Genomic DNA, 99467 nt, shown 5'->3' with positions numbered 1-99467 from the left:
GAGCGCATTCCCTCCCGGCCTAAAGGCCAAGGCCGTGAAGTTAAGGGCTGATCGGTTCTGTCAACAGGATGTCGATGTTGATGGTGGCTTTGTAGGTGTGGCGGTCGACGCGGAGACTTTTGTGCGCGTAGCGGGACATGGGGCGTTTGACGGCGCGGGGGCTGAGGCGGACGCGTCGGGCAGGCATGGGCTGGTCCAGGATTGCGCGGCCGATGGCGCCGATCAGGTCGATCATGGTGTCGGCGATCACGTTCGCGGCCTGGGTGACCTGGTCGCGGGCAGTGTTCAGGGCGGTGGTGAAGCTGCACCGGTCGGGATCGGTGCCAGCGGTCTGCGCGGCGTCCGAGATTGCGATCCTGATCAGCTGGTAGGTGCTGAGCAGGGCGTAGATCTCCTGGGCGATGCCGGGCCAGGTGCGGGAGCGCAGGACGCGGCGCCCCAGCATCGTCTTTTTGATCTCGAAGTAGGCCGATTCCACTTCCCACCGTTCGTGGTAGAGCCTGACCAGCTCGAACGCCGGGTGGCGGTGGGGATCGAGCAGAGTGGTGGCCAGCCGGTAGACCCCGGTGCGCTGTCCCTGGCTGGTGGCGATGGTGATCTCGCAGGCCACGATGCGGACCTCGATGCCGGCGATGCGGGAGAGGAACGAGCCGTCCGGGTAGCGGGCCAGGACCGGAGGCTTCCAGTGGGAGGAGAGGCGGGCCAGGAAGTGGGCGCCGCTGGAAGCGGTCGTGTTCAGGAAGCCCGTGGTGGCGAAGCCCCGGTCGAGCAGGACGAGCATGCCGGGGTGCAGGGACCGTGCCAGGCGGCGGCCCAGGATCGACTCACCCGGTTTCCCGGGGCCGAACACCGCGTCGATCACCGCCCGTGTCCCGCAGGCCACCAGAGCGACCAGCAGGACCTGCGGGTACCCCGAGGCGGCGGTGTACTGGTTGGACGCCTTGCCCAGCTTCGCACGGACCTCCTGGTCGTCAGCGACGTCCAGATGTGTCCCGTCGACCGCGACGACCAGCAATCCTGCCCACCGGGTGCCGGCCGTGCGGACCGCCGAGGCCGGTCCGCGCAACAGGTCGAACAGGGCCCGCATCGGACGCACCCCGAGTCGGCAGCGGGCCTGCCACAGTGCCGTGGCGGTCACCCGCGGCACCGGCAGCCAGGACAAGGCGCCCGTCAGCTTGAGCCATACCGCCGGGTATCCGCACCCCTCGAACAGACCCGCCGCAAGCAGGACATAGACCACGACCCGGGCGGGGAGCTTGCGTATCCGTTCCTGGACGGACCCGCACTCGGTGAGCACCGCGTCGACCATCTCGACCGGCACGATCTGGGTCAGCTCACCCAGATGCCCTGGCGCGAACACCCTTGCGGCTACCGAGATTTCACGGCTGATGACACACTGGTCCGACAGCGGAGCCTCCGGTGACGTGAACGGCTGTCTTGGTCGACTGCCAGTTCTACCGGGCTCCGCTTCCCGCGTCCCGGCTTCACCAGAACCCTCACCAAGACCACTTGACAGAGCCGATCAGCCCTTAACTTCACGGCCTTGGCCTAAAGGCCGGGATTCCCTGCGAAGATCAAAGGATGGACGATTCGCAGGCCGGCTACCGCCTGGAGCGGGGCGCGACGGGCTTCCGACACATCTCCGAACCACCGCTGCCGGACACCGATATCGACGCCTGCCGTGCCGCCTGGCACGCCGCGGCCCGGGCTGCCGGCGGGCAGGTCGGAGACTTCGTCGAGCAGAGGTACCCGCAGAACTTCCACAGCGCCACGATCACCGACCAAGACGGTACGCACGTCGCACTGTTCCACGCGCACCACCCGCTGATCGCCTTCGTTGACGAACGCCGCTACGCCTTCACCGACGAGTTCCAGGACCCGCCCGCCTGGGCGGCCCCCCTCACCGACCACGGCTTCGTCATCCTGAGCGCGTCGTTGCTCAGGTCGCCGTTCTCGGAGGCGGACGCCTCTGCGCTCGCCGACGCGGAGTGGAACCAGATCAAGTACTGGGAGCCTGAGACCGTCGGCACCGTGCTCTTCAACTTCTGGGACTGATGGCCGGCCCGTCCTGGTCGCCGCCGCGTCCGGCCCCTGGACCTGCCCGGGCATCGGTCGACGCCACCGCCGTGTCCGTCCGGGCCACCGCCACGGCCGTCCAGGCCACCGCCACGGCCGTGCTCCGGGCGGCCGACTGGCGGTGACCGTACGGCCCCTCGTCCGCGGGTGGTGGACGTGGGATCAGCGGCGGGGACGGTCGGCGTTCCGGCCGAGGAGGAAGACCGTGGTGAGGGTCCCGGCCAGGACGATCGCCGTGTTGACCACGATCGCGGTGGTGATGCCGGAGTGGATGTCGGTCCGGGTCGCCACGATCGCGCTCATGACCGGGGTTCCCATGGTGATGCCGATCTGCTGCGTCATCGTGGCGAGGCCGGTGGCCATGCCCTGCTCGTGATCGGGCAGGCCGGTGGTGGCGGTGACCATGAATCCGACGATCACCAACATGTTGCCGATGCCGCCGGCGAAGGTCGCGATCAGCAGGAGCCACATGCCGGTGCGGGACTCGCCGAGGGCGACCAGGCTCAAGGTGGCCGCGGCCTGGAGGAGTCCACCGATGACCAGGGTCGTACGGGTGCTCGTGGCGGCGATGACCCGAGGTGCGAGCGAGCCTCCGATGACCGTGCCGATGCCCAGGACCCCGAAGGAGAGACCGGCCGTCAGCGCGGAGAATCCGAGGACCTCCTGGAGGTGGAGCGTCATCAGGAAGACCAGGCTCGTCTCCGTCAGGAAGGCGACCAGTCCGGCGGTGTTGCCCCAGGCGACCGTGCGCTTCTTCAGCACCGAGACGGGGACGAGGGGGTCGGCCGCCCTGGACTCGACGGCGTAGAAGGCGATCAGGAGGGCCACGCCCACGGCGAGCCACACCAGCGCCGACGCCGAGCCCCAGCCGTGCTCACCCGCTCGCGTCAGACCGTAGATCAGCGCCAGTAGCCCCAGGGTGACCGTGGTGGCGCCGGGCAGATCGAGCTTCGGGCGGAGGGTGGGGCGTGATTCCTTGATGACTGCCGGGGCGACGACGAGGACCGCGAGGGCGACGGGCACGTTGACGAAGAACGCCCAGCGCCAGGAGAGCAGGTCCGTCAGGACCCCGCCCAGGACGGCTCCCGTGGTGAACCCGGCCGACATCAGGGCTCCGTTGAGGCCCAGGGCCTTCTGGCGCAGCGGGCCCTCCGGGAAGGAGGTCGTCAGGAGGGACAGGCCCGCCGGGGTGACCGCGGCGGTGGCCAGGCCCTGCAGGACCCGGGCGGCCAGGAGCATTTCGGAGGTGGTGGCCAGGCCTCCGACCAGGGAGGACAGGGCCAGGACCGCGAGACCCGCCAGGAAGAGCCGGCGGCGGCCGAAAAGGTCCGCGATCCGGCCGAACAGGAGAGTGAACCCGGCGGCGCTGAGCGCGAACGACGTCGCGATCCACTGGAGGCTCGAGAGCGAGAAGCCGAGTCCGTCACCGATCACCGGCAGCGCCACGTTGAGGATCGAGAAGTCGACGGCCAGCATGAACTGCGCCACCAGCAGGACCGTCAGGACCAGGACCTGCCGCCCTTCGAGACGAACCTGGCCTTTCCCTTGTCCGCTCCCTTTCCCTTGTCCGCTCCCTCCGCCTTGTCCGCTCGCTCCGCGTCCCCTTTCACCGGCCCCTTTCAGGATCCCGTTCTCTCCCGGACCCGCATCGACCCACGCACTCCCCGCAACCGACATCGTCTTGCGTCCTTTCCCTCACACACGACAAAAGGTGTTCCGGGAAGCGACTCTGGCCCGGTCGCCGGGTGTTACCCAGCCCCCTGGTTGTGCTGGCACCGGGGAAGCTGTCACTGCCAGGGCCACCCTCGCGGCCCCCGTTCGCGGCGGCTCCTCGGCACACTGGAGGGCATGGACACAGCCACCGCCCTGGGAGACTTCCTCCGCAACCGCCGCGCCCGGCTCCAGCCGGAGGACGTCGGGCTGCCGGCTCACGGCACCCGCAGGCGCGTACCAGGGCTGCGCCGTGAGGAGCTCGCGCTGCTCGCCGGCGTGAGCATCACGTACTACACCCACCTGGAGCAGGGGCAGAGTACGAACGCCTCGGACAGCGTTCTCGACGCGCTGGCCCGCGCCCTGCGCCTGACCCCGGACGAGCACGCGCATCTACGAGATCTCGCGCGGCCGCCGAAGGCCAAGCGGGTGCGGTCTCCGCGGCCCGAGTACGCGCGGGCCGCCACACGACGGCTGATCGGCGCGATGCCGCAGGTGCCCGCCGTGGTGCTGGACGGCCGGAACAACGTGCTCGCGTGGAATCCGCTGGGCCATGTCCTGCTCGCCGGACACCTCGGCTTCACGAGCCCGGACGACCCGGCCGTCCGCCCCAATCTGACCCGGATGCTGTTCCTGGACCCGCACACCCGGGAGCTGTACACGGACTGGAAGAGCGAGGCGCGCGTCGCCCTGTCCGCGCTGCGGCTGGTCGCCGGCCGCAATCCGGAGGACCGCGCGCTCGCCGAGCTCATCGGCTCCCTGATGCTGCGGAGCCCCGAATTCGCGGCCTTGTGGTCCAGGCATCCGGTGCGCGACTGCACCGTCGGGACCAAGGTGCTGCACCATCCGGCCGTGGGTGCGATGACCCTGGACTTCGAGAACCTGCGCCTGAGCGACGGCACCGGCCACCGGATGCTGCTCTACAGCGCCGCCGAGTCCTCCCCCTCCGATGCGGCACTGCGTCTGCTGGCCGGGCTGGCGGCCGATTCCGAGGGTCATATGCTCGATCATGCTCATTCGGACGTAGTTTCAAGCAACTCTTGACATAGTCCGGGCGCTGCGCTGCACTTTGGCCACTCCCTCCAGCAGTCACGGCTGGAGGGAGACACAGTCGTGCACTCCCCCCTGCCCTCACCACCCTTGGGGACTCGCCATGCGTCTGCTCAGATTCGTCACCGCTTCTGCCTTGGCGGTGGCCGCACTCTCCCTGCCCGGTACCGGCGGCGCCGCCGCTGCCACGGCCGCCGGCACCGGACCCGTACAGGCGGCCGCTGCCGCCGGAGCGCCGCAGACCGTGCCGGCGCTGCGGCAGTGGACGGCCGGCACCGGTACGTACGGCTTCACGAGCACCAGCCGGATCGTCGTCGATCCCGCCCACGCCGCCCAACTCTCCGACGAAGCGGCCACGTTCGCGGAGGACCTGGGCGCACTGGCGGGGCGCACGGTGGCCGTGGTCACCGGGAGCGCCTCTCCCGGCGACATCAGCCTGAGCCTCGGTGACGCTTCGCTGCCCGCCGAGGGGTACCGGATGACCGTCGGGCAGTCCGTCTCGCTCCAGGCAGGGACCGACACCGGCGCCTTCAACGGCACCCGTACCGTGTTGCAGTTGCTGCACCAGTCGGCTTCCGTGCCGGCCGGAACGGCGGTGGACTGGCCCACCAAGGCCGAGCGCGGGCTCATGATCGACCAGGGCCGGAAGTTCTTCACCGTCGACTGGGTCAAGCAGCACATCAAGGAGCTGGCCTACCTCAAGCTCAACTACTTCCACTTCCACCTGTCGGACACCTTCGGCTTCCGGCTGGAGAGTTCGACGCATCCCGAGATCGTCTCCGCCGACCACTACTCCAAGCAGGACATCGCCGACCTGGTCGCGCTGGGGCACAAGTACCACGTCACGATCGTGCCGGAGATCGACACTCCGGGGCACATGAACCAGATCCTGGCCGCCCACCCCGAGCTCAAGCTCAAGAGCAGTTCCGGCGCGGTCAGCCCGGACTTCATCGACCTGTCCCTGCCCGCCTCGTACACGCTGATCAAGGACCTGATCAACGAGTACCTGCCGCTGTTCCCGGCCCCGTACTGGCACATCGGCGCGGACGAGTACGTGACCGACTACAGCAAGTACCCGCAGCTGCTCAGCTATGCCCGCTCCCACTACGGCGCGAACGCCACCGCCAAGGACACCTACTACGGGTTCGTGAACTGGGCCGACGGCCTGGTCCGGGCCGGCGGCAAGACCACCCGGATGTGGAACGACGGCATCAAGGCCGGGGACGGGACCGTCACTCCCAACGCCGACATCCTCGTCGAGTACTGGTACAGCTACGGACTCACCCCGCAACAGCTGGTCGCGGCCGGGCACACCGTCGCCAACGAGTCCTGGACGCCCACCTATTACGTGCTCGGCGGCGCGAAGCCGGACACCAAGTGGATGTACGAGACCTGGACCCCGGACCGCTTCGAGGGCGGCGCCACCCTGACCGACCCCTCGAAGAACCCCGGCTCGCTCATCCACGTGTGGTGCGACAACCCCAACGCCGAGACGGAGACGCAGATCGCCGCCGGCATCCAGAACCCGCTGCGCGGGCTGGCCCAACAGACCTGGGGCTCACCGAAGTTGGTCGCCGCCTACGCCGACTTCACCACGATCGTGGCCGCGATCGGCCACAACCCCGCCTGGCCGGGGCTCGCCCAGCCGGGCAATCTCGCCCGCAACCGGCCCACCACCGCCTCCAGTACCGAGACCGCCAACTTCCCCGCCCCGCAGGCGACCGACGGCGATCCCGGCACCCGCTGGTCGAGCTCGTACAGCGACCCGCAGTGGCTTCAGGTCGACCTCGGGTCGACCCAGGCCGTGAACCGCGTGGTCCTGCGGTGGGAGGCCGCGTACGGCAAGGCCTTCCAGATCCAGCTGTCCGACGACCAGACCACCTGGCGCACCGCGTACTCGACCACCACCGGCACGGGCGGGGTCCAGGACCTGACCGGACTGTCCGGCTCGGGCCGCTACATCCGGGTGTACGCCACCCAGCGCGGCACCACGTACGGCTACTCCTTGTACGAATTCGAGGTGTACGGGGGCCAGTTGAGCGGGACCCGAACCCTCGCCGCCGCCGGGAAGGCGCTCGACGACCCGGCGAGCTCCAGCACCTCGGGCACCCAGCTGATCACCTGGACACCGCACGGCGGCTCCAACCAGCAGTGGCGGCTCACCCTGAACACCGACGGCAGCTACACCATGGCCAACGGCTCGTCCGGCCTCTGCGCGGACGTGGCGGGCGCCTCCACCGCCCCGGGCGCGGCGGTGGTCCAAGCCACCTGCGGCACCGGTGACAGCCAGCGCTGGCTGATCACGGCGCTCGGCTCCGGCGACTACTCGGTGGCCAACAAGAAGAGCGGGCTGCTGTTGACCACCGCGTCGGGCGCGGACGGCTCCCCGGCCACCCAGCAGCCGAACAGCGGCTCGACCTACCAGCGCTGGCAGATCGCCTGACCCCAGCCCCCACCCGAACCCCTCCCGGCCGGGCGCCATGCACTGCGCCCGGCCGGGAAGTCGGTCTCGGCGAGGCCTCGCCGGACCGTGGTGGGTGACCGTCACGTGGTGGGTCCGGTCGCCGTTGCCGAGCTCAGGTGGGCGCCGGGGCCGGTCAGGCGTATCCGGAGTGTCCGTAGGGTGACGGGCTCGAGCCGGTGGACCCGCCGGACTCCCACCGTGCCGCCCGAGGCGATCAGCCGCCCGTCCGCCCAGACCTCGTGGGTGTCGACACGCTGCCCCCGGGTGAGGTCTTCGCGCAGTTCGAGGTGGTCGGCGCGGACGGGCGGGTCGAAGACCGCCACGACGTCCTCTCCGTCGAGCGTGAGCGCGGCCTCGCGCGGATCGCCCAGGCGTCGCGCCAGCTCCGTGGTGAAGTCGAGGAGCCGGGACCGGTCCGCGTCGTCGATGAGACCGCGCCGGTCGGGCGGGACGCCCAGCAGCAGGCCCGCGCCCAGGCCCACCGAGGAGTACCAGATGTCCAGCAGGTCCTCGCGGCTCTTGAGGGTGTCCTGGTCGTCCGGCTGCCAGAACCAGTTCGAGCGGATGGGCACGTCGCATTCGGGCGGCAGGTAGCGGGCCGATTCGAGCGGGGTCCGGCCATCGTCGTACAGGCTGATGCCCGTGGAGTCGGTGACGTAGCGGCAGGGGTCGGCGGCGAGGCCCTCCTCGTTGCCGATCCAACGGATCGTCGGGAGCCCCATGTTGAAGACCATGGCGTCGGGCTGGTGCCGGTCGATCACGGCCATGACGGCGTCCCAGTCGTACGTGCGGCCCTCGGAGCCCGCTCCGTCGAACCACAGCTCGCACAACGGCCCGTAGCGGGTACAGAGTTCGGTGAGCTGGCGGAGGTAGAAGGCGTCGTACGCGGCGGGCTCCTCGTAGCAGTCCGCGTTGCGGTCCCAGGGCGAGAGGTACAGCCCGAGGCCGAGGCCCGCTTCCCCGCAGGCCTCTGCCAGTTCGGCGACCACGTCACCCGCTCCGTCCTTCCAGGGCGAGGAGGCCACGGAGTACTCGGTGGTGGCGGTCGGCCAGAGGCAGAAGCCGTCGTGGTGCTTGGCGGTCAGCACGACGTACTTCGCTCCGGCCTCGGCGGCGGTACGCACCCACTGGCGCGCGTCGAGCTGCGCGGGGTCGAAGGTGGCCGGGTCCAGGGCGCCGTCGCTCCACTCGACGCCGTTGAAGGTGTTGATGCCGAAGTGCAGGAAGAGTCCGAACCCTGCCTCCTGCCAGGCGAGTTGCCCGGGCGTGGGGACGAGGGGATCGGCGAGGGGACCGGAGACGGGATCGGAGACGGGATCGGGGACGGGATCGGTGGGGCCGGGCGTCATGGGGTGCTTTCCTGGTGCGGCGGCGGGGCTTCAGGCCGAGTGGGCGAGACTCGCCGGATGGACGGCGTACGCGAACGGAAGTCCTCGGGCGTACCGCTCCAACTCCTCGGCGGCGCAGGCCGCGAGCCGTCCCAGTTCGTTGCCGAGGGAGCCGGCGATGTGCGGGGTGAGCAGGACGTTCGGCAGGTCGTACAGGGGTGAGTCGGACGGCAGCACCTCGGGGTGGGTGACGTCGAGCACGGCGTGGAGCCGGCCGGAGACCAGTTCCGCCGTGAGCGCGTCCGTGTCGACGAGCGATCCGCGCGCGGTGTTGACCAGCGTCGCGCCGTCGCGCATGAGCGCGAGGCGGCCGGCGTCGAGCAGGTGACGGGTCTCGGCGGTCTGCGGGGCGTGAACGCTCACCACGTCGCCGCGGACCATCAACTCGTCCAGGCAGACGGGCTCGACCCCCAGGGCCTTGGCCTCGTCCGCTTCCAGGTACGGGTCGTGGACCAGCACCTGGGCGTCGTAGGAGCGCAGGAGCTCGATGACGCGGCGGCCGATGCGCGAGGCGCCGACGATGCCGACGGTCCTGCGGTAGTTGCCGATCCCGGGGTAGAGCCCGAGCGGGTTCAGCTGGATGCGGGCCTCCCGGTAGGCCCGTGCGGTGGCGAGGACCCGCTTGTTGGCGAAGACGATCGCGGCGACGGTGAACTCGGCCACGGGCCGGGCGTTCGCCTCGGCCGCGCTGGTGACGGACAGCCCGCGCCGCCAGGCCGCCTCCGTCATCAGCCCCTTCACGCTGCCGGCGGTGTGCACCACCGCGCGAAGGGCCGGAAGGAGTTCGAGCGCCCGCTCGGTGAGGGGCGGGCAGCCCCAGCCGGTGAGCAGGACCTCGGCGTCGCGCACCCGCGCGGGGTCGGCCGCGGAGAAGTCGGTCACGAGCAGTGCGGGGTCCAGTCGGGCGGTGGCGCCGAGCCGGGCCAGGGCCGGCCCGTCCAGGAGTGCGGCCTTCGTCTCCTGATCCATGGCGAGGACGGTGCGGGGCTTGTGGATCGCTTCACTGCCGGGTATTCGACGGCTGGTCATATCGAGGTTGGTCATGTCGCGGCTGGTCATGTCGCGGCTGGTCATTTCAGGGCTCCCGCCGAGAGGCCCGAGCGCCAGAACCGCTGCAGGCCGATGAAGGCGATGGCGAGCGGGATGACGGTCACCAGGGATCCGGTGATCGCGAGCGAGTACAACTCCGGGTTCTGTACCACCAGTTGGTTCCAGTTGTAGATGCCGAGCACCGCCGGGTACAGGTGGTGGTCGTTGAGCATGACCAGCGGCCCGAAGAAGTTGTTCCAACTGGCGGTGAAGGAGAACAGGAAGAGGGTCATGAAGCCGGGCATGAGCATCGGCAGCGAGATCGAGCGGAAGACCCGTATCTCGCTCGCCCCGTCGATGCGCGCGGCCTCCAGGACCTCGCCGGGTACGTAGCCTTCGGAGAAGACCCGGGCCAGGTAGACGCCGAAGGGGTTCACGAGCGACGGGACGAGGATCGCCCAGTACGTGTTGACGATGCCGACCTCGGAGGCGAGCAGGTACTGCGGGAGCGTGATGACGACGCCCGGTAGGAGCGTGCCGATCAGGATGAGGCCGAAGAGCGCGCCCTTGCCGCGGAACTGGTACTTGTCGAAGCAGTATCCGGCGGCGACGCTGATCAGCGAGGATGCCAGCGATCCGACGACCGAGTAGAGGACGCTGTTGAGCAGCCAGCGGGCGAAGATGCCGTCGTCGTACGTGAACACGGCTTCGAGGTTGTCGAAGAGGTGGAACTCCCCGAAGCGGAAGCCGGCCGTTCCGAAGAGGTCGGCGTGGTTCTTCGTGGCAGCGATCAGCAGCCAGGTCAACGGCATGAGGGTGTAGAGGACCGCCACCAGGAGCACGGCGTTGACCACGGCCTTCGAAGCCATCGCACCGCCCATGCGCTCCCTGGCCCGCCTCCGGTTCTGCCGCGTCCCGGTTCCCGGCCCGGACCCGGGGTTCCGCTCCGGCGGGGTGCCGGTCGTGCCGGCGTCGGCTGTGGCAGTGGCCGCGGAGCCGGGAGGGGCACCCGCCGGCGACGCCGAAGGGACCGTCTGTGTTCTCATGCCGAGCCGCCTCGCTTTCCGATCCGGGTGACGACGTAGGAGAGGGTGCCCGCGACGAGGGCCATCAGGAGGGAGGCGGAGGAGGCGAGACCGTAGTCGTGCCGCTCGAACGCCGCCTTGTAGATGAACATCATCGGGCTCCAGTCCGACCCCATGGAGCCGGCCCGTTGGGAGAGGAGCATCGGCTCGCTGAAGATCTGGACGACGCCGACGCAAGTGAACAGGAGGGTGAGGAAGACCGCGGAGCGGATCATCGGCAACTTGATCCGGAGGGCGACGCGCAGTCCCCCGGCGCCGTCCATGACGGCGGCCTCGATGACCTCGCGGGGCACGGCCTGCAGGGCGGCGAAGAAGATGATCATGTTGTAGCCGATCCACTGCCACGCCGCGATGTTCACCATCGACGGCAGGACGCTCCCCTCGGCGAAGAAGTCCCAGTGGCCGCCCGCCGCCTCGATCCAGCTCAGGACCGGGCTCAGGCCGGGCGTGTAGAGGTAGATCCAGATGACCGCCGCGATCAGTCCGGGAACCGCGTGCGGCATGAAGACGGCGAACTGTACGAGGCGCTTGGCCCTGGCCGCGGCCGAGTCGACGAGCAGCGCCAGGGCGAGCGCCGCGCCGATCATCACGGGGATGTAGAGCGCGCAGTACGCGGCCACGTGCAGGAACGAGGACGTGAAGCCGTGATCGGTCAGCGCCTTCGTGTAGTTCCCGAGCCCGCTGAAGACCCGTTCGGTGCCGCCGAAGCCCAGACCGGAGGAGCGCTCCGAGAAGAAGCTCATCCAGACCGCGTAGCCGACGGGCAGGATCAGGACGGCGGCGAAGAGCAGGAAGAACGGGGTGAGGAAGACGGCCACCGCCTTGCCCTGGCCCGGCCGGGCCGGCCTGCGCGCGGCGCCGCGCGCGGAACGAGTGAGTGGTGCTGCCACCTTGGGCTCCTTGGTGGTGCGCTGCGGACGGGGAGGAGGGCGCCGGGTACACGTCGCGGGGCGTACCCGGCACGAGCGGGCGGGGGACGGGGCGGACTGGCCCGACCGGGCCGAACCGGGCCCGGCCGGCGCCTACTTCGCGAGGTTGAGCCCTCGGCCCTTGATGGCCTCCTCGGCGGCTTTCTGGCCGGCCGCGAGTCCGTCGGCCAGGGTGCTCTTCAGCCCGGCGTCCTGGATGGCCGTGTTGGTCGCGGTCTGCACCGGACCCCAGACCCAGCCGGCGACGATGGTGTCGACCTGCGCTCCGGCGATCTTGTAGACGTCGTCGCCGCCGAAGAAGCCCTTGTCGTCGAAGGCCGCGGAGGCGATCGTGCGCAGTTCGGGGCTGGCGGGCAGGCTGCTGCTCGGCGCCTTCAGGCTGCCGAGGCGGGCCTTGACGCCTTCGGGGCTGGTGGCCGCCCACGCGGCGAACTCGGCCGCCTCCTTGACGTGCTTGCTGCCCTTGGTGACGGCGTAGCTGGTGCCGCCGAACATGCCGGTGGCCGGGGTGCCCCAGTTCGGCAGCGGGGCGACGCCCCACTTGCCCGAGTCCTTGGCCAGCGCGGCCATCGTGCCGCCGGCGCTCCAGGAGGCGCCGATGAAGCTGGCCATGACCCCGTCCGCCTTGGCCTTGGCGAACTCCGGTCCGTTGATCTTCAGGTTCATCACCAGGTCGTCCTTGACCAGGCCCTCCCAGTACGAGGCCACCTTCCGCGAGGGCGCGTCGTCGATGGCGACCTTCCAGGCCTCGCCCTCGGTTCCGTACCACTTGGCGCCGGCCTGCCAGGAGAGCGCGGCCAGCAGCGGCGCGTCGTCATTGCCCCAGCCGCCGATGCGCACGTTCTTGTCAGCGGCCTTGATCTTCTCGGCAGCCGCCTTGTACTCGTCCCAGGTCTTGGGGACTTCGACGCCCGCGCTCTTGAAGAGGTCCTTGCGGTAGTAGAGGAGGTTCGGCGTGGCGTCGTACGGCACGGCCCACGTCTTGCCGCCGAGCGTCACACGCTCCTGGACGCCCTGGGGGAACTTCGACTTCACGGTGCCGCCGGCCTGGGAGCTGATGTCCTCCAGGAATCCCTGGCTGACGAACTCCGGGAGGGTCGGGTACTCGATGCCCGCGACGTCGGGGGCGTTCCCGGCCTTGATCGCGTTGCTGATCTTGGCGTATCCGTCCGGTCCACCGGTGATGGCCGAGAAGGTGACCTTGATGTCCGGGTGGGACGCGTTGAAGGCGTCCACCACCTGCTGGGCACCGCCGGTCCAGCCCCAATAGGTCAGGTTGACCGGCTCTTTGGGGGCTCCGGCCTTGGGCGCGGCGCCCTCGCTCCCACCGCAGGCGGTGGCGAACAGGGCCAGTGAGAGGGTGGCGAGGGCGACGCGGGAGGTACGGGAAGTGAGCTTCACTGCTCTGCTCCTCAGATGCGAGCCGTCGATGCGGCGAGGTGATGCACATCATTCGGCCAGAGCAGAAGCGAGTCAATAGAAAAACAAAGCTAGAGAAAGGAAAGCGAAGTAACGGTTACGTTTCGCTGGACGCGCGTACCCGGAGCTCGGGGAGGATGGCGATCCGGCGCCGGGGCCGGCCCGGCTCCCGCAGCCTGCGTACGAGCAACTCCACACCGGTGACCCCGACTTCGTGCTTCGACGGCGCCACCGCGCTCAGCGGCAGGTCCGCGAGGGAGGCCACCTCGTCGTCGTACGAGACCAGGGCGACGTCGCCCGGCACGGACAGCGAGGCACTCCGCAACCGCTGCAGCATCACCACGGCCTCGTGGTCGGGATGGACCAGCGCGGCGTCGACACGGCCGGCCCGCACCCCCTCGACGAACTCGGCCATCGCCTGCTCGTAGGCGGCCTCGCCGGCGTCGTACTCGGCGAGGTCGAGGAAGAGCGTGTCGCCGGACGCCGCCGGGTCGGCCTCGGCCATCGCCGCGTCGTAACCCTCCTTGATCCAGGGCGCGGTGGGGGTACCGCCGCGCATCACGAGGGCGATCCGGTGCCGCCCGGCGTCCAGCAGGTGCCGCACCGCCAGCCGGGCGCCGTAGCCGTGATCCGTGCCGACGTGCTCGCAGGCGGACGCCTGCTGCTCGGGGCGGCGCTCGACGAGGACGACGGGCACGCCCAGCTCCTCGTACCACGGGCCGCCGGGGCTCCCCTCGACGCCGGCGGCGGAGGGGGCGAGCAGCAGGCCGTCGACGCCGTCCGCGACCATCCGCGCCGCCTGCGCCTTCTCCGTGTCCACGTCGTACGTCGACACGGCGAGGGTGAGCCGTACGCCCAGGGCGTCGGCGGCCTCCCGGGCCCCCTTGATCACATCGGGGTAGTAGTAGGCGGAGGACGGCACGATCAGTCCGAGCGTCAGGGGCCGGCCGACTGCGGCTCCGCGGGGCCGGCCGGCGTCGGCGGCGGACGCGGCGGCGGGCGCGGCGGCGGGCGCGGTCCGGGGGGGCACGGTCTCGGCCCAGTCCTCGGGCAGCATCGCCCCGCCGTGCACCCGGGCCAGCAGACCGCGCTCGGCGAGGACTTCGACGTCCTTGCGCACCGTCACCACGGAGACGCCGAGCTCCGCCGCGAACTCCGTGACACGCATCGATCCCGCTTCTCGGACCCGGCGCAGGATCGCCTGCTGTCGTTCCTCTGCGTGCACGGTGGAGCTCCCCTCGACTGCATCCCTGGTCGAGGTCAGCGTAGCGCGCGAAAGTCAAAACTTACGTTTTCTTTCGAACGAAACCATTGCATGGGCCCTCGCCGACCAGGCCGGATCCGGCGGAGGCGCGAAGACCCCGCAGGAGCCGGGCGCGCTGCTACTCGGCGTCGGCGCCGCCGCAGCCGGGGTGTCCCCAGCGCGAGCCGAGCTTGGTGATCTTCTCGCCCGCCGGGTACGGCTTGCCGCACGGGCACGTCCCGGAGAACTTCGCCTTGATGGTCGCGCTCCCCCGCGCGGACCCCGCCTTCCGGGCGGGCGCGGCGCCGGTTCCCGTCGCGGTCGACGCCCCCGCCGACGCGCGGCGCGCGGGCGTGCTGCGGGCCGGCGTGCTGCGGGCCGGCGTGCTGCGAGCCGGCGCCGGGATCGGCATGGACGCGTGCCCCAGCGCGGTGCCGGCCGGTTCCTGGCTGACGGCCGCGTCACTGGCCGCCTGGTCGGCGATCGCGTTCAGGTGGTCGCCGTCCTCGCGGTGCGCGGGGACGTAGCGGAACTCCACGTCCCGTTCCGTCAGCAGCACGTCGATGCTCTCCACGAGCTCCCGGTTCGCCACCGGCTTGCCCGCCGCCGTCTTCCAGCCGTTGCGCTTCCAGGCAGGGAGCCACTGCGTCACGGCCTTCATGGCGTACTGGGAGTCCATTCGCACCTGGACAGCCGTGCCGGGGGACACCGCCTCCAGCAGCCGCTGCAGAGCGGTCAGTTCACCCACGTTGTTGGTGGCCCGTCCGAGCGGTCCGGCCTCCCAGCGCTCAGGGTGTCCGTGGACGTCGGCGATGACCCATGCCCATGCGGCCGGCCCGGGATTTCCCTTGGCCGCCCCGTCACAGGCGGCGATGATGCGATCAGACATCCTCCGATCATGCCTCACCGCAGGCGGGTCGGGCGCCACACTGCCGGCCCTCGGCGTCGCCGGCTGTTCCGAAGGCTCCGGGGACAAGGCCGTGAACGAGACGTACGAGGTCACGTACGAGGTGACGGGCAAGAGCGTCGACTCGATCACCTTCCACGACGGCGGCGGCACGGCCACCGCCCCGAACCTCGCGACGGTCGACAAACCCGTCGCCCCGTGGAAGAAGAAGGTGACCCTGCGCGGCATCATGCCCGCCGCCGTCTCCCCCGTCGCGCTCGACGGCGCCGCCGACCTGACCCGCAAGGTCATCTACAAGGGCAAGGTCATCAAGGAGGCCACCGGCGAAGCGGCCATGGCGGGCGGCTGTGTCGCGGTCTCGCCGATCGCCGGCCGGTAAATCCGTTTCCGGGCCGGGGCGGCCGGCGGTGAGGATGGTGCGACCGACCGACGTTCGAAGGACTCCCGATGAGCACCCCGCAGCACCTCCCGTCCGCCCCCACGGGCCAGACAGCGCAGGCAGGCCCGGCGGGCCGGGCCGCCGCCCACGCCTCCCTGGACGGCCTGGTGATGGGCGACGCCTTCGGTGACAGCTGGTTCACGCTCTCCGGTGAGAACGTCGAGGAGCAGTGGGCGGCGCGGCGCACCCGCCCCACACCCTGGCTCTGGACGGACGACTCCGCCATGGCCTTCGTGCTCTTCGGCCACCTGGCGGCCCACGGCGAGGTCCATCCCGGCGACCTGGCACGGGAGTTCGCCGCCGAGTACGACCGGGACCCGGGGCGCAAGTACGGTCCGTCCATGCACGGCGTCCTGCGGCGCATCGGTGAGGGCGAGGACTGGCGCGGCGTCACCACCGAGCAGTTCGGCGGACAGGGTTCCTACGGCAACGGCGCCGCGATGCGGGTCGCGCCGCTCGGCGCCTGGTTCCAGGACGACCTGATCGCGGCCACCGAGCAGGCGCGGCTCTCCGCGCTGGCCACCCACGCCCACCCGGAGGCCGTCGCGGGCGCCGTGGCCGTGGCGGTCGCCGCCGCGCTGGCGGCGGCGGGCCGAGGTCAAGAGGCCCCGGCGCGCGGGGAGTTCCTCCGCGAGGTCGCGGCGCACGTACCGGAGAGCGACGTCCGCTCGGGCCTGCGGGTGGCCGCGGGCTTCTCCGCGCGCACGTCGGTGCGCCACGCCGCGTCGGTACTGGGCTCGGGGTGGCGCATCTCGGCCCCGGACACCGTGCCGTTCGCCCTGTGGTCCGCCGCGGGGCACCTGGACGACCTGCCCGAGGCACTGTGGCAGACCGTCGCCGGGTGGGGTGACCGCGACACCACCTGCGCGATCGCGGGCGGCGTGGTCGCGGCCCGCACCGGCACCGGCGGTGTCGCGGCCGACTGGCTCGGGGCCCGCGAGGCCATTCCCGCATGGAGCCGCTGGGCGCCCGCGCGACCGGCCACGCCTTAGCGGAGCCGGAGCCGGAGCCGGAGCCGGAGCCCGAGCCGGAGCCGGAGCCCGAGCCGGAGCCCGAGCCGGACCGGGTTCAGGCCTCGACCCGGGCCCCGTTCGCGGCGCGGGCGGTCCGGGGTGCCAGCATGCTCCGGACCGCCCAGCCCACCGCGAAGGCGCACAGCGCGGCGATCGGTACGGCGGTCAGGGCGACCATGCTCCACCTCTCCGCGTAGTGCAGGGCCCGGTTGGGCGTGGCGGTGAAGTTGGTCATCGGACCCCACGCGTAGTAGCCCCACACCATGATCAGTTGAGAGACCACCGCCCGCGCGACCGCGTGCACGGCTGTTGGCGCGACGGCCGCGACGAGGAACACGATGACGGCGTAGGGGACGTAGCCGGAGGCGAAGCGGCCGGCGGCGGTGACGGCCAGTCCGTCGCCGTCACCGGCCACCGCGATGTACGCGGACAGGGCGCCGGCGGCCAGGGCCACCACCGCGGTCACCGCCGAGCGGCGCAGGATCCTCGATGTGGCGGGCATGGTCTGCTGCTTCCTCTCGTTACCCAAGGCGCGTGAGCCTCGCGCCGAAGGACGGTGCGGACAGGTCCGTCCCCAGCGCCGCGGGGACCTTCGGCGCACCGGGTCCGGTGCCGATGGTCAGTACGCCGATCTCGGTGCCCGCCCGTGCCTCGCGCGGGATGCCCTTCTCGCCGACCACCAGGCTCAGTTCGAGCTTCTGGCCCGGCACGGCGACGGCAGCGGTGTCCTGGGTGGCCACCACCGGCGTGCGGGTCCCGAGCCCGTCGTCGACGTAGCCGACGACCTGGCCCTTCTTGACCACGGACGCCGAGGTCAGTGCCTTGCGGACGGCCTCGATGACCTTCTGGCTGTTGTCCTTCACCAGGATCAGGCTGTTGGAGCCGCTGGGGTCGCCTCCCGTGACGCGCTGGTCGAGCATCGTGCCGAGGATCAGCGGGGTCTTGTCCCCCACGGTCTTGTACGCCGCCCACATCAGCGCGCCGCCGGCCGCCGAACTGGAGCCGGTCTTGATGCCCTTGATGCTGAGCGGGGAGACGAGCAGGTTGTCGTTGTTGTTGATGAGCTGCTTCGACAGGCCCGGGATGGTGGCGCTGGGCAGCTGGACGATCGCCCGGAAGGCGTCGAGCCCCATGACGGCCTCGGCCAGCTTCAGCTGATCGACGGCCGTGCTCACGGTCTTGGCGTCGAGCCCGCTCGGGTCGGTGTACGTGGTGGAGGTCATACCGAGCGCCTGCGCCTCGGCGTTCATCTTCTCCACGAACGCGGCCTCGGAGTCACTGCCGGCGTCCCAACGGGCCAGTAGACGGGCGATGTTGTTGCCCGACGGGATCATCAGCATCTTGAGCATCTCCTGCTGGCTGAAGCGGGTTCCGGCCGTCAGCCCCTCGATGCGCGATTCGCTCTCCGAGGTGCCGTCCGCGACCGCCTTGGCGTCGATCTCGATCGACGGGCCTGCCTCGTCCTTCTTCAGCGGGTGGCCCTTGAGGATCACGTAGGCCGTCATCACCTTGGCCACACTGGCCGTCGGCACGGGCTTCTGCTCCCCGAAGGTCCCCACGTCACCGGCGCCGCCCACGCGTACGGCGGCCTGGCCCTTCTCGGGCCAGGGCACGTCGAACCGGCCGTCGAGGGTGAAGACGGACGGGGCGTCCCCCTGGGCCAGAGCGGCCGCGGGCAGCGGCCTCAGCACCTGTACGACGGCGAGTACGACGCCCAGCAGGAGGAGGACCGGCACCCAGATCCGCAGGCGGCGGGCCGCCGTCCGTCGCGGTGTCTCGGGCGGCGGCGGGGTGTTGGTGAGCCGCGCGAGCAGGTCGAGCGGGGGCAGCGGCTGCTCGGCGGTGCCCCCGGGGGCGGGCGCGGGCGCGGGTACAGGTGTGGGCGCGGGCACTGCGGCCGGCACGGGCGGCGGTACGGCCGCCCGCGCCGGCGGGACCTCCTCCAGAGGCTTGAGCGCGATGAACCGGCTCGTCGTCTCGCTGTCCGACTCGGGGACGCCGACCGCATCCGCCCCGTCCACCGCATCCACCGTGTCGACCGCGTCCGCCGCACCCGCCGTGTCGACCGCATCCGCCGTGTCCACCGCGTCCGCGCCGTCCGCCGTGTCGACCGCGTCCGCCCCGTCCACCGCACCCGCCGTGTCGACCGCATCCGCCGCGTCCGCCGCGTCCACCGGCCCGGCCGACTCGACGGGCTGGGGCGCCGCCCCTTCCGAGTCCGGTTCCCGTCCCGCCGCTTCGGGCGTCGCGCCCTCCACCGGTACCGCAGTCATGCCGTACACCGCCTTGCTCGTGCCGTTCTGGATCAGGCGCCAGTCTCCGTATCCCATATGCGCGAGCGGTGTGCGCCAGATGACCAGTTCGTCACAGTCCGAGACGCTCGTACTGTCATCAAACGATCATCCAGTGCTCAAATTCTCATCATGAAGGCCCTGAAGAATCGCTTTCCCGTTCGAGGCACCTTCAGGAAGCCCGATATCGCTGATGAACCACCGGAAGCCCGTCCCCCCGGCCACCGGCAGGCGCCGCCTGCTGACCGGCGGCGGAGCCCTGCTCCTCGCCGCTGCCGCGGGCTCCCTCCTCGCCGCCGGGTCCGGCGATCCCGACCCGCAGGGCGACGACCGTGACGACAAGGGTCGGCCCGAGGCATCGCCCTCCACCTCCCCCGCCGCCTCCGGATGGATGCCGGGAGTGGCCAGGAAACCGTTGGAGCGCAACTTCGTCGCCGGCGAGCGCGACGCGCAACGCGGGCTCGTCCTCCACGTCCAGGAGGGCGAGGGGTCCCTGTACGAGCGGTTCGGCACTCCCGGGATCAAAGCCTCCGCCCATTTCTGGGTCTCGCAGGAAGGCGAGACGGAACAGTACGTGTCCGTCCTCGACCGAGCCTGGGCGCAGGTGGAGGGCAACGGCTCGTGGGCTTCCGTCGAGACCTCCGGCTTCGCCACCCGGGCACTCACCGAGGCGCAGGTCGACGCTGTCGCCCGCATCTACGCCTGGGGCTCCGGCGCGCACGGCTGGCCGGCGGCGGTCAGCGAGCGCCCGGACCAACCGGGGCTGGGCACCCACGCCATGGGCGGCGTCCCGTGGGGCGCGCACGCATGCCCGGGCACCCTCCGGGCCGGCCAGCGCACCGAGATCATCCGCCGGATGAAGGAACACCTTCCCGCCACCGGATACTGACTGCTCCCCGCCGCCGCGGCCCCTCGTCTCTGCCCCGCTATACGGGAAGTGACCAGTCCGTGATCAGTCCGTGATCCCCGGGTCTTCAGCCCGGCCGCAGTGATCACTAGGGTTCCAACGTGTCGGAAAGCAATGAGATACCCGCAGGTCAGAACGGTCCGGACGAGGACGAATGGAATGCCTTCGTCCTGGCGCACGCCGCGGGAACGCCCTCCGCGGAGCCGTTCGTGCCGAAGCGGGCGTGGCCCCGCGCCGTCCTGGCCGTGCTGCTGCTGGCGGGACTGGCCTTCGTCGCGCTGAAGTTCATCGGATCGCCGTTCGACGCCGGTGTGACCGCACCGACTTCCACGCAGGCGGAGGCGCAGGGGAAGCCGGGAGCGGGGTCGGCCGGCTCTTCCACCACGGCCGGCGAACGGCCGATGATCCCGCTGGCCGAGGCGTTCCCCGCCCAGGTTCCGGACGGGAAGGGCGGCACCTTCACCAAGGTGGGCGCGGTCGTACTCGAGTCCTGCACCGAGCCCGACTCGGTCGGCCCGGGCCTCGCGGCCGCCCTCTCCGACAGCGGGGGCTGCGTGGGCGAGCAGGTGGCGTTGTACAAGGACGCGCACGGCAACCAGTACAACCTGGCCCTGTTCACGCTGAAGGACCCGCGGGACGCCGTGCGGCTGGTGACGCGGCTGTCGATGGCCTTCGACGACCACCAGGTGGGCGCGCAGGCTCCGCCGCCCGGATCCGGCCTGCCGGTCCTGCCGGCCGACAGCGGGATGGTGCAGTCCTTCACGAGTCAGGGCCGGGTCATGGCCGTCGGACTGGGTCAGTGGTCCGACGGCCGGGTCGCCGACTACCAGAAGCTGGTCGACGGGCTGGCCCCGCTGCTGAAGGCGGTCTCGGACAGGGCTGCCCGCTACGAGACCGCGCGCTGAAGTCCCCTCCGTGACCCGGGTGTCGGGCGCCCTGCCGATCAGGCCGGAGGGTGCAGTGCGGCCAGCGCCGAGCGGTGGGTGATCCAGCCCAGGAGGTGGCGCCCGTCCTCGTCCAGCACGGGGAGGCCGTCGCCGTCGCTCGCCGCGAGCAGCGGCAGGGCCTCCTCCAGGGACTGGCCGGCGAGCAGGGCGGGCGGGTGGTCCCGTACCGTCTCGATGGGTTCCTTCTCGGGCCGGCCCTCGTGCAGGGCCCGGGCGAGGGCGAGGGCGCCGACCGAGCCCGCGTAGCGGCCGTGCGCGTCGACGACGGGGAGGCGGCCCGCGTCGGCCTCGATCATCGCCGTGACGGCCGCGCGCAGGCCGGTGCCGGGTGCGAGCGGGGCCGGCGGCGGTCCCATCGCGGTCCGGACCTCGACGGCGGCCGGTCCGGTCAGGTCGAGGTCGACCCCGCGGCGCCGGAGCTTGGCCGTGTAGACGGTGTCGCGGCTGAGCACGTGGCTGACGCCGGTGGCGATGGCGACGGCGGCCATCAGCGGCAGGATGACGCCGTATTCGCCGGTGATTTCGTAGATGATGACGACGGCGGTGATCGGCGCACGGGCCGAACCGGCGAAGACGGCCCCCATGCCGACGACGGCGTAGGTGGTTGCGGAGCCGGTCAGGCCGGGCAGGACGCGGCCCATCGTCTGCCCGTAGGCGCTGCCGAGCATCGAGCCGACGAACAGGGTGGGTGCGAAGACCCCGCCGGAGCCGCCGATGCCGATGGTGACGCTGCAGGCGAGGATCTTGCCGACGAGCAGCACCAGCAGGAATCCGACCGCGTAGCCGCCTGCCGCGGCCTTGCCGAGGACCGGGTAGCCGACCCCGTACATCTCGGGAAGTGCGAGCAGGATCGCGCCCAGCAGGAGGCCGCCGGCCGCGGGGCGCAGCCATTCCGGGCCGCGCCAGACCGCGTCGCAGAGGTCCTCCACGCCGTAGAGCACTTTGGTGAAGAGCACTCCGACGACCCCGGCGAGCGCGCCGAGCAGCACGTACAGGGCGTACGAGGCCAGGTGTTCCACGCCGAGCGGCGCGAGGTGCAGGAAGCGCTCGTCGCCGAGGACTTCGCGGCCGATCACGGCCGCGGTGACCGAGGAGACGGCCACGAAGGCGAAGCCGCGGGCCGTGAAGTCGCGCAGGATCAGTTCCATCGCGAAGAAGACGCCGGCCAGGGGTGCGTTGAAGGTCGCGGCGATGCCGCCGGCCGCACCGCAGGCGACCAGCAGCCGCATCCGCTCCTCGCCCATGCGCAGGATCGATCCGGCGGTGGACCCGAGGGCCGATCCGACCTGCACGATGGGGCCTTCGCGGCCCACCGAGCCGCCGCCGCCGATGCACAGCGCCGACGCGATGGACTTCACCACCGCGACCCGGGCCGGGATCCGGCCGCCCTGCCGGGCGACCGCGTACATCACCTCGGGGACGCCGTGGCCGCGTGCCTCCTTGGCGTAGCGGTAGACGAGCGGCCCGTAGACGGCGCCCGCGACGACGGGGGCGAGCAGGACGAAGTACGATCCGAGCCAGGGCACGTACGGGTTGTCGGCGTGACCGGCCGAGGAGTAGTCGTCGTGTCCGGACAGCACCCGGGTGAAGACCTCGATGAGCCAGCGGAAGGCCACTGCCCCCAGCCCCGCCCCGGCGCCGACCAGCAGTGCCGGCAGCAGCATTCCGGCTTGGGCCCGGTGCATTCCGGCCCGTAGCCCCTCCACCGCGAACGGCCTCATGTCGACTCCTCGGGCCGGCGCCGCGCCGATCGCGTCTCCCGGCCCCTGGCCGCGATCTCCCGGACCGTCCCATCCAACGGCCCGCTTCCCGCCGGGGCCTGGAGGCGGGCCGTCGGCACCCCCGATCGGCGCAGCCGGGGGCCGCGCGGCGGGCGCCCGCGGGGCGTGCGGAGCCTGGCCGAAGTCAGACCATCGGGCGCGGCCGTTCCGGTACGGTCCGTGCTGCCGCCGATCCGGCGGGAGCACGCGCAGTGGACGAACAGGGGAAGACCGATGGCCGTCGAAGCCGGTGCCGTACGACTCCTCCCGCCGGTCCCCGAGCTGGACCCCTCGGTGGTGGAGCGGTGGAGCGCGGGGGGAGGCGAGCTGGTCGAGCTGCTGGCCGAGGTGTGCGGGCGGCTCGGCGGAGTCGGCGCGTTCCGGCTCGGGGGCGGGCCGGCGGACGGCGGGGCCGGGGTCCGGCCGACCGTCCTGGTGACCTCGCCTGAGGCGATCCAGCACGTGCTGGCGCAGCATCCGCAGCGTTACGTCAAACGCTCGCACCGTGCCCGCCTGTTGATCGGCGACGGTGTGCTCGCGGCGACCGGGGAGGCCTGGAAGCGGCAGCGGCGCCTCCTGCAGTCCCAGTTCACCGGGACCGGGATGCGCCGTTACGAGCAGCGGATCGCCGGGGCCGCGCGGGCCACCGCCGCGCGCTGGGCCGCGTACGCCCGTACCGGGGAAGTCCTGGACGTCGGCGAGGAAATGCGGCGCTTCGCCCTCGACACCATCTGGCGTTCCCTGACCGGCTACCCGCTCGACGCGGACACCGAGGGCGAACTGGCCGCCGTCGCGGCCGTGGTGGCCGCGCTGCCGACACTGCCGGCCGATTCCGCCGACGCCGGGGACGCCGTGGCCGCCGACCTGGCCAGGATCGACTCCGTGGCCGCACACGCCATCGCCGCCGCGCGCCGGGGCGCCGCCGGTCCCGACGGGCCGGGTCTGCTGCAGCTGCTGGTGGAGGCGTCGACCGAGCGGCCCGAGTACACGGACCGGCTGATCCGCGACGAGCTGGTCACGCTGCTGGTCGCCGGTCACGAGACCACGGCCTCCACCCTGACCTGGCTGTACCTGCTCCTGGACCGGCATCCCGAGGCCCGCGAACGGGCCCTCGCGGCCGGCGACGCGGGCTCACCGGAGCGCGGGGAGGCGGTGCGGGCACTGGTCAGCGAGACGCTGCGGCTGTACCCGTCCGCCTGGATCCTGCCCCGTCACGCCGTCGAGGACGACGTCCTGTCCGGCTACGCCGTCGAGGCGGGCACCGATGTGCTCGTCTGCCCGTACCTCGCGCACCGCGACCCGGTGCTGTGGCCGGACCCGGAACGCTTCGACCCGCCGCGCTTCACGACACCGGGCGGCCGTCCGACCCTCTCCGGCGCGTACGTGCCCTTCGGCATCGGGCCCCGCGCCTGCCTCGGGCTGCAGTTCGCCCTGCGCGAGTCGACGGTTCTGCTCGAACACCTGCTGCCCGCACACGCGTTGACCTTCCGCTCCGTCCCGGAGAAGGCCGCGTACAGCATCACGGTCCGCCCGGCGGGCCCGACACCGGCCACGCTCACGCCCGCACCGGACCGGGCCGCCCAGGAGAGGTGAACTCCCCGTCATCCGGCGGCGAGGCGGCCGCTGAGCCACTCCAGCGCCGGCGGGATCTCGCGGTTCCACGTGTTGAAGCTGTGTCCGCCGTGGTCGAGGGTGATCGAGGAGACCCGGGCGGGGCTCTTCACCTTCTCGATGAACTTCAGCGTCGGACGGTAGTTGCTCTCGCCCTGCAGCGAGGTGGCGACGAGGAAGGAGCTGTTGCCCTGGGGCAGGTGGTCCAGGCTCCACAGCAGGTCGGACCGCTTCTTCTCGTCCTCGTTGCCGTGGAAGAGGTCTCCGGAGTCCTCGTCGATCTCGGGCTCGTAGTCCGCGGACAGCCCCACGCCGGCCGCGTACGTCTCCGGGTGCTGCAGTGCGATCTTCAGCGCGCAGTATCCGCCGGTGGAGTCGCCCATGATGCCGAGGCCGCGGGGCGAGTTGCCGATGCGGTAGGCGCCGGACAGCGCCTTGGGGAGGTCGGCGCCGAAGAACGTCTCGGTCTGCGGCCCGCCCGGTATGTCGACGCACTGGGTGTTGACCGGCGGTGCGACGGTGGGCCGCATCAGCACCAGGATCATCGGGTTCATCTTCTTCTGCTTGACCAGGTTCAGCGCGGTCTTCGGGTAGGGCAGCGGCTTGAGCAGGTTCTCCGCCGTGCCGGGGAAGCCGGTGAGGACGACGGCGGCCGGGAAGACCCGGTTCTCGTTGCCCTTGTGGAAGTACTCAGGCGGCAGGTAGACGTAGGCTGGCGTGGCGATCTTGGACCGCTCCCCCTGGATCATGACTTTCTCGATCTCGCCGCCCAGGTGTCTGCTCTCACCGCCCGGCACCCACGGCTTCTGCCGGCCGGTCACCTTCAGCGCCGAAGTACCGCCCGCGTCCTGCCCGCTGAGGACCGGTGCCTTCTCCCGTCCGGCCAGCTCCGCCCAGGACCCGTAGATCAGGAAGCTGCGGTTCGCCGCGAGGCCGATGGCGCAGAGGGTCAGCACCTGGATGGTGAGGACCAGGCCGGCCCGGCCCAGGACCGGCCGCCATCCCTGCCGCGCGAGGCGCGGCCACAGCCATACGGACACCGCGAACACCAAGGCGGTGGCGAAGAGGGCCGCGACGAAGAGCGAGTTGCTTGTCAGAGTCACATGAGACTAGACAGCCCCACAAAACAATCCGTTCCCTGCCGAAGGCCTGGGAATGATCACGGCTCGCGGCGCCGCCGCCACGCCGCTGCGGCCAGGACTCCGCCGATGAGCAGGGTGCCCGCGGCGGTGCCGGCCAGGCCGGCGCTCAGGCCCTCGGGGAGGTAGGAGCACGACAGCCGGTCGGCGCCCGCACCGCCCAGCGGGACGCCCAGCAGCCCGTGGTACGAGACCGGGGCGCGGGCCGGGCCGCCGTCGACGGAGCAGGTCCACCCGGGGGACGCGGTGGTGGCGACCACCGCCGTGCCGGTCGAGCCCTTGGGGAGCCGGGCCTCGACGGTGTGACCGCCCGCGGTGACGGCCGTGGCTCCGGTGGCCTTCAGTCGGGCCACGGCCGCGTCGAAGGCGGCCGGGTCCAGGCAGCCGAGCGCGTCGGGCGGCAGGATCTGGCCGTCCCTCGGGGCGCGGACGGAGAAGTCGAAGCGGCCGTCGGGCGGGACCGTGCCCAGTTCCTTGAGCGGTGCGCTGACGGCGGGCGGCTTGCCGAAGAGGCTCTCGCGGTGGCCGGTGCCCCGGACCTGGACGGTGGCGTACAGGTCGGGCGCGTAGAGGAAGGCCCGCTCCCCCGGGGCGCACCGCGACGAGAAGGCGGTCCAGTGCTCATCGCCCTCGCCTTCGGCCCTGGGCAGGGCGAAGCCCCGCCCGGTGTCGGGCGCGTCGGGGCCGCCGGTGCGCGAGAGCCCGGGCACGGTGTACACCCTGGCGCCGAGGGCGGCGTGGCGCCGGGCCCAGACCGAGCCCTCGGGGGCCCCGTACGCCTGGTCGCTGGCGGGCGGGCGGAGGGTGACGAGCGGCGGGGCGGGCACCGTGCGTGCGCTGACGCCGTTCTCGCCGGCCGGTTCCAGGACGGTGCCGACGCCGAGCAGGGACCGCAGGACCGGGTCGTCGGCGGGCCACAGGTGGCGGCCGCCCATCGCCTGGCCGAGGCCGAGGCCGCGCAGTCCGCGCGCGGTCTCCACGCTCACGTAGCTGCTGTAGTAGCCGCCGCCCTGTCCGCCGACCAGCATGGCGTCGTTGTTGGTGACGAAGACCTCGGGTCCCGCGTCGGAGCGGATGGCGGGCCAGTCCTCCCGCTCCCGCAGGGTCCGGTACGCGTCCACGCCGAGCGTGGTCATCGTCTGGGTGCGGACGGGGCCGCGCCGGCGGGGGTCGTCGACGACGGCGTTGCCGTAGACGGCGTACGTGGTGCCGGCGAAGACCGAGACGGCCAGCAGCACCATGACGCCCATGCGGGCGGGGCGGCGCAGGCCGCGCGCGTAGGCGAGGAGCAGGACGGTGGTGACGGCGCCGCCGACCAGGACGCCGGTCAGGGCATACCGGTTGACCGGCTGGAGGTCGTAGGTGACGGCGACGAGCAGGGCCAGCAGGGCCGCGCCGCCGAGCAGGGCGCGGGGCCGGGGCATGTGGGCGAGGCAGATCCAGGCGGCCATCGCGAGCATGCCGCTGAGGACGAAGGACTCGCGGAAGGGGGCTCCGTGCGGGAGGGCCCCGCCCTGCCAGAGCTTGGCGGTGGGGGTGAGGACGAAGGTGACCGCGGTGAGGAGCAGGAGCGCGAACCAGGCGGCGCGTTCGCGGGCGCGGACCTTCGACTGGAAGGGCAGGGTCAGTACGAGGAGGAGGACGAGCACCCCGGCGTAGATGTTGGGCGCGGGATAGCGGGGGTGGGTGCCCGGTATGAGCATCGAGAGGTAGGTCAGCGGGTCGGCGTCCACGCTGACGACGTACAGCTCGGTGGGCTGGGACCGCTGGTTGGCCCGGGCGCAGACCAGGACGGCGGGGGCGGCGAGCAGCAGCCCGGTGCCGGTCATGGTGGCGGCCCGCCACAGCGCCCGGCCCCGGGTGCGCCAGTCGGTGTCGGCGAGCAGGAGCCGTACGAGGAAGACGAGCGCGGTGGCCAGGGTGGCCATGGCGGCGGTGTAGAAGTTGGCGAACCAGCAGAGGGCGACGAGGAGGCTGCCGAGGACCCAGTGGCGGCCGGTCAGGCACCAGTCGGCGGCTATGCCGAGCATGGGTATGGCGACCAGGCCCCACGTCCACATCGGGACGATGGTGCCTTCGGCGACTCCCCAGCCGCAGACGGCGTAGCCGACGGAGAGCAGGGCGCGCAGCCACGGCGAGCCGGGGCGCAGCCGGCCGAGGAAGACGGTCATCAGGGCGGCGGCGAGGCCCATGCTGAAAAGGCTGACCAGGTAGACGGAGAACTCGGCGTGCTCGCGGGGCAGGGCGCCGGCCAGCCAGGAGAACGGATTGGTGAGATAGGTGAAGAAGTCCCCGAGGAACCCGACGCCGTAGCCGCTCTGCCAGTTGAAGAGCAGGTCGCCTTGGGCATTTCCGTGCTGGAGGTCCCACAGATGGGTGTGGAAGGGCACGTATTGGTGGCGCAGGTCGTTGTCGGCGCGCGGGATGGAGCCGAAGGGATACACGCCATGCGCGGCGAGGCCGGCGCTGTAGGCGGCCATGGATATGAATGCGGCCACGAGAGCGGAAAGGAATCTGACATTCCGCTTTACCTCGCCGACCTGGGCCCAAACCCCTCTTCGGCCTCCCGTGGGGAGGGGGCTTTCGGCAGGCGGGAGAGACGTGGCGGTCATGTGTGGCAAACCCTCGTGCGTGATTCATCGGCCACGGACAGGCCGCCGATTCACGCACCCTATGTACACCGCCGAAAAATTCATGCACCCGATGCTAGGAATATGATCGCAATCACGAACGCATGCGGTCCAAATTGCTATAGAAAGTGGACAATCAGCCACTTATCCGTGCGGGCGATCGCCACCCGACGACCTGCCCGGTAGCGGAACCCCGGATCCCGTAGGCTCGGTGGATGGCAAAGTACTTCGACGTACACCCCGAGAACCCCCAGCCCCGCACCATCGGCAGCATCGCCGACAGCATCCGCTCCGGCGGGCTCGTCGCCTATCCGACGGACTCCTGCTACGCGCTGGGCTGCAAGATGGGCAACCGTGAGGGCGTCGACCGCATCCGGTCGATCCGGCAGCTCGACGACAAGCACCACTTCACCCTGGTGTGCGAGAACTTCGCGCAGCTCGGCCAGTTCGTGATCGTCGACAACGACGTCTTCCGCGCGATCAAGGCGTCCACCCCGGGCAGCTACACCTTCATCCTCCCGGCGACGAAGGAAGTTCCGCGCCAGCTCCAGCACCCGAAGAAGAAGACGGTCGGCGTCCGCATCCCCGACCACGTCGTGGTCCAGTCCCTGCTGGCCGAGCTCGGTGAGCCGCTGCTGTCCAGCACGCTGCTGCTGCCCGACGAGAGCGAGCCGATGACGCAGGGCTGGGAGATCAAGGACCGGCTCGACCACGTCGTCGACATGGTGGTCGACTCCGGCGACTGCGGGACGCTGCCGACCACGGTCATCGACTTCTCCAGCGGCGAGGCCGAGATCGTCCGCCGGGGCGCGGGCGACACCACCCGCTTCGAGTAGCGGCAGGCGGGCGGGCGGGCCGGCGCAGCCGCATCACGCCGGTTCGGGCCGGGTCGCGTCGGGTCAGGAGCCCTGGCGCAGGACGGGCTTGAGGCCGTAGTCGAGTTCGGCGCCGTCCACGAGGATGGCTTGCACCGTTCGGGTGACGGGGTCGATGTCGGCCACCATCCCGTCCCCCGAATAGCGCGGGTAGCCGGAGGCGCCGCTCTGGCCGGTCGGCGCGACGACCGCCGAGCGGATGGCGTCGTCGTCGGATCCGTCCACCACGTGCTCGGGCACCAGCAGGATCTCGAACGTGCGCGGTTCGGTGCTCATCCCCCGACGCTAACCGGCTCCTTCGGATCACGCTGCCCGACGTCACCGTCGATGAGCGTCTGGAGCCCGGGCGCGTACAGGTCCGCCAGCCGCTCCGGCGGCGTACGGGTCCCCGCGCCATCGGGGCGGTGCAGACTCAGCGTCGCCCCCAGACCCAGCAGCTGGCCCGCGATCAGCTCGGCGCGAAGCTCCCGGTCGGCCCCGGTGAGGGAGCCGGCGAGGCGGGTGGTGACCTGCTCGCGGAACCGCGCGCGCAAAAGGGTGCGTTCGTCGTCCATGCCGAGGGAGAAGACCACGCGCAGCAGCGGGTCCCCGCGGAGCTCGTCGCGCAGCCGGACCATGGTCAGCACGAGGTGCCTGCCCAGCGCGGGCGCCCGTGCCGCGAACAGGGCGTCGGCCGCGGGCTGGAAGTCGGCGACCGTGTTGAACAGCCGTTCCTTGCTGCCGAACCGCTTCACGATCAGCGACGGGCTGACGCCGGCGTCGGCCGCGATACCGCGCAGGGTGACCTCGGCGTAGGGGCGCAGGGTGAACGCCCGGCGGGCGGCGCGCACGATGGCGTCGCGGCCGGTACCGGTGTCGGTACCGGATTCCCCGGCGGTGCCCGTGTGCTCTGCGGTCATGTGCTCTGCGGTCATGTGCTCTCCCGGGCGGCGGCCTCGGACTTCGTCACCGCGACCGTACCGGCCGGGGCCGAGCCGGCGGGCGCGGCGGAGCCGGCGGACTCGACCGGCGTCGACCGCGCCGACGGCAGGAAGAGGGCTGCCACCAGCGCGGCGAGCGCCGTGCCGGCCGCGATGAGGAAGATCAGCAGGTACGCGTGCAGGGCAGGCGCGTCGCGTCCGCCCGCCGGGAGCGTGACGCGGGCGAGCACGGCCGCGACGACGGCGCTGCAACCGGCCTGGCCGACCGAGCGCATGAGGGTGTTCAGGCCGTTCGCGGCGCCGGTCTGGGTGGCCGGCACGGCCCGCATGACGAGCGCCGGCAGCGCCGAGTAGGCGAGGGCGGTCCCGCAGGCGACCACCGTGGCGCCGGCCACGATCGGCCCGAGGGCGTGGCTGGTGAAGAACCGGACGACGTAGCCGAGCGCCATGACGGCCGCGCCGAGGGCCAGGGCGGTCCGGGGGCCGTACGCGGCGGAGAGCCGGGCCGAGACCGGGGACAGCGCCACCATGGCCAGGCCGCCGGGGAGCAGGCACAGGCCGCTGACCACGATGGAGGCGCCGAGCCCGTAGCCCGTGCTCACCGGCTCCTGCACCATCTGCGCGGTGGCCAGGGAGTTCGCGTAGAAGGCGAATCCGACGAACAGGGCCGCGAGGTTGGCGAGCAGGACGGCGGGGCGGGCCGACACGCGCAGGTCGACCATCGGCGACGCGGTGCGCAGTTCGTGGCGGCCCCAGAGCACCGCGACGGCCGGGGCGGCGGCGAGCAGGCCGAGCGTGCGCGGCGAGGTCCAGCCCCAGTCCGCGCCCTGGGTGATCGCGAGCAGGAGCGCCACGAGGGTGGCGGCGAGGCCGAGGGTGCCGGGTACGTCGAAGCGGCCGGCGGTGCGGGTCGGCGATTCGGGAACGGCCCACAGCACCAGGAGCAGGTCGAGCAGTCCGAGGGCGGCGGCGGCCCAGAACATGGCGTGCCAGTCGAAGTGCTCGACGACCAGGGCGGCGGCCGGGAGTCCGATCGCGGCGCCGATCCCGAGGGTGGAGCTCATGAGGGCGATGGAGGGCAGGACCCGTTCGGGCGGGAGCTCGTCGCGGATGATGCCGATGCCGAGCGGGATGACGGCGAGCGCGGACCCCTGGAGGGCGCGGCCGACGATCAGGACGGAGATGTCGGAGGTGACCGCGCACAGCACGGATCCGGCGGTGAGGACGGCCAGCGAGGCGAGGAGCACGCGGCGCTTGCCGTACATGTCGCCGACGCGGCCTAGCACGGGAGTGAAGACCGCGCCGGTGAGCAGGGTGGCGGTGACGAGCCAGCCGACGGCGGCCGGACTGCTGCCCGTCAGGTCCGGTACGTGCGGCAGGAGGGGGACGACCAGGGTCTGCATGACGGCGACGACCGCGCCGCAGAACGCGAGGACGGGAACGATCGGGCGGGTGCGGGTCTCGGCGGGCATGTCGCTCCCCAACACTGGCCCGAGGGGGTGCACGCTTGTTCACCCCGAGGGTAAACGCGCGTGCACCCCTCTGTCTCCCCGTCCGTGACGGTTCTTTTCAGCCGTTTCGCCCAACCCGAGAACCGGTCGCGTCCGGGGTCGCGTCGTGGGCAGCACGTACGTCAGCACGGGGAAAGGCACCGACCATGTTCTCGCCGTCGCGACCGGCGGCTTCGCTTCGGCCGCCCCGGCGGAGGCTCCCGCCGCCGCTCCCGAGGCCTCGGCGGCGCAGCCCTCCGTATCGGGCAGCCCGGAGGGCGCCTTCACCCGATCGCCGACTTCTACGGCGCGTACATCGACGCGGTGTACGACGGTGACGGCAAGACCTCGGACCAGCTGCGCGCCTTCTACCTCGCCGAGCCCCTGCGGGGACGGCTGACGAAATGGGAGGAGACCCACCACGCCGACGGGGTCCTGCGCGCCCAGAACGTGCCCCTCGGTTGGAAGGTCGCCTCGACCGGCAACGGCACGGGCAAGGCCAACGCCACGGTGACCCTCACCTGGGGCGGCGGCGACACCACCCGGATCCGCGTCCAGGCCGACCTCGCCACGCGCAAGATCGTCTCCATCGAGGACTGACAGTGAGGCCGGGCGGACCGGGCACAGGCAGGCCCGCACAGGCGCGCACCGCGCCTAGGAGCGGTGCGCGCCGTCCTCTCGCACCGCCTCGTCGCGCGGCGCCGAGGGGTGGCGCAGCAGGCCGCGGGCCCAGCGTTCGTTGAGGCCCGCCAGGAAGCCGATGGCGCCCCAGAAGAACCATGCCTTGACCATGGCCTGGTGCCCGGCGGCGGTGAGCGGTCCCGGTCCGCACAGTTCGGCCGGGGTGAGCGGCGGGGTGAGGACGGTGAGAATGCCGCCGCTGACGAGCAGGAAGAGCGAGGTGGCCAGGAACCACCCCACCACCACGCGGTACCAGCCCTCCTGGCGCAGCGTCTGGGACAACTGGACCGGATCGGCGTCCAGGATGCCGCGCCCGGCCCGGGAGCGGATGAGCTGCTGGGGATCGCGCAGCCGGATGATCACGCTGAACACCGCGCCCATCGCGCCACCCGCGAAGCACACCAGGGCGTGGACGAGGGCCAGCCGCTCCTGGCAGCCGAAGTCGACGCCGAAGAGCCCGGGCAGCCACGCCCCCAGGGCGAAGACCACGACCAGCACCACCGGACTGACCACGACACCGCAGGTCAGGCCGATGTTCAGACCGCGCGCCCCGGCGGTCACCGTGTCGGCCTCCAGCCGGGACTCGGCGAGCGCGACCGCCGTGTCCAGCCGGGCCACGTCGGCGCCCCGGGCGACCGCGCGCAGGGCGCGGAGCAGGTCCTCGGCGACGGCGGCCCGCGTACGGCGTTCGAAGGCCCGCTGCGAAGCCGCGTAGAGCCGGTCGAGGCGCAGCATCAGCTCCGGTTCGGCGCACCACAGTTCGCGCAGCCGCTCCGGTTCGATGCCGGGCACGTCTTCCAGTGCCCGTATCTCCCCGTCGGCCGCGCCCAGGAACCACTCGAGTATCCCGCGCCGCATCCCGTCCCCCTCTTTCGCAGAGCAGTTCTATCCTGCTTCCGCCCGGGACGGTACCCGCCCGCCGGCCCGGGGGCTCCGCCGCCTTGCGTTACGCCCGGCTCCACCACCGCGACCGGCCGGCGGGCGGGGCCGGTACGTCGGCCTGCGCGGGAGGTACGTCGGCCCGGACGGGCGGTACGCCGGCTCCGGCGGTGCGCAGGGACTGGCGTACGGACCAGGCCACCGAGACCAGGGGCACCGCCACCACGGCGCCGACGATCCCGGCGGCGATGGCTCCCGCCACCACGGACAGGGCCACCACCATGGGGTGCAGCCGGACGGCCCAGCTCATCACCAGGGGATGCAGCAGTTGCCCCTCGATCTGGCCGATGACCACGATGAGCGCGACCACCAGGGCCGCCACCAGCGGCCCCTTGGTGGCGAGGGCGACGACCGCGGCCACGCCGAGGGCCACCGGGGAGCCGATGAGCGGGACGAACGCCGCGACGAACTCCAGCAGCGCGAGCGGGACGGCCAGCGGAACACCGAGGCCGAACAGGGCGATGCCCACCAGGAGGGCGTTGGTCGCGGCCACGAGCACGATGCCGTGGGTGTAGCCGGTGAAGGTCCGCCACGCCGCGCTCCCGGCCACGGCCACCCGCTCCCGGGCGCCTTGCGGGAGCTGCCCGCAGAACCAGCTCCACTGCCGGTCGCCCGAGTAGATGAAGAAGACGGAGCAGAACAGTCCGAGGGCCGCCACGGTGAGCACCGACACGACGCGTCCCGCCCCGCTGAGCGCCGTGCTCAGCAGGGTCGAGCGATGGCTGGAGAGGTAGGTGCCGATCCGGGTCTGGACGTCCTCGAGCACGTGGGAGTCCATCCGGAACGGCGGGCCGCTGAGCCAGTCCTGGATCCTGCCCAGTCCCTCCTTGAACTCCCGTACCAGTGCGGGCCACTCCCCCGCGACGGCCTCACCGACCAGGGCGAGGGAACCGAGCACCACCACCGCGCTGACGATCAACGCGCAGGCCACCGCCGGCGCTCGGGGCAGCACCCGGGCCAGGAGGCCGGCCGGCGGCCGCAGCATCGCGGCCGCCACCAGCCCCAGGAAGAGGGCCAGGGCGATCTCGTGGAACCGTCCGAGGACCGCGAACACCGCGTACGCCGCCGCGCCGACGACCAGGAGCCGCCAGGCATGGGCGGCCGCCGTCCACAGGACCGGGGACACCCTCGTACCGGCCCCACCCGCCTCGCCGGCCGCACCGGCCCGGCCGGCACCGCGCGGGACCGCCTGGCGCCGCGGGCATGTCGGGCGGCGCACCGGCCGCGTCACGCGTCGCCTGGTCATGTGCGGCCGCACCTCCGGGGTGTGTTGGTCCCCTCGGGCTATCACCCCGGCGGCGCCCGCCCGGCGCGGCGCGCAGCGGGTTCGCCCGAAGGTCTCACCCGCGCTGGGCCGAAGGAGCCGCCCCGGCCGTTGCCCCTCCTGTGGTGATCTCGCTGGTCACGGGCGGTTTCCCGGCCGGGCGGCCGACGGGCGACGGGAAACCCGTCGACCCCCGGGTCCGCCGGGGACAGGCTGAAGGCGTCAGCACGGAGCAAGACCCACAAGGGGACATCATGCGCAAGATGATCCGCGGCGCAGCCGCGTTCGCCACCGCCACGGCCGCCGTCCTGGCACTGAGCGGCACCGCCGGCGCGCAGCCGGCCGACACGTGGGCCGGCTGCCCGGACGGGGCGGTCTGCATCTACCCCCAGAACCAGAACCCCGCCGTCAAGCCCAGCCAGATCTTCCACAGCTACGGGGCGCACAACCTGAACAACCAGTACGGCAACCACTGGGTCCTCAACAACCAGTACGGCGGCGCCTCGGCGAGCCTGTGCACCGGTTCCAACGGCGTCAACTGCGGCAACCCGATCGCCCAGGGCAGGGGGGTCTACGCCGACCTCGGGCCGATCAACTCGATCACCCTCAACCGGCCGTAGCCGACGGCCCGTTCGCAAGGGTGTTCCGGAGCCGGCCGCCGGGCGGTTCCGGAACACCCTTGTTTCACGCCACGCCGCACGAATGGCCGGTCGGCCCCGCGGCCCCCGCGCTAGCCTGGGCACCTGCCTCTCACAGCCTGGGCGCGCATTGCCATGGGGGACGTCTTGGGGGATCCGGACCGCGGACGCACCGCCGGCCGCCGGCACACACCGCACGATTCGACGGACGGCGTCGCGGCGCCCTTTCCCGCCCAGCTGAGACGTCTGCGCGTGCAGCGCGGCCTGTCGCTCGCCGACCTCGCGCGCGAGACCCATTACAGCAAGGGCTACCTGAGCAAGATCGAGACCGGCGCGAAGCCGGTCACCACCGACGTCGCGCGCTGCTGCGACCGGGTTCTGGGAGCGGAGGGCGAACTCCTGCGGCTGGTACCGGAGAGCGAGGGGCCCGGGCCCCCGGCGGGATCGCCCGCCGGCGCCGCCGGACCGGCCGGATCCGGGGCCGGAACGCGCGCCTGGTCCGATGTCGAGTCCGGCACCCCGCCCGGTCCGCAGTCGCAGGGCGAGTGCCCCTACCGGGGCCTGCCGGCGTTCACCCCCGAGGAAGCGGGGTGGTTCTTCGGCCGGGAGCGCGCCACGTCCGCCCTCGTCGAGCGGCTCTTCGAACGCCTGGGCCACGGGCCGCTGCTGCTCGTCGCCAGGTCGGGAGCAGGCAAGTCCTCACTGCTCAGCGCCGGTCTGGTACCGGCCCTTCGGCGCGGCGACTTCCCGGTGGCGGGCGCCGACGGCTGGCCGGTCGTCCGGTTCACCCCCACCGCGCACCCGCTGCAGGAGCTGCTCGACGCCGCCGCCAAGGCGCTGGGGGGCGATCTCGGGATCAGCCCAAGGGAGTTGCGCACGCGCCCGGAGCGGCTGCTCGAAGCCGTGCACCGACGCGCGAACGGCGGCAGGCCGCGCCCGGACACGGTCCCCGGGCCGGGACCGGGCGAGCGGCTGCCGCCGACCGTGCGGCCGGTGCTGCTGGTCGATCAGTTCGAGGAGCTGTTCACGCTCTGCGCCGACGAGGAGGAGCGCCGCGCCTTCGTACGCGTGCTGCGCGCCGTGGCCGTGTCCCGGCCCGCGCGGACCGGTTACGACCCGGCCGCCGTCGTGCTCGGCGTGCGGGCCGACTTCTCCGGGGACTGCCTGGACCTGCCCGGGCTGGCCGCCGTATTCGCCGACGGGCTGTTCGTCCTGCCCCCGATGTCCGTGGCGGAGCTGCGGGAGTCCATCACGCGCCCGGCCGAGCTCGCCGGGCTCACCCTGGAACCAGGGCTGGTCCCGCTGCTCCTGCGGGACGCGGGCGTACGCGAGGCCGCGGAGCGCACCGCACCGCACGGCGCCCCGCACCCCGGTCCGCACGGCGCCCCGCACGCCGGCTCCGAGGTCCGCCCGGAACCCGGCCCTGGCACCGGTCCTGACTGGCCCGGCGAGACGCCCTCCGCCGCCCTGCCCCTGATGTCCCACGCACTGATGGCCACCTGGCAGCGGCGCGAGGGGGCCACTCTCACCGTCGCGGGATACGAGTACGCCGGCGGGATCCAGGGCGCCGTCGCGCGGAGCGCCGAGCAGGTATTCGCCCGCCTCTATCCGGCCGAACAGCACACGATCCGGCGGCTGCTGGTGCGCCTGGTCCACATCGCCGACGGTGCGGTGCCCACCCGGCGCCGGGTCAGCCGGACCGCCCTGCTGGAGGGGCAGGCCGACGCCGACCGGACCTCCGCCGCCCTCGACGCCTTCGTACGGGCCCGGCTGGTCACCACCGACAGCGCGACCGTGGAGATCACCCACGAAGCCCTGCTGCACGCCTGGCCGCGCCTGCGCGGCTGGATCCACGCCGACCGGGCCGGGCTGCTCGTCCACCAGCAACTGGCCCAGGCCGCCGACGAATGGGTCCGCGAGGGGCACGACCCCTCCGTCCTCTACCGCGGCACCCGCCTCGACACCGCCCGGGCCTGGGCGGACGAGCTCGGTGCAGGAAGGCTCGGCCCGCGGGAAGCGGACTTCCTCCGTGCGAGCCGGGCCGCGGAGGAGAGCCGCCGCCGCCAGGCGGGCCTCCAAGTCCGCCTGCGCCAGCGGATGCTGGCCACGCTCGTCGTCCTGCTCGTGCTGGCACTGAGCGCCGGCGCGGTGGCGTACCAGCAGCGGGCCGGGGCGCTCGGCCAGGAGCGGACCGCCCGCTCGCAGGCCCTGGCCGCGCGGTCCCTCTCGCTGGCGTCCGGACAGCCCGAGGCCTCGATGCTGCTCGCCGAGGAGGCGTACCGCGCCGAGGCGACTCCCGAGGCGCGCGGCGCCCTGCTGAGCACCCAGTCGCAGCCGTTCCTGGCCCGGCTGGGCGGGCACGGCGGGCCGGTCAACTCGGTGGCCTTCGCGCCGGGCGGCGCGCTCATGGCGACGGCCGGCTCCGACGGGAGGGTGCTGCTGCGCCGGGTGGCCGACCGGCGCACGGTCGCGGCCTTCACCCTGCCCGGCCGGGTGCGCACAATCGCCTTCAGCCCCGACGGGCTGACCCTGGCGGCCGGTTCCACCGGCGGTCCGGTCCGGATCTGGCCCGTCTCGGCGTCCGGCGCCGGGCCCGGCGCGCCGGTGGTGCTGCCCACGCGTACGGCGGGCGCCCGGGCACTGGCCTTCGCCCCCGACGGGCGCACCCTGGCGATCGGTTCCGCCGACGGGAACGTCCTGCTGCTGGACCCGGCCGGCGAGCACCGTGAGATCGCGGCCTTGACCGGGCACACCGCACGGGTCAACTCCCTCGCGTACGCGCCGGACGGCCGCTCGCTCGTGTCGGCCGGCGCCGACGGAACCGTACGCATGTGGGACACGGCGCGGGCCCGTTCGCTCGCCGTGCTGGAGGGTCATACCGGAGAGGTGCTGGGGGCGGCCTTCGCGCCGGACGGGCGGACGGTCGCCACCGGCGGCGTCGACCGGACCGTGCGGGTGTGGGACGTCACCGCGCACGCCGTCCTCGCCACCCTCACCGGGCACAGCGACGACGTCAACGCCGTCGCCTACACGCCCGACGGTACGACGGTCATCAGTGCGGGCGGCGACGGCACCACCCGGTTGTGGGACGTCCGGGGCTGCCGGCTCACCGCGACGCTCGCCGGGCACACCGACTACGTGCTCGCGGTGGCGGTGGACCCGGCGGGCTCGGTGCTGGCCACCGCCGCCTTCGACCAGTCCGTCGTGCTGTGGGACCTGCGGGGGCCGGTGCTGACGGCCCGTCCGTTCACCGAGGTCTGGCACGCCGCCTACAGCCCCGACGGGAAGACGCTGGCCACGGCCGACGCCGATCACACGGTGCTGCTGTGGGACGTGGCCGCACGACGGGTCCGGGCCACCCTCAACGGGCACGCCGAGACCGTGTTCTCGGTGGCGTTCGCCCCCGACGGCCACACCCTCGCCTCCGCCGGCGCCGACGGCACCGTACGCCTGTGGGACGCCGCCACCCACATCCCCCTCGCCACCCTCACCGGGCACACCGGGACCGTGTTCTCGGTGGCGTTCGCCCCCGACGGCCACACCCTCGCCTCCGCCGGCGCCGACGGCACCGTACGCCTGTGGGACGCCGCCACCCGCACTCCCCTCGCCACCCTCACCGGGCACACGGACTTCACCAACGACGTCGCCTTCAGCCCCGACGGGCGGACCTTGGCCAGTGCGGGGGACGACCTGACCGTCCGGCTCTGGGACGTGGCCGGGCGACGTCCGCTCGCCGCGCTCACCGGTCACGCGGGGGCGGTACGGGCCGTCGCGTTCGCCCCGGACGGGCGGACACTGGCCAGCAGCGGAAACGACGGGACGGTCCGGCTGTGGGACACGGGGCGGCGCCGCGTCACCGCCGTGCTCACCGGCCACACCGGCTCCGCGCGGGGCATCGCCTTCTCCCCCGACGGACGGACCCTGGCCAGCAGCGGCAACGACCGTACGGTGCGGCTGTGGGGCGTGTCCGGAGGCCGGCTCCGGGCCGCCCTGTCCGGTCATACGAACGCGGTCTGGGGCGTCGCCTTCTCCCCCGACGGGCGGACGGTCGCGAGCAGCAGCAACGACGGCACCGTACGGCTGTGGAATCCGGACCCCGGGGCGCGGCTGGCGGACATCTGCCGCATGGGGAGCGGCATCGGGCCGCGGGAGCGGCAGGCACTGATACCGGGCCTGCCCGTACGCGCGGCCCGCGACTGCCCGAAGGGGTAGGGCGGGCGGCGGAAGTCCGTGGTCGGAGGGGGTTTCCCGGGGGTTTCCCGTTGCCCGTCGCAGTGGTGCCGCGCCCCGCCCTCGACGCGGCGCGGCGACGGCCGCCAGTCTGGTCCCCGGACGGGCGCCGGCCAAGTCCCGGCCGGACGGCGGCGCTTCGACGCCACCGGCGGCCGCGTAGGCCGGCGCCGCCGCGCCCGTGAGAAACGAGGTATCCCACCATGCTCCACCCCACACGTCCGAGCCGGACGGCTCCGCGCCGGACGGGTCTCATCGGAACGCTCCTCGCGCTCCTGGCCGTTCTCCTCTGTACCCCCGCCACTCCGGCGACCGCCGAAGGCCCGTGCCGGGTCCTGGCGCCGGGCGCCTCGGCTGCCGCCGAGCGCGCCGTCGCAGCCGCCTGCGAACAGGTGGGAAAGGGCGTCTGGTACACCTGGGGCGGCGGTCACGGCCCGCAGCCCGGTGCCACGTACGGGCAGGTGGATCCCACCGATCCGGCCAGCGAGCACGATCCCGAACGGCTCGGCTTCGACTGCTCGGGACTCGTGCGCCACGCCTACGCGCAGGCCACCGGCTCGGACCCGCTGAACGGGGTCGCCAGTGCGCAGTACTACACGCACCGCGCGGCCGCGCGCTTCACCGCCGTCCAGGGGTCTGCGCCGCTGCTCCCCGGCGACCTGCTGGTATGGGGGACCTCCCAGCACCTGCACCACATCGCCCTCTACCTCGGCGCGGGCAAGATGGTGGAGGCCAAGCAGTCGGGCACCAAGCTGATGGTCAGTGACGTGCGGCTGACGAACGGCTACTACGGGGCGGTGCGCGTCGACACGGGCCCGGCCGTCGGGCACGTCGTGCGGACGTGGGGCTCCGGTGTCTGGACCAAGGCCCTGCCCTCGACGGCGGCCGCGCGGGTCTACGCCCTGCCCGGGCCGACGACGGTCCGCGTCGAGTGCCAGAAGCACGCCGAGCCGGTGACCGCCGACGGTTACACCAATGACGCCTGGTCCTACCTTCCCGACTACCAGGCGTGGATGACGAACATTTACATCCAGGGACCGGCTTGGCTGGAAAGTGTGCCTGCCTACCCTTGATCATCCGTAAGGTCGGGAATGATCAACCACCCCCCGAGTCGAGGAGCAACGTGCGTCCGTCCCCTTCCCCCTCCCCTTCCCGCGAACGTCGTCTGGCCATCGGTGCCGCCCTGCTCGCCGTCGTGGCCGGCGGCCTGCTGCCGGCCACCGCCGCCCACGCCGCGCCCGTGGCGCAGGCCGCACCTCAGTCCGCCGTCGAGACGGCCGTCGCGCCCGATCTGGAGGCGCTGACGCAGGCGCTGCGCAACACCACGGCGGCCGGAGCGCCGGGCGCGATGGCCCGCTTCACCGGTCCGGGCGGAGTCCAGAGCAGGGTGGAGGGCGTCCGCGACCGCACCACGGGCGCGGCGATGGACCCGCGGGCCCGCTTCCGCATCGGCAGCGTCACCAAGACGTTCTCCACCGTCGTCCTGCTCCAACTGGTGGACGAGGGACGGATCAAGCTCGACCAGCCGGTCAACAGCTACCTGCCGGGCCTGCTGCCGGACGACCGGATCACGGTGCGCCACCTGCTGACCCACCGGAGCGGTCTGGCGGACTACACCAACGTGATGTTCGAGCACACCGTGCCCGGCTTCGAGTCCGTCCGGAACAAGGTGTTCACGTACGGGGAGCTCGTCGGCCTCTCGCTCGCCGAACCGAGGACCACCGAGCCCGGCGTGGCGTACAAGTACTCGAACACCAACTTCGTCGTGGTGGGCATGCTGATCGAGAAGGCCACGGGCAAGCCGGTGGCCAAGGAGTACGACCGGCGCATCATCAAGCGCCTCGGACTGAAGAACACCTCGTACGTCCACCCCGGCACGGCCATCAAGGGCCTGCACGCCAACGGCTACCTCCACCCCGACGAGGCGGGCGCCCCGCTGGTCGACTCCACGGAGCAGACCGTTTCCTGGGCGCAGTCCGCGGGCGCGATGATCTCGAACGCGGCCGACCTCAGCACCTTCATGTCCTCCCTGCTCGGCGGAAAGCTGCTGCGCCCGGGCACGCTGGACGCGATGCTCACGATGACCCCGACCGACACCACGAACACCCGGTTCTACGGGCTGGGTCTGCGCCGGTACGACCTCTCCTGCGGTACGCAGGTCTACGGGCACACGGGCACCGTGCAGGGCTTCTACACCTACGCCTTCACGACCCGCGACGGCAGCCGAGCCCTGTCCGCGATGGCCAACACCTCCAACCGGGGCCAGGCCAACACCGCCTTGGGCGGGACCCTCGAGGCGGCGTTCTGCGGCAAGGCGCCCGCGGCCGGCCCGGCCACCGCGCGCGGCTTCGCCTTCGGCCCGGCGGCGGCGGAGGCGGACCTCCCGGAGCGCGGCTGACGGTGATTCCCGGAAACGGGCGGCTCCCGCCCCCTTGGCGTGGGGGCGGGAGCCGGGAAAGCTGAACTCCGCATTCCCGCACGGGTGTTGTCCCGTGCGACCGATGAGGAGGACACGATGGCCGACGCACCGCCCGTGAAACGTTCCCCGAGGGGGCCGGGCCGGCGTGCCCGCAGGATGTTCGCGGCCACGGCGGGGGCCGCGGCCCTGGTCCTCGCCGTCCCGGCGATCGCGTACGCGGCGCCGCCCGCGGCCCTGCCCGCCAACGCGGACGGGCTGGAACAGACCTTCCAGCCCGCCTACGACTACGACCGGGACGGCTGCTACTCCACGCCCGCCATCGGTCCGGACGGCACCATCGCGGGGGGCCTGAAGATGGGCGGCGACGTCAACGGCAGCTGCCGCGACCTCTCCGACCTGAACAACACCAACGGCTACTCCCGCGCGAAGTGCAACAACGGCTGGTGCGCCGTCATGTACGCGCTCTACTTCGAGAAGGACCAGGTCTCGCTCGGTCCCGGAAGCGCCGGACACCGGCACGACTGGGAGCACGTCGTGGTGTGGATCCAGAACAACCAGGTCGCCTACGTCTCCACCTCGGCGCACGGCGGCTTCAAGGTCCACACCAGCTCGCAGATACGGTTCGACGGGACCCACCCGAAGATCGTTTACCACAAGGACGGAATCAGCACGCACTGCTTCCGGGCCGCGAACTCCAACGACGAGCCGCCGGAGAACCACAAGGGGACCTGGCAGTACCCGCCGCTGGTCGGCTGGAACGGCTACCCCGCGGGCCTGCGCGACAAGCTTAGCCAGGCCGATTTCGGCAGCGCCCTCCTCGGCATCAAGGACGGGCAGTTCAACGGCCACCTCGCCAAGGCCAAGCCGGCCGGGATCCCCTTCGACCCCAACGCGTGAGGGCCGGCGGGGCGGGGCGGGCGGCCAGGGCGAGCCGGTCCGTGTAGCAGCCGCCGAGGGCGGCGGCGCTCCACCCTCCGTCCACCCCCGACGCCCCCGCTCCGGCTCCCGATCCGGCCCCCGGACCGTCCCGCCTCCGGGCGATCGGCGGCCGGGCCCCCGCCCGGCCCACGGCCGCCGCCGCGATCCACAGCATCGGCGCCGCGACCGCGGTTCTGCTGTGGCTCGTGGCCGTCGGCACCCTGCTCCACGAGCCGATCCTCACACCGCCCCTGGCCGCCAGCGCCGCCCTGGTGCACAGCGCTCCCACCCTGCCCCTGGCGCAGCCGCGCGGGGCTGTTCGGCGCGACCCTCCTGATCGTCCTCACCGGGTACGCCGCCTCCCGCGCTCGGCGCGAGGCGCCGAGGTATCCCGCGTACTGGTGGTGAACCCGATCACCGGGGCTGACGGTTCGAGATGCGCGCGGGGCGTGGGGCTGGTTCGCTGGATCGCACGCGCCGTCCCCCCACAGCGCCCAGGAGTGATCATGAGTGCAGGCGAAACCCACGGCCGGTCCCGGCAGCTGCGCGACAAGGCCCGGGAACTGAACGAGGCCGCCGCGCGGTCGGCCGACCCCGAGGAGAGCCGGCGGCTGCGGGAGAAGGCCCATCGCCTGCAGGAGCAGAGCGAGAAGGAGCGCGTCATCGACGACCCGGGCATGGACCTGCGGTAGTCGCCCGGCCCGCATACGCCCCGCCGAAGGCGATGCCGGGCCCCACCGGACCGGCCGCGGGCTCCCCGCGGCCGGCTCCTAGACTGCGGCAGTGATCACACCCGACATAGCCGTCCGCTCCGCCGTGGAGTCCTTCGACACCGCGATCGCGGAGCACAGGATCCAGCTCCTGGAAGCCGCGTACCAGGACCTCGCCGTACTCCCCAAAGCCACCCTGGCAGAGCATTCGCCCGAGCTGGGACCGCATCTCGCCGGGCGGCTCGGCGAGATGCCGCAGTGGCACGCGGCCGTCTACGCCGTCTTCGTGGGCGCGCTGGTGGAGTGGAACGCCGACGCGGTCGCCTGCGCGCGGCCCGTCCTGGACGGCCTGCGCGAGAGCCTCGAGCGGGCTGTCGAGTTCGCCGGGCTCTGGCAGGAGCGCCACGGGGACGAGGTGGAGCTGCCGGATCCGGAGGGCATGCCGAGCCCCGAGCAGCAGAAGGCCTTCGGGCCCGACTACGGGGACGTGTGGCACGCCCCCTACTTCGGCTGGCTCACCGTCCACCACTGGGAGAAGGCCGCGGTCGCCGTCCTGGCCGATCCCCGGGTCCGGGCCCGTCTGGACGGTCCGGACCGCCTCGGCGACCGGGACGCCCTGGTGGAGCTGACCCAACGGCTCGAACCGCACATCGGGGACCTCCAGTGCGCGCAGCGCGCGCTCCTGCTCCTCGACGACGAGCCGCTGCTGGTCCTGGACCGCGCTTCCGGGCGGGCCTTCCGGATGCGGATGGGCGGGATCGCCGACAACTACCAGCTCCAGACCCTGCTGGCCGGCGTCCTCATCGGCGGCGGACACCTCACCGGCGCGGCCCCGAGCGCCGAGGCCTTCGCGCTGAGCTGCGACGCACCGATCGACATGGACCGCCTGGACGCGCTGCCGCAGGCGGTCGAGTGCTTCAACTTCGCGGAGCCCTCGGGCCGCTGGATCTGGAGCGCGACCACTCCCAGCCGGATCCCCGTGGTCGACGGCGTGCGCCGGCTCGTCCTCGATCCGCCGGTCTTCCAGCACGGATACCCGGCCGTACGGTTCCTGCCGCGGGTCCCCGGCCGGCTCGTGCTCGAAGCGGTGCTCGAGCCGGCCGAGGCGGCGCCGTACTTCGCCGGCGTCCGGGAACTGATGTCCTGGCAGGAGGCAAGCCGGCTGGCCGCCGACGCCTACTGAGCGGGGAGAACGGGCGGCGTCTACTGAGCGGCGGCCGCCGCGGGCGCCTCGTCCAGCTCCCAGGCGTGGCGCTTGAACTCGCGCGCGAAGTCGGCGTGGTCCTCCCACTGGCGGGCGATGCCGCGCAGCACGTCCCAGTGGTGCTCGACCGCCTGGTCGATGACCCGGCGGACCGCCGGCTCGGCGGTCGTCCGCTGCTCGATGAGCCCCTTGGCGACGGACGCCTCCAGCGCCGCGTTGCGCAGCGCGCGCAGGGCGCGGGAGGTGTCGTCCATCGCGAAGCCGCTGTCGCTGCCCGTCTCCTCGGCGAAGAGCGGGGTGAGCCGCGCCTCGATGAAAGCGGTGATCCGCTCGAAGTGACGTACGTCCATCGGGGGCTCCATCTCGGGTCGTTCCGGGTTTCCGGCGCGAACCGGGTCCGCGCCGCCGATCATTATCCCGCACCCCCGACACCCTCCCGGCTCCAGGGGCGGGCACTAATCTGGCCCCATGGACGAGCTGGACGGCGTAGAGGTCATCGCCTTCGCGGATGCCGGGGCCTTCGAGGAGTGGCTGGCCGGGCACCACACCCGGCACGAGGGCGTGTGGGTCAAGCTGGCGAAGAAGGCGTCGGGGATCGCGTCGGTCTCCTCGGACGAGCTGGTCGACATCGGGCTCTGCTACGGCTGGATCTCCGGGCAGCGCCGGTCCCTGGACGAGCGGTACTACCTGCAGAAGTACGTGCCGCGCAGGCCCCGGAGCCTGTGGTCGCAGGTCAATGTGGACAAGGTCGCCGAGCTGACGGCCATGGGCCGCATGCGCGAGCCGGGCCTCGCCGAGGTGCGCAAGGCGCAGGAGGACGGCCGCTGGGCGGGGGCCTACGCCTCCCAGCGGACGGCGGAGGTGCCGCCCGACGTCACGGAGGCGCTGGCGGCCGACCCGGCGGCCCGCAAGGCCTTCGAGGCCCTCGACCGGACCGGCCGGTACCTCGTCGTCCTCCCCCTCCTGCAGGCCCTCACCCCGGAGATCCGCCGGACCCGCCTGGCCAGGGCCGTACGCCTTCTCGCGGGGGGCGACACCGACTGACCCGGACGCCGCGCGCTCAGGGCTCCGGCCGGACTTCCCTGCCCTGGCCGGAGCCGTCGACGCGGACCAGCAGCGTGCCGAGGTCCCGGTAGCCGAAGGCGACGTCCATCGCGTCCGGCGAGATCACGTCGAACCGGCCGGGGAAGAGCCGCTGCCGCAGGGGCGTCCCGTCCGCGTCCGGCCGCAGGACCCCCAGCCACGGATGGCGGACCGGACCGGCGTACCGGGCGCAACAGGGCGCGAGCCGCTCCGAGGCGACCGCCCCGCAGACGGGGCACAGGAGGTGGAGATGACAGGCCGGGTCTCCGCCTTCGCCGGTGGTGTCCATGGAGTCGAGGCTATGCCCAGTCGTCGACGTGGCGCCGGGCCCGCGCCATGTCGACGGCAGCTCCTAGCGCACCTCGGTGGCCGTGCGGCGGTAGGTGGTGCGCCGGTCCTCGATCTCGTGCCAGCGGTCGCCGTAGATGGTCTTGACGACGGACGGTTCCCGGACGAAGTCGTGCGGGAACCCGAGCGGAACGGCGCTCACCTCGTCGAGGCGGGCCACCGCGTCGGCGTCGAGGCGGACGTCGAGGCAGCCGAGGTTGTCGGCGAGCTGGCTCTCCTTCGTGGCCGCGATGATCGGAACGATGTTGCCGGGGCGGCCGAGGAGCCAGGCCAGCGCCACCTGGGCAGGGGTCCAGCCGCCCTGCTCGGCGATCTCCAGGACGACGTCGATGACGTCCTCCTCCCGCGGGGTCGGCTTGACGCCCCAGGCGTCCAGCCGACCTCCCTCGCCCCGGCGGTACTTGCCGGTGAGCTTCCCCGCCGCCAGCGGGGCCCAGGCCAGCACGGCGAGGTCGAACGCTCGTGCCTGAGGCAGGAGTTCACGTTCCGGCGTCCGCTCCAGCAGGTTGTAGCGCAGCTGTGAGCCGGCGAACGCCGACCAGCCCCGCAGCTCCGCAAGGGTGCCCGCCTGCGCGATCTCCCAGGCGGGCCAGTCCGAAACGCCTATGTACAGGGCCTTTCCGGTGCGTACGAGGTCGTCCAGCGCGCGCATCACCTCGTCGACCGGGGTGAAGTTGTCGCGGGCGTGCACCCAGAGGATGTCCAGGTGATCGGTACGCAGCCGCTTCAGGCTGTCCTCCACCGACCGCACCAGGTTCTTGCGGTGGTTGCCCGCCGCGTTGACATCGCCGTCGCGGGTCCCGCAGGTGTACTTGGTGGCCAGCACGAACTCGTCGCGCCGCCCTTCGAGCAGTTCGCCGAGGATCCGCTCCGCACTGCCGTCGGTATAGATGTTCGCCGTGTCGATGAAGTTGCCGCCCGCCTCCGCGTAGGCGTCGACTATTCGGGCGCTGGTCTTCCGGTCGGCTCCCCAGCCCAGGTCGTCGCCGATCGTCATCGTCCCGAGGCTCAACTCGCTCACGCGCAGACCGGTCTTGCCGAACAGTGTGTACCGCACGTTCTTCCCCCTTCACGCAGGTCGTGGGTACGACGCTATGTGCTGGAGCACACTTCAACGCAAGCGCCGGCCGGCGCGAACCCCGCCGCGGGACTCGCCCCGCCGGTGCCGTCGTGTGACCGCGATGGCATCGTCGTCGGCTATGGACGCATGGTTTCTGCAGACAGGCAGCGGGGCGCGCTTCGACTGGGGGCCCGTCGGCGCGCAGCGGCTCGCGACGGATGTCGCGTGCCTGGTGGTCGTCGACGTGTTGTCGTTCACGACCTCGGTGACGGTGGCGGTGGAGGGCGGGGCGCGCGTCTTTCCCCATCCCTGGCGTGACGAGTCCGCGGCGAGGTTCGCGGACGAGGTAGGCGCGCGGCTGGCCGTCGGTCGGCGTGCGGCCACGTCGGCGGCGCCGTGGTCACTGTCACCGGCGGCGCTGAGGGACGCTCCCTTCGTCCCGCGCCTGGTCCTGCCCTCCCCCAACGGCTCCTCGATCGCGGCGGCGGCCGGCGGGTCGACGGTGGTCGCGGCGTGCCTGCGCAATGCGACGGCGGTGGCCGACTGGCTCGCCCGGCACGGCTACGGGACCCTCGACCGCCCGGTCGCAGTCATCGCCTCCGGCGAGCGCTGGCCCGACGGCGGCCTGCGCCCCGCGCTGGAGGACCTGCTCGGCGCGGGAGCGGTCCTCGCGGCACTGCGGAAGCGCCGGCGCGGCCCGCTGTCACCCGAGGCCTCCGCCGCGGCCGACTGCTTCGAGGCGACACCGGACGTCGCCGCCGCGGTCACCGGCAGCGCGTCGGGCCGGGAACTCACGGAGGGCGGCTTCGCCCGCGACGTGGCCATCGCGACGGAACCGGACTCCTGCGACATCGTCCCGGTCCTCACGGACGGGGCGTTCAGCGCAGCCGGCTGACCCCGCGCCCGGTGGGCCGGCCGGAAGGGGTCGGGGTCGGACGGGCCCGCCGGTCTACCAGCGGAGCGGGAGGCGGCTCACGCCGCGCATCAGGCTGCCCGTCAGCCAGGGCGGGGGGCCCGCCGCCGGGTCTTCGGCCAGGTCCGGGAAGCGTTCGAGCAGGGAGCGGATGGCGATGCGGCCCTCCATGCGGGCCAGCGGGGCGCCGATGCAGAAGTGGAGGCCGTGGCCGAAGGCCAGGTGCCCTTGTGGGGCGCGACGGATGTCGAAGGCGTCGGGTTCCGGGAAGCGGACGGGGTCGCGGTCGGCGCCGGCCAGGGAGACGAGCACGGTGGCCCCGGCGGGGATGGTGGCGCCGCCCAGGTCCAGGGCCTCGCGGGCGTAGCGGTAGGTGGAGTGCTGCACGGGGCCGTCGTAGCGGAGCATCTCCTCGACCGCCCCGTCGAGGAGTCCGTCGAAGTCGCCTCGCAGCGCGGCCAGTTGCTCCGGGTGGGCGAGCAGGGCCCGTACGCCGTTGGAGATGAGGTTGACGGTCGTCTCGTGGCCCGCGACCAGCAGCAGGAAGGCCATCCCGACCACTTCGTCGGACGAGAGCGAGTCGCCGTCCTCGTCGCGGGTGCGGATCAGCGCGCTCAGCAGGTCCTCGCCGGGGTCCTTGGCCTTGGCCTCGATGAGCTCCGCGAGATAGCCGCCGAGCATCCGGTGCGCGGTGTTGTCCGGGGCGCCGGGGGCGGGGGCGACGACCGCGTTGGACCAGTAGCGGAAGCGTTCGCGGTCCAGGTCGGGGACGCCGAGGAGTTCGCAGATCACGGTCATCGGCAGCGGGAACGCCAGCGTGTCGATCAGGTCGGCCGTGCGCTCCGGCCGCGCGGCCATCGCGTCGAGCAGCTCGTCGGTGATCTGCTGGACACGGGCGCGCATGCCTTCCATGCGGCGGGCGGTGAACTCCCGTGCGACCAGCCGGCGCAGCCGGGTGTGGTGCGGCGGGTCGGACTCCAGCATGTTGGCGTTCACCGCGGTGACGAGGGCGTCCGGGAAGTGCCCGGAGCTGCGCCAGTCCTTCGACAGGGCGGGGTGGTTGAGTGCCTGGCGCGCCTCGTCGTGGCCGACGACGAGCCAGCTCGGCTCGTACTCGTCGGCCGTGACGATGACCTGGTGGACCGGTCCCGCCTCACGGAGTCTCGCGTAGTAGGGGTAGGGGTCGGCGTTGAAGTCTTCGGCGCCGGCACTGATGTCCACGACTGGCATCGGACCACAGTAAAACGGCGGTTGGCGCCGGAGAGGGCGATTTCAGGACACTCTGGGATGACCCGGCGATCACGGTAGTCTGCGGCCTTCGCCAAAAGATAAAGAGGGGGACGGCCATGACGACCGCACGCGAGGTAGTCCGGACATCCGTGGAGATCGTCACGCGGGACGGTACCGCCGATGCCTATCTGGCCCGGCCCGACGGCGACGGCACGTATCCCGGGGTCCTGCTGTACATGAACGCCCTGGGGGTCCGTCCGCACATCAAGTCGATGGCGGACCGGATCGCCGCGGCCGGGTACGTCGTGCTGCTGCCCAACCTCTTCTACCGCCACGGGCGCACGCCGGTCTTCGAACTGCCCGAGTTCGTCGACTTCGACCGGCAGCCGGAGCTCTTCGACCGGGTCGTCCCGGTCCTCGACTCGCTGACCCCCGAGCTCGCGATGCGCGACGCGGGGGCGTATCTGGACTGGCTCGCGGGCTTCCCCGGCGCCGCCGCCGGACCGGTGGGGATCACGGGGTACTGCCTGGGCGCCCGGCTGGCCCTGCTCACGGCGGGCACGTATCCCCAACGGGTGGCGGCGGCGGCCGGTTTCCACGGCGGGTTCCTGGCCACCGGAGCGGCGGACAGCCCCCACCTGCTCGCGCCCGAGGTGACGGCGGAGCTGTACTTCGGCCACGCGGACCAGGACCCGTCGCTGCCCGCCGAGCAGGTCGACCGACTGGAGAAGGCCCTCACCGAGGCCGGAGTCCGCCACCGCGCCGAGGTGTACGAGGGCGCGCCGCACGGCTACACCCTGGCCGACACGTCCACCTACGACGCGGCCGGCGACGAGCGCCACTGGACGGCGCTGTTCGCGCTGCTGGACCGGACGTTCTGACGCGGTGAAGGGGCGGGAAGGGGCGGGTAAGCACCACGGATGCCTCCCCGCCCCACCCTTCTGCGCGTTCTGCGCGCTGTGCGCTGTGCGCTTCCACGGTTCTACGGGGCTTCGGCGCTCACCCCGCACTGACCCGACCGGGGTCCGACGACGGTGGTCCCGCTGACGCGCGGCGCCGGTTCGTTGGCCTCGCAGCGCAGCGGGCCGACGACCCGGTCGGCCGAGAACTCGACGCCTCCGGTGTTGGCCTCCAGGGAGACCGGGCCGGTGATGGTGTTGCCCGCGCAGTCCGGCGCCCCCGAGCCCGCGGCTGGATCCGAGCCGATCAGCACGGAGCCGCTGGAGGCGCGGACGGCGAGGGGCCCGCGCTGACATACACCGGAGCGGCCGCGCTCGCCGCCCGCGCCGCGCGTGCGTCGGGCACGGCGGGCTGACGGAGAGGACGGCCGCTCCGGCGATACAAGGAGACCGGGGACTACTCGACGACGAGCTCGACGGGGATGTTGCCGCGGGTGGCCCGGGAGTACGGGCAGACCTCGTGCGCCTGCTTGACCAGCAGGGCACCGGTCTCGCCCGCCAGGGCGTCGGGGAGCTCCACGCGCAGGATGACGGCCAGCCCGAAGCCCGCGCCGTCCTTGCCGATGGAGACCTCCGAGGTGACCGAGATCTCGCTGGTGTCGACCTTGGCCTGGCGGCCGACCAGTCCGAGCGCGCTGGCGAAGCAGGCGGCGTAGCCGGCCGCGAAGAGCTGCTCGGGGTTGGTGCCCAGACCGTTCCCGCCGAGGGCCTGGGGCATGGCCAGCGCGAGGTCGATCTGACCGTCGGAGCTGACTGCGCGGCCTTCGCGGCCGTTGGCGGTGGCGACAGCGGTGTAGAGCGCGTCCATCTCGGGGGTTCCTCTCACGGGGCGGAGGCGGGGCCATCGGTCGGCGACCTCGCTCCATGAATATGGCACACAATTCAGTTGTGCACAATTCAGTTGTCGACACGACTCCCCCGAGTACACTGGTTCCCATGACCGAGCAGCCGCCCGCCACCCTCCCCGACCAGGACTTCCTGCGCCTCGACAGCCAGATCTGCTTCGCGCTCGGCGCGGCGAGCCGCGCCTTCGGGGGCCTCTACCGGGTGATCCTCAAGGACCTCGGCCTGACCTACCCGCAGTACCTGGTGATGCTGGTGCTCTGGGAGCACGGGGAGATGCCGGTCAAACAGCTCGGGCAGCACCTGCGGCTCGACTCGGGAACGCTGTCCCCGCTGCTCAAGCGCCTGGAAGCGGCCGGCCTGATCTCCCGCGAGCGCAGCGCCGAGGACGAGCGGTCCGTCCACGCGCGACTGACCGAATCGGGTACGGCCCTGCGTGCCCGCGCCGTCGAGGTGCCCCGGCGCATCGCCACCGCGACCGGCTTCGAGCTCGGCGAGATCAGGGAGCTTCAGGACCGGCTGCGGCGGCTCACGGCCGCCCTGGACTCGGCGGTTCCGCAGGAGTGACCGGGACCGCCCGCCGGGCGAGCGGCGTGCGCCACAGCGGGTGCTCGCGCCGCGCCCACTCGGCCGCCACCGAGCCCGTGCGCATGCCGCGCCGGGCTTCCGGGTCGGCCAGCGCCTTCATGACGTGCCCGGCGACGGCCACGGCCAGCGCGATGGCCAGCCAGTCGTGGACGAAGGTCGCACCGGTCCGCCAGGGCAGCGGGGCCAGGCCGGTGAACCACATCAGCAGGCCCGTGCCGAGCATGACCAGGGCCGCACCGGCGCTCCAGCTCGCGTAGAGCTTCTGCCCGGCGTTGAACTTTCCCGCCGGTCGGGCGGCGGGCCGCGCGTCCCGGCGCAGCGCGGAGCGCAGCCAGGTCCGGTCGTGCGGGCCGAAGCGGTTCAGCCGGCGCAGGTCGGCGCGGAAGGCGCGGGAGGCGAGCCCCAGCAGGGCGGGGGCCGGGATCAGCAGCCCGGACCATTCGTGGACGGTGACCACGAGGTGGCGGCGGCCGACGAGTTCGGCCAGCGGCGGCAGGTAGAGGCAGCCGGCGGTCGCCAGGCACAGCCCCGTGAGCGCGGCGGTGGTCCGGTGGATCCAGCGTTCGGCGCGAGTGAACCGGCGGATCCGGCCGGGGAGTTCAGACGGTCGGGGCATCATCGCGTCCGTTCGACTTGCCGACCCAGGCGTCGACGTCGTAGCCGAGTTCCTCCCAGTAGCCGGGGCGGACGTCCTGGGTGAGGGTGATGCCCGACAGCCATTTCGCCGACTTGTAGAAGTACATGGGGGCAACGTAGAGGCGGACCGGGCCGCCGTGCGCGTGGCCGAGGGGCTCGTCCCGCATCCTCAGGGCGACCATCACGTCGTCGCGACGGGCCTGCGGGAGCGTGAGGCTCTCGGTGTACGTGCCGTCGAAGCAGGTGAAGCGGATCGCGCGGGCCTCGGGGCGGACCCCGGCGGCGTCCAGGAGCCGGGAGAGCGGGACCCCCTCGAAGGGCGTGCCGGGCACCCGCCAGCCGGTCACGCACTGGACGTCGCGGACGACGCGGGTCTGCGGCAGGCCCCGGAGCGCGTCGAGGGTGTACGAACCCGGGCGCTCGACCAGGCCGTCGACGGTCAGCCGGTAGTCCGCCGGGCCGCGTTCGGGGACCGAGGAGGCGACGGAGTAGTAGCGGAACCCGCCGCCGCCCGGCAGTAGTCCGGTCAGGCCCGTGGGGTCCGACGCGGAGGCCCGGCCCAGCACCGCGTCGAGCCCGGACTGGAGGCGGGGTGCGGCGGCCAGGCCGAGGGCGCCGAGTCCGACCATGCCGAGGACGAGCCGCCGGCCGACGGGGGCGCCGCGGCCGTCGACGTCGACTTCGACGAGGCGATCACGGCCGGGGCCGGCGGCGAGGTCGGGGCGGTCGTGGCCGCCGGGGCGATCGTGGCCGTCGCGGCGGCCCGCGTCGGCCGGGCCGTCGGGATCCGCTTCCTGTTCTGTGCTCACGAGCCGATTCGACCACCGGCCGCGCCCCCGCGGCCAGGGGTCGGGGAGGTTCGTCAGACTTCCGTCACACCTAGGTCGGCGGCAGCGAGACGGCCCAGGGGCCGGGGATCATCCCCGGAACTCGTCCTCGCGTTCCGGGGAGGCCTCGGCGAGCGCCTTGGCCACGGCCGCCGCGCCCGCCCGGAGGCCGTAGACGGGGGTGCCGGGCTGCTGGCGCCAGGATTCGTCGAGGCCGCCGGCGTCGACGGTGTCGAAGCCGAGCTCGTCGATGAGGGCCCGTACGGTCTTCTTCGCCGCCTCGTCGTCGCCGGCGACGGGCAGGGCCTGCCGGTCGGGGTGTCCCGCTGCGAGCGGGCGCTCCAGGATGTCCTGGGCGTAGGTGCCGTTGAAGGCCTTGATGACGGGGTGTCCGAGGTGCTTCTCGGTCCAGCGGCTCTCGGTGAGGCCCTCGTCCTCGATGCCGGCGATCCGGCCGTCGCGTTGGCGCGGGTAGTAGTTCCCGGTGTCGATGACGGCGAAGCCGGGCGCCGCCCCGTCGAAGAGGCCGGCGGGCAGGTCGGGGACCTTCTTGAGGGGGATGGTCACGACCACGACCTCGGCGCCGCGCGCCGCCCGCGCGACGGTGACCGGGGTGGCGCCCGTCTCCTCGGCGAGGGCGGTCAGGGTCTCGGGGCCGCGCGAGTTGGCGACGGCCACGTCGTGTCCGAGAGCGGTGAGCCGGCGGGTGAGGTTGCCGCCGATGTGGCCCGCGCCGATGATGCCGATCTTCATGAGCTCTCCCGTGCGTCCAGGGTGTTCGGGTGTCTCGATGGTCCGAACCTCCCCCGGGCGCCGGGAATTCCGCTACGGCCCGGTGGATCCCACCGGCCGGGCCTCCGTACGGCGCCCGGACCGCGCGGTCGTCCGGGTGGGCCCGCGCGCGGCGGGCACCACCCGGACCCGGGGCTACGCCCCGCTCGCCTTGAGCATGTCCTCGCGCTCGACGAGCTTCACGCGCTCGCGGCCCTGCGGCTCGCCCAGCGCCTTCTCGGCGGCGTCCAGCTTGTACCAGCCCTCCCACGTCGTGAAGCGGATCTCCCGCCCGGAGAGGAAGGCCTCGACGGCCTCCGGCTCGGGCGTGGCGGGGGTCCGCAGACGGCCGTCCGCGTGGTCGGCGAGGAGGTTGGAGACCGTCTCGTTGGCGTCGCCCTTGGTGTGGCCGATCAGGCCGATCGGGCCGCGGCGGATCCAGCCGGTGACGTACGTCGACTGCAGGTGCGCGCCCGCTTCGATGACGCGGCCGCCCTCGTCCGGGACCGTGCCGGAGGCGACGTCCCACGGCAGCTTGGGCAGTTCGTCGGAGAGGTAGCCGACGGCGCGGTAGACGGACTGGACGTCCCAGTCGGTGAACTCGCCGGTGCCCTTGACGTTGCCGGTGCCGTCGAGCTCGGTGCGCTCGGTGCGCAGCCCGACGACCTTGCCGTCCTCGCCGAGGATCTCGGAGGGCGACTCGAAGAAGTGCAGGAAGAGCTTGTGCGGGCGGTCGCCGATGTCGCGGATCGCCCAGTTCTCCAGGGTCTTGGCGACCATGTCCGCCTGCTTGTTGGAGCGGCGGGTGCTGATCGAGCCCTCGTCGTAGTCGATGTCCTCGGGGTTGACGATGACCTCGATGTTCGGCGAGTGGTCCAGCTCGCGCAGCTCCATCGGGCTGAACTTGGCCTGGGCGGGGCCGCGGCGGCCGAAGACGTGGACCTCGAGCGCCTTGTTGGCCTTGAGGCCGTCGTAGACGTTCGCCGGTATCTCCGTCGGCAGCAGCTCGTCGGCGGTCTTGGCGAGGATGCGGGCCACGTCGAGGGCGACGTTGCCGACGCCGAGGACGGCGACCTTCTGCGCCTCAAGCGGCCATGTGCGCGGGACGTCGGGGTGCCCGTCGTACCAGGAGACGAAGTCGGCGGCGCCGTAGGAGCCGTCGAGCTCGACGCCCGGGATGGTGAGGTCGCGGTCGGCGGTGGCACCCGTGGAGAAGATCACGGCGTCGTAGAACGAGTGCAGCTCGTCGAGGCTGATGTCGTTCGGATAGTCGACGTTGCCGAAGAGGCGGACCTGCGGCTTGTCGAGCACCTGGTGAAGGGCGGTGATGATGCCCTTGATACGCGGGTGGTCGGGGGCGACGCCGTACCGGATCAGACCGAAGGGCGCCGGCATCCGCTCGAACAGGTCGATGGACACACCCGGCTCGGTGGCCGCCTCGGACTTCAGCAGGGCGTCGGCGGCGTAGATGCCGGCGGGGCCGGCACCGACGATTGCTACCCGCAGGGGGCGAGGCATGTCTGGTTCCCTTCGAACGACGAATTGACTCGATCAAGGGAACACTAAACTGAGGCAAGCCTAACCCAGAACCCACCCCCTATTTATGCCCCTATAACTCTGCCTTATGACTTACCCAAGTCACACTTGGAGGTCGTCAGCCCTGCGGGACGCGAGCCGACCCTGGACGAACGGGTCGTTTCGGTGCGGCCCCGGCCGGGCCCGCACCGGGGTCACCAGGAGCCGGCCACGGTGACCGGGGAGGTCTCGCGCGTGTGGACGGTGACCGTGCCGGTGTCCCCGTACACCTCGTGCCGCCAGTCCGCGAAGACCCGTACCACCCTGCGCGCGTCGTCGCCGCGGCTCTTGCCCACCCCCTCGGTGGTGAAGGTCACTTCCGCGCGGCCCGCCCCGCCCACCTTGCGGACGCGGACCGGGCCGATGCCATCCGCGGGGATGCCCTGGTCCTCTTCGGTGCGGTGCTTGGCGTACCAGCCGGCGAAGTCCCGGGTCATGTCGAACCATCCGATGGCGCCGCAGGGGCCGGCGCCATTGGTGACGCCTCCGGATCCGCCGGGCGCGGCCGTGCCGTCCGTGGGCGGGTCCGGGGTACCGGTGTCCTGGTCGGTGGGCGGATCCGGCGTACCCGTGTCCTGGTCGGTGGGCGGGTCCGGAGGGCCGGTGTCCTGGTCCGTCGGCGGGCCCGCGTAGGTGCCCGTCTCCTGATCGGTCGGCGGGCCCGCGTACGCGCCGGTCTCCTGATCGGTCGGCGGGCCCGCGTACGCGCCCGTCTCCTGGTCCGTGGGCGGGCCCGCGTACGCGCCCGTCTCCTGGTCCGTGGGGATGTCGGGGGTCGCCGTGCCGGCGCCCGGGCCGCCGTCCGTCGGCCCGTCCAGATCGCAGATCTCCGGGCTCGGCGCCGCCGCGGGGGCGGGTCCGGCCGCCTCCCCCGCCCGTACGGTGCCGCACGCCGCGAGCACCGCGCACAGCAGTCCCGCGAGCCCCGCCAGCGCCGTCCGCCCGGTCGCGGACGCAGCAGTCTTCTTCATGGTCGTCGCCCCCCTCCCGGTACAAGAGGGGTCAACGGTAGCCGCGGTTCCCTCCGGGGCCACCCTTCCCCCCGTCGGCTCCGGTGGCGAGGCCCTGCGTACCGCGGGGCCCGGGCGCCGCCGCCCCGACCCGGGGCTCAGCCGACGACCACGACGTCGTCGCAGACCGGCGGCTCCTCGGGGTGGACCACGGCCTCGCGCCAGACCTCCTCGGTCCCGGGGGTCGCCTCGGAGCCGGCGTCGGCGGGTACGGCACCCCACACCAGGCCGTCGCCGTACTCCTCGGCCGGCACCAGGGAGACGACGTAGCGGCGGCCCGGTTCCAGGATCTGGACCAGCGACTCCGACCCCGGCGGCGGTCCGAGGCCCTGGGCGACCCTGGCCTCGGCGGGGAGGGCGCCCTTGAGGGTCTCCTCCACGCGCAGGGAGAGCAGTTGGACGTCCGGGTACCAGGCGCGGGCGGAGACGGTGGCCACGACCACGTCGTGCGCCTGGTGCGCGACGAACTCCGGCCTGGACCGCGGGTCGGCGCACGGCCGGTCCCAGACCGCGAGCAGCGGCGCGTCGTACGTCTCCCACGCCGCCCAGCCGGCCGTGCCCAGCATGACCACCGTGCTCGCGGCGGCCAGCGTCTGCGCGGACCACGTCACCATCGGAGTTCCTTCCTCTCGGATCGGCGAAGGCTCGCACGATGGCAGCGCCCCGGCGGCGGAACCCAACCCCGTTCACCCGTCCGGGGGTTGGCTGGCATCCGGGCCGCGGAGCCGGCTCACGAGAGCCGCACGACGGCCACCGCTCCGCCGACGGGCGGGGCTTCGGGACCCGTCCGGCGTGGGTAGGCTTCCCCCGACACAGTGCGCGGCAGGCTCGGGGTGGGGTAATGGGACGTCAGATACGTGTGCCCGGTGCGGCACTGGCGGCCGCGGCGCTGCTGGCCCTCGCCGGATGTTCGGGGACCGGGACGGCTCCCGGTGACGACCCGGAACCGGGGGGCACCGCCACGCCCGCCACGCCCGCCGCGTCCGGCTCGTCCGGCGCCCCCGACGACGCGAAGCCCGCCCCCGGGGACGTGCTGCCCGGCATGGTGAGCGCCGCCGTGGCCCGTACCCAGCTGGCCGCGCTGAAGGTGGCCCCGCCGGGGACCATGTCCGGTTACAGCCGGGACAAGTTCACGCACTGGGCGGAGCAGGGCGCCAAGTGCGACACCCGCGAGGTCATCCTCCAGCGGGACGGCGCGGACGTCACCCGGGACTCCGAGTGCAAGGCGGTGTCCGGCACCTGGAAGAGCCTGTACGACGGTGTGGTGGTCACCCAGGCCTCGAAGATGGACATCGACCACATGGTGCCCCTCGCCGAGGGCTGGCGCTCGGGCGCGGCCGGCTGGGACGCCGCGAAGCGCAAGGCCTTCGCGAACGATCTGACGCACCCCCAACTGCTCGCGGTGACCGCCTCCTCGAACCGCTCGAAGGGCGATCAGAGCCCCGATCTGTGGCAGCCGCCGTCGAAGGCGGCCTGGTGCCAGTACGGACGGGCCTGGACGACCGTCAAGTCGGCGTACGGCCTGACCGTCACCGACCCCGAGAAGCGGATGCTCTCCACCATGCTGGACGCGTGCGCGGCATGACACCGACCGCGCCTTCGGCCGGGCCGACCCGCTCCGGGCCGACCCGCTCCCGGCCGTCCGGCAGCCCGGCCTGACGTCGGGCCGGGCGCCCGCCCCGCCTCACAGCACCGCGATGCCCAGCGGCCGCGACCCCGCCGCGAGCCGGCGGCCGCTCCCGGTGTCGAGGTCGACGACCGTGATGCCGTTCCAGTAGCCGTCCCGGGTGTGGCCGCCGGTGACGTAGGCCGTGCGCCCGTCCCGGGAGACGGCCACGTCCTCGTGCGGTCCGTCGAGCGGGTACACCCGTTCCGCACCGTCCGGGGAACGGACCGTGAGGGACGGCCCCTTGCCCTTCCCGGGCTCCACCGCCCCCGTGCCGACCACGAGGAGCCGGCCGTCCGCCGTGAGGGCGACCCCGTGTTGGTGGGTTTCGGCGGTCAGCTCCTCGACCGTGGTGCGCCCCGTCCGCGGGTCCACCACGGCGAGCCGCTCGCCCTCGAAGGGGAGCAGCAGCATCCCGTCCGCCGGCCGCACGGCCGCGTAGTGCGGTTTCAGCCAGGATCCGAGGCCGCCTTCCGTCCCGTACGGGGCGACCTCGATGCGGCGCGGCCGCAGCGTGCCGGCGGGGACGACGGTGACGTCGAAGGAGTCGTGGCCGGTGACGTAGACCTCGGAGCCGTCCTGCGACACGTCCACGTCGAAGGGGCGCCGGCCCACCGGGACGACCGCGCCGACCTCGGCCTTCGCCGTGTCGATGACCTCCAGGACCCCGGTGGTCCCGGGGACGTTCACCCCGACGTAGGCGCGGGCGCCGTCGGGTGAGAGCGCGATGCCCATGCCGCCGCCCCGGTACTCGCCGCCGGTGACGGGCCCGGTGCCGGTGGTGCGGTACGGGACGCGGGCCAGCCGGGTGCGCGTACGCGTGTCCACGACGGCGACCCCCTCGGCCGTGGCCACCCAGGCCCGGCCGTCCGCGCCGACCGCCAGGCCGTACGGCGCCCTGCCGACCGGGACGGAGCCGATGGCGCCGCGCCGCGGGTCCACGAAGGTGACGGTGTCGGCGCCGAAATCGGCGACCAGGAGGGTCCCGTCGGGGGTCTGCGAGGCCGTCGGGAGCGGGGAACCGGCGGGCGCCGCGGCGGGCGCCGCGGCCGGCGCCGTGCCGGGCTGGGTGCAGGCTCCGAGCAGCAGGGCCCCGGCGAGGGCCGCGAGGGCGGTACGGGTTCCCCGTACGCGGCGGCGCGGGCGCGGGCGGCCCGGTCGGTCGTGCTCCGGCATGGTTGCCCCTCTCGGTTCCGGGGGCGCGGCCGGTGGTGCGCCCGCTCCCCCGTACCCATCCTCACCGCGCGGGAGGGGCCGGCCGCTCGGCCCGCCGGCCGACCACCGGGTCGACCGATCGGTTGATGCGGGGGCGGGGCAGGCCGGGCAGGCCGGCCGAAACCGGCCCCGGACCGGACCGGGCGAGACCGGCCGGGAGGGGCGGGGAGGGGCGGGCAGCTCAGCCCTCGTACTCCGTGAGGTCGATGGCGTGGATGTTGAGCAGCGCGCCGGACTCCGGGTGCGCGGTGTCCTTCTCCGCCGCCATCCCGAGCTTGCGGATCACGTTCTCGGACTCGTCGTTGCCCGCCCGGTTCACGGCGACGACCCGGTCGAGGCCCCGGTCCTGGAGGGCGAACTCCAGCGTGGCGTGCGCGGCCTCGGAGGCGTAGCCCTGACCCCAGTAGGAGCGGCCGAGGCGCCAAGTGATCTCCGCCGCGGGCAGGACCTCGGGGAGCCACCAGGGCATGGAGAGCCCGACGGCGCCGATCAGCTCGCCGGAGGCCAGCAGCTCCACGGCGAAGATCCCGAAGCCCTCCTCGTCCCACTCGTCCTCCCAGCGCTCGATGGCCTCGGCGGTCTCCTCGAGGTCGAGCGTCTCGCCGTCACCGATCCAGCGCATCACCTCGGGGTCGGCATTGATCTCCGACAGGGGGACGAGGTCGTCCTCGGACCAGCGGCGGAGGAGGAGGCGGGGGGTACGGATCTCGGTCATGACGCCCATCCTGCCGAACGCGCCCGGCATCGGGTAATCGGGGCCCCCACCAGGCCGTCCCTAGGCCTCCGTACCCGTCTGACCAGCCGGATCCCCAAAGCCGCCGGGACCGGCCGCATCCCCCGCCGGGACGGTGATCGCGTCGAGCTGCGCCCGCAGGTAGGCGTGCGAGTCGACCGGCTCGTGCGCGATCCGCCCCAGCGGCGCCGGGAGGGACTCCACCCGGGTGTGCGGGTCGCACTCGTAGAAGTAGACCAGCGAGATCAGCTCCTCGGCCGGCGCGTCGGCCGGCGGCGGCAGCACCCGGTGGCGGCCGGCCCGCCACCGGTCGCCCGTCCAGCGCGCCATCAGGTCGCCGATGTTCACGGTGAGCGCGGCCGGATCGTAGGGGGCGTCCAGCCAGCCCTCGGCCTCGGTGTGGATCTGCAGCCCGCCCGCACCCTGCTGGCGGTCCAGGACGGTGACGGTGCCGAAGTCGGTGTGCGCCCCGATGCGGAACTGGCCGGGCAGCGGCGGCCCGATGAGCTCGGTGCCGGGATACCAGTTGACGTTGAACCCCCAGGTGGGGTGTCCCGTGTGGCGGGTGAAATGGTCCGGCTCCAGGCGCAGGGCGGCCGCCAGCAGCTCCAGCAGCTCGTTGGAGAGCGCCCGCATCGCGGCCAGGTACCGGTCCACCAGCGGCCGCAGCGAGGGAACTTCGGCAGGCCACGCGTTGGGCCGGAACCACTCGGCGTCCACCGACGGGATCCCCGTCGGGTCCTCCGCCGCCCAGGACCACGACTCCTTGAGGTCCGGCGGGGAGGCCGCGCCCTCCGCGTAGCTGTTGGCCTCCGCGCCCGGGCCGAGCCAGCCGCGTCCGCCGACCGCGACGGCGTACGGGGCCTTGGCGGCGGCCGGGAGCCGGAAGAACGCGCGCGCCGCCTCCCGGATCCGCCCGGGCAGCTCCGGGTCCACCCCGTGCCCGGTCACCAGCAGGAAGCCGGCCGCCTGGAGCGCCTCGTCGACACGGTCGGCGACGCGGCGGCGCGCCCCGGGTCCGCCGGAGCGCCACGGGCCGAGATCGATCACGGGGACCTGGGAGCTCACCATGGGGGACCTGCCTTCCGAGCCGGGGGGCGGCACCGGCAGGATCCGAAAGAGACGGCTTAGGCCCCGGAGCCCCGTAGGACGTACCGGACAAGGCCCTCCCCGGTGCCGGCCTCGGTGAAACCTGTCCGCCGCAGCACCGCCTGGGAGGGTGCGTTGTCCTCGTCCGTCGTGGCCGCCAGCAGGGTGAGGCCCGGCTGTCCGAAGGCCCAGGCGGACAGCGCCTTCAGCGCATCGGTGGCGTAGCCGTTGCCGCGCGCCGAGGGGACGAGGTCGTAGCCGACCTCGGCACGGCCGTCGGCGTCCGGAGCGCCGTGGAAGCCCATGCCGCCGATGGCCCGCCGGTCGCTCGCGCGGATGATCGCGTACGGTCCCCAGCCCGGCCGGTACGTCCCTTCCTCGCGTGCCCTCACCACGCTCCCCGCGGCGCGCCGGGTGCCGTCGCCGGGGCCGTCCTCGGCCCAGGCGAAACCGCCGGTGCCGCCCGCGAGCAGGTCGGCGGCGGCCATCGGGGAGATGTCGCAGAGCAGTACGCGCTCGGCCGCGACGGGTTCGGCGTACCAGCGCCAGGCCGTCTGCCGGGCCAGGCCCGGGAGTTCGCCCCGGCCGGTCGCCCACAGCAGGTTCCGCCAGGCGTCGGGGCCGCCGGCCTCGCGCGGGACGTGCGGGAAGAGGCGGTCCAGGACCCGCTCGGGCAGTGCGGGGTCCGGCTCCCAGTCGTGGACGCCGAGCCCGCCGAGGATGTCGTGGGTGTGCAGCAGGGTCTCGACGACGCCCATCGCGGCGAAGCCGTCGGCGCCCGCCCTGCCGTACGGGTGCCACGCGCGGGCACCGGGCCCGGCGAGGGCCACGGCGGCGGACAGGAACCCGCCGGAGGCCTCGATCATCTCGATGATGCCGGCGGGGCCGGTGCCCTCCTCGGCGCGTATCTCCAGGGGGACGTACCCGTCCGCGGCGCGGACCGTGAGCTGGGCGGCGTAGGCCGTGAAGTCCTCCGCCACGTGGACGGCGGTGTCGTGGCAGCTCCACTCCAGGCCGGCGGCCGGGGCGCTCCAGTCGAGGTGCGCCACGTCCCGCAGCGCCCGCGCGGTGAGCGACACCGCGGTATCGATGTCCTGGGAATGCATGATCGTCATACGCGCACCTTAGGAGTCGGCCCTCGTGCCGCCAAGGGGATATCCGTGCCCCACGGCCGGTGGTCCCGGTGGCGCGCCTGCGGGCCACGGCCGGGGACGGGGCGCTACTGGTTGTGGTCGGGCGGCGCGCTGACCGCGCCCCGGTGAAGGGCGGAGCAAAACAGTGGAGATTTCGACGAGGGACGTCTTCGGGGCGCCGTGCTGGGTGAGCCTGATGGCACGCGACCTCGGCGCGGCGCAGCGGTTCTACGGTGCGGTCGTGGGCTGGCGGTTCCGGCCCGCGCGGCTCGGCGACGCGTTCTCCGTGGCCGAGCTCGACGGGGATCCGGTGGCCGGCATCGGGGCGCTGGCCGGGGATCTGGCGGTGCCGGTGGCCTGGACTCCGTACTTCGCCGTCGACGACGCCGATGTGGCGGTCGGCCGGGTCCGGGAGCGCAGCGGCACGATCGCGGTGGGACCGGTGTCCTTCGAGACGGGGGGCCGCGCGGCGCTCGTGGCGGACCGGGACGGGGCGGTGTTCGGGATCTGGGAGGGCCGGGTGTCGGCGGGCTGGCGGGTGGGCAGCGGACACGCGCCGGCCTGGCTGGAGCTGCGCACCCGCGACGCCTTCGAGTCGGCGATCTTCTACGGGGAGGTCCTGGAGTGGGCCACCGAGCGCACCGGGTGCTGCGAGGTCTCCTACGAGGAGGAGCGGGTCGTGCTGCGGCAGGGCGGGGAGCCGGTGGCGCGGCTGGACAGCGGTCCCGTGGAGCAGGCCTCGTACAGTCCGTACACCCGGCCCCGCTGGCAGGTCCACTTCCGGGTGCCCGAGCTGGATCCGGCCGTGGCGGCGGCGGAGGCGCTGGGCGGGCGCACGGTCTCGGATCCGGCTGTGAGCGAGACCGAGCGGTGGGTGGCGCTGCGCGATCCGGACGGGGCGCTGTTCACCCTCACGGCGTCCCGGACGGCCGGCGGGTCTACGGTGACCGGCGGGTCCGGGTCCAGGTGAGGAGGTCGGCCGCGGACCAGGTGTTGACGATCCGGTCGGCCGGCACCCCGCATTCCAGGGCGCGTTCGCAGCCGGTGGTCTGCCAGTCGAGCTGACCGGGGGCGTGGGCGTCGGTGTCGATCGCGAAGAAGGTGCCCGCGGCCACGGCGAGCCGAAGCAACCGCCGTGGCGGGTCGAGGCGTTCGGGCCGACTGTTGATCTCCACCGCGGTGCCGGCCTCGGCGCAGGCCGCGAAGACGGCCTCGGCGTCGAACTCCGACTCGGGGCGGGTCTTGCCCGTGACCAGCCGCCCGGTGCAGTGGCCGAGGACGTCCAGGTGCGGATTGCGCACGGCGGCGATCATCCGCCGGGTCATGGCGGGGGCGTCCATCCGGAGCTTGGAGTGGACGGAGCCGACCACCAGGTCGACTTCGGCCAGGAGTTCGGGCTCCTGATCGAGCGAGCCGTCGAGAAGGATGTCGCACTCGATGCCGGTGAGCAGCCGGAACGGGGCCCAGGTGGCGTTGAGTTCGACCACCACCCGCAGCTGTTCGCGCAGCCGCTCCGGCGAGAGCCCGCGGGCCACCTTCAGGCTGGGTGAATGGTCGGTGAGCACCGCCCACTCGTGCCCGAGGCCGGCCGCGGCCCGGCCCATCGCCTCGATCGGGCTGCCGCCGTCCGACCAGTCCGAGTGGACGTGGCAGTCACCGCGCAAGGCGGCGCGCAGCGCGAGGGCCTCGGGGCTCGCGGGCGGCCCCTCGGGGTGGGCGGCGGCCTTGTCCTCCAGCCGCTGGAGGTACTCCGGGATCTGGCCGCCGAGTGCTTCCCGGACGGCCCGGGCGGTCTTCGGGCCGATGCCCTTGACCTCTTCGAGCGTGCCCGCCGCGACTCGCTGGGCCACCTCGCGCTCCCCCATCCGTACGAGGGCCGCGGAGGCGGTGCGGAAGGCCTGGACCCGGTACGTCGGCTCCTGGGCGCGCTCCAGCAGGAAGGCGATGCGGTCCAGTGCCGCCACCGGGTCCATCCTGCGCCTCGCTCCGGTCGGCGGCGGGGAGGGGACCCTGGCGCGCTGCCCGGGTCCCCTCCCCGCCTGGGTCAGGCTCCGTCGGCCGGGCCGGCCGACGGTCGGTACTGCAGGGCCAGGCCCGCGAGGACGGCGCCGGTCGCGGCGCTCAGCACCGCGGTGACGCCGGCCCATTCGACGGTGCCGCCGACCGCGCCGGCGAGCGGGTCGAACTGCACCGCGCCGCCCACCACATGGAGTGCGGCGACACCCAGCGCGACGACCGCGCCGGCCCGCCACGCCCCGGCCGTGTCGCGCACCGCCAGCAGTGCGCCGGCGGTCAGGCACAGCAGCGTGACGGCGAGGGCGAGCAGCCCGCCGGGATCACCGGAGGACAGGCCCGCCAGATCACCGGGCACGTGCAGCGCACCGCAGAGCAGCAGCGCGAACGCCACCGGCCAGCGCAGTACGTGGCGCAGCGCGCCGCCCACCGGCCGCGCCGGGGGCCGGGCCGGAGCCAGGACCGGGGCGGGCCGTTGGACGGCGGTGCGCCTCTGGGGCTCCGGATCGGATACCGCCCTGCGGTAGGGGGTCTGTCCGTCGCCGGTGCCGAGGATGCTGACCAGCAGCGCCACGTCCTCGATGGGCCGGCCGAGGGCGGCGGCCCGCAGGGTGATGTCGGTTTCGACGACCTCGTGCGGAGGCTCTCCCAACAGAACGACCATCTCGCGGACTTCGTGGACGGGACGGGCCACGGCGGCCGCGCGCAGCGCCGCGTGTCCGGGGTTGGGCAGTTGTCCGGACTCCTTGAGGAGGCTCACCAGTGCGGCGACCTCCCTGACCGGACGGCCGGTGGCGGCGGTCTCCAGGACGGTCCGTATCGGCGCCGCCCCGGTCCCTTCCGACGGCGCGGCCCCGGTCGCGGGCTCGGAGTCCCGGCCAGAGTCACGGCCGGCCTCCTGGCCGGAGTCACGGCCGGAGTCACGGCCGGGGCCGGGATCGGCGGAGGGGCCGTCGAGGGCCTCGGCATCGGGGGCGCCGCCAGGACCGGCGGGGGCGTCGGGGCCGGCGGGGGCGTCGGGGCCGACAGAGGCGTCGGGGCCGGCGGGGGGCTCGGCCGGGGGCCGGACTTCCGTGGTGTCGGGGAGCCCGCGCGGTTCTTCGTACTCCGTCGCAGCGAGCGTGATCGGGTCATTCATGGAAAGCTCCGTTCGCCGACGCGCGGGTCTACACATCGCGCGCCGGTCATCGTGCGTCATGGGAAGCGCACGCTTTGTTACATTCAGCGCCACCTCGCCGCACTGCGCCATTCGGGGCGGGCAAACGGGGGTCACGCGCGGCGCCGCGCGGGGTCCCGGCACGTGTCGTGGGCATGGTGGGGGCATGAAGGGTACGGAGCTGCTTGCCGACGCGTTCGACCGGATCCACGGCGTGGTGCACGAGGTGGTCGAGGGACTGGACGCCGAACGGCTGGACGCGCGGATCGACCCGGGCGCCAACTCGATCACCTGGCTCGTCTGGCACCTGACCCGGATCCAGGACGACCACGTGGCGGACGCGGCGGGCTGGGAGCAGGTCTGGAACGCGCAGGGGTACGACGAACGGTTCGCCCTCTCGCTCCCGGCCGGAGCGACCGGCTACGGGCACACCGCCCGCCAGGCCGCCGCCGTGCGGGTTGCCTCCGGGGACCTGCTGCTGGAGTACTTCGACGCCGTCCACGCGCAGACCGGCCGGTTCCTGCGCGAGCTGACCGCCGCCGACCTGGACCGGGTGGTGGACGAGCGGTGGGACCCGCCGGTGACCCTGGGCGTGCGGCTGGTCAGTGTGATCGGCGACGACCTCCAGCACGCGGGCCAGGCGGCCTACGTACGGGGCGTACTGGAGCGGGAGCACTGATGGCGGGCGGAGAGGGGAGCGGGCGAGCGGTGGGGAGGGCGCTGGGCAGAGCGCTCCTGCCGGCCCTGCTCCTGCTCGCCGGCGGGCCGGCCGCTTCGGCTGCCACCGCCGGCGAGGACGGCCGCCGACCCGTGGTGGAGACCGATCGCGGGGCCGTGCGCGGGCGGGAGCAGGCCGGGTACCGCACCTTCGAGGGCATCCCCTACGCCGCCCCGCCCACCGGCCCGCTGCGCTGGCGGCTGCCGGAGCCCGCCGCGCGCTGGGCGGGCGTACGGGACGCGGGCGCGCCCGGGGCCCGCTGCGTCCAGCTGCCCGCGGTGGGGCCGGGCGAGCCGAGCGGCTCGGAGGACTGCCTGTTCCTGAACGTGACCGCTCCGGTGGGAGGACCGGCCGAGGGTGAGGCCCGGCGCCGCCCGGTCATGGTGTGGTTCCACGGCGGTGGTTTCATGAACGGCGCCGGGGACCTGTACCACCCGGGCCGGCTGGCCGCGGCGGGCGGCGCCGTGGTCGTCACCGTCAACTACCGCCTCGGAATCTTCGGCCTCTTCGGGCATCCCGCGCTCGGCGGGGCCCCCGATTTCACGCTCGCCGACCAGCAGGCGGCGCTGCGCTGGGTGCGGGGCAACGCCGCCCGCTTCGGCGGCGATCCGGGCAACGTCACCGTGTTCGGCGAGTCGGCCGGCGGCCTCAGCGTCTGCCTGCACCTCACCTCCCCCGCCTCGGCCGGCCTCTTCCACCGGGCGATCACACAGAGCGGGCCCTGCTCGCTCTCGGCCCCGGCGCGATCGTTGCTCCCCACCATGGGTGCCTACGAGCCGTTCGTGCCGGAGCACCGCACCGTGACCGACGGGCTCGCCGCGGCGGTCCGGCTCGGCTGCGGCCGCCCCTCGGACGAGGAGGTACTGCGATGCCTGCGCGGCCTGGCCCCCGGGGCGCTGGCGACGCCCGAGCTCATGCTGCGGTTCTCCCCCGTGTCCTACGGCACCGCACTCCTGCCCGCCGAACCCCGACGGGCCCTGGAACGCGGGGAGTTCCACCGGGTCCCGGTGGTACAGGGCTCGACCCGCGACGAGATGCGGCTCTTCCTCGGGCAGACCCTGGGCGCCTTCCCGATCCCCGACCCGCAGGCCTACCGGGCCCGGCTGCGCGCCGCGTTCGGGGCGCGGGCCGAGCAGGTCGAGGCGGCCTATCCGGTGGCGGCCCACCCGAGGCCCGCGCTGGCTTTCGCGGCCGTGCTCTCGGACGCCTCCTTCATCTGCCCGCAGCTGCGGGACAGCCGCGCGCTGGCGCGGCACGTGCCGACGTACGACTACCTGTTCGACGACCGCCACGCGCCGGACTTCGCCGGGCTGCCGCCGGTGGCGGACTTCCCCGACGGGGCCTCGCACGGTTGCGAACTGCCCTATCTCTTCGACACCGGGCTGGCGATGAGTGCTCCGCAGCGGGCGCTGGCGGAGCGGATGACCGGCTACTGGACCCGGTTCGCGGCGACCGGCAATCCGAACACGCCCGGATCGGGGCCCTGGTGGCCGCGCTCACCCGCCGTACTGTCCCTGGCGCCGGGGCCGTCGGGGATCCGCCCCGTGGACGCGGCGGCCGAACACCACTGCGCCCTGTGGGACTCCGTGGCCCGCACACCCTGACACCCTCCATGCCCCCTACTCCCATGCCCCATCCCCCTGCCCGAAAGGCGGACTCGTGGCCGGTTTGCTCGACATCCTCGCGCCGTACGCGGACGGCGGCACCATCCCCGGTGCGGTCGCCCTGGTGGACCGGGGCGACGGCTCGGAGCCGGAGGTGGTGGCCGTGGGCAGCGCGGACGCCGAGGGCAGCGCTCCGATGGTCCGGGACTCGATCTTCAGGATCGCCTCGCTGACCAAGCCGGTCACGGCCGCGGCGGTCATGATGCTGGTGGAGGACGGGCGGTTCGGGCTGGACGACGCGGTGGCGCCCTGGCTGCCGGAGATCGCCGCGCCGATGGTCGTACGGACTCCCGCGAGCCCCGTCGACGACGTGGTCCCGGCGGCGCGGCCGGTCACCGTGGCCGATCTGCTGACCTTCCGCGCCGGGTGGGGCTTCCCGGACGACTTCTCGCTCCCGGCGGTCGCACCGCTTTCCCGCGAGCTGGGGCAGGGGCCGCCGCACCCGCAGGACATCGTGGCGCCGGACGAGTGGATGGCGCGCCTGGGGCGGATCCCGATGCTGTACCAGCCGGGCGAGGCCTGGCTGTACAACGTCTGTTCGGACGTCCTGGGGGTGCTGATCTCGCGGGTGGCCGGGTGTTCGCTGACCGAGTTCCTTGCGGAGCGGATCTTCGAGCCGCTGTCGATGGCCGACACCGGTTTCGCCGTGCCGGCCGGGCAGCTGGGCCGGTTCACGCACTACTACCGGGGCGGCGCGGACGGGGGCCTCGACCTCGTCGACGCCCCCCACGGGCAGTGGAGCACCATGCCCGCCTTCCCGTCCGGCAGCGGCGGGCTGGTGTCGACGGTTGACGACTGCTTCGGCTTCGCCCGGATGCTGCTCGACGGGGGCGGCCCGCTGCTCTCGGCGGATTCGGTGCGGCGGATGACCACCGACTGGCTGACCCCGGCCCAGCGGGCCGGCGCCGAACTCTTCCTGGAGGGACAGGGCTGGGGCTTCGGCGGGTCGGTCGACGTCACCCGGGCCGATCCGTGGAACGTGCCGGGCCGCTACGGCTGGGTCGGCGGCACCGGCACCGCCGCCCACATCGTCCCCTCGACGGGTGCCACCACCATCCTGATGACCCAGCTGGAGCTGACCGGCCCGACGCCGCCGGAGACGATGCGCGCGGTGTGGACGTACGCGGCCTCGTAGGCCCCGCCGTACGTCCACACCGGAATCCCCTACGGCCTGTGTCGGAAGCCGGGAGAGAGCCGGGAGGGAGCCGTTCGTCGTAGGGTGAGAGACGGCCGAAGGAGGCCACCGGCCAAGGGAGCCATGGATGGCGCGGTACCTGATCTCGTTCGATGACGGCGCGATGAACTTCCCCGAGGAGGAGTTGCCCGAGGTGGCCGAGGCCTCGCACGAGGTGGTGCGGGAGGCTCAGGACGCCGCTGTGTGGGTCTTCGGCGGTGGACTGGAAAGGCAGCAGGCGAGCGTCGTGGCCACCGACGGGACCGTCACCGACGGCCCGTACCCGGAGACCAAGGCGGTCCTTGGCGGGTTCTCGATCATCGATGTGCCCTCACGCGAGGACGCGCTGGAGTGGGCTGCCAAGATCGCCGCCGCGTGCCGCTGTGCGCAAGAGGTCCGGGAGATCATGCCCGACCCGACCGTCTGATCGAAGACGAGCCGCCGCGGCTGGGGCCTGGTTCGGAAGTGGCTTGTGACCTGAGGGTTCGGCATGCTGCGGGCCTGTGGGCGACGGCATGGTCGCCACCGCCGGGCAGCGGGGCGACAGCCCGCAGTTCGCCGCGGTGCTCGACCAGGTCCGGGTGAAGCGTCCCGGCGGGGCCGGGCGGCCACGGACGCGCCCTGACCGGGTCCGAGCGGACAAGGGGCATGCCTCAGCGGCCAACCGGCGCCGGCTTCGTCGGCGCGGGGTCGAGCTACTGAGGATGCTCGAGGACCTCAACAGCACCGACAACACGTTCTTCGTCATCGACCCCGACGACGAGACCCTCGACCGGTCCATCTCGGTCCACACCGCCACGGCGCCCTGGGCGGCTATGAGATCGGGAGTCGCGACGCCGCCAACGGGCCAACACGACACGATTGCTGAGGCCGACCACGTCGCGATCGTCACCGAGGCCCTGACCTGGTCAGGCAGCGCTGACCCGTTCCGAAGCAGGCCCTAGTGGTTCTCGGTCGGCCGCAGGTCGCGCGGGATCAGGGCCCACGTGGTCACGGCGGCGGCGACCGCGAGGGCTCCGGCCAGCAGGAACGCCGGGGTGATCGCGAGGGTGTAGGCCTGCGAGGCGGCGTCGAGCAGGTTCCGGCCGACGGTGCCGCCGAGCTGTTCGGCGGTGTGGGCGGCCTCGCCCACGGAGTCCCGTACGGCGCCCAGCGTGGTGGAGTCCAGGTCGAGGGCCGGGAGGTTGGCCCGGTAGAGCGCGGCGGCGGTGGAGCCGAGGATGGCGACGCCCATGGCCGAGCCGAGTTCGTAGCAGGTTTCCTCGATGGCCGCGGCGCTGGAGACCTCGTCGGCCGGGGCCGTGGAGATCAGGGTCACCGAGGCGACCGTGGTGGCGGTGCCCGCGCCCAGGCCCATGACGGCCAGCGCCACGGCGAAGGCGGGGTAGCCCAGGTCGGTGAACTGCTGGAGGGTCCAGGGCAGGGCCATGCCCGCCGCGAGGACCACCAGGCCGCCGCCGAGCACGTGCCGGATCGCGAAGCGCTGCATGAGGGACGGGGCGACCATCGAGGCGCAGATCAGCGCGAGCGGCGCGGGCAGCAGGGAGAGGCCGGCTTCGAGCGGGGTGTAGCCCTGGCCGTACTGGAACCACTGGGTGACCAGGAACAGGATCGCGCCCATGCCCACCATGGGCAGGAAGATCGCGGTGGCGGCCACGCTGAAGGCGGGCTTGGCGAACAGCCGGACCTGGAGCAGCGGGTTGTCCAGGCTCAGCTGACGGCGTACGAACACGGTCAGGGAGATGACGGCGAGGGCGAGCAGGGCCCACGGCAGCGGGTCGGCGATGCCGCTCTTGCCGAGCTGCTTGATGCCGCCCGCGAGGGCCAGCATGCCGACGATCGACTGGCCGACGCCCCACCAGTCCCACTTGCCGGTGGCGCGCGGGGAGCGGGATTCGGGGAGGTAGCGCAGGCCGGCCGCGACGATGAGCGCGGTGACGGGCAGGTTGAGGAGGAAGGCGGAGTGCCAGCCGTAGTCCTGGACGAGCAGGCCGCCGACGACCGGGCCGAAGGCCATGCCGCCGCCGAAGACGGCGGCCCAGACGGCGAGCGCGAAGGCGCGTTCCTTGGCGTCGGTGAAGACGCTGCGCAGGATCGACAGGGTGGACGGCATGATCGCGGCGCCGCCGACGCCGAGGAGGGCGCGGGCCGCGATGACGTGCCAGGCCTCGGTGGAGAAGACGGCGATGAGCGAGGCGACGGCGAAGATGCCGAAGCCCGCCATCAGCAGCCGCTTGCGGCCCCAGCGGTCGCCGAGGGCGCCGGCGGTGACCAGCAGGCCGGAGAGGGCGAGCGCGTAGATGTCGATGATCCACAGCTGCTGTACGGCGCCCGGCTGGAGGTCGCCGACGAGCGAGGGGAACGCCACGTTGAGGATCGTGGTGTCCATGGAGATGAGCAGGAGACTGCCGGAGAGGATCGCGAGCACGATCCAGCGGCGCGGGTCCTGCGTGGGGGTGTGCATGGGGGTTCCGTTCACGGGGGTACGCGGGGGCGGTGCGGGGGTCACGCGGCGGGGGACGGCCGGGTTCCGCTGAGGAAGGAGGCGAGGACGAGGCGGCCGATGTCGCGGCGGGCGAGGTGGCCGTCGCGGACGCCCTCGGCGGCGGCGTCGAGCAGTCCCCAGAGCGAGTACCAGATCCAGTACGCGGGCAGGTCGACGCGCAGTCGGCCGAGGCGCCGGCCGAGGCCGAGGAAGGCGAGGGCCCGCTGGTCCTGGCGCTGGATGCCGGCCCGGAAGGCGGGGTCGGCGAGCACGGTGGCGTCGCGCGAGGTGAATCCGTACAGGTGCGCGGCGGGGAGCAGGCCGGTGACGAGTCGCTCCAGCGCGGCGTCGAAGGCGGCGCCGTCGGCGGTGTCGGGCAGGTCGGCGGGCGCCAGGCAGCCGTCGACGACGTCGATGGCCCGGGCGGCGATGGCTTTGAGCAGCGCCTCGCGGGTCGGGTAGCGGCGGCTGAGGGTGGCGCGGCTGGTGCCGATGCCGGCGGCGATGTGCGTCATCGAGGCGCTGTGATCGCCGGCGAGGACGCGTGCGGCGCCGTCCAGAAGCTCTTCTTCGTTCATCAAGTGATCCTCCTTCGTATCAAACGATACAAATTTGTCTCACATGAAGCAAATCTGATGCACGACGGAAGCGCGGCGTAGCCGTAGGCTGACCGGGTGACCACGGACAAGAACGAGGAATCCGAACCGGCCGGCTCCGCGGCAGCGACCGCGGCGGCGACCGCGGCCGCGGCGAAGTACGAGAAGTGGAAGGAGAACGGCGTCCTGCTGCGCGCGTTCTTCTACATCGCCGGCACACACCTCTTCGCCGGCTTCGTCTGGCTGCTGTTCGTCCTGGGCGAGCACGCAGAGAAGTAGCCGCCCACCCCGACGCTAACCCTGCTCTTCCGCCCCCGTACGGGCGCGCGCGCCGGAGCGGGTGCGACCCGTCGTCTGGGCTCGTTCCGGATGACGGCGCAGATACTCGCGCTCCAGCTCCTCCATCCGCCGGGTGTGCGTGACCAGCGCCTCGTCCGACCCGTGCAGCAGAGTCTCGTGGCGCGTACGGTGGATGGCTTCGAGCTCCTTCATCAGGCGGCCCTCTTCCAGTCCGCTCGCCGACGGCCCGGCCTCGCGCGCCTCGTGCTCCGCCATGGCAGGTCACCTCTTCCTCCGCCGGGCCGGGCGTCCCGCCCGGCCGTGCTCACCCATCATCCCGGAAAAGTGGTGATAGACACTGTCTACCCCCACCTGGTAGACAGTGTCTATGGATCAGGACAGCGGGCTGCGCGAGCGGCTGATCGACGTCGGCGTGGAGCTCGTGACGACCGAGGGGACCGCCGCGCTCGGGCTGCGCGAGATCGCCCGGCGCGCCGGCGTCTCCCACGGGGCGCCCCGGCGGTACTTCGCCACCCACCACGCACTGCTCTCCGCCATCGCCCGGCGCGGCTTCGAGGACCTCGGCGCGCGCGTCCCCGCCGCGATCTCGGCGGCAGCGGCCTCCGGGGACCCGCGCGAGCAGGTGCGGGCACTGGGCCGCGCGTACGTCGGCTTCGCGCTGGAGCGCCGCGGCATGTTCGAGCTGATGTTCCGGCACGACCTGCTCGACAGCACCGGGCAGGACGGACCGGCGGGGTCCCGGCTGCGGGATTCCACGCTGCCGCTGTTCGATCTGCTCGTCTCGCTCGTCAGCCGGTGCGAGGCGGCCGGATCACCGCGGATCACCGCCGCCGCCCTGTGGGCCAACCTGCACGGCGTGGCGCAGCTGTGGTCCTGGGGCAGCCTCGCCCTCGCCCTCGGGAGCGGGTCGCGGACCACCGCCGAGGACTGTGTCGGCGAGCTCGTCGACGCCGCCGTCGACGCGCACCTGCGACCGTGAGGCCCGGCCTCGCGCTCCTCGTCAGCGCGGCCGGCGCGATGCTCGTCGCCGTCGACGGGACGGTGCTGCTCATGGCGCAGCCCAGCCTGCGGCGGGACCTCGGCGCGAGCCTGGCCCAGGTGCAGTGGACGAGCACCGCCTACCTCCTGACCGTGGCCGCCTTCCTCGTGGTCGCCGGCCGGCTCGGCGACCGGTACGGGCACGCGCGGCTGCTGTTCACCGGCGCACTCGGCTTCGCCGCGGCCTCGGCGGGCATCGCGCTCGCGCCCGGGGCGGGCTGGGTGATCGCCCTGCGCGCGACCCAGGGGCTGTTCGGAGCGCTGCTCCAGCCCGCGACCCTCGCGCTGCTGCGGCTCGCCTACCCGCCCGAGCGGCTCGGTACGGCGGTCGCCGTGCGCACCGCCGCCATCGGGCTGGCGGCGGCGGCCGGTCCGCTCCTCGGGGGTGTCCTGGTCGAACGCTTCGGCTGGCGCGCGGTGTTCGTGGCGAACGTCCCCGCCGCACTGGTGATCGCCGCGGCGGCCCTGTGCGTACGGGTTGCCGTGCCCCCGCGCCCGGAGCCCGGCCGGATCCGGCCGGTCGGGGCGGCCCTGCTGGCGGCGGCCGTGGCGGTGCTCGTGCACGCGCTGGCCGGCGTACCGGAACACGGCTGGGCGGGGCAGCCGACGCTGGCCGGGTTCGCCGGGGCGGCCGCGCTCACGGCGCTGCTCGTGCGCTCGGAGCGGCACTCCGCGATGCCGCTGGTGCCGCGCGCGGTGGCCCGGTCCGGGTCGGTGACGGCGTCCATGGCGCTGCTGGCCCTGGTCTCCGGCGCACTGTTCGGGGCCCTCTTCTCGGCGTGCTTCGCACTCCAGGACGCGGCGGGGCTCGACCCGCTCGCGACCGGGCTGCGGGTACTGCCCATGACCGCGGCCATGGTCGCGGGGGCGCCGGTGGCGGGGGCCGCGCTGCGCCGGTTCGGGGCGCGGGCCACGGCGGTCGCCGGAACCGGGCTCGTGGCGCTCGGGATCACGGGGCTGGGCCCGGGGTGGGGTTTCGGCGTGCTCGGAGCGGGCTTCGCCGCCGTGATGGTGACGGCCACCGGGACGGTGGTCGGGGACGCGCCCGCCGGGCACGCGGGGGTGGTGGGCGGGCTCAAGCAGACGGCGATGAACGTGGGGCCGGCCTTCGGCATCGCGGTCGCCGCGGGGACCGCGGGGGCTTCGACCGCGGCCCTGGCCGCGCTGGCCGCCGTAGGGCTGCTGCCCGCGTCACGGCTGCCCGGACGCGCCGGCGCGGGCCACGCAGGTGCGGGCGACCTCGTCGGCGAAGGCGCGGGCGAGCGGGGCGAGGGAGGACCAGCGGCGGACGGCCCAGCCGACGGCGAGCGGCCGCAGGGCCGGGACCGGCACGAGGCGCAGCGGCCCGTCGGTTCCGGGGACCTGCCAGCCGGGCAGCGCGGGTACGACGGCGTGGCCGAGGCCTAGTTCGGAGAGCAGGAGGGCGGTGTCCCAGTCGGCGACGCTGGTGTCCGAGCTGATCCGGATGCCCGCTTCGTCGAGGGCGGCGTCGAGGTGGGTGCGGGAGGTGGAGTTCTCCGGCAGCCTGATGTGGCGGATGCCGGCGAGGTCGGCCGGCTCCAGGCTGGAGCGGGCGGCGAGGGGGTCGTCGGCGCCGACCGCGAGAACCCAGGGCAGGCGCATGACGGGGCGCTGCTCGATGCCGCGCACGGGTGCGCCGATGGTGATCCAGGCGAGGTCGAGGTCGTCGGCGGCGAGGGCCTCGAAGCAGCTGCGGCTGGAGTTCTCGGTCTGGAACTCCAGGCTGACCCGGGGGTGGCTGCCGCGGAAGGCGACGACGGCCTCGGCCATGAAGTGCCGCACGGTGGTGGCCCCGGTGGTGACGCGGACCGATCCGCCGTCGTCCCGAACGAGGGTGTCGAGCCGGCGCAGGGCCCCGTCGAGCCCGGCGATGCCGTCGGCGGCGGCCACCTGGAGGATCAGGCCGGCCTCGGTGGGCGATACGCCGCGCGGGTGGCGCTCCAGGAGCACGGCTCCGGTCTCCTTCTCCAGCCGTCGGATGTGCTGGCTGACGGCGGACTGGGTGCGGCCGAGGTCGCGGGCCACGGCGCTGAGGCTGCCGGCCCGGCAGGCGGCGACGAAGACACGGAGATCGTCGAGAGTCACAAGCCCCAAGCTATCACTGAGGGGTTACCAGAAAAGTGGAGGATTGACTTGGGTGACCGCCCTGCCCGAAGATCAACTCACGGCCCAGGGCGGCAACCCGTTCCCGTCATCGCGAGGACAGGAACGGGTGCCGACCCGCCGGCATTGCGACGCTCCGGCGCTCCGGCGCTCCGGCGCTGCCGTGCCGCTAGCGCGCGTCGAGCTTGGCCATCACCTGGTCGCGCAGGATCTCGTACTCCGTGCGCAGGCGGCGCAAGTCGCTGTCCGGGGGGCGGGGGACGACGACGCCCTCGGTGATCTTCTCCTCCGGGCCGAACTGCTCCCGGGTGAGGTCGATCTCTATGCCCATGCCCAGACGGTTCCACCAGTGGTAGTCCACGCGCTCTCCGTCGACGAGGACTTCGCCGCGGATCAGCTCGCCGCCCAGAAGGTCGTGGAGCACCAGGGCGGTCACACCGCACTGGTCACGGGCCGGATTCTCCCGGGTCCACCGGTCGCGGTACTCGGGGGTGCACGTCTGCTCGCTCCAACTGCTGCGGACGGCACGGTCGATGTCGGTCAGGAGTAAAGGTGTCATGCCACCCATCCTCGCAACCGGCACCGACAAGATCCATCCCCCGGCCGGCCCGGTTCAGCCGTGCGCCGGGCGGGAGTCGAGGAGTTCGCGGATGACGTGGCGGGCGTTGCCCGCCATGACCGGGTTCGTCTCGCGGTAGTAGCCCAGTTCGGGGAGCGCGATCGACAGGGCCCAGCCGCGTCCGCGCGTCCAGGTCGCGTCATCCACGCCCAGGGCGGCCCGGAATGCGGGCCGCGCGGCGGCCGGGAGCACGTACCAGGCGGCGATCAGGTCGACGGCGGGGTCACCGAGACCCGCGCAGCCGAAGTCGATGACGGCCGCGAGCCGGTCGTCGGCCAGCAGCATGTTCCCCGGCTGCAGGTCCGCGTGGATCCAGACCGGCGGACCGCTCGGCGTCGGGGCCCGCAGGGCCTCCTCCCATACGGCGGTGGCCGCTCCGGCGTCGATGTCGGCGCTCGCGCCCAGTTCGGCGATCACGGCGCGGGTGGCCTCGTCCCGCGCGGCCAGGGTCTCACCGCGGTAGGCCGGCGGCGCATCCAGCGGATCAACCCGGTGCAGCGCGGTGATGAACTCCGCCAAGTCCCGTGCGAGCAGCTCTGGTTCGGCGATCCGTCCGGCCGCCGGATTCGCGCCGGGGAGCCATCCGTAGACGGACCAGGACCACGGATAGCCCTCGGCGGGCCGCCCCATGCCCACGGGGACGGGAACCGCGGCCGGGAGCACCGGGGCGAGCCGCGGCAGCCAGATGTGCTCCGTCCCTATGTCACTGGCGGCGCCCTCCGTGCGAGGGAGGCGTACGACCATGTCCTCGCCCAGCCTGTACATGGAGTTGGACGTGCCGACCGAGTCGACCCGCTCGACGGGGAGGTCCGCCCATCGTGGGAACTGCCCGGCGATCAGCCGGCGCACGAGGGACGTGTCGATGTCCGGTTCGTCGGCGTGCATTTTCTGAGATGTCGAAGTCCCGGTGGGCATGAGCACCTTTCAGAACGGTCCGAGGATCGGGACTCCCACGATATCCCCGGTCACGGGGGTGGTCGGAGAAGGGCGAGCCCGGCCCGGCGGGATGCCGGGCCGGGCTCGGTGAAGGGTGTCGGGCGGTGCTAGGGGCGTCAGGGAGTGAAGGTCCAGCGCTGTGCCGCGGTGCCGGCACAGGCGACGCGGGTGAGTCTGGTGCCGTTGGCGGTGGCGGAGCCGGCCGGGGTCAGGCACTGGCCGGCGTTGCGCAGGCTGCCGTCCGGTCCGGTCTGCCAGCTCTGGCCGGAGCCGCCGTTGCAGGTCTGGACGGCGACGGCCGAGGCCGTCGCCGCGTCCAGGCAGACTCCGTTCAGTCCGGTAAGACGGCCGTCGCCCTGCAGGGTCCAGCGCTGGTTCGGGCCGCCGTGGCAGCTGTAGAGGGTGGGCTGGGTACCCGGGGTGGTGGCGCTCCCCGGGAGGTCCAGGCAGGTGGACGACGCCCCGTTGACCAGGGTCGCGGCAGCCGGAAGCGGCGTGGGGCGGCCGGTGAGGGTGATCTCGGCCGCGCTGCTCCAGGGGCCGCGGCCGCCGGCCTCGGTGAGTGCTCGCAGGCGGAGGTAGCGGCCCGTCTTCGCCGCCAGGGAGACGGACTTGAGGGACGGGGTGTCGGCGAAGGTGCCGGTCGCCGCCGGCGATCCCCAGTCGGTGGTGGTGTCCGAGACGTACACCTCGTAGCCGCCGATCCGGCCGTTGACGCCGCCGTCCTGGCGGGGCAGGTAGCCGAGGCCGTCCACCGTGTAGCGGGCGCCGAGGTCGATCTGGACCTCGTGCGGCAGCGCGGCCGGCGTGCCGGACGACCAGGCGGTGTGCCACATGGTCGCCGTGTTGCCGTCGAAGGCGTTGCGGGCGGCGCCGTCCTCGGCGGCGGTCTCCTGGCTGTCGGCCGAGACCAGGGTCCAGGCCGACTGCGGGATGGGGCTGGAGGTGGCCGGAACAGGGTCGGCGGCCGGGACGGAGGTGCCGGTGGCCGTGACGCTGAACGCGCCCGACTTCGTACCCGTCTTGGTCCACAGGACGCCGCCGCGGTCGGCGGCGTCGAAGAACCATCCGGTCGCCGCCGCGTCGTACGCGGCCTTGCTGGTCAGTCGGGTGAGCGTCGTGCCGTCGGCGGTGACCGCACCGGGGGCGGTGGCCACGTGCAGGGTGAACTCGTAGCCGCGGGAGGCCGGTTTGCCGGTGTAGCCGCCCGTCGGGGCGCCGACGGAGACGGTGACCGTGCCGGAGCCGGTGGCGGGGGCGGTGACGTCGACCTGCTGGCGGGCGAACGCGCCCGACTGGTGGGCGCGGGTGATGCCGTCGTCCTCGTAGAGGCTGAAGGAGGAGTTGCCGCGCGGGTGGATGTCGTAGGTGAGGGTGGAGAGGGGCTTCTCCCCCGTGTAGTTCATCTGCGGCCACATCGGGACGATCGCGCCGCCCTTGACGAAGAGGGGCAGGGTGTCCAACGGAGCCTGGTAGCCGTTGAGCCAGCCCGGTCCGGCGTACGTCTTGCCCGTCCAGTAGTCCGTCCAGGTGCCGGCGGGCAGGTAGATACCGTCCCGTACGGAGGTGTCGGAGACGACCGGCGCGACGAGGAAGGAGTCGCCGGCCATGAACTGGCCGCTGGTCAGGTTGCCGCGCGCCACCGGGTCTTCGGGGTACTCCAGGACCATCGCGCGGGTGCTCGGGACGCCCGTCTCGTTGGCGGTCCGGCTCATGGTGTACAGGTACGGCATGAGCCGCATCTTCAGCTGGAGGTACTTGCGGTTGATGGAGAGGTACGGTTCCGCGAACCGCCAGGGCTGCTTGTCCTGATAGCCGGCGGTGGGGCCGGTCGCGCCCCAGCCCGACATGGTCATGAAGGCCGGAGTGAAGGCCTTCCACTGCAGGTCGCGGGCATAGGTCTTCGGGCTGCCGGCGAAGATGCCGTCGATGTCGCCGGAGGCGTAGTTGAGGCCGGAGAGGCCGGCCCCCGCGATGGCCGGGACGTGCCAGCGCATGTCGTCCCAGGTGCCGTTGGTGTCGCCGGTCCAGACGACGGCGTTGCGCTGGGTGCCGGCCCAGCCGTCGACGGTCCAGACGTAGCGGCGGGCATCGGAGTTCTTCTCGATGCCGTCGACGGCCTGCTGGACTCCGCTGAACGCCGTTTTGTAGCCGCCGCCGATCCAGGCGACGTCGGTCTTCACACCACGGGAACCGGCCACCCCCACCTCGTCGTTGATGGAGCCGAGGCCCGTCGAGGTCCACAGGCCGGTCTGGAAGCCCTTGGCCTTGAGCGCGTCGACCGTGGACTTCAGGGGCGCCGTGTAACCGCAGCCGTAGCCGTCGTTGGGCAGGAACCAGCCCGAGGGCATGTCGGCGGCGCGGGCGTCGGCGGCGTAGCCGACCACGTCCGGGGTGGTCTGGTGGCGCAGCCGGTTGTGGTCGCCCTGGTAGTCCGGGTTGGAGGCGTTGAAGCAGTCGGCGTTGCCGAGCTCGAAGCCCCACGAGGGGGCCATGAAGGGTTTGCCGCTGACGTCGGTATAGGCGTCGAGGACGGACTTGAGGGAGTCCCCGGTGAAGTACCAGGCGTCGAAGCGCTTTTCGTCGTGGGTGAGGGTGCTGGGGGCGTTGAAGCCGTACGAACCCGGGGCCCAGGTGTTGCGCATCACGCCGTAGCCGTTGGTGGACATGTAGAAGGGCGCGGGGCTGGCGTTGTTGTTCTCGCGCCACTTGTTGTCGACGGCGACCGGGACGGTCTTGCCGCGCAGCGCCCATTCGCCCAGGCGCAGGCCCGTTCCGTAGAACTGTTCGTCCGCGCCGCGCGCCAGGTGCTGGGTGGTCTGGCTGCCGGTCCAGGAGGTGGGCTGCGACTCCTGCCAGACGAGGGTGGAGTTGTCGGCCCGGTAGACAGAGAACTGCAGGGGTGTCTTGTTGACCCGGATGGACAGGGACCCGGTGGTGATCCGGTAGTACGTGCCCGCGTCGGTCCAGCCCGCGCTGACGGAGCCGAAGTCGGTGGTGGGGGCGAGGTCCTTGCCGGCCGGGTCGTTGGTGAAGGCACCGTCGGGCGAGAGCCACAGCCTGAAGATGTCGGCGCGGGCGACGACCACGCGGGCCTTCGCGCCGCTGGACGTGGTGGCGGTGAAGGTGTTCCCCGACTGGGTGAAGCCGGTGACGTTGCCCGCGGTGGAGGGGGCCGGGGCGGCCGCGGAGGCCGCGGCTCCGGCGGCGGCCGCCGAGGCGATCGGTCCGGCGGCGGCCAGGCCGGCCACGGCGAGGGCGGCGGCGAGCAGCGCGGCCGCGGGGCCGCGCCGCCGCCGTGGGCTCCTGCGGATGCTGATGAGTCTCATGGGGCGGCTCCTCGTGCGGTCCGGATCGCGGACACACCTTTTGGCATGCACCGGGCAACATAGCGCTCCGGAGGCCCCATATGAAGGAAGATGCTTGAAGTGGCTTGTCATCAAGCATCTTTGAGCAGCAATTAGCAGGTGGCGTTGACGAGCTCCTCCATGAGGGCCGGATCCAGCGCCGGATTCGCCGCGGCGTGCCGGGCCAGTTCCTCCTCGTCCAACAGCTCGGCGATACGGGCCGCGGGCAGATTCGGATGCCGGGCCAGTGCGGCCCGCACCGCCGGATCCGGATCGCGGGTGAGCCGGTCGACGAGATCCGGATCCGCCTCGGGATCCCGGGCCACGAGGGCCCGTACGGCCGGGTCCTCGTGATCGGCGTAAGCGGCCAGGCCTACGGTCGGGAAGTGCGGGCGGGTGAGCAGGTCGGCGCGGCAGAGGCCGGTGTACTCCAGGAAGCCGCGCAGCAGCAACGGGGCCGACGCGTCGGGGTGGTTCTGCGCCAGGGTGACCCGTACGCCGAGGTCCGGGTCGGCGGCGAGCAGGTCGACGAGGTCCGGCGGCAGGAGCTGGTCGCCGGCCGCGCGGCGGCGCAGCAGCGGGTGGGCGGAGAGGGCGTCGCCCCGGAGGGCAGCGGGGTCGCGCGGCGGGGACGGCTGGTAGCACAGCCCGAAGTCACCACCCTCCGGCACCTCGTAGTCGATCGCGGCACGCTCGGACTCGGTCAACGCGGGGTGCGTGGACAGGATGAGGCGGACCTCCGGGTCGGGGTCGACGGCGAGTGCCCCCCGCTCGGCGGGACCGAGGTCGGCGCGGCGGGCGATGCACTCACGGACCTTGGAGTCCGGGTCGGCGGCCAGCAGGACCACGACGTCGGGCGGCAGGCTCGGGTTGTCCGCGATCATCGCCCGGTCCTCCTCGCCGACCGGGGCGGTGAGGACGGAGTCGATGACGGCGCGACTCAGAGCGCCATGCATCAGCAGGTCGGTGCGCATGTGGCACGGATGCTCCGGAAGCTCCCGCTCCACCCAGTTCGGGTCGTCTCGCTCTCGCCGCACGTGCCGGGCGGCGGTCTCGCGCACCTCCGGGTCGGGGTCGGCGAGCAGCGAGGCCCGCACCTCGGCCGGCAGCATGGACCAGGTACCCACGCCCCACCGGCGGACCTTCGCCTCCCCGTGGGTCGCCATGCGGCGGTGGAGCCCGGTGGACACCTGCCGGTAGAGGCCGCTCAGGAGCTCACCCTCGTACGTGGTGATCATCCGGACGACGACCTCGTCCGGCAGGGGTCGGGGCCAGGTCAACACGTGACTGCCCGGTCCGTCGGCGAGGTGGGCCCGGACGCGCCATTCGGGGTCGTCCACCAGCCGGGCCCGACGCGCGGGCTCGGCGTGCGGGCTGGAGGCGAAGACGGCGCGCGCCCGCCAGTCGGTGTGGGCGACCAGCGCGTCCACCACCGCGTCCGGCAGGTCCCGGTCGCCGCACAGTGCCATCCGCGCGGCCGGCGGGCCGTCCGCGAGGATCCGCAGCAGGATGCGGTCCGGCGCGCCCGGATTCACCGCCAGACCCGCCAACCGCCGCTCGGCCGGACCCGCTTCGTTCCAGATCTTCTCGCGCATCCACATCCGGCCGAGACTACCCGCAGGTGAGGCCGGATCCTCAGCCGAAGCGCACCGGGAGGTACTTGATGCCGTTGATGAAGTCCGAGCGCAGTCGGCGGACTTCGCCGGTGAGGGCCACGTCGGGGTGGTGGCACAGCAGTTCGCGGACGAGGGCCTTGATCTGGGTGCGGGCGAGGCCTGCGCCGAGGCAGAAATGGGGCCCGCCGCCGCCGAAGGTGACGTGGTCGTTCGGGGTGCGGCGGATGTCGAAGGTGAAGGGGTCGGCGAAGACCTCCTCGTCGCGGTTGGCGGAGGTGTAGTACGTGACCACCTTCTGGCCGGCGGCGATGGGCTGCCCGCGCAGCGAGGTGTCCCGCGTCGCGGTGCGCCGGAAGTTGTGGATCGAGCCGCCCCAGCGCAGGAACTCCTCCGTCGCCGAGGTCCACAGGGACTCGTCCTGCGGGGCCGCGGCCAGTTCGGCACGCGCCGCCGGGTGGTCGATCAGGGCCAGCAGGGTGGCGGAGAGCAGATTGCGGGTGGTCTCGTTGCCCGCGACGCACAGCAGCACGAAGAACATGTTGATCTCGTCCTGCGTCAGCCGGTCCCCGTCGACCTCCGCGTGGACCAGCGTCGAGAGGATGTCCTCGCGGGGACGGGCCCGCCGCTCGTCGGCCAGCGCGTCGCAGTAGGCGTAGATCTCCGCGGCAGCGAGGTCGCTGTCGTGCTTGCCGGCCGAGAGCTCCGGGTCCTGGCCGCCGGCCATCCGGTTGCTCCAGTCGAAGATCAGCCGCTCGTCCTCCTCAGGTACGCCGACCATCTCGCAGATCGTCTGGATCGGCAGCCAGGCGGAGACCTCGGAGACGAAGTCCATGTCCCGGCCCGGGGTGACCGCGCTCTCCACCAGGGAGACCGCCCGCTCCTGGATCCGGGCCGCGAGCCTTCGTACGACCCGGGGGGTGAAACCCGCGCTGACCAGGGAGCGGTACCGGGAGTGGCGCGGGGCGTCCATGCCCAGCAGGACCAGGCGCAGGGTCTCCAGGGACTCGGGGGCCTGGTCCCGGATCATGAACGAGCCGAGTTCGGTGGACCACAGCTCGGGGTCGCGGCTGACGGCCTTGACGTCGGCGTGGCGGGTGACGGCGAAGAAGCCGTCGTGGTGGCCGGGCACTTCGTGCCAGTGCACCGGGTCCTCTCGGCGCAGCCGGGTGAACTGTGCGTGCGGGACCTCACGGGCCCAGGTGTCCTCAAGGAGGTCTATGTCGCCGGTAGGTGGCACGGAACGGTCCCTTCGTTCGATTCAGCCCAGTCCGAGGAGGGTGGCGAGCGCTTCGACGACGAGGGCGTCGGGGACGCCCCGCGGTTCGAGGCGGTGCTGCATGGACAGCCCGAGCAGGAGGCCGAGGACCAGGGCGCCGGTCTCCTCGGGCGGGCGGGTGAGGGGGGTGCCGGTGGCCTCGGCCCAGTCGGCGAGTCCTTCGCCGAGCTGGGCCCGGATCTCGGCGTAGCGCTGGGCCAGCCGGCCGCCGATGAGGGGACCGCGGGCGGCGTGCAGCCACAGCTCCGTCTCCAACAGCAGCCAGGAGTCGCCGTATTCGGGGTGCGGGCGGGTGAGGCTCCCCCACATCGCGGAGAAGTGCACGGCGGGGTCGGCGGGGTCGCCCGCCGCGATCTCGGCGGCCAGCTCCTCGGCGGTGCGCTCCTTCCACACCTCCAGGAGGGCGAGCAGCAGGCCCTCCTTGCCACCGAAGTGGCTGTACAGCGCGCCCGTGGTTCGGCCGGCCGCGTCGGCGAGGGCTTCGGCGGACACGGCGTGGAAACCCTTGCGGGCGAAGAGCTCGGCGGCCGCGTCGATGAGCCGCGAACGGGTCTCGGACTTGCGCTGCGCCTGCGGCGTGCGGGGCGCCTGCGGGGTCCGGGGCGCCTGCGGCGTGCTGTCGGGCGTCAACGGGGCCTCCGAAGCTCACCGGGAAGTTATATCGGGGTCCCGATATAACTTCCTCCACCGCTGACGAAGTGTCAATCGCCGTGCACGCTCGGACCCGGCCGGATCGGCAGGCTCAGGCGTGGGCCCGCGCCGAGTCCCTGAGCGCCGGGGCGCCCACCGTGACCGACAGGACCGGCGCCGCCGGGGAGGTGTGCCGGTGGCCGCAGGGGTCGAAGGCCAGGACCACCGGCTCCCCCGGGCGCTGGCGCCAGGAGATGCGCTCCGGGGCGCCGTCGCACACCGGGCAGCAGGGCAAGGGGCTCGGCTCCGGCAGGCACTCGGGGGCGGCCGCCGGCTGCGTGGAGTGCGGATCGCGCATGGAGACTCCCTGGTCGTACGGTTGGGCTGCTCGCACTGTGCCATGGACAGGCCCCTGTCCGCACGGGTGAATCCTCCAGTGTTCTGGCTGGTCAGAGGTGTATGCCCAAAAGCTTCCGCCCTCTCACCCGCGGCCCCTCGGGCCGGACGCGCCGGTGCGCGAAGGGCCGTGACGGACCCATCGCGCACCGGCGCCCCCTTACCGCCTCACCGGGCTCACCGGGCTTACCGGCTCACCCGCTCACGCCAGCTTGTCCGCCTCGGGATGGTCGGCCAGCCAGGCGCGGACGGCCTCCTGCTCCTTGCCCTTGCCGGCCTCCTGGATCCTGGCCTCCAGACCGGTCAGCTGGGCCTCGGTCAGCTTGAACGAGCGCAGCCACCGGGTGATCTCGGGCTCGTCGGCGGCGAATCCCTTGCGGGCGATGTTGTGGATGCCGTCGCCCTTGCCCCACGCCCCCTCGGGGTCCGCCAGCTTCGTCAGCTCGTAGGAGGCGTACGCCCAGTGCGGCGACCAGAGCACGACGGCGACGGGCTCCTTCTTCTCGTAGGCGCGCTTGAGCTCGGCGAGCATGCCCGGGGTGGATCCGTCGACGACCTTGTACTCGCCGTCGAGGCCGTAGCGCGGCAGCACCTCGTCCTTCAGGAGGCCCATCGCGCCCGCGCTGGGCTCGATGCCGATGATCCGGCCCTTGAACTGCGAGCCCTTGCCCTTCAGATCCGCGAGGGTCTTGACGTCCTTCACGTAGGACGGGACCGCCAGCTCGATGGAGGTGGGCCCGTACCAGGAGCCGAGGTCGTCGAGCTTGTTCCCGTACTTCTTCCAGTACTCGGCCTGCGTGGCGGGCAGCCAGGCGTCGGTCTGGAAGTCGATCTGGCCGCCCGCGAGTCCGGTGAAGAGCGCGCCGAGCTCCAGCTGACGGGCGTCGACCTTGAAGCCGCGGCGCTCCAGGAGCTCCTTCCACAAGTAGGTGGAGGCGATGCCCTCGTCCCACGGGATGTAGCCGATGCTGACCTGGCGGCCCTTGCCGATGTTCTTGACTCCGGCCCCGCCAACGGCGTTGACCTGCGACTTCCCCGTGTCCCCGAAGACGCCCAGGCCGCCCGCGACCAGGGCCAGCACCACGGCCGAGGCGACGGCGAGGACCGGCTGCGGCCGGTGGCCCCACAGCTTGGCGGTGCCGGTGGCGGCGGAGCGCGCCTTGGCGAGGGCGCGGCGGCCGAGCGGGGAGACCTGGCGGCCGAGCGCCCCGGTCATCCGGTCCAGGTACATGGCGAGGATGACGATGGAGATGCCCGCCTCGAAGCCGAGGCCGATGTCGACGCTGCCGATGGCCCGGTAGACGGCGCCGCCGAGGCCGCCGCCGCCGACCATGCCGGCGATGACGACCATGGACAGGCCGAGCATGATGACCTGGTTGATGCCCGCCATGATGGTGGGCAGCGCCAGCGGGAGCTGGACCCGTACGAGGGTGTCGCGCGGGGTGGTGCCGAAGGCGTCGGCGGCTTCGACGAGTTCGGCGTCGACCTGGCGGATGCCGAGCTCGGTCATCCGCACGCCCGGCGCCAGCGAGAAGATGATGGTGGCGATGATGCCGGGCACCACGCCCACCCCGAAGAAGATGATGCCGGGGATGAGGTAGACCATGGCCGGCATGGTCTGCATGAAGTCCAGGACGGGCTTCAGGACGGCGCTGACCTTGTCGGAGCGCGAGGCCCAGATGCCCAGCGGGATCGCGAAGAGCAGCGTGACGAGGGTGGCGACCACGACCAGCGCGAGCGTCGACATGGCGTCGGGCCACAGGCCGACGGAGTCGACGAGTGCGAAGCCCGCGAAGGCGAGCAGCGCGGCGAGCAGACCGCGCAGCCACCACGCGGCGACGGCGAGGACGCCGGCCAGCAGCAGCGGGGCCGGCGCGGACAGAACGGCCTCGATGCCGTCGTAGAGCCCGGTGACGAGCGCGCTGATGGCGTCGAACAGCCAGGACAGGTGGCTCTGCAGGAAGTCGACGCCGCTGTCGACCCAGGCGCCGAGGTTCAGGCGGGGCATCAGGCTGCCACCTCCACGCAGGCCATGGGGGGCCTGTGTTCGTCGCCGAGGAAGGCGACGAGGCGCTCCTGCGATACGCAGCCGATGACGGCGCCGTCCCCGTCGGTGACGGCGACCGGGTGCGGGACGCGGGCAATGACCGCGCACAGGTCGGCGAGCGCGGTGCCGGCGCTGACGGTGGGGCAGCCGCAGGCGTCCGCCTCGGCGGGCACCACGTCCATGACGGCGTCGGCCGTCAGCACGCGCGAGCGGTCCACGTCCTGGATGAAGGAGGCGACGTAGTCGTCGGCGGGGCGGATGAGGATGTCCTCGGCCGTGCCCTGCTGGACGATGCGGCCGTCGCGCATGACGGCGATGCCGTCGCCGAGCCGCATGGCCTCGTTGAGGTCGTGGGTGATGAACACGATGGTCTTGCCCAGGCGTCGCTGGAGCTGGAGGAGCTGGTCCTGCATGTCGCGGCGGATCAACGGGTCGAGGGCGCTGAACGACTCGTCCATCAGCAGCAGATCGGCGTCGGTGGCCAGCGCGCGGGCGAGGCCGACGCGCTGCTGCATGCCGCCGGAGAGCTCGTCGGGCCAGGACTTCTCCCAGCCGCCGAGCCCGCACAGGGCGAGCGCCTCGGCGGCCCGCCGTTCGCGCTCGGCCCGGGGGACGCCCTGGACCTCCAGTCCGTATCCGGCGTTCTCCAGGACGTCGCGGTGCGGGAACAGCGCGAAGTGCTGGAAGACCATGCTGATCTTGGTGGACCGCACCCGGCGCAGCTCGCGCGCGGAGAGCGCGGTGAGGTCCTCGCCGTCGAAGAGGACGCGTCCGGCGGTGGGCTCCAGGAGTTCGTTGAGCATGCGCAGCAGCGTGGACTTGCCGGAACCCGACAGACCCATGACGACGAAGATCTGGCCGGGCTCGACGCGGAACGAGGCGTCGATCACCGCGGCAGTCGTTCCCTCGGCGCGCAGTTCCTCGCGGTCGGTGGCGCCGCTTTCGAGCGCGCGGACCGCCTTCGCGATGTCATCGGGCTTTCTGCCGAAGACCTTGTACACGTGCTCGGCTATGAGCGTGGACACATACACCTCACGGGTAGTACCGGGAACGGCCCACCGGCGTGCGTGCGGCCGGCGGGCCGTGGAGCGGGACGGGATCCGCCCGTCGCCCGCGCACCGGCCGTCCCTAGGCCGGCGGACGGGTCCGCTCCAGCAGCGCTACTGCCCCGACTTAACCCTTGCAAACAGCGAAGTGAGTCATGTCACCTACGCTAGGTCGCCACCCGTGCTCACGGCCGCGCCCTCCTGCTGGGGTTCCGCTTGCTGCGGGACCACGGCTCCGTACTGCTCCGGGTCGGCCAGCATGGAGGCCCTCAGATGCGCGAGTACCCGGGTCAGGAGGCGCGAGACTTGCATCTGCGAGATGCCGAGGGCAGCGCCGATCTGGGCCTGGGTGAGCTCTTCGCCGAAGCGCATCGACAGCATGCGACGCTCGCGGTCGGTGAGCCGTTCCAGCAGCGGCGCGAGGGTCTGGATGTCCTCGACGTGCTCCAGGGCGGGCTCCTCCGCCCCCATGGTCTCGGCGAGGCAGTGGCTTTCGGTCCGGCCGTCCGCGCGCTCGGAGTGGGGGGCGTCCAGGGAGTTGCTGGTGTGGCCGTTGGCGGCGACGAGGCCCTCGATGATCTCCTCTTCCGTGAGGGAGAGGTGTGCGGCGAGGTCCGCGACCGTCGGCGGGCGGTCGAGCCCCGCGGTCAGGTCCTCCTTCGCCTTGGCGAGGTCGATGCGCAGCTCCTGGAGCCGGCGCGGGACACGGACCGCCCAGCTGGTGTCGCGGAAGTGCCGCTTGATCTCGCCGGTGATGTACGGCATGGCGAGGGAGGAGAACTCGATCTCGCGGGCCGGGTCGAAGCGGTCGATGGCCTTGATCAGCCCGATGGTGCCGACCTGGACGAGGTCTTCGAGATCGCCGCCGTCGCCCCGGCCGCGGAAGGGGCGGACGGCGAACTGGACGAGCGAGGCGTTCATCTCCACGAGCGTGTGACGTACGTAACGATGCTCGGGGGTGCCTTCGACGAGCTCGTGCAGTCTGCGGAAGAACAGTCTCGACAGCTCGCGCGCATCCGCCGGGGCCACCTCACGCGGCTCTTCGATCCGGGGCAGGGGGACGGTCGCGGCAGGGCAGGCCCTGGCCGCAACGGGTCCGGCGGTATGGGGGAACGGGGCGGGTATCGGCATGGGGTCGCTCCTTGGGCTGATCGGCTTGCGGCGCGTGACCTTGATGGGCGTACACCTTAGCCGGTTCCGCATTCCTTCCCCAGTCCTCTCCTTCTTCACTCCAACCGTCCGGGCCCCGGCCGCATTTGCGGCAGGACCGGTTTCGGATGCACATCGGCCAGGACTTCGGCGGGCGCGCCTCGTACGGCTACGAGGCGATCGACGAGGTGCTGGACGCGGCCGTGCGGGCTCCATCACCTCCGGCACCACCTACGCGGTGGACGCCTCCTCGGAGACTGCGGCCGGGGTGTGGAAACCGCGCGTGTACGCCGCCCGGGCCGGATACACCGGATACCTCTACGGGTGGGCGTCGCGGTTCCGAGCGGGCGGCGCGGCGCGCTCCGGGCAGCGGACCCCGGAGCGCGCCGGCCCGTCCGGCGGCCTGCTCAGCCGTTCGGGACCTCGTCCACGAAGGCCGTGCCGGCCGTGCGGTAGGCACCCACCTTGGCCGCGACCTGGGCAGGGGTGAGGACCTGGTCCTTGACGTGCAGGACGTAGTCGACCTTCTGGTCGTAGGCGCGGGGCGTGGAGCCCGGCTGGCCGTTCAGGTCGATCAGCCACTGGTTGAAGTTGATCGACATGGGCCGCTCGGGCAGGTACCTGGCGTCGTGCGTGCCGAAGAGCTGCCCGTCCATGGAGTACGTGATGGCGTTGCCGTCGATGGTGAGCACCAGGTCGTGCCAGCCCGCGTAGCTGGTCCGGGACTCGGTGTGCTGGTTGACGGCCTCCCACGGGTCGGGGCGGTACGTCTCCCATGACGTGGTGTAGAGGATGTTCGAGGGCTCTCCCCAGCCGCCGTTGGGGAGGTACTCGAAGTCGTACTCGGCGTAGTCGTCGGCCATCGGGGCCTTGAGGTCGTTGATGGTGAAGAAGGTCTGCACGAGGTGGTCGCCGTCCGGGCCGTACTTGGGGGCGTCGGAGAACTTGACGCGCGCCGCGTAGGTGCCGTTCTTGAACTTGGCGGCCTTGGTGAGGACTTCGGTCTGCTTGGTGCTCTCGCCGGATCCGGCCGTGGAGGTCTCCATGTTCATGATGGAGTTGCCGCCCTCGGTCAGGAAGGTGACGTTCTCCGGGGACCAGGCGGCGCCCGGGACACCGGGGCCGCCGGGGTTGGAGCGCACGCTCCAGCCGTGGGCGGCCATCGCCGGGTCCGTGGAGGAGGTGTAGGTGAAATCGTCGAAGAGGGCGGCTCCGGCCGGTCCCGGGTCGGTCGGCGTGGGGGTGGGTGTGGGGTCCGTCGGAGTCGGCGTCGGGTCGGGGACGTTGCCGCCGGGCGCGGTGCCCCAGACGGTGGCGGAGCCCAGCCGGGCGGTCACCTTGTCCCAGTCCCCGTAGGCCGTGCGGGCTCCGTCGAAGGAGTAGTCGTCGGACTGCCGCAGCGTCTGCCAGTCGGCGCGGTGGAAGCGCAGCTGCATGTCCCCGGTGTCGGCGCCCGGGGCGAGGCTGCCCGCGCCGCCGGTGAAGGTGATCTCCAGGTAGCGGTCGGCGGTGGCCGTCGGGTTGGCCAGGGTGCCGAAGGTGCCGGTGATGTTGGCGCAGCCCTTGACGGCCCAGGAACAGGCGTACCGGTACTGGACGTTCGGCCCGTCGGCCTTGAAGTAGTAGCGGAACGTGACCTGGCTGAGCGATACGGCGGCGGAGCCGTTGTTGACCACCTTGAACCAGGGCTCCGCCTGGTCGGCGGTGGCCCCGGTCGCGCTGGTCCGGTACTGGATCTTGACGGATTCGGCGGCGGCGGTCGCGGGCAGGGCGGTCAGGGCCGCCGAGCCGAGTCCGGCGGTCAGGACGACGGCCAGGGCGACGGCCGTACGGCGCTTGGCGGCGCGGGAGGTTCGGGGGGGCAGTGGCGTCCGGGACGTTCGCATGCTGGGTCCTCTCGGGGTGGGGGGATCACTTGGTGAGCAGAGGGGCTTGCGGGACGGTGTGGTGCGGGGATCGGCCGCGCACGCCGAGGGCGGCGAGCCGGGTCTGGTGGTGGTTCAGGCGGCGGCGGAAGTCCGGCCAGTCGCGGTGCGCCGACCAGGCGGTGTCGGCCAGGGCGCACAGCCTCGGGAAGGCCAGGTATTCGAGCTCCGCCGGGGTGCGCGCGTACTCGGTCCACAGCTGCGCCTGGGTGCCGAGGACGCGGCGCGCGGCCTCGGTCTCCCAGTGCGCGGGGACGGGCTCGTTGTCGTAGACGCCGCGCAGATCGAGCACGCCGTCCTGGCCGCGGGGCTCGCCCGGGTCGGCCGACTGCGGATAGTCGAGGTAGGTGGAGCGGTAGGGGGCCATGATCACGTCGTGGCCGCGCAGTGCGGCGGCCCGCCCGTGGTCCGCGTCGCGCCAGGCCATCGCCGTGAAGGCGGCGGGGAGTTCGGCTCCGGTGTCGGTCCAGCCGAGCGGGCGGCGGCCGAGCCGGGCCAGGTGCGCGGCGACGGCGTCGAGGAACCAGCCGTGGAGGGCGCCCGGTCCGGACAGGCCCTCGGCGGCGATCCGCGCGCGGGCGGCCGGCGAGCGCTCCCATTCCGTGCGGGGGCATTCGTCTCCGCCGACGTGGAGGTAGGGGGCGGGGAACACCTCCGCGACCTCGTCCAGCACTGCCCGGCAGAAGTCGAGCACCCCGTCGTGGACCCCGAAGACGTTCTCGCAGACTCCCCAGCGGGTCCACGGCTCCAGCCGGACGCCGGGCCGGTTGCCGAGTTCGGGGTAGGCGGCGAGCGCGGCGCGGGCGTGGCCGGGCATCTCGATCTCGGGGACGACGCTCACCCCCCGCCGGGCGGCGTAGGCGACGAGCCCGGCAAGTTCGGCGCGGGTGTAGGAGCCCTGGTGCGGGATGCCGTCGCCCACGCTCTCGGCGCGGCGTCCGCCGATCTCGGTGAGCCGGGGGTAGGCCGCGACCGGCATCCGCCAGCCCTGGTCGTCGGTGAGGTGGAGGTGCAGGACGTTGAGCTTGTGCAGGGCGAGCAGGTCCACGAAGCGCCGTAGGTAGGCCGCGGGCTGGAAGTGGCGGGCCACGTCCAGCATGGCTCCGCGCCAGGCGAACCGCGGCCGGTCGGTGATCCGTACGCAGGGCAGCGACCAGGCGCGAGCGGGCGTACGGGGCCGCGCGCCCCCGGGGCCCGGCGCCTCGGCGGCCAGCGCCTCGGGCGGCAGGAGCTGGCGCAGGGTCTGGACCCCGCGGAGCAGTCCCTCGGGGCGGGCGGCGACCAGCAGGACCGCGTCGGGGTGGACGGTGAGTGCGTACCCCTCGGCTCCGAGGGCCCTCTCCCCGGGGGCCAGCAGGAAGGCGATCCGCCCGTCGGGGTCCGGGGGCAGCGGCAACCCGGTGGCGGGGGTGAGCAGTTCGCGCAGGAGGTCGGCCGCAGCCCCGGCGCCGGGGCCGGCCCGCAGTCCGGTGCGGCGGTCCAGGGCGAAGCGTCTGGGCTGGGCGGTGACCGAGTCGGGGCGCGGGACGAGCGCGAGGTCGGGGGGCAGGGCGGCGGCGGGCACGGCGTCGTGGATCCTCACCTGATCGCGGGGACAACTCAAGGAAGGAGGTAGCGAGTTGACCAACTGACCAATTGGTTAGCTGAGTGGCTAGAAGGTGACACGACCCGCGTTCACCGTCAACCCCGCGCGCTCCCGGTGATTTCCGCAGAGACCTCGCGCCCGCCAGTGACCGAATGGTTAGATGCACATGACCAGTTGGACAGGTGACCAGAGGGAAACGGGGTCCGGCCATGCAGAAGGGCGCATCCGGCTCTTCCGACTCGTCGGGGGCGGTGCTCAAGTCCGACTCGTCGGGGGCGATGCTCAAACGGGAGCGGGTACGCGAGTACCTGCTGGGCCTCATCGACGTCCGGCGGCCCGGTGACGCGATCCCCTCCGAACGCACCCTGTGCGCCACCCTGGAGGTCTCCCGCCCCACCCTGCGCGCGGCCGTGGACGAGCTCGTCGCCACGGGCGTCATCGTCCGGGAGCACGGACGCGGGATGTTCGTCGCCCCGGCCAAGATCACCCAGGAACTGGCCGCCGCGGAGGCCGCGTTCGCGATGCGACAGGCCGCCGGACACTGGTCCAGCCGGCTCCTGGAGCACTCCACCGTCCAGGCGGGCGCACGCATCGGCCGCCGGCTGCGCATCTCGCCCGGCGCGCAGCTCCTCTACATCGCCCGGCTGCGGCTGGTGGACGGGGCCCCGATGGCGATCGAGCACCTGCACATCCCCGCCGCCCTGGTGCCCGCCCTGACCCCGGCGGAGCTGGAGGCCGGGGACCTGTACGAGCACCTGCGCGACCACCACGGCGTGTACGTGCACGAGGCGCAGCAGTCCATCGAGCCGACGGTGGTGAACGAGGCGGAGGCGGGCCTGCTGGACGTCCCGCTGCTCTCCCCCGCCCTGCTCATCGAGCGGCTCACGACCGATTCCACCGGCCGCCCCGTGGAGTACGTGCACTCCGTCTACCGGGGCGACCGCTACCGGATCGTCTCGCGCCTCTCCCTCGGGGCGCCCCCGGCGGCGGGGCGGCCGGGCGGCCACCACCCGGGGATCCCACCGGGCGACCTGGGCCGCCGGGCGGTCATCACCTCGACCACCTCCGGAGACATCCACACCGGTGCGTAGCCGGTCGTAGCCGGTGCGCGGCGGATCGGGCGCCGCGGGGCCGTCACCTGCGCCGCCTACGTCACCCGGAAGCCGATGGCGGGGTGGGAGCGGTCGAAGGTCAGCCGGTCCCAGCCGGGGAAGGCCAGGTCGGTGACGGCGAGCAGCCCGCCGGAGACGTCGTGCAGGGTGCGGCGTACGGAGAGTCCGCCCGCGGGGGCCGGGGCCTGGGGGAAGCTGGTCCGGGTCATGGTGATGGTCTCCGCGACCCGGCCGCTGCGCGCGGCCCGCTCCAGCCATTGGTGCAGGGCGCCCAGGTCCTCGTCCCGGACACCGGCCGCCGCTCGGTCGCGGTAGCGGGCCAGTTCCGGCGTCCCGTCGACGGTTCGCGGGCAGAGGTACGTCACCTCGTGCCGCCGCGTCTCGCCCCCCGGGCCGGTTTCGCGGTGGTGGTGGACCAGGGTCCGCTCGCCGCCGCGCATGCCGAGCTGGTCGGCGAGGGCGGGGGCCAGGGTGACGAGCGTGAGCCAGTTCTGCGCGGGGCCCGGGGTGCCCGCCGGCGCCGGTGCGGGCGCGGGGGCGGGGACGGGGGCGGGGACGGCCGCCGGGGGCCGCGGTCGCGGTGCCGGGAGGGCCGTCCGGGTGCCGCGCCGGCCGGTGACCACGAGGCCGTCCTCGCGCAGGTGCTGGAGGGCGGCCCGGATGGTCTGCCGGTTGACCTGGTAGCGGGCGGCCAGGCTGCGTTCGGAGGGCAGCCTGGCTCCGGGGGTGAGTGCGGTGTGGTCGATCTCGCGCCGCAACGCTGCGGCGATCCGCTGGTACTTGGGCATGGCGGCCTGGCCGCCACCCCGCGAAGGGGAGGGCATGGCTTCTCCTCTGACGGGAGGTCAAGGACTGCGCGGTCTGCCCGACCAACGTAGCATTGGTCTATACCTTTAGTGAGGGGGTCGCCGACAACCGGCCCGGATTGGCCGGAACCTTGCCCCCCGCTTTAGAGACGTCCCAGGCCGTGCAGGGGGTTGGGAAGCGGCAGGTAGCGGGCGTCCGCCCCGTCGGCCCGGGTCCAGCGCAGCAGCAGGTTGGTCTTGGCCGGGAGGGTGGGGGCGGCCAGCAGGGCCGCGATCTCGGGAAGACCGTGGGCTTCGTCGAAGCGCCGGAACTCCGCGCGGGCCGCCGGCCACAGGGCTCCGGCCGCCGCCGGGTGGCTCTGCGCGAGCGCCCCCGCCACCTCGGTCAGGTGGTTGACCACCAGGCAGTAGACGAGGCGCTGCCAGGCCGCTTCGCGCTCCAGGTCCGGCAGGAGTTTGACGCCCTCCGCGTCCCGGAAGAGCGCCTGCGCGGGCATGCCCTCGGCGTCGACGGCGACCAGGGTGTTCTGGAGGTGGGCCTCCAGCACGATGCCGTGCCGGGCGAACAGGTACAGCACGGGCGGCACCACCTCGCGCAGATACGCCCGCCACCACGCGGCCGGGTCTGCGGCGGCCGCGAGCGGGCTGCCCGGGTAGCCCTCCGCCAGCGCGGCCGCCAGCAGCGGCGTGACCCCGGGCTCCGCGTGTGCCCGCAGGCCGTCGCGGACCAGCACCGCGAGCTCCTCGAAGGCGAAGGCGGCCGTACGGTAACCCCGGTCGGGCAGCCAGGCCGCCCGCGATCCGGACCGGCGCAGGTCGGCGAAGCCGGCCTCGACCGCCGCGTCCGTGCGACGGAGCCGCAGCAGGTCGTGCCGCCACAGCCGGCGCACGTCGTTGGTGATCCGCACGTCGAGGCTGAACTTCACGAACAGGTCGCCGCCGCTCTGGCCGGCACCGCCCGCAGCGGCATCCGGCAGGCCCGCGCCGGTCAGACCGGTGTCCGGCAAGCCCGCGCCGGTCAGACCGGCATCCGGCAGGCCCGCGCCGGTCAGACCGGTGTCCGGCAGGCCCGCGGCCTGGGACGCCGGGCCGGCGTCCCAGCCGCCGCCGGGTACGTACAGGGTCCGGATCGAGGCCGTCGGCCAGACGGGTAGCCGCCCGGTCCCCAGCAGCAGCAACCGGCCGTCCTCGAGGGCCTCGCGCACCGCGGGCCGGGCACCGACCAGGTCGAGCTGCCAGGGGTGGGCGGGCAGCAGCCGGTAGCCGGCGGGCGGGCACGGCCCGCCCACCGCCCGTGCGAGCGAGTCGATCGCGGCAGCCGCCGCGGGCCCGCCCTCTTCCACCACCTGGTCCTCGCGCAGCCCCAGGAACACCAGCGGGAAGCGGGCGTGCGCCTCGGGGGCGTACGGCAGCCAGCCCGCGGCCGGGGCCCCGCCCCGGGCCTTGGGGGCCGGGTGGTGCGGGTGCCCCATCACCAGGGCCTGTTCGGAGCGGACGTACGGATCCGAGGGCGGCTCGGCCACCGCCCGGGCGGCGAGCAGCGCGGCGACGGCCTCACGGCTGTCGGCGATCTCCACCGGGAGCTCGCCGTTGGAGACGCCGGTGTACTGGAGCAGTTCGTCGGAGACCAGCTTGACCAGCTCCGTATGGCTGAGCGGGTGCCAGCCGTCTGCCGTGCGCAGTTCGGGGCGGACGGGCCGGCGCCCACCGCTCACCCGCAGCAGCCGGCCGCTGCCGAGCAGCCGGTAGGCGCCCGCACCATTCGCGCCGCCCCCTCCGGCCCCGGCCGGCTCGGCCGCCTCTCTGAGCAGGCAGTTCAACAGCGGGGCGGCCGCGTAGGCGTCGGCGGCGGCGCTGTCGGCAGCGTTGAGGTCCACTGATTCCATCCCTTGATCTTCCCAGGGAACGCCGCCCGGCCCTCAGGCTGGGCACGGCTTCCTTCCCAACTGCACGGCGCGGTCCGCCGTCAGCGGCTCGACCACGCGCACCAACACGGCGCAACGAGAAGCCCCCGGCTTCAGCCGGGGGAGGAGTCACTCGGTCCATCCCGTGCGCCGGAGCCGGAGGTGCGCGGGGCGTACCACCGGCCGCGATCTTCAGCATCCGCGACGATGATGTGATCACCACGTCATCCGAGAGGATCGGGGCCCTGGACCTCAGCATGTACCTCCCCGACACGCCGGCCGAAGAGGCCGTGGCTGCCCAACTGGCCGCCCCAGCCGGAATTCGGCCCGCCCTCGGCCCCGCGTACGCCGCCGCGCTCCCAGGGGCGCGCGCCGCCGTACTGACCCGTCTGTGGCGGGCGCTCGCCTGCGAACCGCTGCCGTGGATCGCGCACCGGGAGCGGGGCTCCGGCGCGCTGGCGCTGCGCCTCGCCTCGGGCGCCCGGCTGGAGGGCCCGGCGGCGGACCCGTACGCGACGGCGCCGTACGTCACCGAGCTGCTGCTCGACGGCCGCCCGTACCGGGGGGCCGCCCGGCTGGTGGCGGGGCTCGGGGTGCCGCACGGGGAGGAGTTCGCGGCCGAGCTCGACGACAGCACGGCCTCCCTCGCCCTGTCCCGGGCCGGGCAGCCGACCTGGGCCGACACCGAGCCGCGGACCACCTGGGAGTGGGAGCAACGGGTGGTCGACGGGCATCCGTACCACCCCAACTGCCGCTCCCGGCCGGGCTTCACGGTCGGGGAGCAGCTGGCGTACGCGCCCGAACACCGGCCGCGGGTCACCCTCGGGCTGGCCGCCGTACGGGCCGAGGAGTGCCTGGTCGCCGGGGACTGGCCCGCCGCGTGGCGGGAGGCCGGGCGGATCCTCGTACCGGTCCATCCGTGGCAGGCCGAGCACGTCTTCAAACAGGAGGGACCCTCAGGGCAGGAGGTCCGGCCCGGTCCCGCCGCGCACCCGCTGATGGCGCTGCGCACCCTGGCCCCCGCCGACGGCGGGCCGCACGTGAAGACCGCGCTCAGCACCCGGCTCACCTCCTCGGTGCGGGACATCTCCGCCTACTCCGTCGAGACGGCCGCGGCGGTCTCCGCCTTCGCGCACAGCCTGTCCGAGCGGCTCGACGGCCGCCTGCACATCACCCGCACCCTGGGCGCCGTCACCGCGCACACCCCGGACCTGGCCGCCGTGCTCCGCGAGCCCCCCGAGGCGTACGCGGACACGAGCGCGGGCGAGCGCGTGCTGCCCGTCGCCGCGCTGGCCCTGACCCCGTACACGCGTTCCGCGCCCTGGCGGGCCGGTTTCGCCCGCCTGGCGCTGTCCGTGTGCCTGCGGGTGCTGGACCTCGGGGTGGCCCTGGAGGCCCACGGCCAGAACCTCCTGGTCGTCCTGGCCGCCGACGGCACCCCGCTCCGCCTCGTCTACCGCGATCTCGCCGACATCCGGATCAGCCCGGCCCGGCTCGCCCGCCACGGACTGCCGGTGCCCCCGCTGACCGGGCGGCTGATCACCGACGACGTGACCGCCCTGCGGCGCAAGCTCTTCGGATCCCTGGTGGCCGGCGCGCTCGGCTCCACGGCCGGTTCGGCGGCCGCGCTCGCGGCGGATCTCGCGGCGGCGGCGCCCGGACTGGCGGCCACGGCCGACACCGAGGCGCTGCTGGGCGGGCCGCTGCCCACCAAGGCGCTGACGCTGATGCGGCTGAGCCCGGGCACCCCTGGCGATCAGTGGGCCGAGCTGGACAATCCACTGGCGGGGGTCTGAGTTCGGTTCGACGGCAGCGCCGGACATTGCGGAAGGGGTCCTGGGCGGGTCCTGGCCCGGTATTCCACCGTCCGCACGCCGCCTTCCGAACTCGCACCGATCTTCGCGGGGTTCGCCCGGGCGCCGGCGCCGGGCGGCTACGTATCGATCGCGCTCAAGGCGGGCGACGAACAGATCCGGCTGGAACACGCGTACGGGCACCCGGTCGAGCTCGACGTGTACCGGACCCCGCCCGATCACATCGCCGCGCTGCCGGCCGGGGCCGGTCTCACCGAGACGGCCCGCCTGATCCGGGCACCGGACGACCGCGAGAAGCCCCCGCAGGGCCCCTGACGCCGTCCGGCAGCGGCCGGGGGGCCTGACGGCACCCGGGTATGGGCCGTTCGGGGGGCAACTCGGCCCCCGTGGGCCCGCCTTCGCCCCGAACGGGCGCGGCGGTGGCAGGAAGGAGGGATGAGCCTCCACCGCCGCCAGGTCCTCGCGGTCGGCGCCGCCGGCGCACTCGCCTCCCTCGGCGCGGCGGGCCGGCGCGCCCGGGACCCGGACTTCGGGGCGCTGGCCCGTGCGCTCGACGGCCGGGTGGTGACGGCGGACGGCCCGGACTACGCCGAGGCCCGCCGGCTCTTCCAGCCCCGCTACGACAAGGTCCGGCCGGGCGCGGTGGCCTACCCCGCGCACCCCGGAGACGTGGCCGCCTGTCTGGACTTCGCCCGGCGCTCGGCCGTCCCCGTCGTCGCGCGCGGCGGGGGCCACGGCTACGCCGGCTGGTCCACCCGCGAGGCCGGGCTCGTCATCGACGCGGGGGCCATGGCCGAGGTGTCCGCCTCCGGCACCGACGTGCGGATCGGCGCGGGCGCCCGGCTCGGCGACGTGAACGCCGCCCTCGCCGGGCGTGACCTGGCCGTGCCGACCGGACTGTGCCCCTCCGTCGGCATCGCCGGGCTCACCCTCGGCGGCGGGCTGGGCCTGGCCTCCCGGGCCTACGGCGCCACCGCCGACCAGCTCACCGGTGCGACCGTCGTGACCCCCGACGGGACCGTCCGCGAGGCCGACGCCGACCGCGATCCCGCGCTGTTCTGGGCCCTGCGCGGCGGCGGGGGCGGCAACTTCGGCGTGGTCACCGGCTTCCGCTTCCGCGCGCACCCGGTCACCGACTGCGCCTTCGCCGAACTCCACTGGACCGCCACCGACTCCGCCGCCGTCCTGCGCGGCTGGCAGCGCTGGCTCGAAGCGCTGCCGGACCCCTTCTGGAGCCAGGTGGAGTTCACCGTCGACGGCGGCCCGGCCGCCACCCCGGCCCTGCGGGTGCTCTGCCTGGACGGCGGGCGCGGCGAGCTGGAACGGCAGCTGACCCGGCTGTCCGACCTGGCCGGGCGTCCGCCGCGGGACAGCTGGATCGTCGTACGCGGTTACGGGGACACCGTCCGCGCCATGTCGGGCTGCCTCGACCGGAGCCCCGCCGAGTGCCGGCTGCCCGGCACCCTGCCCGGCCACGACCCCCGGGGGCGGCTCGGCCGCGACTCCTACGCCGCCCGCTCCGACTTCTGGGCGCCCGGCGGACTGACCGAGCCGGCCGTGGGGGCGGTGCTGGCCGCCGTGCGGCGCTACGCCGGGAGTGTGCCGGGCGGCGGGTTCGGGGTGGTGCAGTTCGACGGCGTGTGCGGCGGCGCCCTCAACCGGATCGCGCCCACCGCCACCGCCTTCGCGCACCGCTCCGCCGGCTTCCTCGCGCAGTATCTCGCCTACTGGCCCGACGCGGCGCCGGCCGCCGACATCGCCCGGCACCAAGGCTGGCTCGACTCGCTCTGGCGGGACCTGCGGCCCTGGGCGAGCGGATCCGCGTACCAGAACTACGCCGACCCCGGCCTGACCGGCTGGCGCGGGGCCTACTACGGGCCGAACCTGGCCCGCCTCGAAGCGGTCCGGCGCGCCTACGACCCCGACCGCCTCTTCCGCTTCCCCCAGGCCGTCTAGCCCTGCGCCTCCTCCCTCCCCGGCCCTCCTC

Annotated in this window: 88 protein-coding genes and 1 pseudogene; 34 read left to right on the top strand and 55 right to left on the bottom strand. The window is 73.1% G+C overall.

The window, feature by feature from the left end:
- Positions 1-40 precede the first annotated feature (40 nt).
- Complete coding sequence (locus J7F03_RS17830) at positions 41-1360, bottom strand: IS4 family transposase (RefSeq protein WP_214950478.1); 1320 nt, start codon at positions 1358-1360, stop codon at positions 41-43.
- A 221-nt stretch (positions 1361-1581) separates the two neighbouring features.
- Between J7F03_RS17830 and J7F03_RS17825 the strand changes: the two genes are divergently transcribed.
- Positions 1582-2055, top strand: coding sequence for a hypothetical protein (locus tag J7F03_RS17825; protein ID WP_214950476.1), 474 nt, complete (start codon positions 1582-1584; stop codon positions 2053-2055).
- A 183-nt stretch (positions 2056-2238) separates the two neighbouring features.
- On the opposite strand, the gene J7F03_RS17820 is transcribed toward J7F03_RS17825, so the two are convergent.
- Complete coding sequence (locus J7F03_RS17820) at positions 2239-3753, bottom strand: MFS transporter (protein WP_214950474.1); 1515 nt, start codon at positions 3751-3753, stop codon at positions 2239-2241.
- Between the two features lie 171 nt (positions 3754-3924).
- On the opposite strand from J7F03_RS17820, the gene J7F03_RS17815 reads away from it, so the two are divergent.
- Positions 3925-4830: a helix-turn-helix domain-containing protein gene (locus J7F03_RS17815; RefSeq protein WP_214950473.1), complete on the top strand. Its 906-nt coding sequence runs from the start codon at positions 3925-3927 to the stop codon at positions 4828-4830.
- A gap of 109 nt (positions 4831-4939) precedes the next feature.
- Positions 4940-7279, top strand: coding sequence for a family 20 glycosylhydrolase (locus tag J7F03_RS17810; RefSeq protein WP_214950472.1), 2340 nt, complete (start codon positions 4940-4942; stop codon positions 7277-7279).
- A 101-nt stretch (positions 7280-7380) separates the two neighbouring features.
- Here the strand turns inward: J7F03_RS17810 and J7F03_RS17805 are convergent, their stop codons facing one another.
- From J7F03_RS17805 to J7F03_RS17775, 7 genes are all read right to left on the bottom strand, one after another.
- A complete protein-coding gene (locus tag J7F03_RS17805; RefSeq protein ID WP_214950471.1) occupies positions 7381-8649 on the bottom strand; it encodes an alpha-L-fucosidase in 1269 nt (422 codons plus the stop codon).
- Between the two features lie 30 nt (positions 8650-8679).
- Positions 8680-9717, bottom strand: a complete 1038-nt coding sequence (locus tag J7F03_RS17800; RefSeq protein ID WP_374104359.1) for a hydroxyacid dehydrogenase — start codon at positions 9715-9717, stop codon at positions 8680-8682.
- Positions 9718-9758: 41 nt separating this feature from the next.
- On the bottom strand, positions 9759-10763 hold the full coding sequence (locus J7F03_RS17795; RefSeq protein ID WP_214950470.1) for a carbohydrate ABC transporter permease: 1005 nt from the start codon (positions 10761-10763) through the stop codon (positions 9759-9761).
- A complete protein-coding gene (locus tag J7F03_RS17790; protein WP_374104358.1) occupies positions 10760-11620 on the bottom strand; it encodes a carbohydrate ABC transporter permease in 861 nt (286 codons plus the stop codon). Before J7F03_RS17790 ends, J7F03_RS17795 begins: the two co-directional genes overlap by 4 nt.
- 204 nt (positions 11621-11824) lie before the next feature.
- Entirely contained in the window at positions 11825-13132 is a 1308-nt protein-coding gene (locus tag J7F03_RS17785; RefSeq protein ID WP_214950468.1) for an extracellular solute-binding protein, read from the bottom strand.
- Positions 13133-13247: 115 nt separating this feature from the next.
- On the bottom strand, positions 13248-14375 hold the full coding sequence (locus J7F03_RS17780) for a substrate-binding domain-containing protein (protein WP_214950467.1): 1128 nt from the start codon (positions 14373-14375) through the stop codon (positions 13248-13250).
- Positions 14376-14532: 157 nt separating this feature from the next.
- Complete coding sequence (locus tag J7F03_RS17775) at positions 14533-15282, bottom strand: ribonuclease H (RefSeq protein ID WP_214950466.1); 750 nt, start codon at positions 15280-15282, stop codon at positions 14533-14535.
- Here J7F03_RS17775 and J7F03_RS17770 point away from each other — a divergent pair.
- Positions 15281-15679, top strand: coding sequence for a hypothetical protein (locus tag J7F03_RS17770; protein ID WP_214950526.1), 399 nt, complete (start codon positions 15281-15283; stop codon positions 15677-15679). The genes J7F03_RS17775 and J7F03_RS17770 overlap by 2 nt on opposite strands.
- A gap of 68 nt (positions 15680-15747) precedes the next feature.
- Positions 15748-16731, top strand: coding sequence for an ADP-ribosylglycohydrolase family protein (locus tag J7F03_RS17765; protein WP_214950465.1), 984 nt, complete (start codon positions 15748-15750; stop codon positions 16729-16731).
- A gap of 76 nt (positions 16732-16807) precedes the next feature.
- On the opposite strand, the gene J7F03_RS17760 is transcribed toward J7F03_RS17765, so the two are convergent.
- Both J7F03_RS17760 and J7F03_RS17755 read right to left on the bottom strand, forming a co-directional pair.
- The gene (locus tag J7F03_RS17760; protein ID WP_214950464.1) at positions 16808-17254 is read right to left on the bottom strand and encodes a hypothetical protein; all 447 of its coding nucleotides are present in this window, start codon (positions 17252-17254) and stop codon (positions 16808-16810) included.
- A 19-nt stretch (positions 17255-17273) separates the two neighbouring features.
- Positions 17274-19025 (bottom strand): D-alanyl-D-alanine carboxypeptidase family protein, encoded by a 1752-nt coding sequence (locus J7F03_RS17755; protein ID WP_214950463.1) that lies wholly within the window; start codon positions 19023-19025, stop codon positions 17274-17276.
- Between the two features lie 211 nt (positions 19026-19236).
- On the opposite strand from J7F03_RS17755, the gene J7F03_RS17750 reads away from it, so the two are divergent.
- Both J7F03_RS17750 and J7F03_RS17745 read left to right on the top strand, forming a co-directional pair.
- On the top strand, positions 19237-19932 hold the full coding sequence (locus J7F03_RS17750) for an N-acetylmuramoyl-L-alanine amidase (RefSeq protein ID WP_214950461.1): 696 nt from the start codon (positions 19237-19239) through the stop codon (positions 19930-19932).
- 119 nt (positions 19933-20051) lie between these two features.
- Positions 20052-20855, top strand: coding sequence for a hypothetical protein (locus J7F03_RS17745; RefSeq protein ID WP_214950460.1), 804 nt, complete (start codon positions 20052-20054; stop codon positions 20853-20855).
- A 38-nt stretch (positions 20856-20893) separates the two neighbouring features.
- Here the strand turns inward: J7F03_RS17745 and J7F03_RS17740 are convergent, their stop codons facing one another.
- A complete protein-coding gene (locus tag J7F03_RS17740; RefSeq protein ID WP_251072038.1) occupies positions 20894-22618 on the bottom strand; it encodes a chloride channel protein in 1725 nt (574 codons plus the stop codon).
- 273 nt (positions 22619-22891) lie between these two features.
- Here J7F03_RS17740 and J7F03_RS17735 point away from each other — a divergent pair, with 273 nt between their 5' ends.
- Positions 22892-24250, top strand: a complete 1359-nt coding sequence (locus tag J7F03_RS17735; RefSeq protein WP_214950459.1) for a cytochrome P450 — start codon at positions 22892-22894, stop codon at positions 24248-24250.
- An 8-nt stretch (positions 24251-24258) separates the two neighbouring features.
- Here J7F03_RS17735 and J7F03_RS17730 read toward each other — a convergent pair whose 3' ends face one another.
- Positions 24259-25371, bottom strand: coding sequence for an esterase family protein (locus tag J7F03_RS17730; protein WP_214950458.1), 1113 nt, complete (start codon positions 25369-25371; stop codon positions 24259-24261).
- A gap of 56 nt (positions 25372-25427) precedes the next feature.
- Entirely contained in the window at positions 25428-27905 is a 2478-nt protein-coding gene (locus tag J7F03_RS17725) for a YfhO family protein (protein WP_214950457.1), read from the bottom strand.
- 347 nt (positions 27906-28252) lie between these two features.
- Here J7F03_RS17725 and J7F03_RS17720 point away from each other — a divergent pair, with 347 nt between their 5' ends.
- Entirely contained in the window at positions 28253-28873 is a 621-nt protein-coding gene (locus J7F03_RS17720) for an L-threonylcarbamoyladenylate synthase (RefSeq protein ID WP_214950456.1), read from the top strand.
- A gap of 63 nt (positions 28874-28936) precedes the next feature.
- Here the strand turns inward: J7F03_RS17720 and J7F03_RS17715 are convergent, their stop codons facing one another.
- Genes J7F03_RS17715 through J7F03_RS17705 form a run of 3 tightly spaced genes read right to left on the bottom strand, consistent with a single transcriptional unit; the run spans position 28937 to position 31304 of the window.
- Complete coding sequence (locus J7F03_RS17715; protein WP_214950454.1) at positions 28937-29188, bottom strand: hypothetical protein; 252 nt, start codon at positions 29186-29188, stop codon at positions 28937-28939.
- A complete protein-coding gene (locus J7F03_RS17710; protein WP_251072037.1) occupies positions 29185-29826 on the bottom strand; it encodes a TetR/AcrR family transcriptional regulator in 642 nt (213 codons plus the stop codon). The genes J7F03_RS17715 and J7F03_RS17710 overlap by 4 nt, the downstream gene beginning before the upstream one ends.
- On the bottom strand, positions 29823-31304 hold the full coding sequence (locus tag J7F03_RS17705) for an MFS transporter (RefSeq protein WP_214950453.1): 1482 nt from the start codon (positions 31302-31304) through the stop codon (positions 29823-29825). Before J7F03_RS17705 ends, J7F03_RS17710 begins: the two co-directional genes overlap by 4 nt.
- A gap of 342 nt (positions 31305-31646) precedes the next feature.
- Between J7F03_RS17705 and J7F03_RS17700 the strand changes: the two genes are divergently transcribed.
- The gene (locus tag J7F03_RS17700; protein WP_251072036.1) at positions 31647-31922 is read left to right on the top strand and encodes a hypothetical protein; all 276 of its coding nucleotides are present in this window, start codon (positions 31647-31649) and stop codon (positions 31920-31922) included.
- Between the two features lie 54 nt (positions 31923-31976).
- Here the strand turns inward: J7F03_RS17700 and J7F03_RS17695 are convergent, their stop codons facing one another.
- Complete coding sequence (locus J7F03_RS17695) at positions 31977-32861, bottom strand: hypothetical protein (protein WP_214950452.1); 885 nt, start codon at positions 32859-32861, stop codon at positions 31977-31979.
- An 88-nt stretch (positions 32862-32949) separates the two neighbouring features.
- Positions 32950-34188 (bottom strand): AI-2E family transporter, encoded by a 1239-nt coding sequence (locus J7F03_RS17690; protein ID WP_214950451.1) that lies wholly within the window; start codon positions 34186-34188, stop codon positions 32950-32952.
- Positions 34189-34460: 272 nt separating this feature from the next.
- Between J7F03_RS17690 and J7F03_RS17685 the strand changes: the two genes are divergently transcribed.
- The 7 genes from J7F03_RS17685 (at position 34461) to J7F03_RS17655 (ending at position 44304) form a co-directional block, all read left to right on the top strand.
- Positions 34461-34826, top strand: a complete 366-nt coding sequence (locus tag J7F03_RS17685; protein ID WP_214950450.1) for a hypothetical protein — start codon at positions 34461-34463, stop codon at positions 34824-34826.
- A 165-nt stretch (positions 34827-34991) separates the two neighbouring features.
- Complete coding sequence (locus J7F03_RS17680; protein ID WP_251072035.1) at positions 34992-39056, top strand: helix-turn-helix domain-containing protein; 4065 nt, start codon at positions 34992-34994, stop codon at positions 39054-39056.
- 221 nt (positions 39057-39277) lie between these two features.
- Complete coding sequence (locus tag J7F03_RS17675; RefSeq protein ID WP_214950448.1) at positions 39278-40147, top strand: NlpC/P60 family protein; 870 nt, start codon at positions 39278-39280, stop codon at positions 40145-40147.
- A gap of 50 nt (positions 40148-40197) precedes the next feature.
- On the top strand, positions 40198-41472 hold the full coding sequence (locus J7F03_RS17670; protein WP_308379659.1) for a serine hydrolase domain-containing protein: 1275 nt from the start codon (positions 40198-40200) through the stop codon (positions 41470-41472).
- A gap of 177 nt (positions 41473-41649) precedes the next feature.
- Positions 41650-42390, top strand: coding sequence for an NPP1 family protein (locus J7F03_RS17665; RefSeq protein ID WP_214950517.1), 741 nt, complete (start codon positions 41650-41652; stop codon positions 42388-42390).
- 527 nt (positions 42391-42917) lie between these two features.
- Positions 42918-43103, top strand: a complete 186-nt coding sequence (locus J7F03_RS17660; RefSeq protein WP_214950446.1) for a DUF6381 family protein — start codon at positions 42918-42920, stop codon at positions 43101-43103.
- 91 nt (positions 43104-43194) lie between these two features.
- Positions 43195-44304 carry a hypothetical protein gene (locus J7F03_RS17655; RefSeq protein WP_214950445.1) on the top strand — a complete coding sequence of 370 codons (1110 nt, stop codon included), beginning with the start codon at positions 43195-43197 and terminating at the stop codon, positions 44302-44304.
- 20 nt (positions 44305-44324) lie between these two features.
- On the opposite strand, the gene J7F03_RS17650 is transcribed toward J7F03_RS17655, so the two are convergent.
- Positions 44325-44675: a hypothetical protein gene (locus J7F03_RS17650; RefSeq protein WP_251072034.1), complete on the bottom strand. Its 351-nt coding sequence runs from the start codon at positions 44673-44675 to the stop codon at positions 44325-44327.
- Positions 44676-44793: 118 nt separating this feature from the next.
- Between J7F03_RS17650 and J7F03_RS17645 the strand changes: the two genes are divergently transcribed.
- On the top strand, positions 44794-45369 hold the full coding sequence (locus tag J7F03_RS17645) for a YdeI family protein (RefSeq protein WP_214950443.1): 576 nt from the start codon (positions 44794-44796) through the stop codon (positions 45367-45369).
- Positions 45370-45385: 16 nt separating this feature from the next.
- Here the strand turns inward: J7F03_RS17645 and J7F03_RS17640 are convergent, their stop codons facing one another.
- Both J7F03_RS17640 and J7F03_RS17635 read right to left on the bottom strand, forming a co-directional pair.
- Positions 45386-45697 (bottom strand): hypothetical protein, encoded by a 312-nt coding sequence (locus J7F03_RS17640; RefSeq protein ID WP_214950442.1) that lies wholly within the window; start codon positions 45695-45697, stop codon positions 45386-45388.
- A 63-nt stretch (positions 45698-45760) separates the two neighbouring features.
- A complete protein-coding gene (locus J7F03_RS17635) occupies positions 45761-46813 on the bottom strand; it encodes an aldo/keto reductase (protein WP_214950441.1) in 1053 nt (350 codons plus the stop codon).
- Positions 46814-46955: 142 nt separating this feature from the next.
- On the opposite strand from J7F03_RS17635, the gene J7F03_RS17630 reads away from it, so the two are divergent.
- On the top strand, positions 46956-47711 hold the full coding sequence (locus J7F03_RS17630) for a 2-phosphosulfolactate phosphatase (protein WP_214950439.1): 756 nt from the start codon (positions 46956-46958) through the stop codon (positions 47709-47711).
- A gap of 54 nt (positions 47712-47765) precedes the next feature.
- Here J7F03_RS17630 and J7F03_RS17625 read toward each other — a convergent pair whose 3' ends face one another.
- Positions 47766-48959 (bottom strand): cytochrome P450, encoded by a 1194-nt coding sequence (locus J7F03_RS17625; RefSeq protein WP_214950437.1) that lies wholly within the window; start codon positions 48957-48959, stop codon positions 47766-47768.
- 116 nt (positions 48960-49075) lie between these two features.
- Here J7F03_RS17625 and J7F03_RS17620 point away from each other — a divergent pair, with 116 nt between their 5' ends.
- Positions 49076-49840: a dienelactone hydrolase family protein gene (locus J7F03_RS17620; RefSeq protein WP_214950435.1), complete on the top strand. Its 765-nt coding sequence runs from the start codon at positions 49076-49078 to the stop codon at positions 49838-49840.
- Positions 49841-49941: 101 nt separating this feature from the next.
- Here the strand turns inward: J7F03_RS17620 and J7F03_RS17615 are convergent, their stop codons facing one another.
- A complete protein-coding gene (locus J7F03_RS17615; RefSeq protein ID WP_214950434.1) occupies positions 49942-50172 on the bottom strand; it encodes a hypothetical protein in 231 nt (76 codons plus the stop codon).
- A 143-nt stretch (positions 50173-50315) separates the two neighbouring features.
- Positions 50316-50726 (bottom strand): organic hydroperoxide resistance protein, encoded by a 411-nt coding sequence (locus J7F03_RS17610; RefSeq protein WP_214950433.1) that lies wholly within the window; start codon positions 50724-50726, stop codon positions 50316-50318.
- 128 nt (positions 50727-50854) lie between these two features.
- Here J7F03_RS17610 and J7F03_RS17605 point away from each other — a divergent pair, with 128 nt between their 5' ends.
- On the top strand, positions 50855-51328 hold the full coding sequence (locus J7F03_RS17605; protein WP_214950432.1) for a MarR family winged helix-turn-helix transcriptional regulator: 474 nt from the start codon (positions 50855-50857) through the stop codon (positions 51326-51328).
- On the opposite strand, the gene J7F03_RS17600 is transcribed toward J7F03_RS17605, so the two are convergent.
- The 6 genes from J7F03_RS17600 to J7F03_RS17575 all read right to left on the bottom strand — a co-directional run bounded on the left by J7F03_RS17600 (position 51291) and on the right by J7F03_RS17575 (position 56782).
- Complete coding sequence (locus J7F03_RS17600) at positions 51291-51968, bottom strand: cytochrome b/b6 domain-containing protein (protein ID WP_374104357.1); 678 nt, start codon at positions 51966-51968, stop codon at positions 51291-51293. The two genes, J7F03_RS17605 and J7F03_RS17600, sit on opposite strands and share 38 nt — an antisense overlap.
- On the bottom strand, positions 51949-52614 hold the full coding sequence (locus J7F03_RS17595) for a molybdopterin-dependent oxidoreductase (protein ID WP_214950516.1): 666 nt from the start codon (positions 52612-52614) through the stop codon (positions 51949-51951). The genes J7F03_RS17600 and J7F03_RS17595 overlap by 20 nt, the downstream gene beginning before the upstream one ends.
- Before the next feature lie 288 nt (positions 52615-52902).
- Positions 52903-53604, bottom strand: a complete 702-nt coding sequence (locus J7F03_RS17590) for an NAD(P)-binding domain-containing protein (RefSeq protein ID WP_308379680.1) — start codon at positions 53602-53604, stop codon at positions 52903-52905.
- Between the two features lie 135 nt (positions 53605-53739).
- Positions 53740-55101 carry an FAD-dependent oxidoreductase gene (locus J7F03_RS17585; RefSeq protein WP_214950427.1) on the bottom strand — a complete coding sequence of 454 codons (1362 nt, stop codon included), beginning with the start codon at positions 55099-55101 and terminating at the stop codon, positions 53740-53742.
- Positions 55102-55313: 212 nt separating this feature from the next.
- Positions 55314-56129, bottom strand: coding sequence for a hypothetical protein (locus tag J7F03_RS17580; RefSeq protein ID WP_214950425.1), 816 nt, complete (start codon positions 56127-56129; stop codon positions 55314-55316).
- A 137-nt stretch (positions 56130-56266) separates the two neighbouring features.
- Positions 56267-56782: a hypothetical protein gene (locus J7F03_RS17575; protein ID WP_214950423.1), complete on the bottom strand. Its 516-nt coding sequence runs from the start codon at positions 56780-56782 to the stop codon at positions 56267-56269.
- Positions 56783-57009: 227 nt separating this feature from the next.
- On the opposite strand from J7F03_RS17575, the gene J7F03_RS17570 reads away from it, so the two are divergent.
- Positions 57010-57753, top strand: coding sequence for an HNH endonuclease family protein (locus J7F03_RS17570; protein WP_251072033.1), 744 nt, complete (start codon positions 57010-57012; stop codon positions 57751-57753).
- Between the two features lie 99 nt (positions 57754-57852).
- Here the strand turns inward: J7F03_RS17570 and J7F03_RS17565 are convergent, their stop codons facing one another.
- From J7F03_RS17565 to J7F03_RS17550, 4 genes are all read right to left on the bottom strand, one after another.
- Entirely contained in the window at positions 57853-59010 is a 1158-nt protein-coding gene (locus J7F03_RS17565; RefSeq protein ID WP_251072032.1) for a hypothetical protein, read from the bottom strand.
- 220 nt (positions 59011-59230) lie between these two features.
- Positions 59231-59764, bottom strand: a complete 534-nt coding sequence (locus tag J7F03_RS17560) for a GNAT family N-acetyltransferase (RefSeq protein ID WP_214950420.1) — start codon at positions 59762-59764, stop codon at positions 59231-59233.
- 60 nt (positions 59765-59824) lie between these two features.
- Complete coding sequence (locus J7F03_RS17555; RefSeq protein ID WP_214950418.1) at positions 59825-60853, bottom strand: isopenicillin N synthase family oxygenase; 1029 nt, start codon at positions 60851-60853, stop codon at positions 59825-59827.
- A gap of 56 nt (positions 60854-60909) precedes the next feature.
- Entirely contained in the window at positions 60910-61986 is a 1077-nt protein-coding gene (locus J7F03_RS17550; RefSeq protein WP_214950417.1) for a GNAT family N-acetyltransferase, read from the bottom strand.
- Positions 61987-62200: 214 nt separating this feature from the next.
- Here J7F03_RS17550 and J7F03_RS17545 point away from each other — a divergent pair, with 214 nt between their 5' ends.
- Positions 62201-62974 (top strand): VOC family protein, encoded by a 774-nt coding sequence (locus J7F03_RS17545; RefSeq protein ID WP_214950415.1) that lies wholly within the window; start codon positions 62201-62203, stop codon positions 62972-62974.
- Here J7F03_RS17545 and J7F03_RS17540 read toward each other — a convergent pair.
- Positions 62943-63977, bottom strand: coding sequence for a PHP domain-containing protein (locus tag J7F03_RS17540; protein WP_214950413.1), 1035 nt, complete (start codon positions 63975-63977; stop codon positions 62943-62945). The two genes, J7F03_RS17545 and J7F03_RS17540, sit on opposite strands and share 32 nt — an antisense overlap.
- Before the next feature lie 71 nt (positions 63978-64048).
- Positions 64049-65155, bottom strand: coding sequence for a hypothetical protein (locus J7F03_RS17535; protein ID WP_214950411.1), 1107 nt, complete (start codon positions 65153-65155; stop codon positions 64049-64051).
- A 184-nt stretch (positions 65156-65339) separates the two neighbouring features.
- On the opposite strand from J7F03_RS17535, the gene J7F03_RS17530 reads away from it, so the two are divergent.
- The 5 genes from J7F03_RS17530 to J7F03_RS42660 all read left to right on the top strand — a co-directional run bounded on the left by J7F03_RS17530 (position 65340) and on the right by J7F03_RS42660 (position 69673).
- Positions 65340-65852 (top strand): DinB family protein, encoded by a 513-nt coding sequence (locus J7F03_RS17530; RefSeq protein ID WP_214950410.1) that lies wholly within the window; start codon positions 65340-65342, stop codon positions 65850-65852.
- A gap of 29 nt (positions 65853-65881) precedes the next feature.
- On the top strand, positions 65882-67495 hold the full coding sequence (locus J7F03_RS17525) for a carboxylesterase family protein (RefSeq protein ID WP_308379654.1): 1614 nt from the start codon (positions 65882-65884) through the stop codon (positions 67493-67495).
- Positions 67496-67550: 55 nt separating this feature from the next.
- Positions 67551-68690 (top strand): serine hydrolase, encoded by a 1140-nt coding sequence (locus J7F03_RS17520; protein ID WP_214950408.1) that lies wholly within the window; start codon positions 67551-67553, stop codon positions 68688-68690.
- 127 nt (positions 68691-68817) lie between these two features.
- Positions 68818-69156: a YciI family protein gene (locus J7F03_RS17515; protein WP_214950407.1), complete on the top strand. Its 339-nt coding sequence runs from the start codon at positions 68818-68820 to the stop codon at positions 69154-69156.
- Positions 69157-69232: 76 nt separating this feature from the next.
- Complete coding sequence (locus tag J7F03_RS42660; RefSeq protein ID WP_374104356.1) at positions 69233-69673, top strand: transposase; 441 nt, start codon at positions 69233-69235, stop codon at positions 69671-69673.
- On the opposite strand, the gene J7F03_RS17505 is transcribed toward J7F03_RS42660, so the two are convergent.
- Together J7F03_RS17505 and J7F03_RS17500 are read right to left on the bottom strand one after the other, a co-directional pair.
- The gene (locus tag J7F03_RS17505; protein WP_214950406.1) at positions 69670-71193 is read right to left on the bottom strand and encodes an MFS transporter; all 1524 of its coding nucleotides are present in this window, start codon (positions 71191-71193) and stop codon (positions 69670-69672) included. The two genes, J7F03_RS42660 and J7F03_RS17505, sit on opposite strands and share 4 nt — an antisense overlap.
- Positions 71194-71234: 41 nt before the next feature.
- On the bottom strand, positions 71235-71792 hold the full coding sequence (locus J7F03_RS17500; protein ID WP_214950404.1) for a TetR/AcrR family transcriptional regulator: 558 nt from the start codon (positions 71790-71792) through the stop codon (positions 71235-71237).
- A gap of 96 nt (positions 71793-71888) precedes the next feature.
- On the opposite strand from J7F03_RS17500, the gene J7F03_RS42355 reads away from it, so the two are divergent.
- Positions 71889-72089: a DUF6126 family protein gene (locus J7F03_RS42355; RefSeq protein WP_214950530.1), complete on the top strand. Its 201-nt coding sequence runs from the start codon at positions 71889-71891 to the stop codon at positions 72087-72089.
- A gap of 15 nt (positions 72090-72104) precedes the next feature.
- On the opposite strand, the gene J7F03_RS17490 is transcribed toward J7F03_RS42355, so the two are convergent.
- Complete coding sequence (locus J7F03_RS17490) at positions 72105-72365, bottom strand: DUF6158 family protein (protein WP_214950402.1); 261 nt, start codon at positions 72363-72365, stop codon at positions 72105-72107.
- A gap of 112 nt (positions 72366-72477) precedes the next feature.
- On the opposite strand from J7F03_RS17490, the gene J7F03_RS17485 reads away from it, so the two are divergent.
- Both J7F03_RS17485 and J7F03_RS17480 read left to right on the top strand, forming a co-directional pair.
- On the top strand, positions 72478-73089 hold the full coding sequence (locus J7F03_RS17485; protein ID WP_214950400.1) for a TetR/AcrR family transcriptional regulator: 612 nt from the start codon (positions 72478-72480) through the stop codon (positions 73087-73089).
- Between the two features lie 38 nt (positions 73090-73127).
- A pseudogene (locus J7F03_RS17480) lies at positions 73128-74201 on the top strand (MFS transporter); the annotation flags it as partial.
- Positions 74202-74339: 138 nt separating this feature from the next.
- Here the strand turns inward: J7F03_RS17480 and J7F03_RS17475 are convergent.
- The 13 genes from J7F03_RS17475 to J7F03_RS17415 all read right to left on the bottom strand — a co-directional run bounded on the left by J7F03_RS17475 (position 74340) and on the right by J7F03_RS17415 (position 91823).
- Positions 74340-75254 carry a LysR family transcriptional regulator gene (locus J7F03_RS17475; RefSeq protein ID WP_214950397.1) on the bottom strand — a complete coding sequence of 305 codons (915 nt, stop codon included), beginning with the start codon at positions 75252-75254 and terminating at the stop codon, positions 74340-74342.
- 187 nt (positions 75255-75441) lie between these two features.
- Positions 75442-75831 carry a hypothetical protein gene (locus tag J7F03_RS17470; RefSeq protein ID WP_214950395.1) on the bottom strand — a complete coding sequence of 130 codons (390 nt, stop codon included), beginning with the start codon at positions 75829-75831 and terminating at the stop codon, positions 75442-75444.
- A 54-nt stretch (positions 75832-75885) separates the two neighbouring features.
- Entirely contained in the window at positions 75886-76776 is an 891-nt protein-coding gene (locus J7F03_RS17465) for an aminoglycoside phosphotransferase family protein (RefSeq protein ID WP_214950394.1), read from the bottom strand.
- A gap of 167 nt (positions 76777-76943) precedes the next feature.
- Positions 76944-80156 carry a TIM-barrel domain-containing protein gene (locus J7F03_RS17460; protein WP_214950393.1) on the bottom strand — a complete coding sequence of 1071 codons (3213 nt, stop codon included), beginning with the start codon at positions 80154-80156 and terminating at the stop codon, positions 76944-76946.
- A 131-nt stretch (positions 80157-80287) separates the two neighbouring features.
- Positions 80288-81775, bottom strand: coding sequence for a hypothetical protein (locus J7F03_RS17455; protein ID WP_214950392.1), 1488 nt, complete (start codon positions 81773-81775; stop codon positions 80288-80290).
- 34 nt (positions 81776-81809) lie between these two features.
- Positions 81810-83027, bottom strand: coding sequence for a cytochrome P450 (locus J7F03_RS42350; RefSeq protein ID WP_214950391.1), 1218 nt, complete (start codon positions 83025-83027; stop codon positions 81810-81812).
- Positions 83028-83048: 21 nt separating this feature from the next.
- Positions 83049-83696 (bottom strand): TetR/AcrR family transcriptional regulator, encoded by a 648-nt coding sequence (locus J7F03_RS17445; RefSeq protein WP_214950390.1) that lies wholly within the window; start codon positions 83694-83696, stop codon positions 83049-83051.
- A gap of 112 nt (positions 83697-83808) precedes the next feature.
- The gene (locus J7F03_RS17440) at positions 83809-84054 is read right to left on the bottom strand and encodes a hypothetical protein (RefSeq protein WP_214950388.1); all 246 of its coding nucleotides are present in this window, start codon (positions 84052-84054) and stop codon (positions 83809-83811) included.
- A 240-nt stretch (positions 84055-84294) separates the two neighbouring features.
- Positions 84295-86100 carry an ABC transporter permease/substrate binding protein gene (locus J7F03_RS17435; RefSeq protein WP_214950385.1) on the bottom strand — a complete coding sequence of 602 codons (1806 nt, stop codon included), beginning with the start codon at positions 86098-86100 and terminating at the stop codon, positions 84295-84297.
- Positions 86100-87164, bottom strand: coding sequence for a glycine betaine/L-proline ABC transporter ATP-binding protein (locus tag J7F03_RS17430; RefSeq protein WP_214950383.1), 1065 nt, complete (start codon positions 87162-87164; stop codon positions 86100-86102). The genes J7F03_RS17435 and J7F03_RS17430 overlap by 1 nt, the downstream gene beginning before the upstream one ends.
- 183 nt (positions 87165-87347) lie before the next feature.
- Entirely contained in the window at positions 87348-88316 is a 969-nt protein-coding gene (locus J7F03_RS17425) for a SigB/SigF/SigG family RNA polymerase sigma factor (protein ID WP_214950382.1), read from the bottom strand.
- A gap of 425 nt (positions 88317-88741) precedes the next feature.
- Positions 88742-90220 carry a cellulose binding domain-containing protein gene (locus J7F03_RS17420; RefSeq protein WP_214950380.1) on the bottom strand — a complete coding sequence of 493 codons (1479 nt, stop codon included), beginning with the start codon at positions 90218-90220 and terminating at the stop codon, positions 88742-88744.
- 25 nt (positions 90221-90245) lie between these two features.
- Positions 90246-91823 carry a beta-N-acetylhexosaminidase gene (locus J7F03_RS17415; RefSeq protein WP_214950378.1) on the bottom strand — a complete coding sequence of 526 codons (1578 nt, stop codon included), beginning with the start codon at positions 91821-91823 and terminating at the stop codon, positions 90246-90248.
- Between the two features lie 299 nt (positions 91824-92122).
- Between J7F03_RS17415 and J7F03_RS17410 the strand changes: the two genes are divergently transcribed.
- The gene (locus J7F03_RS17410; protein ID WP_214950513.1) at positions 92123-92935 is read left to right on the top strand and encodes a GntR family transcriptional regulator; all 813 of its coding nucleotides are present in this window, start codon (positions 92123-92125) and stop codon (positions 92933-92935) included.
- A gap of 56 nt (positions 92936-92991) precedes the next feature.
- Here J7F03_RS17410 and J7F03_RS17405 read toward each other — a convergent pair whose 3' ends face one another.
- Positions 92992-93780: a winged helix-turn-helix domain-containing protein gene (locus tag J7F03_RS17405; protein WP_214950376.1), complete on the bottom strand. Its 789-nt coding sequence runs from the start codon at positions 93778-93780 to the stop codon at positions 92992-92994.
- Positions 93781-93905: 125 nt separating this feature from the next.
- Positions 93906-95648 carry an IucA/IucC family protein gene (locus J7F03_RS17400; RefSeq protein WP_214950374.1) on the bottom strand — a complete coding sequence of 581 codons (1743 nt, stop codon included), beginning with the start codon at positions 95646-95648 and terminating at the stop codon, positions 93906-93908.
- Between the two features lie 275 nt (positions 95649-95923).
- Between J7F03_RS17400 and J7F03_RS17395 the strand changes: the two genes are divergently transcribed.
- Positions 95924-97462 carry an IucA/IucC family siderophore biosynthesis protein gene (locus J7F03_RS17395; RefSeq protein ID WP_214950510.1) on the top strand — a complete coding sequence of 513 codons (1539 nt, stop codon included), beginning with the start codon at positions 95924-95926 and terminating at the stop codon, positions 97460-97462.
- A 453-nt stretch (positions 97463-97915) separates the two neighbouring features.
- Positions 97916-99436, top strand: coding sequence for an FAD-binding oxidoreductase (locus J7F03_RS17390; protein ID WP_214950373.1), 1521 nt, complete (start codon positions 97916-97918; stop codon positions 99434-99436).
- The last annotated feature ends 31 nt before the right edge of the window (positions 99437-99467 follow it).

Source organism: Streptomyces sp. ISL-43 (assembly GCF_018614195.1).
Classification (GTDB): Bacteria; Actinomycetota; Actinomycetes; order Streptomycetales; family Streptomycetaceae; genus Streptomyces.
Note: the sequence above shows the minus strand (reverse complement) of the source record. Positions and strands in the feature narration are given on the sequence as shown.

What these genes read in the sequence shown, in the direction of transcription:
- J7F03_RS17825 (WP_214950476.1), top strand. Translation starts at nt 1,582, where the DNA reads ATGGACGATTCGCAGGCCGGCTACCGCCTGGAGCGGGGCGCGACGGGC.
- J7F03_RS17820 (WP_214950474.1), bottom strand. Translation starts at nt 3,753, where the DNA reads ATGTCGGTTGCGGGGAGTGCGTGGGTCGATGCGGGTCCGGGAGAGAAC.
- J7F03_RS17815 (WP_214950473.1), top strand. Translation starts at nt 3,925, where the DNA reads ATGGACACAGCCACCGCCCTGGGAGACTTCCTCCGCAACCGCCGCGCC.
- J7F03_RS17810 (WP_214950472.1), top strand. Translation starts at nt 4,940, where the DNA reads ATGCGTCTGCTCAGATTCGTCACCGCTTCTGCCTTGGCGGTGGCCGCA.
- J7F03_RS17805 (WP_214950471.1), bottom strand. Translation starts at nt 8,649, where the DNA reads ATGACGCCCGGCCCCACCGATCCCGTCCCCGATCCCGTCTCCGATCCC.
- J7F03_RS17800 (WP_374104359.1), bottom strand. Translation starts at nt 9,717, where the DNA reads ATGACCAGCCGTCGAATACCCGGCAGTGAAGCGATCCACAAGCCCCGC.
- J7F03_RS17795 (WP_214950470.1), bottom strand. Translation starts at nt 10,763, where the DNA reads ATGAGAACACAGACGGTCCCTTCGGCGTCGCCGGCGGGTGCCCCTCCC.
- J7F03_RS17775 (WP_214950466.1), bottom strand. Translation starts at nt 15,282, where the DNA reads ATGTCTGATCGCATCATCGCCGCCTGTGACGGGGCGGCCAAGGGAAAT.
- J7F03_RS17765 (WP_214950465.1), top strand. Translation starts at nt 15,748, where the DNA reads ATGAGCACCCCGCAGCACCTCCCGTCCGCCCCCACGGGCCAGACAGCG.
- J7F03_RS17760 (WP_214950464.1), bottom strand. Translation starts at nt 17,254, where the DNA reads ATGCCCGCCACATCGAGGATCCTGCGCCGCTCGGCGGTGACCGCGGTG.
- J7F03_RS17755 (WP_214950463.1), bottom strand. Translation starts at nt 19,025, where the DNA reads ATGACTGCGGTACCGGTGGAGGGCGCGACGCCCGAAGCGGCGGGACGG.
- J7F03_RS17750 (WP_214950461.1), top strand. Translation starts at nt 19,237, where the DNA reads ATGAACCACCGGAAGCCCGTCCCCCCGGCCACCGGCAGGCGCCGCCTG.
- J7F03_RS17740 (WP_251072038.1), bottom strand. Translation starts at nt 22,618, where the DNA reads ATGAGGCCGTTCGCGGTGGAGGGGCTACGGGCCGGAATGCACCGGGCC.
- J7F03_RS17735 (WP_214950459.1), top strand. Translation starts at nt 22,892, where the DNA reads ATGGCCGTCGAAGCCGGTGCCGTACGACTCCTCCCGCCGGTCCCCGAG.
- J7F03_RS17720 (WP_214950456.1), top strand. Translation starts at nt 28,253, where the DNA reads ATGGCAAAGTACTTCGACGTACACCCCGAGAACCCCCAGCCCCGCACC.
- J7F03_RS17715 (WP_214950454.1), bottom strand. Translation starts at nt 29,188, where the DNA reads ATGAGCACCGAACCGCGCACGTTCGAGATCCTGCTGGTGCCCGAGCAC.
- J7F03_RS17710 (WP_251072037.1), bottom strand. Translation starts at nt 29,826, where the DNA reads ATGACCGCAGAGCACATGACCGCAGAGCACACGGGCACCGCCGGGGAA.
- J7F03_RS17705 (WP_214950453.1), bottom strand. Translation starts at nt 31,304, where the DNA reads ATGCCCGCCGAGACCCGCACCCGCCCGATCGTTCCCGTCCTCGCGTTC.
- J7F03_RS17695 (WP_214950452.1), bottom strand. Translation starts at nt 32,861, where the DNA reads ATGCGGCGCGGGATACTCGAGTGGTTCCTGGGCGCGGCCGACGGGGAG.
- J7F03_RS17690 (WP_214950451.1), bottom strand. Translation starts at nt 34,188, where the DNA reads ATGACCAGGCGACGCGTGACGCGGCCGGTGCGCCGCCCGACATGCCCG.
- J7F03_RS17685 (WP_214950450.1), top strand. Translation starts at nt 34,461, where the DNA reads ATGCGCAAGATGATCCGCGGCGCAGCCGCGTTCGCCACCGCCACGGCC.
- J7F03_RS17675 (WP_214950448.1), top strand. Translation starts at nt 39,278, where the DNA reads ATGCTCCACCCCACACGTCCGAGCCGGACGGCTCCGCGCCGGACGGGT.
- J7F03_RS17665 (WP_214950517.1), top strand. Translation starts at nt 41,650, where the DNA reads ATGTTCGCGGCCACGGCGGGGGCCGCGGCCCTGGTCCTCGCCGTCCCG.
- J7F03_RS17660 (WP_214950446.1), top strand. Translation starts at nt 42,918, where the DNA reads ATGAGTGCAGGCGAAACCCACGGCCGGTCCCGGCAGCTGCGCGACAAG.
- J7F03_RS17650 (WP_251072034.1), bottom strand. Translation starts at nt 44,675, where the DNA reads ATGGACGTACGTCACTTCGAGCGGATCACCGCTTTCATCGAGGCGCGG.
- J7F03_RS17645 (WP_214950443.1), top strand. Translation starts at nt 44,794, where the DNA reads ATGGACGAGCTGGACGGCGTAGAGGTCATCGCCTTCGCGGATGCCGGG.
- J7F03_RS17640 (WP_214950442.1), bottom strand. Translation starts at nt 45,697, where the DNA reads ATGGACACCACCGGCGAAGGCGGAGACCCGGCCTGTCATCTCCACCTC.
- J7F03_RS17630 (WP_214950439.1), top strand. Translation starts at nt 46,956, where the DNA reads ATGGACGCATGGTTTCTGCAGACAGGCAGCGGGGCGCGCTTCGACTGG.
- J7F03_RS17625 (WP_214950437.1), bottom strand. Translation starts at nt 48,959, where the DNA reads ATGCCAGTCGTGGACATCAGTGCCGGCGCCGAAGACTTCAACGCCGAC.
- J7F03_RS17620 (WP_214950435.1), top strand. Translation starts at nt 49,076, where the DNA reads ATGACGACCGCACGCGAGGTAGTCCGGACATCCGTGGAGATCGTCACG.
- J7F03_RS17610 (WP_214950433.1), bottom strand. Translation starts at nt 50,726, where the DNA reads ATGGACGCGCTCTACACCGCTGTCGCCACCGCCAACGGCCGCGAAGGC.
- J7F03_RS17605 (WP_214950432.1), top strand. Translation starts at nt 50,855, where the DNA reads ATGACCGAGCAGCCGCCCGCCACCCTCCCCGACCAGGACTTCCTGCGC.
- J7F03_RS17600 (WP_374104357.1), bottom strand. Translation starts at nt 51,968, where the DNA reads ATGATGCCCCGACCGTCTGAACTCCCCGGCCGGATCCGCCGGTTCACT.
- J7F03_RS17595 (WP_214950516.1), bottom strand. Translation starts at nt 52,614, where the DNA reads ATGGTCGGACTCGGCGCCCTCGGCCTGGCCGCCGCACCCCGCCTCCAG.
- J7F03_RS17585 (WP_214950427.1), bottom strand. Translation starts at nt 55,101, where the DNA reads ATGCCTCGCCCCCTGCGGGTAGCAATCGTCGGTGCCGGCCCCGCCGGC.
- J7F03_RS17580 (WP_214950425.1), bottom strand. Translation starts at nt 56,129, where the DNA reads ATGAAGAAGACTGCTGCGTCCGCGACCGGGCGGACGGCGCTGGCGGGG.
- J7F03_RS17575 (WP_214950423.1), bottom strand. Translation starts at nt 56,782, where the DNA reads ATGGTGACGTGGTCCGCGCAGACGCTGGCCGCCGCGAGCACGGTGGTC.
- J7F03_RS17570 (WP_251072033.1), top strand. Translation starts at nt 57,010, where the DNA reads ATGGGACGTCAGATACGTGTGCCCGGTGCGGCACTGGCGGCCGCGGCG.
- J7F03_RS17565 (WP_251072032.1), bottom strand. Translation starts at nt 59,010, where the DNA reads ATGCCGGAGCACGACCGACCGGGCCGCCCGCGCCCGCGCCGCCGCGTA.
- J7F03_RS17560 (WP_214950420.1), bottom strand. Translation starts at nt 59,764, where the DNA reads ATGACCGAGATCCGTACCCCCCGCCTCCTCCTCCGCCGCTGGTCCGAG.
- J7F03_RS17555 (WP_214950418.1), bottom strand. Translation starts at nt 60,853, where the DNA reads ATGGTGAGCTCCCAGGTCCCCGTGATCGATCTCGGCCCGTGGCGCTCC.
- J7F03_RS17550 (WP_214950417.1), bottom strand. Translation starts at nt 61,986, where the DNA reads ATGACGATCATGCATTCCCAGGACATCGATACCGCGGTGTCGCTCACC.
- J7F03_RS17545 (WP_214950415.1), top strand. Translation starts at nt 62,201, where the DNA reads ATGGCACGCGACCTCGGCGCGGCGCAGCGGTTCTACGGTGCGGTCGTG.
- J7F03_RS17540 (WP_214950413.1), bottom strand. Translation starts at nt 63,977, where the DNA reads ATGGACCCGGTGGCGGCACTGGACCGCATCGCCTTCCTGCTGGAGCGC.
- J7F03_RS17535 (WP_214950411.1), bottom strand. Translation starts at nt 65,155, where the DNA reads ATGAATGACCCGATCACGCTCGCTGCGACGGAGTACGAAGAACCGCGC.
- J7F03_RS17530 (WP_214950410.1), top strand. Translation starts at nt 65,340, where the DNA reads ATGAAGGGTACGGAGCTGCTTGCCGACGCGTTCGACCGGATCCACGGC.
- J7F03_RS17515 (WP_214950407.1), top strand. Translation starts at nt 68,818, where the DNA reads ATGGCGCGGTACCTGATCTCGTTCGATGACGGCGCGATGAACTTCCCC.
- J7F03_RS17505 (WP_214950406.1), bottom strand. Translation starts at nt 71,193, where the DNA reads ATGCACACCCCCACGCAGGACCCGCGCCGCTGGATCGTGCTCGCGATC.
- J7F03_RS17500 (WP_214950404.1), bottom strand. Translation starts at nt 71,792, where the DNA reads ATGAACGAAGAAGAGCTTCTGGACGGCGCCGCACGCGTCCTCGCCGGC.
- J7F03_RS17490 (WP_214950402.1), bottom strand. Translation starts at nt 72,365, where the DNA reads ATGGCGGAGCACGAGGCGCGCGAGGCCGGGCCGTCGGCGAGCGGACTG.
- J7F03_RS17485 (WP_214950400.1), top strand. Translation starts at nt 72,478, where the DNA reads ATGGATCAGGACAGCGGGCTGCGCGAGCGGCTGATCGACGTCGGCGTG.
- J7F03_RS17470 (WP_214950395.1), bottom strand. Translation starts at nt 75,831, where the DNA reads ATGACACCTTTACTCCTGACCGACATCGACCGTGCCGTCCGCAGCAGT.
- J7F03_RS17465 (WP_214950394.1), bottom strand. Translation starts at nt 76,776, where the DNA reads ATGCACGCCGACGAACCGGACATCGACACGTCCCTCGTGCGCCGGCTG.
- J7F03_RS17460 (WP_214950393.1), bottom strand. Translation starts at nt 80,156, where the DNA reads ATGAGACTCATCAGCATCCGCAGGAGCCCACGGCGGCGGCGCGGCCCC.
- J7F03_RS17455 (WP_214950392.1), bottom strand. Translation starts at nt 81,775, where the DNA reads ATGTGGATGCGCGAGAAGATCTGGAACGAAGCGGGTCCGGCCGAGCGG.
- J7F03_RS17440 (WP_214950388.1), bottom strand. Translation starts at nt 84,054, where the DNA reads ATGCGCGATCCGCACTCCACGCAGCCGGCGGCCGCCCCCGAGTGCCTG.
- J7F03_RS17435 (WP_214950385.1), bottom strand. Translation starts at nt 86,100, where the DNA reads ATGCCCCGCCTGAACCTCGGCGCCTGGGTCGACAGCGGCGTCGACTTC.
- J7F03_RS17425 (WP_214950382.1), bottom strand. Translation starts at nt 88,316, where the DNA reads ATGCCGATACCCGCCCCGTTCCCCCATACCGCCGGACCCGTTGCGGCC.
- J7F03_RS17420 (WP_214950380.1), bottom strand. Translation starts at nt 90,220, where the DNA reads ATGCGAACGTCCCGGACGCCACTGCCCCCCCGAACCTCCCGCGCCGCC.
- J7F03_RS17410 (WP_214950513.1), top strand. Translation starts at nt 92,123, where the DNA reads ATGCTCAAACGGGAGCGGGTACGCGAGTACCTGCTGGGCCTCATCGAC.
- J7F03_RS17405 (WP_214950376.1), bottom strand. Translation starts at nt 93,780, where the DNA reads ATGCCCTCCCCTTCGCGGGGTGGCGGCCAGGCCGCCATGCCCAAGTAC.
- J7F03_RS17400 (WP_214950374.1), bottom strand. Translation starts at nt 95,648, where the DNA reads ATGGAATCAGTGGACCTCAACGCTGCCGACAGCGCCGCCGCCGACGCC.
- J7F03_RS17395 (WP_214950510.1), top strand. Translation starts at nt 95,924, where the DNA reads ATGTACCTCCCCGACACGCCGGCCGAAGAGGCCGTGGCTGCCCAACTG.
- J7F03_RS17390 (WP_214950373.1), top strand. Translation starts at nt 97,916, where the DNA reads ATGAGCCTCCACCGCCGCCAGGTCCTCGCGGTCGGCGCCGCCGGCGCA.